The sequence below is a fragment of the Bacillus sp. RC242 genome (assembly GCF_044908245.1).
GTDB lineage: Bacteria > Bacillota > Bacilli > Bacillales > Bacillaceae_G > Bacillus_A > Bacillus_A mycoides.
Genome location: NZ_JBIYCZ010000005.1, coordinates 115,344 through 230,686 on the forward strand (window position 1 = coordinate 115,344; position 115,343 = coordinate 230,686).

110 protein-coding genes, 5 pseudogenes, 2 riboswitches and 1 other annotated feature (2 of these 118 cut by a window edge) are annotated in these 115,343 nt (G+C 32.4%); of the genes and pseudogenes, 41 read left to right on the forward strand and 74 right to left on the reverse strand.

The window, feature by feature from the left end; translation table 11 throughout:
- The 5 genes from ABH957_RS11540 to gerXC all read left to right on the forward strand — a co-directional run.
- Nucleotides 1-297, forward strand: the 3' portion of a protein-coding gene (locus tag ABH957_RS11540) for an ABC transporter permease (protein ID WP_002085363.1). The gene continues 1,134 nt to the left of window position 1, outside the view; the window shows 297 of its 1,431 coding nt (coding positions 1,135-1,431); its start codon lies beyond the left edge, outside the window; its stop codon occupies nt 295-297.
- Between the two features lie 11 nt (nt 298-308).
- Complete coding sequence (locus ABH957_RS11545) at nt 309-986, forward strand: ABC transporter ATP-binding protein (protein ID WP_404447814.1); 678 nt, start codon at nt 309-311, stop codon at nt 984-986.
- Nucleotides 987-1,424: 438 nt separating this feature from the next.
- Entirely contained in the window at nt 1,425-2,504 is a 1,080-nt protein-coding gene (gene gerXB, locus ABH957_RS11550; RefSeq protein ID WP_404447811.1) for a spore germination protein GerXB, read from the forward strand.
- 56 nt (nt 2,505-2,560) lie between these two features.
- Nucleotides 2,561-4,039 (forward strand): spore germination protein GerXA, encoded by a 1,479-nt coding sequence (gerXA, locus tag ABH957_RS11555; RefSeq protein ID WP_404453782.1) that lies wholly within the window; start codon nt 2,561-2,563, stop codon nt 4,037-4,039.
- Nucleotides 4,026-5,186, forward strand: coding sequence for a spore germination protein GerXC (gerXC, locus tag ABH957_RS11560; protein ID WP_404511252.1), 1,161 nt, complete (start codon nt 4,026-4,028; stop codon nt 5,184-5,186). The genes gerXA and gerXC overlap by 14 nt, the downstream gene beginning before the upstream one ends.
- 229 nt (nt 5,187-5,415) lie before the next feature.
- Here gerXC and bla read toward each other — a convergent pair whose 3' ends face one another.
- A complete protein-coding gene (gene bla / locus ABH957_RS11565; protein ID WP_404447804.1) occupies nt 5,416-6,351 on the reverse strand; it encodes a class A beta-lactamase in 936 nt (311 codons plus the stop codon).
- A gap of 469 nt (nt 6,352-6,820) precedes the next feature.
- On the opposite strand from bla, the gene ABH957_RS11570 reads away from it, so the two are divergent.
- Nucleotides 6,821-8,113, forward strand: coding sequence for a hypothetical protein (locus ABH957_RS11570; RefSeq protein ID WP_002168309.1), 1,293 nt, complete (start codon nt 6,821-6,823; stop codon nt 8,111-8,113).
- Nucleotides 8,114-8,170: 57 nt separating this feature from the next.
- Here ABH957_RS11570 and ABH957_RS11575 read toward each other — a convergent pair whose 3' ends face one another.
- Complete coding sequence (locus ABH957_RS11575) at nt 8,171-9,643, reverse strand: sensor histidine kinase (protein ID WP_404511254.1); 1,473 nt, start codon at nt 9,641-9,643, stop codon at nt 8,171-8,173.
- A complete protein-coding gene (locus tag ABH957_RS11580; protein WP_000800741.1) occupies nt 9,636-10,301 on the reverse strand; it encodes a response regulator transcription factor in 666 nt (221 codons plus the stop codon). The genes ABH957_RS11575 and ABH957_RS11580 overlap by 8 nt, the downstream gene beginning before the upstream one ends.
- A 506-nt stretch (nt 10,302-10,807) precedes the next feature.
- Here ABH957_RS11580 and ABH957_RS11585 point away from each other — a divergent pair.
- The 5 genes from ABH957_RS11585 to ABH957_RS11605 all read left to right on the forward strand — a co-directional run bounded on the left by ABH957_RS11585 (nt 10,808) and on the right by ABH957_RS11605 (nt 15,114).
- Nucleotides 10,808-11,488 (forward strand): HAD family hydrolase, encoded by a 681-nt coding sequence (locus ABH957_RS11585; protein ID WP_404511366.1) that lies wholly within the window; start codon nt 10,808-10,810, stop codon nt 11,486-11,488.
- A 249-nt stretch (nt 11,489-11,737) separates the two neighbouring features.
- Entirely contained in the window at nt 11,738-12,106 is a 369-nt protein-coding gene (locus ABH957_RS11590; RefSeq protein WP_002110118.1) for a DUF4180 domain-containing protein, read from the forward strand.
- Between the two features lie 183 nt (nt 12,107-12,289).
- Complete coding sequence (locus ABH957_RS11595) at nt 12,290-13,057, forward strand: arylamine N-acetyltransferase family protein (RefSeq protein ID WP_078181463.1); 768 nt, start codon at nt 12,290-12,292, stop codon at nt 13,055-13,057.
- Nucleotides 13,058-13,218: 161 nt separating this feature from the next.
- Nucleotides 13,219-13,872 carry a YdeI/OmpD-associated family protein gene (locus tag ABH957_RS11600; protein WP_016104957.1) on the forward strand — a complete coding sequence of 218 codons (654 nt, stop codon included), beginning with the start codon at nt 13,219-13,221 and terminating at the stop codon, nt 13,870-13,872.
- 126 nt (nt 13,873-13,998) lie between these two features.
- On the forward strand, nt 13,999-15,114 hold the full coding sequence (locus ABH957_RS11605; protein WP_404511256.1) for an NAD(P)/FAD-dependent oxidoreductase: 1,116 nt from the start codon (nt 13,999-14,001) through the stop codon (nt 15,112-15,114).
- 301 nt (nt 15,115-15,415) lie between these two features.
- On the opposite strand, the gene ABH957_RS11610 is transcribed toward ABH957_RS11605, so the two are convergent.
- Nucleotides 15,416-15,538 carry a hypothetical protein gene (locus ABH957_RS11610; protein ID WP_002032342.1) on the reverse strand — a complete coding sequence of 41 codons (123 nt, stop codon included), beginning with the start codon at nt 15,536-15,538 and terminating at the stop codon, nt 15,416-15,418.
- A gap of 32 nt (nt 15,539-15,570) precedes the next feature.
- On the reverse strand, nt 15,571-16,062 hold the full coding sequence (gene pssA, locus ABH957_RS11615) for a CDP-diacylglycerol--serine O-phosphatidyltransferase (RefSeq protein WP_002085344.1): 492 nt from the start codon (nt 16,060-16,062) through the stop codon (nt 15,571-15,573).
- A gap of 340 nt (nt 16,063-16,402) precedes the next feature.
- On the opposite strand from pssA, the gene ABH957_RS11620 reads away from it, so the two are divergent.
- The 8 genes from ABH957_RS11620 to ABH957_RS11655 all read left to right on the forward strand — a co-directional run bounded on the left by ABH957_RS11620 (nt 16,403) and on the right by ABH957_RS11655 (nt 26,319).
- Entirely contained in the window at nt 16,403-18,649 is a 2,247-nt protein-coding gene (locus tag ABH957_RS11620; protein ID WP_404511258.1) for an ABC transporter ATP-binding protein, read from the forward strand.
- Nucleotides 18,646-20,520, forward strand: coding sequence for an ABC transporter ATP-binding protein (locus ABH957_RS11625; RefSeq protein ID WP_098988617.1), 1,875 nt, complete (start codon nt 18,646-18,648; stop codon nt 20,518-20,520). The genes ABH957_RS11620 and ABH957_RS11625 overlap by 4 nt, the downstream gene beginning before the upstream one ends.
- Before the next feature lie 219 nt (nt 20,521-20,739).
- Complete coding sequence (locus ABH957_RS11630; RefSeq protein WP_002141916.1) at nt 20,740-20,934, forward strand: hypothetical protein; 195 nt, start codon at nt 20,740-20,742, stop codon at nt 20,932-20,934.
- A 225-nt stretch (nt 20,935-21,159) separates the two neighbouring features.
- Nucleotides 21,160-22,863 carry an alpha-keto acid decarboxylase family protein gene (locus tag ABH957_RS11635; RefSeq protein ID WP_404511260.1) on the forward strand — a complete coding sequence of 568 codons (1,704 nt, stop codon included), beginning with the start codon at nt 21,160-21,162 and terminating at the stop codon, nt 22,861-22,863.
- Between the two features lie 106 nt (nt 22,864-22,969).
- The gene (locus ABH957_RS11640) at nt 22,970-24,400 is read left to right on the forward strand and encodes a PQQ-dependent sugar dehydrogenase (RefSeq protein ID WP_404511262.1); all 1,431 of its coding nucleotides are present in this window, start codon (nt 22,970-22,972) and stop codon (nt 24,398-24,400) included.
- 198 nt (nt 24,401-24,598) lie between these two features.
- Nucleotides 24,599-25,171, forward strand: coding sequence for a YybS family protein (locus tag ABH957_RS11645; RefSeq protein WP_002013264.1), 573 nt, complete (start codon nt 24,599-24,601; stop codon nt 25,169-25,171).
- A gap of 126 nt (nt 25,172-25,297) precedes the next feature.
- Nucleotides 25,298-25,861: a GNAT family N-acetyltransferase gene (locus ABH957_RS11650; protein ID WP_242311379.1), complete on the forward strand. Its 564-nt coding sequence runs from the start codon at nt 25,298-25,300 to the stop codon at nt 25,859-25,861.
- Between the two features lie 77 nt (nt 25,862-25,938).
- Nucleotides 25,939-26,319 carry a nucleotide excision repair endonuclease gene (locus ABH957_RS11655; RefSeq protein ID WP_002013261.1) on the forward strand — a complete coding sequence of 127 codons (381 nt, stop codon included), beginning with the start codon at nt 25,939-25,941 and terminating at the stop codon, nt 26,317-26,319.
- Between the two features lie 48 nt (nt 26,320-26,367).
- Here ABH957_RS11655 and ABH957_RS11660 read toward each other — a convergent pair whose 3' ends face one another.
- Nucleotides 26,368-26,574: a hypothetical protein gene (locus ABH957_RS11660; RefSeq protein ID WP_002136543.1), complete on the reverse strand. Its 207-nt coding sequence runs from the start codon at nt 26,572-26,574 to the stop codon at nt 26,368-26,370.
- Between the two features lie 132 nt (nt 26,575-26,706).
- Between ABH957_RS11660 and ABH957_RS11665 the strand changes: the two genes are divergently transcribed.
- The 5 genes from ABH957_RS11665 to ABH957_RS11685 all read left to right on the forward strand — a co-directional run bounded on the left by ABH957_RS11665 (nt 26,707) and on the right by ABH957_RS11685 (nt 30,474).
- Entirely contained in the window at nt 26,707-27,486 is a 780-nt protein-coding gene (locus ABH957_RS11665; RefSeq protein ID WP_002065719.1) for an undecaprenyl-diphosphate phosphatase, read from the forward strand.
- A 71-nt stretch (nt 27,487-27,557) separates the two neighbouring features.
- On the forward strand, nt 27,558-28,880 hold the full coding sequence (locus ABH957_RS11670) for an NAD(P)-binding protein (protein ID WP_404511264.1): 1,323 nt from the start codon (nt 27,558-27,560) through the stop codon (nt 28,878-28,880).
- Nucleotides 28,881-28,943: 63 nt separating this feature from the next.
- On the forward strand, nt 28,944-29,465 hold the full coding sequence (locus ABH957_RS11675; RefSeq protein ID WP_404447778.1) for a GNAT family N-acetyltransferase: 522 nt from the start codon (nt 28,944-28,946) through the stop codon (nt 29,463-29,465).
- A gap of 23 nt (nt 29,466-29,488) precedes the next feature.
- Nucleotides 29,489-30,010 (forward strand): YfiT family bacillithiol transferase, encoded by a 522-nt coding sequence (locus tag ABH957_RS11680; protein ID WP_404511266.1) that lies wholly within the window; start codon nt 29,489-29,491, stop codon nt 30,008-30,010.
- On the forward strand, nt 29,950-30,474 hold the full coding sequence (locus ABH957_RS11685; RefSeq protein WP_404453760.1) for a GNAT family N-acetyltransferase: 525 nt from the start codon (nt 29,950-29,952) through the stop codon (nt 30,472-30,474). The genes ABH957_RS11680 and ABH957_RS11685 overlap by 61 nt, the downstream gene beginning before the upstream one ends.
- A gap of 121 nt (nt 30,475-30,595) precedes the next feature.
- Here ABH957_RS11685 and ABH957_RS11690 read toward each other — a convergent pair whose 3' ends face one another.
- Nucleotides 30,596-30,973 carry a PH domain-containing protein gene (locus ABH957_RS11690; protein WP_404511268.1) on the reverse strand — a complete coding sequence of 126 codons (378 nt, stop codon included), beginning with the start codon at nt 30,971-30,973 and terminating at the stop codon, nt 30,596-30,598.
- Nucleotides 30,974-31,152: 179 nt separating this feature from the next.
- Between ABH957_RS11690 and ABH957_RS11695 the strand changes: the two genes are divergently transcribed.
- The 6 genes and pseudogenes from ABH957_RS11695 (at nt 31,153) to ABH957_RS11720 (ending at nt 35,606) form a co-directional block, all read left to right on the forward strand.
- The gene (locus ABH957_RS11695; protein WP_242245601.1) at nt 31,153-32,004 is read left to right on the forward strand and encodes a patatin-like phospholipase family protein; all 852 of its coding nucleotides are present in this window, start codon (nt 31,153-31,155) and stop codon (nt 32,002-32,004) included.
- A gap of 12 nt (nt 32,005-32,016) precedes the next feature.
- Nucleotides 32,017-32,362, forward strand: a pseudogene (locus ABH957_RS11700) (YxiJ-like family protein).
- A gap of 280 nt (nt 32,363-32,642) precedes the next feature.
- Nucleotides 32,643-33,008 (forward strand): hypothetical protein, encoded by a 366-nt coding sequence (locus ABH957_RS11705; RefSeq protein WP_404453757.1) that lies wholly within the window; start codon nt 32,643-32,645, stop codon nt 33,006-33,008.
- 79 nt (nt 33,009-33,087) lie between these two features.
- Nucleotides 33,088-34,284, forward strand: a pseudogene (locus ABH957_RS11710) (alpha/beta hydrolase-fold protein).
- Between the two features lie 21 nt (nt 34,285-34,305).
- A complete protein-coding gene (locus ABH957_RS11715) occupies nt 34,306-34,713 on the forward strand; it encodes a DnaJ family domain-containing protein (RefSeq protein ID WP_113936396.1) in 408 nt (135 codons plus the stop codon).
- Between the two features lie 77 nt (nt 34,714-34,790).
- Nucleotides 34,791-35,606, forward strand: coding sequence for a YwqG family protein (locus ABH957_RS11720; RefSeq protein WP_113936395.1), 816 nt, complete (start codon nt 34,791-34,793; stop codon nt 35,604-35,606).
- 710 nt (nt 35,607-36,316) lie between these two features.
- Here the strand turns inward: ABH957_RS11720 and ABH957_RS11725 are convergent.
- From ABH957_RS11725 to ABH957_RS11735, 3 genes are all read right to left on the reverse strand, one after another.
- A complete protein-coding gene (locus ABH957_RS11725) occupies nt 36,317-36,712 on the reverse strand; it encodes a RidA family protein (protein WP_404511270.1) in 396 nt (131 codons plus the stop codon).
- 72 nt (nt 36,713-36,784) lie between these two features.
- Nucleotides 36,785-37,357, reverse strand: coding sequence for a histidine phosphatase family protein (locus ABH957_RS11730; RefSeq protein WP_404511272.1), 573 nt, complete (start codon nt 37,355-37,357; stop codon nt 36,785-36,787).
- Nucleotides 37,358-37,405: 48 nt separating this feature from the next.
- Complete coding sequence (locus ABH957_RS11735) at nt 37,406-38,239, reverse strand: hypothetical protein (RefSeq protein WP_404511274.1); 834 nt, start codon at nt 38,237-38,239, stop codon at nt 37,406-37,408.
- Nucleotides 38,240-38,745: 506 nt separating this feature from the next.
- Between ABH957_RS11735 and ABH957_RS11740 the strand changes: the two genes are divergently transcribed.
- Nucleotides 38,746-39,708 carry an MBL fold metallo-hydrolase gene (locus tag ABH957_RS11740; RefSeq protein ID WP_404511276.1) on the forward strand — a complete coding sequence of 321 codons (963 nt, stop codon included), beginning with the start codon at nt 38,746-38,748 and terminating at the stop codon, nt 39,706-39,708.
- A gap of 58 nt (nt 39,709-39,766) precedes the next feature.
- Here ABH957_RS11740 and ABH957_RS11745 read toward each other — a convergent pair whose 3' ends face one another.
- The 13 genes and pseudogenes from ABH957_RS11745 to ABH957_RS11805 all read right to left on the reverse strand — a co-directional run bounded on the left by ABH957_RS11745 (nt 39,767) and on the right by ABH957_RS11805 (nt 49,952).
- Complete coding sequence (locus tag ABH957_RS11745) at nt 39,767-40,012, reverse strand: hypothetical protein (RefSeq protein ID WP_404447754.1); 246 nt, start codon at nt 40,010-40,012, stop codon at nt 39,767-39,769.
- Between the two features lie 39 nt (nt 40,013-40,051).
- A pseudogene (locus ABH957_RS11750) lies at nt 40,052-40,549 on the reverse strand (NUDIX hydrolase).
- Nucleotides 40,550-40,571: 22 nt separating this feature from the next.
- Nucleotides 40,572-41,702 carry a DNA polymerase III subunit beta gene (dnaN, locus tag ABH957_RS11755; RefSeq protein WP_088039470.1) on the reverse strand — a complete coding sequence of 377 codons (1,131 nt, stop codon included), beginning with the start codon at nt 41,700-41,702 and terminating at the stop codon, nt 40,572-40,574.
- A gap of 30 nt (nt 41,703-41,732) precedes the next feature.
- On the reverse strand, nt 41,733-42,176 hold the full coding sequence (locus ABH957_RS11760; RefSeq protein WP_016101906.1) for an NUDIX hydrolase: 444 nt from the start codon (nt 42,174-42,176) through the stop codon (nt 41,733-41,735).
- Between the two features lie 189 nt (nt 42,177-42,365).
- A complete protein-coding gene (locus ABH957_RS11765; protein WP_113936390.1) occupies nt 42,366-43,574 on the reverse strand; it encodes an L-lactate MFS transporter in 1,209 nt (402 codons plus the stop codon).
- A gap of 278 nt (nt 43,575-43,852) precedes the next feature.
- Nucleotides 43,853-43,996, reverse strand: a complete 144-nt coding sequence (locus tag ABH957_RS11770) for a hypothetical protein (RefSeq protein WP_002013225.1) — start codon at nt 43,994-43,996, stop codon at nt 43,853-43,855.
- A 31-nt stretch (nt 43,997-44,027) separates the two neighbouring features.
- Nucleotides 44,028-45,056 carry a serine hydrolase domain-containing protein gene (locus ABH957_RS11775; RefSeq protein ID WP_002013222.1) on the reverse strand — a complete coding sequence of 343 codons (1,029 nt, stop codon included), beginning with the start codon at nt 45,054-45,056 and terminating at the stop codon, nt 44,028-44,030.
- Nucleotides 45,057-45,169: 113 nt separating this feature from the next.
- The gene (locus ABH957_RS11780) at nt 45,170-45,442 is read right to left on the reverse strand and encodes a heterocycloanthracin/sonorensin family bacteriocin (protein ID WP_002013220.1); all 273 of its coding nucleotides are present in this window, start codon (nt 45,440-45,442) and stop codon (nt 45,170-45,172) included.
- Nucleotides 45,443-45,641: 199 nt separating this feature from the next.
- Nucleotides 45,642-46,088: an NUDIX domain-containing protein gene (locus ABH957_RS11785; protein ID WP_002013219.1), complete on the reverse strand. Its 447-nt coding sequence runs from the start codon at nt 46,086-46,088 to the stop codon at nt 45,642-45,644.
- 372 nt (nt 46,089-46,460) lie between these two features.
- Complete coding sequence (locus ABH957_RS11790; RefSeq protein WP_113936389.1) at nt 46,461-47,030, reverse strand: DUF4256 domain-containing protein; 570 nt, start codon at nt 47,028-47,030, stop codon at nt 46,461-46,463.
- Between the two features lie 261 nt (nt 47,031-47,291).
- The gene (locus ABH957_RS11795; RefSeq protein ID WP_404511278.1) at nt 47,292-47,756 is read right to left on the reverse strand and encodes a GNAT family N-acetyltransferase; all 465 of its coding nucleotides are present in this window, start codon (nt 47,754-47,756) and stop codon (nt 47,292-47,294) included.
- A gap of 77 nt (nt 47,757-47,833) precedes the next feature.
- A complete protein-coding gene (locus ABH957_RS11800; protein ID WP_113936387.1) occupies nt 47,834-48,757 on the reverse strand; it encodes a nucleoside hydrolase in 924 nt (307 codons plus the stop codon).
- A 283-nt stretch (nt 48,758-49,040) separates the two neighbouring features.
- Nucleotides 49,041-49,952 (reverse strand): DMT family transporter, encoded by a 912-nt coding sequence (locus ABH957_RS11805; protein ID WP_113936386.1) that lies wholly within the window; start codon nt 49,950-49,952, stop codon nt 49,041-49,043.
- 152 nt (nt 49,953-50,104) lie between these two features.
- Between ABH957_RS11805 and pdxR (ABH957_RS11810) the strand changes: the two genes are divergently transcribed.
- Nucleotides 50,105-51,538, forward strand: coding sequence for a MocR-like pyridoxine biosynthesis transcription factor PdxR (gene pdxR / locus ABH957_RS11810; protein WP_002165703.1), 1,434 nt, complete (start codon nt 50,105-50,107; stop codon nt 51,536-51,538).
- A 45-nt stretch (nt 51,539-51,583) separates the two neighbouring features.
- Here the strand turns inward: pdxR (ABH957_RS11810) and ABH957_RS11815 are convergent, their stop codons facing one another.
- Nucleotides 51,584-52,114 (reverse strand): DUF4269 domain-containing protein, encoded by a 531-nt coding sequence (locus ABH957_RS11815; protein ID WP_404511368.1) that lies wholly within the window; start codon nt 52,112-52,114, stop codon nt 51,584-51,586.
- Nucleotides 52,115-52,289: 175 nt separating this feature from the next.
- Between ABH957_RS11815 and ABH957_RS11820 the strand changes: the two genes are divergently transcribed.
- Nucleotides 52,290-52,757 (forward strand): DUF2306 domain-containing protein, encoded by a 468-nt coding sequence (locus ABH957_RS11820; RefSeq protein WP_002085290.1) that lies wholly within the window; start codon nt 52,290-52,292, stop codon nt 52,755-52,757.
- 103 nt (nt 52,758-52,860) lie between these two features.
- Here the strand turns inward: ABH957_RS11820 and ABH957_RS11825 are convergent, their stop codons facing one another.
- Both ABH957_RS11825 and ABH957_RS11830 read right to left on the reverse strand, forming a co-directional pair.
- Nucleotides 52,861-53,736 carry a glycerophosphodiester phosphodiesterase gene (locus tag ABH957_RS11825; RefSeq protein ID WP_404453745.1) on the reverse strand — a complete coding sequence of 292 codons (876 nt, stop codon included), beginning with the start codon at nt 53,734-53,736 and terminating at the stop codon, nt 52,861-52,863.
- Between the two features lie 46 nt (nt 53,737-53,782).
- Nucleotides 53,783-54,583 carry a GNAT family N-acetyltransferase gene (locus tag ABH957_RS11830; RefSeq protein ID WP_404453742.1) on the reverse strand — a complete coding sequence of 267 codons (801 nt, stop codon included), beginning with the start codon at nt 54,581-54,583 and terminating at the stop codon, nt 53,783-53,785.
- A gap of 507 nt (nt 54,584-55,090) precedes the next feature.
- On the opposite strand from ABH957_RS11830, the gene ABH957_RS11835 reads away from it, so the two are divergent.
- Nucleotides 55,091-55,789, forward strand: a complete 699-nt coding sequence (locus ABH957_RS11835) for a hypothetical protein (protein WP_002085281.1) — start codon at nt 55,091-55,093, stop codon at nt 55,787-55,789.
- Nucleotides 55,790-55,880: 91 nt separating this feature from the next.
- Here ABH957_RS11835 and ABH957_RS11840 read toward each other — a convergent pair whose 3' ends face one another.
- The gene (locus ABH957_RS11840) at nt 55,881-56,264 is read right to left on the reverse strand and encodes a winged helix-turn-helix transcriptional regulator (protein WP_002085280.1); all 384 of its coding nucleotides are present in this window, start codon (nt 56,262-56,264) and stop codon (nt 55,881-55,883) included.
- A gap of 143 nt (nt 56,265-56,407) precedes the next feature.
- On the opposite strand from ABH957_RS11840, the gene ABH957_RS11845 reads away from it, so the two are divergent.
- Nucleotides 56,408-57,277 carry an SDR family oxidoreductase gene (locus ABH957_RS11845; RefSeq protein ID WP_002165699.1) on the forward strand — a complete coding sequence of 290 codons (870 nt, stop codon included), beginning with the start codon at nt 56,408-56,410 and terminating at the stop codon, nt 57,275-57,277.
- A 205-nt stretch (nt 57,278-57,482) separates the two neighbouring features.
- On the opposite strand, the gene ABH957_RS11850 is transcribed toward ABH957_RS11845, so the two are convergent.
- The 15 genes and pseudogenes from ABH957_RS11850 to ABH957_RS11920 all read right to left on the reverse strand — a co-directional run bounded on the left by ABH957_RS11850 (nt 57,483) and on the right by ABH957_RS11920 (nt 73,212).
- Complete coding sequence (locus tag ABH957_RS11850; protein ID WP_404511280.1) at nt 57,483-58,787, reverse strand: MFS transporter; 1,305 nt, start codon at nt 58,785-58,787, stop codon at nt 57,483-57,485.
- A gap of 113 nt (nt 58,788-58,900) precedes the next feature.
- Entirely contained in the window at nt 58,901-60,142 is a 1,242-nt protein-coding gene (locus ABH957_RS11855; protein ID WP_404511282.1) for a methyltransferase domain-containing protein, read from the reverse strand.
- 146 nt (nt 60,143-60,288) lie between these two features.
- Nucleotides 60,289-61,095, reverse strand: a complete 807-nt coding sequence (locus ABH957_RS11860) for a DegV family protein (RefSeq protein ID WP_002013192.1) — start codon at nt 61,093-61,095, stop codon at nt 60,289-60,291.
- Nucleotides 61,096-61,291: 196 nt separating this feature from the next.
- Nucleotides 61,292-61,798, reverse strand: a complete 507-nt coding sequence (locus ABH957_RS11865; protein WP_002085266.1) for a DUF3189 family protein — start codon at nt 61,796-61,798, stop codon at nt 61,292-61,294.
- 80 nt (nt 61,799-61,878) lie between these two features.
- Nucleotides 61,879-62,346 (reverse strand): CcdC protein domain-containing protein, encoded by a 468-nt coding sequence (locus ABH957_RS11870; RefSeq protein ID WP_404447725.1) that lies wholly within the window; start codon nt 62,344-62,346, stop codon nt 61,879-61,881.
- A 172-nt stretch (nt 62,347-62,518) separates the two neighbouring features.
- A pseudogene (locus ABH957_RS11875) lies at nt 62,519-62,626 on the reverse strand (GNAT family acetyltransferase); the annotation flags it as partial.
- A gap of 64 nt (nt 62,627-62,690) precedes the next feature.
- Nucleotides 62,691-63,716, reverse strand: coding sequence for a serine hydrolase domain-containing protein (locus tag ABH957_RS11880; protein WP_002085259.1), 1,026 nt, complete (start codon nt 63,714-63,716; stop codon nt 62,691-62,693).
- A gap of 111 nt (nt 63,717-63,827) precedes the next feature.
- Complete coding sequence (locus ABH957_RS11885) at nt 63,828-65,066, reverse strand: MFS transporter (RefSeq protein ID WP_404511284.1); 1,239 nt, start codon at nt 65,064-65,066, stop codon at nt 63,828-63,830.
- Between the two features lie 65 nt (nt 65,067-65,131).
- Nucleotides 65,132-65,389: a binding site (T-box leader), on the reverse strand.
- A gap of 191 nt (nt 65,390-65,580) precedes the next feature.
- Nucleotides 65,581-67,719: a penicillin-binding protein gene (locus ABH957_RS11890; protein ID WP_404511286.1), complete on the reverse strand. Its 2,139-nt coding sequence runs from the start codon at nt 67,717-67,719 to the stop codon at nt 65,581-65,583.
- A gap of 224 nt (nt 67,720-67,943) precedes the next feature.
- Entirely contained in the window at nt 67,944-68,543 is a 600-nt protein-coding gene (locus ABH957_RS11895) for an undecaprenyl-diphosphatase (protein ID WP_002085252.1), read from the reverse strand.
- Between the two features lie 273 nt (nt 68,544-68,816).
- A complete protein-coding gene (locus tag ABH957_RS11900) occupies nt 68,817-69,806 on the reverse strand; it encodes a zinc-binding dehydrogenase (RefSeq protein WP_242311433.1) in 990 nt (329 codons plus the stop codon).
- A 145-nt stretch (nt 69,807-69,951) separates the two neighbouring features.
- Nucleotides 69,952-71,370 (reverse strand): HAMP domain-containing histidine kinase, encoded by a 1,419-nt coding sequence (locus ABH957_RS11905; RefSeq protein ID WP_098168276.1) that lies wholly within the window; start codon nt 71,368-71,370, stop codon nt 69,952-69,954.
- Entirely contained in the window at nt 71,367-72,041 is a 675-nt protein-coding gene (locus ABH957_RS11910; protein ID WP_002141982.1) for a response regulator transcription factor, read from the reverse strand. The genes ABH957_RS11905 and ABH957_RS11910 overlap by 4 nt, the downstream gene beginning before the upstream one ends.
- Nucleotides 72,042-72,053: 12 nt before the next feature.
- On the reverse strand, nt 72,054-72,584 hold the full coding sequence (locus ABH957_RS11915; protein WP_404453721.1) for a hypothetical protein: 531 nt from the start codon (nt 72,582-72,584) through the stop codon (nt 72,054-72,056).
- A gap of 109 nt (nt 72,585-72,693) precedes the next feature.
- Nucleotides 72,694-73,212 (reverse strand): GrpB family protein, encoded by a 519-nt coding sequence (locus ABH957_RS11920; protein WP_404447703.1) that lies wholly within the window; start codon nt 73,210-73,212, stop codon nt 72,694-72,696.
- Between the two features lie 126 nt (nt 73,213-73,338).
- Between ABH957_RS11920 and ABH957_RS11925 the strand changes: the two genes are divergently transcribed.
- A complete protein-coding gene (locus ABH957_RS11925; protein ID WP_404511288.1) occupies nt 73,339-74,220 on the forward strand; it encodes a protein kinase family protein in 882 nt (293 codons plus the stop codon).
- 46 nt (nt 74,221-74,266) lie between these two features.
- The gene (locus ABH957_RS11930) at nt 74,267-75,586 is read left to right on the forward strand and encodes a LytS/YhcK type 5TM receptor domain-containing protein (protein ID WP_404447700.1); all 1,320 of its coding nucleotides are present in this window, start codon (nt 74,267-74,269) and stop codon (nt 75,584-75,586) included.
- Nucleotides 75,587-75,685: 99 nt separating this feature from the next.
- Here ABH957_RS11930 and ABH957_RS11935 read toward each other — a convergent pair whose 3' ends face one another.
- From ABH957_RS11935 to ABH957_RS11950, 4 genes are all read right to left on the reverse strand, one after another.
- Nucleotides 75,686-75,784: a YjcZ family sporulation protein gene (locus tag ABH957_RS11935; RefSeq protein WP_000007808.1), complete on the reverse strand. Its 99-nt coding sequence runs from the start codon at nt 75,782-75,784 to the stop codon at nt 75,686-75,688.
- A gap of 135 nt (nt 75,785-75,919) precedes the next feature.
- The gene (locus ABH957_RS11940; protein WP_404511290.1) at nt 75,920-76,720 is read right to left on the reverse strand and encodes an energy-coupling factor transporter transmembrane component T family protein; all 801 of its coding nucleotides are present in this window, start codon (nt 76,718-76,720) and stop codon (nt 75,920-75,922) included.
- Complete coding sequence (locus ABH957_RS11945) at nt 76,713-78,413, reverse strand: ABC transporter ATP-binding protein (protein ID WP_404511292.1); 1,701 nt, start codon at nt 78,411-78,413, stop codon at nt 76,713-76,715. The genes ABH957_RS11940 and ABH957_RS11945 overlap by 8 nt, the downstream gene beginning before the upstream one ends.
- Nucleotides 78,414-78,423: 10 nt before the next feature.
- The gene (locus ABH957_RS11950; RefSeq protein WP_404511294.1) at nt 78,424-78,972 is read right to left on the reverse strand and encodes an ECF-type riboflavin transporter substrate-binding protein; all 549 of its coding nucleotides are present in this window, start codon (nt 78,970-78,972) and stop codon (nt 78,424-78,426) included.
- Nucleotides 78,973-79,111: 139 nt separating this feature from the next.
- A riboswitch (SAM riboswitch) is annotated at nt 79,112-79,227 on the reverse strand.
- Between the two features lie 150 nt (nt 79,228-79,377).
- On the opposite strand from ABH957_RS11950, the gene ABH957_RS11955 reads away from it, so the two are divergent.
- Nucleotides 79,378-80,061 (forward strand): aspartate/glutamate racemase family protein, encoded by a 684-nt coding sequence (locus ABH957_RS11955; RefSeq protein ID WP_404511296.1) that lies wholly within the window; start codon nt 79,378-79,380, stop codon nt 80,059-80,061.
- Between the two features lie 49 nt (nt 80,062-80,110).
- Here ABH957_RS11955 and ABH957_RS11960 read toward each other — a convergent pair whose 3' ends face one another.
- From ABH957_RS11960 to ABH957_RS11990, 7 genes are all read right to left on the reverse strand, one after another.
- Entirely contained in the window at nt 80,111-81,289 is a 1,179-nt protein-coding gene (locus tag ABH957_RS11960; protein WP_404511298.1) for a macrolide family glycosyltransferase, read from the reverse strand.
- 256 nt (nt 81,290-81,545) lie between these two features.
- Nucleotides 81,546-82,043 carry a signal peptidase I gene (gene lepB / locus ABH957_RS11965; protein WP_404511370.1) on the reverse strand — a complete coding sequence of 166 codons (498 nt, stop codon included), beginning with the start codon at nt 82,041-82,043 and terminating at the stop codon, nt 81,546-81,548.
- Nucleotides 82,044-82,153: 110 nt separating this feature from the next.
- Entirely contained in the window at nt 82,154-84,280 is a 2,127-nt protein-coding gene (locus ABH957_RS11970) for a peptidoglycan D,D-transpeptidase FtsI family protein (RefSeq protein WP_404511300.1), read from the reverse strand.
- Between the two features lie 219 nt (nt 84,281-84,499).
- Nucleotides 84,500-86,287, reverse strand: a complete 1,788-nt coding sequence (locus ABH957_RS11975; protein WP_404447684.1) for an ATP-binding protein — start codon at nt 86,285-86,287, stop codon at nt 84,500-84,502.
- Between the two features lie 352 nt (nt 86,288-86,639).
- Complete coding sequence (locus ABH957_RS11980) at nt 86,640-87,491, reverse strand: Cof-type HAD-IIB family hydrolase (RefSeq protein WP_404453700.1); 852 nt, start codon at nt 87,489-87,491, stop codon at nt 86,640-86,642.
- Between the two features lie 177 nt (nt 87,492-87,668).
- Complete coding sequence (locus ABH957_RS11985; RefSeq protein WP_002085230.1) at nt 87,669-88,247, reverse strand: cysteine dioxygenase family protein; 579 nt, start codon at nt 88,245-88,247, stop codon at nt 87,669-87,671.
- 114 nt (nt 88,248-88,361) lie between these two features.
- Nucleotides 88,362-89,576 carry a cytochrome P450 gene (locus ABH957_RS11990; RefSeq protein WP_404453697.1) on the reverse strand — a complete coding sequence of 405 codons (1,215 nt, stop codon included), beginning with the start codon at nt 89,574-89,576 and terminating at the stop codon, nt 88,362-88,364.
- A 140-nt stretch (nt 89,577-89,716) separates the two neighbouring features.
- On the opposite strand from ABH957_RS11990, the gene ABH957_RS11995 reads away from it, so the two are divergent.
- Nucleotides 89,717-90,214, forward strand: a complete 498-nt coding sequence (locus ABH957_RS11995; RefSeq protein WP_088033681.1) for a PadR family transcriptional regulator — start codon at nt 89,717-89,719, stop codon at nt 90,212-90,214.
- Nucleotides 90,215-90,316: 102 nt separating this feature from the next.
- Here ABH957_RS11995 and ABH957_RS12000 read toward each other — a convergent pair whose 3' ends face one another.
- From ABH957_RS12000 to ABH957_RS12030, 7 genes are all read right to left on the reverse strand, one after another.
- The gene (locus tag ABH957_RS12000) at nt 90,317-90,472 is read right to left on the reverse strand and encodes a DUF1540 domain-containing protein (RefSeq protein ID WP_000046089.1); all 156 of its coding nucleotides are present in this window, start codon (nt 90,470-90,472) and stop codon (nt 90,317-90,319) included.
- A 73-nt stretch (nt 90,473-90,545) separates the two neighbouring features.
- The gene (locus ABH957_RS12005; RefSeq protein ID WP_002085226.1) at nt 90,546-91,175 is read right to left on the reverse strand and encodes a Vat family streptogramin A O-acetyltransferase; all 630 of its coding nucleotides are present in this window, start codon (nt 91,173-91,175) and stop codon (nt 90,546-90,548) included.
- Nucleotides 91,165-92,448 carry an MFS transporter gene (locus ABH957_RS12010; RefSeq protein ID WP_002127654.1) on the reverse strand — a complete coding sequence of 428 codons (1,284 nt, stop codon included), beginning with the start codon at nt 92,446-92,448 and terminating at the stop codon, nt 91,165-91,167. The genes ABH957_RS12005 and ABH957_RS12010 overlap by 11 nt, the downstream gene beginning before the upstream one ends.
- 267 nt (nt 92,449-92,715) lie before the next feature.
- Nucleotides 92,716-93,951 carry a cytochrome P450 family protein gene (locus ABH957_RS12015; protein WP_404447670.1) on the reverse strand — a complete coding sequence of 412 codons (1,236 nt, stop codon included), beginning with the start codon at nt 93,949-93,951 and terminating at the stop codon, nt 92,716-92,718.
- 160 nt (nt 93,952-94,111) lie between these two features.
- Nucleotides 94,112-94,516: a hypothetical protein gene (locus ABH957_RS12020; protein WP_002032464.1), complete on the reverse strand. Its 405-nt coding sequence runs from the start codon at nt 94,514-94,516 to the stop codon at nt 94,112-94,114.
- A 146-nt stretch (nt 94,517-94,662) separates the two neighbouring features.
- Nucleotides 94,663-95,667, reverse strand: coding sequence for a DUF1835 domain-containing protein (locus tag ABH957_RS12025; protein ID WP_404447666.1), 1,005 nt, complete (start codon nt 95,665-95,667; stop codon nt 94,663-94,665).
- An 854-nt stretch (nt 95,668-96,521) separates the two neighbouring features.
- Nucleotides 96,522-96,725 carry a hypothetical protein gene (locus ABH957_RS12030; protein WP_002085220.1) on the reverse strand — a complete coding sequence of 68 codons (204 nt, stop codon included), beginning with the start codon at nt 96,723-96,725 and terminating at the stop codon, nt 96,522-96,524.
- Nucleotides 96,726-97,354: 629 nt separating this feature from the next.
- On the opposite strand from ABH957_RS12030, the gene ABH957_RS12035 reads away from it, so the two are divergent.
- Complete coding sequence (locus tag ABH957_RS12035) at nt 97,355-97,546, forward strand: hypothetical protein (protein ID WP_002070042.1); 192 nt, start codon at nt 97,355-97,357, stop codon at nt 97,544-97,546.
- Between the two features lie 597 nt (nt 97,547-98,143).
- Here the strand turns inward: ABH957_RS12035 and ABH957_RS12040 are convergent.
- From ABH957_RS12040 to ABH957_RS12085, 10 genes and pseudogenes are all read right to left on the reverse strand, one after another.
- Nucleotides 98,144-98,623, reverse strand: coding sequence for a homoserine dehydrogenase (locus tag ABH957_RS12040; protein WP_404511302.1), 480 nt, complete (start codon nt 98,621-98,623; stop codon nt 98,144-98,146).
- 244 nt (nt 98,624-98,867) lie between these two features.
- Nucleotides 98,868-99,926 carry a glycosyltransferase gene (locus tag ABH957_RS12045; protein WP_404511372.1) on the reverse strand — a complete coding sequence of 353 codons (1,059 nt, stop codon included), beginning with the start codon at nt 99,924-99,926 and terminating at the stop codon, nt 98,868-98,870.
- Between the two features lie 283 nt (nt 99,927-100,209).
- Nucleotides 100,210-100,625 (reverse strand): annotated as a pseudogene (locus tag ABH957_RS12050) (DUF3995 domain-containing protein).
- Between the two features lie 143 nt (nt 100,626-100,768).
- Entirely contained in the window at nt 100,769-101,536 is a 768-nt protein-coding gene (locus ABH957_RS12055; RefSeq protein WP_404511304.1) for a DUF3959 family protein, read from the reverse strand.
- A gap of 210 nt (nt 101,537-101,746) precedes the next feature.
- Entirely contained in the window at nt 101,747-104,128 is a 2,382-nt protein-coding gene (locus ABH957_RS12060) for a pPIWI_RE module domain-containing protein (RefSeq protein WP_404511306.1), read from the reverse strand.
- Nucleotides 104,129-104,459: 331 nt separating this feature from the next.
- Entirely contained in the window at nt 104,460-105,146 is a 687-nt protein-coding gene (tenA, locus tag ABH957_RS12065) for a thiaminase II (RefSeq protein WP_002136637.1), read from the reverse strand.
- A gap of 124 nt (nt 105,147-105,270) precedes the next feature.
- A riboswitch (TPP riboswitch) is annotated at nt 105,271-105,376 on the reverse strand.
- Nucleotides 105,377-105,449: 73 nt separating this feature from the next.
- On the reverse strand, nt 105,450-106,364 hold the full coding sequence (gene ddlB, locus ABH957_RS12070; RefSeq protein ID WP_113936551.1) for a D-alanine--D-alanine ligase: 915 nt from the start codon (nt 106,362-106,364) through the stop codon (nt 105,450-105,452).
- Between the two features lie 4 nt (nt 106,365-106,368).
- The gene (gene pdxR, locus ABH957_RS12075) at nt 106,369-107,817 is read right to left on the reverse strand and encodes a MocR-like pyridoxine biosynthesis transcription factor PdxR (protein ID WP_002085207.1); all 1,449 of its coding nucleotides are present in this window, start codon (nt 107,815-107,817) and stop codon (nt 106,369-106,371) included.
- A 96-nt stretch (nt 107,818-107,913) separates the two neighbouring features.
- Nucleotides 107,914-108,939: a homoserine dehydrogenase gene (locus ABH957_RS12080; protein WP_404511308.1), complete on the reverse strand. Its 1,026-nt coding sequence runs from the start codon at nt 108,937-108,939 to the stop codon at nt 107,914-107,916.
- Between the two features lie 86 nt (nt 108,940-109,025).
- Nucleotides 109,026-110,267, reverse strand: a complete 1,242-nt coding sequence (locus tag ABH957_RS12085; RefSeq protein ID WP_404490923.1) for an esterase/lipase family protein — start codon at nt 110,265-110,267, stop codon at nt 109,026-109,028.
- A 278-nt stretch (nt 110,268-110,545) separates the two neighbouring features.
- Here ABH957_RS12085 and ABH957_RS12090 point away from each other — a divergent pair, with 278 nt between their 5' ends.
- Nucleotides 110,546-110,887 (forward strand): DUF3914 domain-containing protein, encoded by a 342-nt coding sequence (locus tag ABH957_RS12090; RefSeq protein ID WP_113936350.1) that lies wholly within the window; start codon nt 110,546-110,548, stop codon nt 110,885-110,887.
- Nucleotides 110,888-110,963: 76 nt separating this feature from the next.
- Here ABH957_RS12090 and ABH957_RS12095 read toward each other — a convergent pair whose 3' ends face one another.
- The 4 genes from ABH957_RS12095 to ABH957_RS12110 all read right to left on the reverse strand — a co-directional run.
- On the reverse strand, nt 110,964-111,647 hold the full coding sequence (locus ABH957_RS12095) for a lipoprotein BA_5634 family protein (protein WP_404511374.1): 684 nt from the start codon (nt 111,645-111,647) through the stop codon (nt 110,964-110,966).
- Between the two features lie 54 nt (nt 111,648-111,701).
- Nucleotides 111,702-113,633: an ABC transporter permease gene (locus ABH957_RS12100; RefSeq protein WP_404453671.1), complete on the reverse strand. Its 1,932-nt coding sequence runs from the start codon at nt 113,631-113,633 to the stop codon at nt 111,702-111,704.
- On the reverse strand, nt 113,608-114,378 hold the full coding sequence (locus ABH957_RS12105) for an ABC transporter ATP-binding protein (protein WP_404447651.1): 771 nt from the start codon (nt 114,376-114,378) through the stop codon (nt 113,608-113,610). The genes ABH957_RS12100 and ABH957_RS12105 overlap by 26 nt, the downstream gene beginning before the upstream one ends.
- 468 nt (nt 114,379-114,846) lie before the next feature.
- Nucleotides 114,847-115,343, reverse strand: partial view of a GNAT family N-acetyltransferase gene (locus tag ABH957_RS12110; RefSeq protein ID WP_404490922.1) — the 3' portion only. Its footprint extends 97 nt past the window's final position; only the last 497 of its 594 coding nucleotides appear in the window; the start codon falls outside the window, past its right edge; the stop codon is at nt 114,847-114,849.

The following is a 115,343-nucleotide window of genomic DNA, read 5'->3' on the forward strand; positions in this document are numbered from 1 at the left end:
ACAACAGGAGCGAAAATTTCTCAATTCATAGGGAATAATTTACTTTCGAGTGAAATTGCTACAGCAGGAGAAGAAACAAACACACCACAAAATGGAACTGTAATGGTAGCTGGACCTGGTGGAACTGTACAAAATCAAAAAGAGGATCCAATTGATAAAATTAATGTAAGTGTAACTGGAGAAGATGTAGGGAAAATGGGGGGGATTGGACTAGCTATTGCTATATTAGCAACGCTTCTTCCAGCATTATCTATTCTACGTCTGAATCCAAAACAAATTCTTTTAAAAGATGAATAAGGAGGCTCGATATGGAGACGATTTTACAATTTAAAAACTTAGATTATTATTATGAAAGTAACGGAAAAAAAGTAGCGATACTAGAAAATGTTAACTTTTCTTTTCAAAAAGGACATTTCTACACGATTCTAGGACCATCCGGATCTGGTAAAACCACTACGCTTAGCTTAGGTTGTGGGCTAGATATACCTAAAAATGGTTATGTACTATTTAATGGAAAGGATATTCGGAAAATTGGTTTGGATCGGTACCGTAATCAAAATGTATCGGTAATTTTCCAATCTTATAATTTGATTACCTATATGACTGCTCTTCAAAATGTCTTAACAGCAATGGAAATTACAGGTGTTAAAGTGCAAAATAAAACGGCAAGGGCGTTAGAATTATTAGAGAAAGTAGGACTTACAGAAGTAGAAGCGAAACGAAATGTTCTGCAACTAAGTGGCGGGCAACAGCAGCGTGTAGCAATCGCTCGAGCGTTATCTTGTAATGTTGATTTACTGATTGCGGATGAGCCGACAGGAAACCTCGACGAAGAAACGGCAATGGATATAATAGAACTGTTTCAAGAACTTGCACATAAAGAAAATAAATGTATTATTGTTGTGACGCACTCACAGGAAGTTGCTAAAAAATCAGACCGTGCAGTCTATTTATGTAAGAAGAAGTTGGTAGTAAACGAAATTTAATATCACCCTAGTTTTTTAATTCACATAATTTTCGAAATCAGTTTCTTCAAATATTTATATTTGATATACAATATAACCAAGCCATAATTAAAATGGTCTCCCTGTATTGAATGTTAAGATAGTTTGTTATTCCCTTTTTAACAATTTTTAGAAAAGAACTTGTAGTATATTCTACAGGTTCTTTTTGTTATGATCGGTTTACTATATCATTGAAGAATTGCATATAAAAAACGGGACAGTATTTAGGTGTATGATCTAAATACTGTCCCGTTTAATTATTTATTTGAAAAAATGAACTAGCTTACATCTCATGTGATAGATTTTATAAATAAGAGCGTTTAATTGTCCATGGCTCTAAGCACTAACCATTTGGAATAAAGATGCAATGTATCAGTTATACTATGTAATATTTATTCATTACAAAATATGGTGGTATGTATGACTAAGCAAACAATTACTTTATTTCAAGTTTCTATGATACTCATTGGTAGTATTGGGATAATTAATCATGTCATTATGATTCCTATGTTATTAGATACCTCAGGTAGAGATTCGTGGATCTCTATCATATTAGTAAGCATTATATACTTGATTTGGATTTCATTAATATTCATCATATATAGAAACATAAAAAATGAACACTTGTTTTCGTGGTTAAAAAATAATTTTGGGAAACTCAGTGTATATCCAATCATATTCATAGTTGTGATTTATTTAATAACAATTGGTGTCGTTGCACTAAAAGAAACATTAACCTTTTTCTCCTTTTATTTACCAGAAACACCTCACTTTGTATTAGGAATACTTTTTTCAATGATTTGTCTCTATAATGCTACAAGAGGAATTCAATCTATTGCACTTACAACAGGTGTTTTGTTACCTATTGTATTCCTACTTGGTTTTTTTGTAATGTTTGCAAATGTTCCGCATAAAGATTATTCTTTACTTCAGCCAATGATAGAAAATGGAATGAAGCCAGTATTTAAGGGAATGGTTTATCCTGCAGCAGGATTTTTAGAGTTGATTTTTATTCTTTTCTTACAGCATCACATTTGTTCAAAAGTCAAATTATATCAACTGATCGCTTTGGGAATGGTTATTATCGGTATCACAATAGGCCCAGTTATGGCAGCTATTATAGAATTTGGACCTTTCGTAGCAGCAAACCAACGATATCCAGCATTTGAAGAATGGAGACTTGTGTCAATAGGAAGGTACATTGAAAATTTAGACTTTCTCTCCGTGTATCAGTGGCTTGTAGGGATCTTTATTCGTCTATCACTTGTTGTTTTTCTTATACCAGATTTGTTATCAATTACAAATCGAAAAACGAGAAATGGGATTATGTTTGCAATACTTTCATGTATTTTATTAATAAGTATACTACCCATCAGTGACTCTAGTTTCTATTGGTTTGTATCTCAAATTATTTTACCAGTTTCAGCTTTAGGGCTATTTTTGTTTTCTATCTTACTAATAGTGTTTGTATGGGTTGCTAAATTTAAGAAAAGCTCTTAAAAGAGTATGGGGATGTATTTTATATAAGGTTGCTGAGTTTGAAGGAGACAACGTAGATGAACAAACAAGTAGAAATAAATGAGAAGATAATACTAGAGTGGTTTGAAGGATGCAACGATGTAAAAGTAATAAAGCGTGAATTGGATGAGAAAGAAAAAAGGAATTCAGTATTGTTTATGTATTGTCAAAACTTAATTGACAATACAAAATTAAAACAAGCCACATCATCCCATGTTTGCAAAGAGCTTTTAAGTAATTCAATAGAAGAGTTTAACCTCTCAACATTAATTCCCCAGTTATCAGTAAAGAAATTAGATATGGTAAATTCGAATGAAACTATCTCTCAGATTATATTTGAAGGTAACCTCCTTATTATTTTTGAAGAATCTAAACATGGATATATAGTTGATATTGCCCAAATACCTACCAGATCGGTTGAACAAACAAATACAGAGATGACCATTCGTGGTGGACGTGATGGATTTGTTGAAGAGTTAAACACAAATATAGGATTAATTAGAAAAAGACTAAAAACGAGTTCTCTTAGTTATGAAGAATTTATTATTGGAGAAAGAACACAAACTAAAATAGCACTCCTGTATTTAAAAGATGTCGCATCCCAAGATATCATTAATCAAGTTCGATTAAAATTAAGACAAATTAAAATAGACGGGGTTGTTTCAAGTGCACAAATTGAAGAGTTAATCACAAACAATCAATTTAGTGTATTTCCTTTAGTCGAATATACAGGGCGCCCTGATTATACTGTGAATTGTTTGCTATATGGGCGTTTTATTTTACTGGTTGAAGGGTCACCAACAGCGACAATTGCACCAGTTACATTTCCTTTTTTTGTGAATACATCTGAAGATCAAGATCTTTTCTACATATTCGGTAGCTTTGTACGACTTGTAAGTCTTTTGGGGATAGCAATTTCTATATTTCTTCCAGGAATTTGGATAGCACTAATTACATATCATCCAGATCAGATTCCCTATACGTTGCTAGCTACATTAAGCTTATCAAGAGAAGGGATTCCTTTTCCAGCTCCTTTAGAGGGGATAATTATGATGACCTTATTTGAAATTTTGAGACAAGCAGGATTGCGTGTTCCTGCCGTATTCGGTCAAACATTATCTGTTGTAGGGGGATTAATTATTGGACAAGCTGCTATTAGTGCAGGAATTGTTTCAGCATCTATGGTCATTATAATAGCAATCTCGGTTGTTTCGACATTTGCTTTAACTAATCAGTCAGTAACAGGAATAATAAGTATATTGCGGTATGTAGTATTCTTAGTATCTTCTTTATTAGGCATAGTAGGATTTATCTTTTGTGTCCTTGTGATGGTGATACATGTAGTAAATTTACGCTCTTTTGGAGTTCCATTCTTTACACCATATTCACCCCCTGTGTTTAAAAGTATGCTAGCAGCCACATTTAGACTTCCTTTCACGTATATGAAAAAAAGACCTAAAGAATTGCATACGCAAGATAATACAAGGAAAAGAGAGAGTACCGATGAAGAAAAATAAAAGAATAGTTATATTTCTTTTTATGATGTGTACGTTTCTAACAGGGTGTTGGGATCAAAGAGAGTTGCATCACGTTTTGTATATAAATAGTCTAGGTATCGATTTTAAAGATAATAACTATATCATCCGTCCGCAATTTATTAATTTTTCTAACATAGCTAAACAAGAAGGGAGCACTACCCGTAATTACAGCCAGGCCTATATCGGAAAGGGAAAAGGCCCCATTTTAGATGAGGCAGCATTTGATTTTTATAAGGGTGCTCAACAAGAAATCTCATGGGAGCATCTCAAAACAATTGTTGTAACAGAGAGATTTCTAAAACATGGTGACTTAAATCAATTTAATGATTTTTTTTCTCGGTTTTTTCAATTTCGAGATACTATGTGGATATTTGGAACTAAGGAGCCTTTAGAAAATATATTAGCGAACAATAATATATTAAATATTTCTCAATTATATACAATCATTAATTTACCAAAAGAGATAACCAAGCAATATACAATAATAGATCCTTTACCTTTATATAAATTCCAAAGAAATTATTATGAACCTGGGATGACAACTCGCATTCCATTCTTAGCTACGACTAAAACATATTGGAAAAAAGGACATACATCATTTCCAATGTTAAAATTTAGTGGTTATGGTTTTATAAACGATAAATCCTATATAAATCATTTAAACAGCCATGATATTGCTGGGGTTCGATGGACGGATGAAAATACCAAACGAGCTCCATTACTATTAAAATTTAACAAGAAAATCATTGGACATATAGTATTAAAAAATCCAAAGATAGATACAAAGCATTTTATTAAAAATGGAAAGTTACGTATGCTTATGAACATCCATTTCGATGCTGATATTTTTCAATTAATAAATTCTATGCCTGTAAATGATATTAAAAAAATTGCAGAGGACCAAGTTGAAAAAGAAATTAAAAAAACGTACCGAAAAGGAATCGAAAGAGGGATTGACACGTATCAGTTATCAAATTCCTTATATCGGCAGAATTCTAAATTGTGGAAACAATATAAAAAAGAGGGGGGGATACCCCTTCAAAATAAAGAATTAGATTTAAATGTCTCGATTAATATAGCTACAAATGGAAAATCTAAAAATATGCGTAATATGATTGAGCATTAGAATGGTTGAAGATGAAAGGAAACGTAAAATATTAACTCTAAATAGGAGATTCGAACGCGAAAGACCACTACGATGTGGTGGCGGAATGGGATGAGAGTTCGATTAGGAGCAGAAGGAGGCTTTTACCTCCTTCGTTGTCTGAAAATACGCTTACACTTCTTAGCGTTTAGATAAGTACTAGTCTTTAAAACTAAATGTGCCGTAAAGTAGGAGCAGCTTAAATTCATTACTATGATTTATTTGTTACTTTTAAAGCGTCTAACACTATTTTAGTTGCATTTGCAATAAGTTTATCATCGTATTTCGCATCTTCTTTCGCATGATTAGAAAGTATCGCAAGAATAATTGGCTTTTTATTTGGTGGCCAAATGATTGCAATATCATTCCTTGTTCCATAAGACCCAGAGCCGGTCTTATCGGCTACTTCCCATTCTCCTGGAACTCCAGCACGAATTAAGTTGTCCCCCGTAGTATTTCTTTTCATCAAATCTATTAAAAAGTTCCGTTTCTCAACTGAAAGTATATCGCCTAGCGCGTATGCTTGAAGACTAGTAGCTAATGCCTTTGGGGTACTAGTATCACGAGTGTCTCCTGGCTGCACTTCGTTTAATTCTGGTTCAAAACGTTCAGGATTTGTGACAGTATCTCCTATTTCTCTCAGTGATTTTTTGAATTCACTTGGCCCACCTAATTGCTTAAGAATAAGATTTTGTGCAGTATTATCGCTATATCGAAGGGAAGCATCCGCAAGCTCTTTCAGAGTCATACCTGTATCTACATATTTTTCAGTAATTGGATTGTAATTCACAAGATCTTTGCTAGTATACTTAATTCTTTGATCTAAATTTTCTATTGATTTCTTTTGTAACAGTGCTCCAACAGCAAGGGCTTTGTGGGTAGATGCGTATGCAAACCGTTCATCTGAACGATAAGTAACGGTTTGATTCGTACCTGTGTCTAATGCATAAATACCAAGTTTAGCATCATATTCTTTTTCCAGCTTTACAAAAGAATGATTACTTGTATTTTCTTGTTTGGTTTGTTTCGGTGGTGCGGATTGAATATTACTATTGGAACAGCCTATAAGCGTTACACATGAAAGTAATACTACAGGTAACATCTTTTTATAATGCGAAATGTGAAAAAACTTCTTTGAAACTATCATACATTTTCAACCTCTTTCAAGAATATATGGATTTTGTATAGGTATTTTACATACCTATACAATTAACAAATGCACAGGATAGCACTCATCTTGTGTTTCTTGCATTACAAAATGAGAGAACTACCAAAAGCACCTTTTTTATACGTAATAGACAATCTAAGTAACACATTTGTTCCATTTATGATTAAGGTTTTGAATATATCCATTAATTTTATTTATAAGAATCACAAAATCCATCTTTTTTGCACGCCACTTAATTTAATGTGGATTTAGATTGAGTTTACCTCGTAATGGGAATTTCAATTGGATTGCGCATATATAACAACCTCGTTCCGGACAGAATAAGTAATAACAACTACTGATTTCATTTTAAGTGAGGTGTTATACGATACATACGACAAAGCAAAAAAGACTTGTGGTGCAAAGTATAACTACATTTAGTCTACTAATAACGACTATCTTTACACCCATGCTTATTTACATTGTTTATGGATTACAGATTTCGAAAGGCTTTGAGGGATACTGGCCATCAATCCTGTTTTATACAACTTATATGACGGGTGTGTTTATCTGGATACCTATTGTGAATAAGGCTGGGATTCACCGCTCCTTATATTGGACTGTTTCTATTCTGATAGTATCATTACTTAGTGTTACTTTCTTTGGATGGAGTTCAAGATGGCTAGAAATAAGTGCGTTAGTTTCTGGTTTTGCAGTTAGTACAATTTCTACCATGACGAGTACTTTATTGTTTCTACATGTGGAAGGCGGGGGAAAGGTTTATAATAAAAATCAACAAGCGATTATTATTGGTATCGTTTTTCTTTTACTAATAATCGTTTTGTTAGCGATTAGTTTTTTATCGCCGCCGCTGATAACATGCATATATGGGATTTGTTTAATCAGTATCCTTTTTGCTATAAAAAAAATGCCGAGAACAGAGTTAGCCAAAGGGCTTTTACCTATCTCCATCGTATCGGTTGTAGGAAAGTTTCTTTTTGTCTCAATGCTTATTCTTTTGATTCGAACAAGTCGTAACATAAATAATGAACAATATATTTTTTATTTTTTTCTACTTTCTATAGCGCTTATTTGTTTCATGTTTTTGAGTTTGTTGAAAGGAAAGTTCTTTCATAAACTTTCATCTTCTTTACCAATCCGCTTAAAGGCAGAATCATTTTTACTTGGATTAGGAAATGGATATTTATTTTTGATGGGTATTTTTTATAGTTTTACTTTCTATAACATGTTAACCTGTATTTTCATTGTAGTTGGGCCATACCTATTAGGGATTTTGATGTCCATATTTTTAGATATCAAAGCTGCTAAGAAAGTTAATCCAATCCATTTGTTTTTAGTAAGTACTTTAATCATGATATTCGGGTTTTATTCTCCAATATTTATAGTCCTTAGCGTTACATTTGGAAGCTATGCCATTAATAGTATTTCTTCTCAAAATAATATGAAAGTATATATGGTGAATGCTACACATAGAGAGCTTTCTTTACTCATTTACACAACATGGAGAAATATGGGGAATATATTTTTACAATTTTTTATATTGATTGTGATTGTGGGAGTAGGGGTGTTTTACGATGTCGAATGGTCGCAACTTTTCCAAACAATTGTTGGGAAGGGTCAAATGCAGATTGAAGGGTTATCCGTACAACGATTGATGTTTATGTTAGCAATTTGCTGTTGGCTTGGCATGGTGGGCTTAGGTATGTGGATTGGTAAAAAAGCTAATCCCAATATTGCTTAAAAAGTAACTCGAAAAATATCAATACTAAAACTACAAAAAACAAACAAACTCGTCCTACTAAGAGGGGAGTTTGTTTGTTTTTTGTTTAGATAATGGAATGTTCATGCAAAATTGTACACTATGTTCCATATTTTTTATAGAATATTTTATATCTAGCGTTTCAAGAATTTGTTTAACAATATATAGCCCCAAACCACTTCCTCCAGTATTTCGATTCCTTGATTTTTCAATTCGATAGAATGGTTTGAAAATTTGTTGTATATCCTCTTCTTTAATATTGACACCTGTATTCATAATTTGCATTTTGATTTGACCTTGTTTAGAATCCTCACTTAACTTTATATAGACTTTTTCATTATGTGGTGAATACATAACCGCATTATGGATAATATTTTTACATGCTTTTTCAAAAAGAACACGATCTGTATAAACAGAAAGATCAGAATCAATTTCTTTTATTATTTGGATGCTTTTTTGAGAAGCAAAAAATTCGAGATCTTTTGTGATTGTATCTATTAACTTCGAAAGATTAACTTCTTCTACTTTTAGTTTAAAGGTGTGTTGTTCTAATTTCGACATGCTTAAAATTTCACGGACTAATTGTTCCATACTTTCAATAATTTGATGATTTTTCTTTAAATATTGATCACGATTTTGATAAGGGCCAATATTGTATATCATCCCTTCTAAGTATCCTTTCATTACAGTTAGAGGGGTCTTTAATTCATGTGCTACAATCGCAAAAAACTCTCTGCGTTTTGTTTCTATTTCTCGTTCTTTTTCAATATCATTTTTTAATTGTTGATTTGCTTTTTTTAAATCAAACATAGCTTGTTGTAAGTTAATAGACATGTCATTCAAACTATTAGATAATTCTCCTAACTCATCTGTAGAGCGAACCTCAATTTTTTCGGAGAAATCTAAATTTGCCATCTTTTGTGCACCCTCATTAATATAAATAAGTGGTTTTGTAATAAACCTGGAATAGAAATAAGCACTCCCTACACCAATTATGAGTACAATGATACTAATATAGGGGAGAAAGCGTACTAAAACCTGTGAAGCTTCATCAATTGGTTGAAATGTAGCAAAGACTATAAGCGTTAAACTACCATCTTGGAATTGAATTGGTTTCGTAACGTTATATGAATTGCTAAGGGTACCTGCATTCTCGAACCGTGTGGCCCTAGTAACTACTGTTGTTTGCGAACCATTTTGAGTAAAAGAAAATGAAGGAGAGTATTTAATTATTCCCTCATTATTTTGAAGATAAAGCATCGCATTATTTTTTTTTGCATATTCATCAAAAAGTGGTATCGCATCTTGAAACGTAAGATCTTTAGATTTATCAATGATTTCTTTTATCCCTGTTTGAAGTTGATCTGTTTTGTATTGCTCATAAAACGTAGGGAGAAAGAAGTATAAAGTTAAATAAATCAATACTGCAAAGGATAACAAAATGAAAGAGGTAGTCATAAAGAGTTTATAAGTAATTTGCTTCATCTTCATGATTTTCACAATACTATTCATCAATTTTATAACCAATACCCTTTATTGTTTTAATATAAGGGATAGCTAACTTTTTACGTAGGTTTTTAATATGTGTATCAATTATTCGTGTTTCTCCAAAATAATCGTACCCCCAAACTTTTTCTACGATATTTTCTCTTGTGAGTACTTTTCTCTCATTTTGAAATAGTAGTTGTAGAATTTCAAACTCTTTTGTCGTTAATAAAATTTCAACGTCATTTACATATACTCTATATGCATCAACATCGATACGTACTTCTTTAAATACCAAATGATTATTTACATTTTTATCATAACTTCTTCTAAGTACAGCTTCGACTCGTCTAATCAAAACATGAAACGAAAAGGGTTTTGTTATATAATCATCGATTCCAAGATCGAACCCTTTCATTTGATCTTCCTCTTCTTCCAATGCAGTTAGCATAATAATTGGTACGTTTGACTGACTTCGAATCATCTTGGATACTTCAAATCCATTAAGATTGGGCATCATTACATCTAGAAGAATTAAATCAAAGGATTGCTTATTAAATTGTGTCATACCCTCTAATCCATCTGATGCAACTACAACTGTATACTGTTGTGTCATTAAAAATTGTTTAATTAATTCCTGAATTTCTTGATCGTCTTCTACCACGAGAATATGATAGTTTTTCATAATATCACCTCTGGTAGTCATTATAGCCTTACTATCTGGAGTTTATGTGGAGATACAGTAGGAAACTTCATAGGACGTTTAACGTATTAACTCCATTTTCAAGATTGTGTATTCTCCGTAAAAAAGGATTATTACCCATATTCCTTTTTTATGGAGAAATATTTGTGTGCTTGAAAAAACTTATCATATAAAAAGCTGAACGATTAATATTTACAAAAAAATAATGTATAATAATGTAAATTGTATGTAGTTTTTTTAACTGTTTGATAATATACTTTCGATACTTTACTAGAAGGGGAAAAGGAAATGAATTTCAATATAAAAGAAGCTACCGAAATACTAGAGCGCGTGCCACAAACTTTGGAGTTTTTTATCGAGTGCTCTGTTTAATCGTTAATCGCCTAAATAACAATTCTCTGGGGAAACCAAAAGTTTAAAGGTATGAACTAGGGATTATTTATATAATGCGAGAAAGGTTGTGAAATTATTTGAGGTGTTATAAAGCAATACTATTTGATTTAGATGATACGTTACTTGATAGGGATAAGGCAGTAGATAAACTGTTTTCCATTATTTTAGAGGAGTTTTATGGGGATGTTGAACAACATTCAGTAAAAAACGAAATGTTACAGAAATTCAAGGGATATGATAAAAAAAGCTATGGCGACAGCGATAAAGTAAAGGTTTTGGAATCATTATTTGATGAATTCCCACCGAAATATAGATTACCACGCAATTACATTCAAGACTTTTGGAATAATAATTTCCCAAAATGTTTTTCTATAAACCAAAAAACTATTAATATCATAAATACTATAAAGTCACATATTAAAGTTGGAATTATAACAAATGGCTCAACTCAGAGGCAAAAAGCAAAAATAATTAACACGAATTTGAATCGTTATTTTGATACAATCATTATTTCTGAAGAAGCGGGATTTAGTAAACCTGACAAACGCATATTTGAATTAGCGTTAAATAAGCTAAATGTACAATCAGAAGATGTATTATTTGTTGGAGATGACTTAGAAAAGGATATTGCTGGTTGTCAAAATGTAAATATAAAGGGTATATGGTTTAACCCTCATATGATCACGAATACTACCGAAATAAAACCATATGCCGAGATTAATACCTTGGATAGTTTGTTAAGTTATGTCACTCCACAATATTTTTATAACAAGTAAAAACAATTTGGAGAGATGAATTTTCAAAAATATTTAAAAGATAGATTATCCTTAATTTCATTGACCGTATGAGAAGTATAAAACTATATTTATATTTGTAGTTAAGATAAAAGAATCCATTTTCATGATGTAATACGTATCACTCAAGTAAGGGCTAAATGGTATAGAGGGAATTTTGAGCCATGATCAATATGAAGAGCTGCAAAGCATGTTTACTACATGATGTGTAAATTATAGAGGAGTGAGACTATGGAATTAGAGAAAATAGTAACCGGCGGAATAAATATTGCTGTCGTAAGAAACGATACGTTAGTAATATCTGATGTTCAATCTGCATTAGATCTTTTGGCAACAGTTCAATATGAAGTAGATTCAAAGCGTATTATTATCCACAAATCTTTAATAAGTGAAAGTTTCTTTGACTTAAAAACACGTCTTGCGGGTGATATTCTTCAAAAGTTTATAAATTACAGAGTAAAGATTGCTATCGTTGGAGATTTCTCTATGTACACTAGTAAAAGCTTAAAAGACTTTATTTTTGAATGTAATAAAGGTAATGATATTTTTTATTTAGCAACTGAACAACAAGCAATTGAAAAGTTAAGCTCATTGAAGTAAATGATATAAAGTGTATTTCGAAAGAGGCATCCGTTATGGTGCCTCTTATTTGTATTCTGATACAAATATGTTTTCGGAGTTTGTACCGGTACAGTAACTGTAAATATGCATGGATACAGTACCTCATAAAATTTACAATCAGCATATATTAGTTTAACTTATAATTTTTAAGGGGTGCTGAATATGACAAGTTTACAAGATCAGCTTTTTAAAAGATTGAACTTTGAAAAACATACTGAAGTGAAATTTGAAGAATTAAGTACAATGCTTTTTGCATTTGCGCATACAATACCGTTTGAAAATTTAGATGTTATAGCAGGTAATACAAATGAAATTTCAAAAGAGAACTTACAGAAGAAAATATTAACAAGTTCGCGTGGCGGGCTTTGTTATGAATCAAATACTCTTTTCTACTATTTTTTAAAAGACTGTGGTTTTAATGCTCAGCTAGCATTAGGAACAGTTTATAAAAATGATATTAATGCATGGGCACTTGAGGACGGACATATTACTATTATTATAAATTTTGATAATGAAACATATTTAATTGATGTAGGGATTGCTTCGTTGGTACCTCTTGTTCCAGTTCCGTTTTCTGGGCAACCGGTTTCTTCTAAAAACGGCATGTACCGTGTGAGACGGAAAGATACAAGCAAAGGAAACTATGTTTTAGAAAGAATGGATGTTGATGAAGAGTGGAAAGTCTGTCATGCTTTTTATAATCATGTTATTGATGAGTCAATTGTAAATGAGGTTCAAAAAAAGGTGATAGAAGATGAGAAGTCTATTTTCAATAAAGGGCCGATTGCAGTAAAGTTGACGGATTCTGGTCATGTTTCCTTAACGAATGCTAGTTTAACTGAAATTATTTACGGAGAAAAAAGTAAGCGTGAAATTACAGGGAATCAATATAGAGAACTATTACATTCACTTTTTAATATTGAACTATGAAAAAGTGAATAGCCGACTCCTATTTGGAATCGGCTATTTTGTTATTTCGAGCCAAGTAGATTCCGTTCTCAATTTAAAGTTTGATTTTCTTAATAGATATAATACACTAGAACAGTATAAAAAATATATAAAATGAATATTGAATGTAGAGGAAGATTATTATGTCAGTTATCGATAAATTGAAACTTAATAAGTATACGAATATGGTGGTTATTAACGAACCGAACGATTATGAAGTGTTTGGAGATAAACCAACTACATTTTCTAAAGAGCATGATGCTGTTTTTATTTTTGTAGAAACGCTTGATGAGATGGTAGAGCATACAAATTTCATTATTAAAAATGAAGAGTTGTTACTTGAGAAAGGTTATGTCTTTTTTGCTTATCCGAAAAAAGGTAATGCTCGTTACAGTACTTTTATTCATCGTGATGAAATGTTTCCAGCGTTAAATGTTGGAGAAGATGGATATGTAGGAAATAGTGATATTAAATTTGCGCGAATGGTAAGTATGGATGACGTTTTCACTGTTGTTGGTTTAAAACGTGAAAAGAAAAAAGCAAAGAAAACGCCTGCTGCAAGTCAATGTGTTGCTGATTATGCTGATCGAATTCAAGATGTGGAAGCATTATTGGCTAATCATCCCACTGAACTTAAATTTTATCAAAGTTTAACTCCTGGATATCAAAAAGATTGGGCACGTAATTTATTTTCTGTAAAACAAGAAAAAACACGTGAAAAACGTCTTGAGAAAATGATTGAAATCCTTTCACAAGGCTATAAAACAATTGAATTATTCCGTAAGAAGAAAAAATAACGATTAGGAACGTCACAATGATGCAACAATTAATTACGTTGAACACATTGAAAAAAGGATTCCTTTCAGTATACTAAAGTATGTTCTTATATTTAAATAATTAGCAAAAGAGAAAAGGTGTTTGAAATGAAATCGTATATTGTAGTTGGAGCTGGAATTTTAGGAGCATCTACTGCTTATCATCTTGCTAAGGCTGGTGCGAAGGTTACTATTGTAGATCGTCAAGATTTAGGTCAAGCAACTGATGCAGCAGCAGGTATTGTCTGTCCGTGGCTGTCGCAACGTCGTAATAAAGCATGGTATAAAATCGTTAAAGGCGGTGCACGTTACTATTCTTCGTTAATTCAGCAATTAGAAGAAGACGGTGAAACGGATACAGGTTACAACCGTGTAGGTGCAATTAGTTTACATACTGATGAGAAAAAACTAGATCAAATGGAAGAGCGAGCGTATAAACGCCGTGAAGATGCACCGGAGATTGGTGAAATCACTCGCTTATCAGCTGAAGAGACGAAAAAATTATTCCCAGCATTATCGGAAGAATATAGTTCTGTTCATATTAGTGGCGCTGCACGAGTAAATGGAAGATTATTACGCAACGCATTAATAAGCGCTGCGAAAAAACATGGTGCAACTTTCATAAAAGGTGATGCAGTATTAGTCCGTGAAGGGAATCATATCACGGGAGTTAAAGTAAATGACGAAACAATTGTAGCGGAAAAGGTAATGGTAACTGCAGGCGCATGGGCGAACGAAATCTTGAACCCATTAGGAATTAATTTCTTAGTTACGTTCCAAAAAGGACAAATTGTTCATTTGCAAATGGAAAATACAGCAACAGAAAATATGCCAGTTGTTATGCCACCGAACGATCAATATATTTTAACATTTGACAATGGCCATGTCGTAATTGGTGCAACGCATGAGAATGATACTGGTTTCGATCACCGTGTAACAGCTGGTGGTTTACATGAAGTATTCCATAAAGCGTTAACAGTAGCGCCTGGTTTAGAAGATGGTACAATGGTTGAAACAAGAGTTGGCTTTAGACCGTTTACACCAGGGTTCTTACCTGTTATTGGACCACTACCTAATTTTGAAGGCATACTCATTGCGAACGGATTAGGTGCTTCAGGATTAACAGCAGGTCCATACTTAGGATCAGAACTTGCTAAACTTGCGTTAGGGCAACCGATTGAATTAGATTTAAATGATTATGATGTTGCTGGGGCAATGGAATAGTAATAAACAAAAAGATTAGGAGTGATTTCCTAATCTTTTTGTCATGTTATTTGGGAGTAACTAAGTATTTGGGGAGGTAGGAGTTCTTTTAAACAGGTACCACCACATCGCTATCAAGCTAAGAAAATAGATAACCCACAAAACGAAAAATTTTTGCCTTTTATAGCAACGAAGTGCATTTTTATCGTTTGAGGTATTAGAGAAAAAAGGTTGATTCGTTCAATATAGAGGAGAATATCATTTCTTTTTATACATATCAGAAATATTAACAATAGCCTCAAAAACTGGAGGCTATTCAATTTCACAATCTATTATGAGCAATTACAATAGGTAAGCTCTTTAAAGTCTGTCCCATCGCTGCATTCGTAAAATGATGAATAACATCAAAACCCTCAACTTGATGGATGTTAGCGAACCGTTCCACAAATGAAATTAAAGCGATAGACGGGATCCCAATTAAAGTTTTTTAAACCTAATTGGACTTACCATTAAGAGAGCGAGGATTAATGTAATCCATGCATTGCTATATGAAAATAATCCCATACCGGCCAATGGTAATCCAGCAGCTGGAATAGGTAATCCCTTAAAATATCCAATGGTTGGTTTTACACTAAATTTAGCTAATCTTAAAGCACCCATCGTTGGGAAAAGGATAAATGCCAAAGAAGTTAAAATAGATGGTGTTGCTATCGAATGAAATAGAAGTGCAGGCGCAACTCCGAAACTAACAATATCAGCTAAGGAATCCAATTGTACACCAAACTCACTGTTCACTTTTAATTTTCTCGCAATTCTTCCATCAAGGAGATCTAAAACAGCTGAAAAGAAAATAAAAATGGAGGCTACTTCCAAATAGTCACTCATATTCATGGTAATTGAAAAAACACCGCACAATAAATTTCCAATCGTAAATAAATTGGGTACAGCTTTTACTATCTGATTGAACAAGGTTGTCCCCCCTAAGTTGATCAAACTTCACATTTATGTAGCATTTTCTATATATTCTTCCGTTATTCTTGAAAATATATGACCACTGTATGCTAAGTAAATTTCGACAAGAGAAAAGCCGATTTCCTGTACGTTATGTTGGTTTATAAACATGTTTGATCAAAGGTAAGTCTATTCTCTCTAAAAGTTGCATTATATCTTCATATAGTCATAAAATTAATCTGTGGTCGAAAATGCGTAAAGAGCTGCTAGAATGAATTACTGAGAATACGAAGAATAAAGGAGAGAAACGGAGTAAAAACTAAAAAAATTAGATAAGGAAAATGGAGAGATGAATTAAATGTTAAAGATCATTAAACATTTAAAACCATTTGTTACTTCCATCATTGCAGTTGTATGTCTTTTAACTGTGCAGGCAGTATGTGATCTATCACTGCCAGACTATATGTCTAACATTGTCAATGTAGGGATTCAACAAAAAGGTGTAGAAAATGCAGTACCTGAGGTTATTCGTAAAAGTGAAATGGATAAACTTACGCTCTTTATGAATGAAAATGAGAAGAAAAAAGTAGCTGACAACTATGCGCTTTTAGATAAGAACAACCTCTCTCAAAGTGAACTAAAAAATGACTTAAAAGATTATCCACATCTTGATAAAGAGCCGCTTTATAAGCTACATACAGAAGATAAAAATATAATTAACGAACTTAACAATATCTTTGGGAAACCAATGTTAATTACACAAGGAATTGAAAAAGGAGGCGCATCTGCTTTCCCTCCTGCTGCGACGGGTGACAACAAAACACCAGCGAAGCTTCCGCCAAATACAGATCCTTTTGCAATCATTGCGAAACTTCCTCAAGATCAAATCAATGCAATGAAAGAAAAGGCAGATGAAAAGTTTAAGAATATGCCAGGCAGCATGGTAACACAATCAGCCGTTTCATTCATTGAGAATGAGTATAAAAAGATCGGTATCAATATAGATAAGCTTCAATCTAATTTCATTCTTACTTCCGGCGGGAAAATGCTGCTTTTATCCTTAGTAAGTATGGCAGCTACCGTTATCGTGAGTTTACTTGCTGCAAAAGTAGCTGCTGGACTCGGCAGAGACCTTAGAAAGAAAGTATTCCGGAAAGTTACAAACTTCTCGAATGCGGAGTTTGATAAGTTTTCCACTGCATCTCTAATTACAAGAAGTACAAATGATATCCAGCAAGTTCAAACACTTATGGTTATGATGCTTCGCATTGTATTCTATGCACCAATTTTAGGTATCGGCGGCATTATTAAAGTACTTACTACAGATCTTTCAATGGGATGGATTATCGCAGTTGCGGTAATCGCGATTTTAAGCTTAGTCATTGGTTTATTTAGCATCGCGATTCCTAGGTTTAAGCGTATCCAAAAGTTAGTAGATAAAATTAACTTAATCACTCGTGAATCTTTAACAGGTATGCTCGTTATTCGTGCTTTTAATAATCAAAAACATGAAGAAAAGAAATTTGAAAAAGGAAATCAAGATTTAACAAACACAAATTTATTTGTAAGCCGTTTAATGTCATTTATGATGCCAATGATGATGTTTATCATGAATGCCGTTACTGTACTTATTATTTGGGTTGGATCACACCAAGTGGATATGGGACATATGCAAGTTGGTGATTTAATGGCATTTATGCAATATACAATGCAAATCATCATGGCCTTCTTAATGATTTCAATGGTATCTATTATGGTTCCGCGTGCTTCAGTTTCCGCACAACGTATCGCAGAAGTTTTAGATACTGACATTACCATTAGTGATGTAAAAGAGCCGAAAACATTTGCTTCAGACAAGAAAGGTTACGTTGAATTTAAAAATGTTGGCTTTAGATACCCAGGTGCAGAAGAAGATGTGCTTTCCAATATCACCTTTACTGCAAAACCTGGTGAAACGACAGCTTTCATCGGAAGTACAGGTAGTGGTAAATCAACATTAATCAACTTAATTCCACGATTTTACGATGTCACAAGCGGCCAAATATTAATAGATGGCACGGATATTAGAGAAGTATCTCAGAAGGAATTAAGAGAGAAAATTGGTTATGTACCGCAAAAAGGAGTTCTATTCTCAGGTACAATCGAGAGTAATTTGAAATACGGTAAGAAAGAAGCAACTGAAGAAGAACTCGCAAAAGCGGCAGAAATCGCGCAAGCTATGGAGTTTATTAACGAAAAACCTGAAAGCTTCCGTACAGAAATATCACAAGGTGGTACGAATGTTTCCGGTGGTCAAAAACAAAGACTTTCTATTGCACGTGCTCTTACGAAAAAATCGGAAATCTTCATATTCGATGATAGTTTCTCAGCTCTTGACTTTAAGACAGACGCAGCATTGCGCAGAGCTTTAAACAATGAGATTACAGGAAGTACTGTTTTACTTATTGCCCAAAGAATCAGCACAATCATGAATGCCGATAAGATCATTGTACTTGACGAAGGAAAAATAGTTGGAACTGGTACTCATGAAGAGCTTATGGAAAACTGTGAAGTTTATAAGCAAATTGCTTTATCACAACTTTCAAGAGAGGAGTTGTCATCATGAGTGATAAAAAAATAGAAAATAGAAAACAAGGTGGTCCTGGTCCTGGCGGTGGCGGTCCTATGGGCGGCGGCATGAGAAAGATTGAGAAGGCAAAAAACTTCAAAGGAACGATGAATAAACTCCTTCAATACTTGAAGCCCTATAAATTATCAATCTTAGTCGTTATCCTTTTCGCAATCGGTAGTGCAGCCTTTACAATCGTTGGTCCAAAAATTTTAGGAAATGCGACAACAAAACTTTTCGAAGGACTCGTAAGCAAAGTATCAGGAGCACCCGGTGCGGCCATTGACTTTACCTATATCGGAAACATTGTTATTTTACTTCTTGGATTATATATACTGAGCACTGTGTTTGGTATTATCCAGGGGTACATTATTTCTGGAGTAGCTCAAAAAGTATCTTATAACTTCAGAAAAGAAATCGACGAAAAAATTAATCGTATGCCGCTGAATTACTTTGATAAAACAACGCACGGCGAAGTATTATCGAGAATTACAAATGACATAGATACGGTGAGCCAAACGTTAAACCAAAGTATGTCGCAAATCATCACATCCGTTATTACAATCATCGGTGTACTTATCATGATGTTATCCATCAGCTGGCAAATGACATTAGTGGCGCTTTTAATATTGCCAGTATCGATGATTCTCATCATGGCAGTCGTAAAACGATCACAAAAATACTTCAAATCCCAGCAAGAATATTTAGGACACGTAAACGGTCAGGTCGAAGAAATTTATAGTGGTCACAATATCGTAAAAGCCTTTAACAAAGAAGAAGAAGAAGTAAAAAAATTCGAAAAGGTAAATGATACCCTTTATCACTCCGCATGGAAATCTCAATTTTTATCTGGAATGATGATGCCGATTATGACATTTATCGGTAATATCGGTTACGTCGCTGTATCTATTTTAGGCGGATGGCTTGCGGTAAAGAGAACCATCGCAGTTGGAGACATTTTAGCCTTTGTGCAATATGTTAGAAGCTTTACGCAACCAATCGCTCAAGTAGCGCAAATCGCGAACGTACTTCAATCCACTGCAGCTGCTGCAGAAAGAGTCTTCGAATTTTTAGAAGAAGAAGAGGAAGTGCCAGAAGCAGAAAATCCAGTGAAGCTGCAAAAAGTTCAAGGAGAAGTTACCTTCCAAGATGTTCAATTTGGATACAATCCAGATAAGATCATCATCAATAATTTCTCATCTAACATTAAACCTGGACAAAAAGTAGCAATCGTCGGACCAACCGGAGCTGGTAAAACAACGATTGTAAAACTGTTAATGCGTTTCTATGACATAAATAGCGGTGCAATATGTATCGACGGTCACGATATAAAAGACTTCACGCGAGAAGACCTACGCAACATGTTTGGTATGGTGCTGCAAGACACTTGGCTATTTAACGGCTCCATCATGGAAAATATACGTTACGGTAGACTCGATGCTACAGACGAAGAAGTAATTGAAGCAGCGAAAGCAGCTCACGTTCACAGCTTCGTAAAAACATTACCAAATAAATATCAAATGGAACTAAACGAAGAAGCAAGCAACGTATCCCAAGGACAAAAGCAACTACTAACAATTGCACGCGCCCTTCTAGCGGATCCGAAAATATTAATACTCGATGAAGCAACAAGCTCCATTGATACTCGTACAGAAGTACTGATTCAAAAAGCGATGGAAAACCTTATGGAAGGTAGAACAAGCTTCATTATCGCTCATAGATTATCAACAATACGTGATGCAGATTTAATCCTTGTCATGAAAGACGGGGATATTGTAGAACAAGGTAATCATGAAGAGTTATTAAAAGCTGATGGTTTCTATGCTTCGCTTTATAATAGTCAGTTTGAAGGTGCGGATGCTTCTTGAGTTAGGTGTCCCGAAAGTCCATTTAAATAACTAAAACCCACGGTGAAAATTCATTTTCTTCGTGGGTTTTTATCATTTTTAAGGTTCTATTTGAAATTTAAAGATTAGATAATAATATTATTACTTTAAAATGCAGAAAATAGACTAGTAAACAAGCTGTTTTTGTTTTTTAGCATAGAATATGATGAATCCAAGAGTTAAGAGGAGGTAATTATATTTATGGGATGTAATGGTAATTTCAGACGTGACCGAGATTGTGATAGATTTTGGGATGATTTAATGTTCTGCAGACGCAGACATAGAGATTGTGATGACCGTCGTTGTAGACGTGACCGTGACTGCGATTGTGATGAATGCCGTCGCAGACGTAATCATGATCGTGACTGTGATCGCGATAATCGTCGAGAATGGTAAATTCCTTTCAATGAGTGCGTTTCTTCACAGCACTCGTTTTTTTATTTATGGGTTTTCTGAACTCTTTATTGATGATATATAAAATACGAAGAATGTAGTTGTAATATATGGTTGTACAAAAATCTTCCCCATTAATTGTTGCATAACGGATAACCGATTTAATTAAAGGGCATTATCAAAAAGGGTAGTACTATTAAAAAGAAATGGATAAGGAGTGAGCAAGCGATGGACAACATGATTAATACGGGCAACTTTGGTTTACAAAGGGGACCTGCTCAAAAAACGGTTGGCCAGTATTTGTTCGATTGCCTAAAACTCGAGGGCATTACCGAAATTTTTGGTGTCGCAGGGGACTATAATTTTACACTTCTTGATACTTTGGAGTGTTATAACGGCATCCGTTTTATAGAAGGACGAAATGAACTAAACTCGGGCTACGCTGCAGATGGCTATGCAAGAATCAAAGGAATATCGGCTCTTATTACGACATTTGGGGTCGGGGAGCTCAGCGCATGCAATGCGATAGCGGGAGCCAACAGCGAGCATGTACCAATTATACACATTGTGGGTGCGCCTCCTGAGAAGGACCAAAAAGAGCATAAGCTGATACATCACACCTTAATGGATGGGAATTTTGACGTTTTTCGCAAGGTGTATGAGCAGATTACGGCATATACCGCGGTCCTTACGCCAGAAAATGCCAAGATTGAAATTCAGACTGCGATTCGCATTGCTAAGGAAAAGAAAAAGCCGGTATACCTGGTTGTGGCTAATGATTTAGTGGCCAAGCCGATTAAAGTCTGGGCAGAGCCAGTACCGCCACGTCCAGCATCCAACCCGAATACCCTTCAGGCTGCAGTGAATCATGTCCGTCCGCTTTTGGAACGTGCCCACCGACCAGTTATCTTGGTGGATGTGAAAACTATGCGCTTCGGCCTTCAGACAGCAACTCGGCAACTGGCCGATGCAATGAATGTGCCTGTTGTAACGATGATGTACGGGAAGGGAGGATTCGATGAGGCCCACCCAAATTATATCGGAATGTATCTAGGCTCTTTCGGGAGGACTGAAGTCCAAAGTACGGTGGAGAATGCAGATTGTATCATTGCGATTGGCATGGTATGGGCGGACACAAACACCGCAAGTTTTACCGCAAAGCTGAACCCGCTGATAACTGTCAATATTCAACCAGATATAGTTAAAATCGCTGAGGCGGAATATCTGAATGTTCTTGCAGCCGACATGCTACTTGCCGTTCAGAAATTGAGTTATACGGGCAAAGGTTTGACAGAAAAAAATTCATTTCCTTACGATCAATTAACAACTAATGTCGACGGACCTCTATTGGCGGACGGCTATTATCCGCGTTTTCAGCGCATGCTGAAAGATGGGGATATTGTAATCGCCGAGACCGGAACGTTTTATTATGGAATGGGAGAGGTCAGACTGCCGGGCAATGTAACATATATTGGACAAGGTGGATGGCAGTCCATCGGTTACGCAATCCCTTCGGCGTTTGGTGCTATTATGGCCGCGCCGGAACGCCGAGTATTGGTGTTTACAGGTGACGGTGCCCTGCAGCTAACGGCACAGGAAATCAGTTCTATGCTCTATTACGGCTGCAAGCCCATAATCTTTGTTTTGAACAACGATGGTTATACAATCGAGAGATATTTAAATGTCAAAACAGAGGATCAAAAGTACAACCAAATCCCTCGATGGTCTTACACCAAGCTGGCCGAAGCTTTTGGAGGTAACGCGTTTACCGTTACGGTCCGGACCTATGGAGAGCTTGATCAGGCTATAATCCATGCTGAAAAGGAAAGTACCAAAAGACTCTGTATAATTGAAATGATCGCAGGGAATCCAATGGACGCACCTGAATATATGCGACGGATGCGTAGTTATATGGAGAAGCAGGAAAAGTAGCGCAGTCAGAAATAGTATCCAAGTCCCTAGTCCCTAATTAGATACTAATTGAACCGTTCTAATCATATTCTTTTAATAAAAGGCAATTAAAGGGGTGTAAAGTAAGTTGACAAAAGTTAAGGTTAGTTTACGACCCATTGCAAGTAAGTTCAATTTACCTACTGTTTTGAAAACAACTATACTACCAGGTGACTCAATTGAAAGGTTATTCATTGCCACCCAGGTAGGAGAAATCTTTTACATAGGAGACGGAGTTATAAGGACTTTTTTAGATATTCGCCCGCGAATTATCAAATTAGGCACGTTTGAAGAAGGTGTCACTAGTAGCGGTTATGATGAACGCGGATTGCTAGGACTAGCGTTTCATCCACAATTTTATCAAAACGGTTTATTTTACCTTCATTATTCAGTAGCTGGCACTCAAGGTCCGGGTGCCCTTTCTGAACCTTTTAAACCTAATCCGTGTGATCCGAAAACTTTAAACTTAAAGTGGGTAAATAGAGATACTCAATATGATCATATTGATACGGTTGAGGAATGGATTTTACAATCACATAGTCAACCTCAAAAACGACGGACATTACTTAACATAAGAAGGCCCTTTTTTAATCATAACGGAGTCAATAGTTTAAATTTTTCACCTGAGAGTGGAAAACTTGTTTTTACAAATGGAGATGGTGGATCGGGTTATGATCCATTTAATTTAAGCCAGGATGATTTAGAAATAGCGGGTAAAATAATTGAAATTGATGTAAGTAAAAATACATTCATAAATAACCCTCCAGTAGTTACACGCTTTAATGAGTTTCCTTTATCTATACAAGAAACACTTACCGTAATTGCGAAAGGAGTTCGGAATATAACAGGTATTTCATTTCAAAGGTTTTATAATCAGTATATCAAATATGCTGGAAATGTCGGGCAGGATATTGTAGAGTCTATTTTTTCGTTTGTTCATTATAAACCCATACCGGTTACCGAACTTGTTCAAACGCATTTAATGAGATCCACTCCCAATCAAGATGGATTTATTAATTTTGGTTGGCGAGGATGGGAAGGAGAATTTCCTACTTCTTTTATAAGGCACTGTTCTGAGAATCCTACTTTGGATGAGAGAACAATGGCTTATTATAATGAAACAATAGAAACATCAGTGAGGCGCATACAGCCCCTAATTAGTTATTTTCATAAAGATTCCAGAGCAGATAAGTTTGGAGGAACCTCACTTACAGGAGTACAACCATATATGGGAACTACAATTCCTAGTTTAACTGGTAGTATCGTGTTTACTGATCTTGCTAAGAAAGAAGAATTTCAATCTCCAGTAAAGGGAGTGTTAGCTTTTACTAGAGCAGCTCTAGACGGGAAACGTAATGATTTTCATGTTATTGAAACCAATTATGATTTTGGTTCTCAAGCAGCTTATTATATGAGCTTGGGAACAAACGGAGATCAAACTAGATTATATTTAGGGGTTTATGGATCTATGAAAGTAACGGATTTTAACAAAGGTACTATTTTTGAAATTGTTCCATGATACGGTATAAACTCTTAGTCTAAAAATATATGGAATTCATACTTTTTCAAACGCACGACTTAGCGCCTCTTAAAAAACCTTCTATGGATAAACATCTATTGTATAGTGATTCCTAACAAGCAGAAAGTAAAACATAACCAATAAGTATTTGAATAAAAATAGAAAGTGGTGAATTAGGTCTCTTTAGGGGGGAATTTGATGAATCGCTTTAGAAGCTATTGGTATCAATGGATGATAGAGCAGGATGCGAATTTTGTTCATAAAAGAAAGGTGACGCCTGCAAGTAGGTTAGTCATTACAGCATTACTCGGTTCATTTGCTGCTATTTTTCAATCTGCGGGGAACTTAATCCCTGGAATCGGGTTATTTATTAGTCCTTTCGCGACGCTACCGATTTTTCTGGCTATTTGTTATTCTATTCGTGAGGGAGTACTTTCTTACATTCTTACTATTTTCCTATTATTCATTATTGAGCCAAGTGAACTAATTGTCTTTCCCTTTACTACAGGATTATTAGGTATAGCGTTAGGAGTATCCTTTTTACAATTCAAGAGGAGGATTTGGGTAATTTCCTTCTCAGCGATATGTCTACTTATAGGAATTATGATCATTCTCGATATATTCCGCTTTCCTGTACTTGGTCCTACTATTCATACGACTATGGATATAAAAGTTATTACATTAATATTTATACTGAGTTTTCTATACTGCTGGATCTATGCAGAGCTGTGTAGAATAATAATGAATAGAGTATATAAAGTATGGTCTTAACAATTGTATAAAATCTTTTTGAACGAATACACTTTCTCATATATTTTCAAAGATTGGAGATGTAAGCTATGTATAACGTTGAAATTAGAAGGTCTCATATATTTTCAAAGATTGGAGATGTAAGCTATGTATAACGTTGAAATTAGAAGGCCGAATTCGGATGATATAGATGAACTATACTTGTTTTTCCGTATAGTTATTACGAATACATATAAAAATGAAGGGTTATCCCAATTATTAGATGACATAGAAAATGAACTTAACACGAAAAAGCAATATTTGAAAAATGATTTTGATAGTAATGGAGAAAGTCGTTACTTTTTATTAGCAATAGATACAAGTAACGATAAAATCATTGGAACGATTGAAATCGGTCCAGCAAGTACATTGATTAATAGTTGTACAGACGGTGCACTTAAGGATTTGTATGAAATAGGAACTGTATTTATACTTCCGGAGTATCAAAGAAAAGGTATAGGGAGTTTACTACTAAATACAATGTATCTTACATTACTTAGCAGAGGAATAACCGAATGCTGTTTAGATAGCGGATACAAAAAAGCACAAAGTATATGGACAAAAAAGTTTGGAAAACCTAGTTATATGCTGAAGGATTATTGGGGCGAATCAAACGATCATATGATTTGGAGAAAAAGTTTACATGATATACCTATAATATTTGAATTATAAAATGAAATATCTCTCTTAACATAGCTTTTCTTACATACTTATGCTATTATTTATCTTTATAATAAAAGAGGACGTGAATGAACTTGATTAAAATTAATATTCCTGAAGCTGATGTTTCAATTACTGAACGTAACCAAGTTATTAAAGGAGACGAGCCATTAATTACTCCAATTAACGGTTTTATCGATTTCCACTTGTTCCCTAGAGATAAAGGCGGCATTTTTATGTTTTACAATATTAATGACGAACTTCTTTTCGTAGGTAAAGCTCGTAAAATTAGACAACGTATTAAAAAGCATTTTGAAGATAATGTTTCACCAATCAAAAATAATCGTGATGAAGTATACCGTATCGATGCATGTATCGTAGAAGATCCAACTGAAAGAGAAATTTACGAAACATACATCATTAATAAGTACAAAGCGAAATATAACGTTGATAAAGTGTTTTATAAATAAGTAAAAAAAACAATCCTAGCACATATACTAGGATTGTTTTTTTGTGTTTCATTCTTCATTTCTTTCTCCTTTTTTAAAATGATTAGCAGCAATTAAACAGAAAAGCCCTATAAATAAAATTATAATTCCAAGCGTTTTATGCTTTCCTTCAAAAAAAGGAATATCTGAAATAACATTTGTCATACATAACCCTATAAACACAAGGATAGGTCCTGCCCACAGTAATACATTGCCGAATTTCGTATGTTGCCACATAGTAACCCTCCTTACTCCTTTTTACATATATATCCATGAAATAAAAGTAAATTCATAGAGAAAAATAGTTTTTTTCATATCGAAAATTGAACCTTCATATATTGGTACAAGCAAACGAGAAAGGGGACCATCATGAATTGGTTAGAAGCTTTTATATTAGGGATAATACAAGGTTTAACAGAGTTTTTGCCGATTAGTAGTACAGGACATCTTTATTTAGGAAGGCATTTGTTTCAATTAGATGAAGCTGGATTATTTTTAGATACGATGCTGCATATCGGGACTTTGCTTGCAGTGTTTATTTATTACAAAAAAGAATTTATATACTTAATTAAAAATCCATTTTCAAAACTAATGTTATTACTTATTGTTGGGACGATACCTGCAGTTGTAATCGGATTGTTATTTAAAGACTTCTTTGAAGATATTTCAAAAACAGGTATTACCATTGGATGGGAGTTTTTAGTGACAGGTTTCTTTCTCTATATGGCCGATAAACAAAAAAATGGTCGTAAAAAAATGGATGACATTACATATAAAGATGCATTTATCATCGGTTCATTTCAAGCGGCTGCTATTTTTCCGGCAATTTCCCGTTCTGGTATGACAATCGTGGCTGCATTATGGAGGAAGCTAGACCGTGAAACGGCTGCTTACTTTTCTTTTTTATTATCAACTCCAGCCATTGTTGGAGCTATCATTTTGCAATTTGTAGATGTTTATCAAGGGAAAGCAGAATCTATTTCTAGTACATCTTTAATTGTCGGCACGTTATCAGCAGCGTTTTTTGGTTACATAGCTGTTTCATGGATGATTCAATATTTAAAACGTCACTCCTTAAAAGTATTCGCGTATTACGTATGGGGATTAGGTATTTTAATTTTAACGTTGCAATTTACTCATGTGTTTTAATTTCGTAATTCTTCGTTTAGATCCTGTTTCATTCATACAAGGCAGGATCTTTTTTCATTAAGGGGGAAAATATGTTTAATAAGGCTATCGTTATTGGCGGAAGTATAGCAGGAAAACTCGCAGCAAAAGCATTATCAACTTCTTTTAAAGAAGTAATCATTATAGAAGTCGGTGAAAGATGGGATGGAAAAGCTTTGAGAAAAAGAGTTCCACAAAGTAATCATCCTCATGTGTTATTAAAAGGCGGAGAAAATACAATCGAGGAATTGTTTCCTACTATTACTAATGAATTAATAGAAGCAGGCAGCATCGTAAATAACTTTACTCGTGATATAAAATGGCATCAATTTGGTTTATGGAAACAGCCATTCATAGGAGAAGTGCATATGATTCAACAAAGTAGGCTTTTGATTGAATGGCATATTCAAAAACGAATACATCAAATTTCAAATATTACAACTCAGTTTGGAACATTGGTTGAAGGGTTATTAGTAGATGGAAAGCTTAACAAAGTATGTGGAGTAAAAGCTAAGTGTTTAGAGACTGGCATGCAAGAAGAAATTCAAGCAGATATTGTTGTTGATGCGAGTGGATTCGGTTCAAAAAGTATAGCGTGGTTACGTGAATACAATATCGAAGTGCAAGAAGAGAAAGTGCGTATCGATTTATTCTACGCAACTAAAATGTTTAAACTCAAAGAAAATGAGAAATTAGACTGCTGTAATATGCTAATGTCTCCAAGTTTCCCGGACAATCCGTATGGTGTACTTATTCAAACGATTGAGAATAATCGTTATTTTGTTACTTTCAGTGGATACGCAAATGAGAAAGCACCACAAACAGATGATGAGTTTTATGATTTCGCTGAAAATCTATCAATCCCTAACGTGACAGATTTTCTAAACAAAGCGGAGGCAATTTCAGATATCAAAACGTACAAAATTCCTTATCAAGTACGTCGGCGATTTGATTTAGTTAATCATTTACCAGAAGGCTTGTTAGTAGTCGGAGATGCACAATGTCGTTTTGATCCCGTTTTCGGGCAAGGAGTTTCAGTTGCGGCTATGGAAGCTCACCGATTGCAGTTGCTTTTACAACGGAGACAAAGGCTTGATAAAGCATTTACACAGCAGTTTTATAAAGAAACTGCTAATATCATACAAACTCCTTGGGAAATGACTACAACGGAAATATCACGTCATCCTCAGCTAAAAAGAAAATTAACGATAAAGCAAAAATTTCAGCTATGGTATACGAAACAAATATATCAACTATCTGCAAGTGACTCTGACGTTTATATTCGATTAGTAAGAGTGATGAATTTAATTCGTAGTCCATTTCACCTATTTCATCCGAAAGTGCTACTCGCTGTATTACTGATGCGAAAGAAATAGCAGGAAAATTATCGGTTAAAAAAGAATGTATAACAGTTAGTAAATCAAGAAGGGGTAAACGGGATGAAAATATACATAGAACAATTAAAGAATCAAGACGCTGAAGATTTATTTAACTTTGAACTAACGAACAAATCATTTTTTGAAACAATGGTACCAAGTCGTGGCTCTAATTATTACGTGTATGAATACTTTCAAAAGCAACTTGACGAACTATTAAAAGAACAAACTGAGGGGATTTCTTATTTTCATCTCATACGTAATACAGAAAAAGAAATTGTAGGACGTATCAATTTAGTTGATGTAGATAAGGAAAAACGAATTGGGTCGTTAGGCTACCGAGTTGGAGAGAAGTTTACTAAAAAAGGAGTTGCAGCAGCATCTGTAAAATTGATTTTGGCTCAAGCAAGAGTCTATGAAATTAATGAAATACATGCTATGACAACAACAAATAACATAGCTTCACAAATTGTATTAGAAAAGAACGGATTTTCTCGTGAAAAGGAAGCGGAGACAACTACTGTAGATTTAAACGGGGAAAACGTAAATTTCGTACATTATATTTGGAGGACCGCTAAGGGTTAAAGATAATAGGGAGGGACATGTACATGAAGGATTTACGTTATCCAATAGGTCATTTTACTTATGTAGGAACTATTACAGAAGAAATAATTGATAAATGGATTCAAGAAATTGAGGATTTACCTAATGAACTAGCAAGAGCGATAAAAAATTTAGATCAGAAGCAGTTAGATACACCGTATCGCGTCGGTGGATGGACTGTTCGTCAAGTTGTTCATCATGTTGTTGATAGTCATATGAATAGCTATATACGCTTTAAATTAGCACTGACAGAAAAGAATCCAACTATTAAACCGTACAAAGAAGAAAAATGGGCAGAGCTACCTGACTCAAAATTACCAGTAGATGTTTCACTTGTAATGCTAGATTCATTACATAAAAGATGGGTTAACTTATTATATTCTTTAGAACCAGCAGATTTAGAAAAGACATTTAATCATCCTGAATCAGGAGAAACAAAACTTGCTGCTGCAATTGGACTATATGCATGGCACGGTCGTCATCATACAGCTCATATTACTTCTTTAAGAGAGCGTTTAAATTGGTAACATTAGAGAAGGCGACAGAAATTGATGCAGAGATTATATTTCAAATGCAAGTAGAATCATTTAGTTCATTATTAGAAAAGTATAAGGACTATGAAACAAGTCCGGCAAATGAACTTATTGAAAAAACAATTTCAAGAATAAATAATCTGGACGGTGGATTTTATAAAATTTTCGTAAACATGAATCTTGTCGGGGCGATATGTATATCACGTAAAGAAGGGGCATCTAAATTTTGGATCAGCCCGATGTTTATTATTCCAAACTATCAAGGGAACGGAATTGCTCAAAAAGTATTAATTTTAATCGAGGAGATGTTTCCGGAAATAACGACTTTGGAGCTTGCTACAATTTTAGAGGAAGAGCGAAATTGCTTTCTATACGAAAAGATGGGATATATAAGAACGGAATTTAAAAAGAAATTAAATGATAAAGCAACTTTAATTTATTATAAAAAAGAAAGGTAAAGCACATTTTAAATGCTTTACCTTTTTGTACTGTTTTAGATTAAATATACAATTTAAATGTATATTTTTCCAAAAAGTCCGGGTTAGTAATTTTGAATTCGAATAAATATACAAAAATGAACTATTTCGTCGTATATGTTACTAACGCTTTTTGAATGCTTAAAATACTATCGTCACCTTTAAATTCTTTCGTAATTGGATCATCCATACTAGATACCCAAATTTTAAGCTCTGCATCTAAATCAAAATGCCCAGCTGTTTCAATGCTAAATTGTGTAATGCTTTTATAAGGAATAGAATGATACTCTGTTTTTTTACCTGATATTCCTTGTTTATCTACTGAAATAAGACGACGATTTGTAAATACGATTAAATCACGAATTAATTTATAAGCATGCTCAACTTTTTCATCATCTAGCATAATCTTTTCTAAATCACGTTCAACGCTTTCTGTACTCGCACTTGATGCATTTCCTAAAATACCACTAAATAAACCCATATGAAATTCCTCCTTTATAATATGTGGAATGAGTTTCTTATATTGTACCATGCGAATGACTAATAGATTATGACATTGCTTCAATAGTTTTTTGTTATTATTGCAACCAATTTATATAACCTCATCCTAAAATCTTGTGCTAACATATAATTAAGAAAACAGAAGCAGAGGGATATAGCATGAAAAATATCGGTTTAGTATTAGAAGGCGGCGGAATGAAAGGGTTATATACTGCAGGAGTACTCGAATATTTTATGGAAAGGGACTTATTCTTTCCGTATGTAGTCGGTGTATCCGCTGGAGCGTGTATGGGAGCAACATATTTGTCGCGTCAAAAAGGAAGAAATAAGAAAGTAAATACAGAGCTAGTAGCAGATCACAGGTATATATCTTATCGAAACTTAATTCAAAAACGTGAATTATTTGGAATGGATTTTTTATTTGATGAAGTACCAAACAAAATTGTGCCGTTTGATTTTCAAACTTTCCTAAATTCAAATGAACAGTTTGTAATCGGAACGACTGATTGCGAATCAGGACAGGCAGTTTATTATAATAAAACAGAACATGGAAATGATATTTTAAAAATTATTCGTGCATCAAGCTCTGTGCCGTTTATAGCACCTGCTGTAGAATATGATAATCGAAAATTGTTAGATGGAGGGATTATAGATCCTATTCCAGTTTTTAAAGCGCAAAATGATGGTTATTTAAAAAACGTTGTTATAATGACAAAGCCAGAAGGATACGAGAAGCAGCGTAATAAATTTTCTGGACTAGCTAAAATTTTATATAGAAGATATCCAAAAATCGCAGAGCATTTAGTAGAACATTATCGTTTTTATAATGAAACTGTATCTTATATGAATCACAACGAACAAAAAGATAATTTTTACGTAATTCAGCCAAGCGCACAGCTTCCTATAAGCGGAATAGAAAGAAATAAAGAAAAGCTCGTTAATTTATATAATCTTGGGTATAAGGATGCTCATAATCATTATGAAAATTTATTGAATTGGATGGAGAAATAAAGGGGTGGGACGTTGATATTAGGAAAAAAGGTTATTTTTAATGAATTGCAGAAAATGCATAGTCCTCTGCATAAACCGTTTCCGTATCGTGCTACAGGAAAATTGCAGCGAGACTTAAAAAGTAAATTTACAGAAGATGACGTGATAAATGCTGATTTTAATTATTATTGGATGCATACAGCAGCAACTTTAAATTCTGTACTAAATGAAAACGAAGAGAATATTACGTTTCAGCAAATTAAGTGGCTAAGGAAATCGTTTTATAGAAACAGAAATTGTGAAGTATCCCATTTTGTATAGAGATTTCATGAATTATGACAAGGCCCGGAAACTATTACTTTACTATCTTACTGAATAAAGACGAAGACGCACAGGTTAAATAGCTTGTGCGTTTTTTTAGTTCATAAAATATACAATATTATCAACTTGTTTATATAGGAATTCTAATGAGAAGAAAGAACTATATATAGAATGATGTAAGGGAGGGAGAATAAGTTTAGTAGCCGTTTTCCTTTAAGTTATTGTCCAACTTGAATATAGTTATTTATGTTAAAATATTTCGAGTGAAATCAAGTTCTTAACGATTTTATCAAACATTAAACAAAATAAATTAGAAACGCAGAAGGGACAGCACTAACATGGAAAACGTGTCAAATATAGATAAATTGGAATCAATAAAATCTTTACAATCGACAATTCGTAAACTTGAAAATGCTTTTTCACAGATGACTCAAAAAGGAGCAAATACTACCTTAGTGAAAAAAAGGCTTAAAGCCGTTTGCATAGGGCTAGCAGTGTTAGAGAACGTGTGGAATCAAGAAAGTCATCGGTATAGCCAAGAAGAGTTAGAAGAAGCTCGTAATGTTCTTGCTGGTTTGCTTCCATCAATTGAGAGAGCCTATGATAAGTCTAAAGATGGTAGTCCTCAAAGAACGCTTTTAACAAGACGGATAAAAGCGTTGGAGCTTTCTATTCAGGCAATTGATAAACTTTCTAATAAATAACTCATCTAAATAAATAACATCCTAATCCTAAATTTTATAAAAGCAATCTAGTGAAAAGAAATTCAAAGGAGGAAGATGGATGACTTCAATAATTAGTCCAAAGTTAGAGGAACTGAATAATCAATTAAAAAAGGGAAACGAGAAAGCTTTTTATACTTTTTTGTATGAAATAAAGTCAAATAATACGCCATTAATAGAACAGTGTCCAGTAGATAATCGGTATAAGCTTATAACGTATATTTGGCTAGGGGATCAAATAACTGAAAACGTCTATGTATTCGGTAGTTTTCCTGGTTGGGATCTGTCTGTAAATCAATTGCAAAGGTTGTTACATACAGATATTTGGTATCGAACGTTTAGAACGGATAAGCGTTTTATTTCAACTTACTATTTTTCAGTAAATGATTTTTTCGAAAATGATTGGATAAAGCGTAGTGAGCAGTACCGACTAGACCGATTTAATGGAAATGTATTTGGAGAAGATGCCAATAAAGCATCCGTGTTAGAAATAGATATGAAAGTGCCGTATGATAGTCGATTTTCTTCTAATCATTATCCATCTGGAGAAATTGAAACATATTCTTTCTATAGTTCAACTTTAAATAATACACGTAAGATTCATATTTATACTCCTCATAATTATTCTCAAACTTCACACCTTCATGAACTTCTCATTGTATTTGATGGGAATTCTTTTATTAAAGACCTTTCAATCACAAGAACACTCAATTATTTAATTTAAAAAAAAGAAATTCCGTCTTGTATAGCTGTTGCTATAGATCCTGTTGATCGGCTAGAAGAGCTAACCTATAACGATAAAATGAATACATTTTTAACGGAGGAATTACTTCCGTGGATTCAAGCTAAGTATCACGTATATCAAGAAGAGAGGAATACAACAATTGCCGGTTTCAGTCTCGGTGGCTTAGCAGCTTTTTATGCAGCTCTTCAAAATCCACATATTTTCGGGAATGTGTTGTCAATGTCTGGATCCGTACATTGGAAAAAGGATGGCTTTGAAAATAAAATTCCGTGGATTGAAAATCAAATTACATCTATAAATCCTAATACGTCTCAACCTCATTTTTATTTGGCAGCAGGACAACTTGAAAACGAACCTCTTTTAACGGCTAATAAGCGCTTATATAGAGCTTTAAAAGATAAGGGATACCAAATGACTTATGAAGAGTTTCAAGGCGGTCATGACAGTGTTTGGTGGCGAGAAAAGTTGTTTGATGGATTGAGAGCATTAAAACATACAAAAACCACACTATAAAATAAAAAGGAGAGAGAATCTATGAATCAAGATGAGCTAGATAAAAAACTTAAAAAACAAGAAATTTTAGTTAAAGATGAAAAAGTTTGGTCGTTCACGTATGAGGATCATATTAGTTCTATCGTTAAACAGGCAGAAAAGACAGGAGCGTTTAATGATTTACCTGGGAAAGGGAAACCTCTTAATCTTGATAAAGATCTTTCGTATAATCCTGACAAGCAACTTTATAGAACTTTGAAAAATAATCATGTTTTGCCTAGGTGGATTGAACTTTCAAAGGAAATAGATCATCTAAAAGAAAATTTAAAAGAACTAACGGATAATGCAGAAGCAGCTATGTTAATTACAACTATTAATAAAAAGGTCTCAGAACATAATTTACTTTGTCCGCCAAGTGCGCAAAAAATGAGGGTTAAAACGGATTTTTAGCTTTTTTAATGAAACCATCTTTTGCAATATAATTGAGGTAGGCATTTATTATTTATCTTTAAAGGGAGGCAGAAGAAATGAAGAATACGTATCAGCTTCAATTACCGAAAGAACTAGAGCAGTATCGAAGTATTTTAGAAGAAAGTGTGAAACCGTATATTAAAGTGTCTGGAACGCAAGCAGAAACAACTCTTTTTGAAAGTAAGTTTGGTGGCTATCCGTATGTACCTATAAATCAAGAGCATCCTAAAGACTCGAACGGACAACCTATGATGCTACTTGCGCAGTTAAACTTTGAAGAAATGCCGCATATTGACACTATGCCTCAAAAGGGACTATTACAATTTTTCGTAAGTGCTGATGATGAACTTTTTGGAATAGATTTTGACCATCCAACTAGCCAAAAAGACTTTCGAATTATTTATCATTCTACAATAACGGAAGATTTAACTAAGGTTATTACTGATTTTAGTTATTTAAACACTTTAGATTTAGAGCATTTTATCATACCTGAAGCAGCTAAACTAAAGTTTGAATTGGATTATCAACCAGTAACATCAAGAGATTATCGATTTGAAAAAATTTTTAAGGAAAACATTGATTGGGAAGAAATTGTTGATGAAGAAAATAAAACAAAATTAGGCGAACTGTATGATGATCTATACGAAGATCAAGGGCATAAAATTGGCGGTTATCCATTTTTCACACAGACAGATCCGAGGGAATGGGAAGAAAAATACCAACAACACGATATATTATTGTTACAAATCGATACAGATGATTCATTAAATATTATGTGGGGAGATTCTGGTGTTGCTAATTTCTTTACACGTAAGGAAGATTTATTAAACCTAGATTTTTCCAATGTTATTTACAATTGGGATTGTTACTAAAAATAGATAAATGGATTACTAGCTAGCAAAAGAAATCTTCCTGAAGGTGAGGAGGATTTTTTTACGTTAAAAATAAACGTTATGTTAACTAGAATGAAGAATCCAATGAAAGTCAAGCGTAAATAAAAGAAATAACAATAAAAATATAAAATAATAAAACATATATAATTAGCAATAAATCTATAAAGCAAAACATAAAATGAAATTTATCATTTGTATAGAAAAATTTATTTCGCATAAAAAAATTCCGTGCTAATCAAAATTATTTTTGGCTCGTTAAACGATAATCAATCGATTAAGATTTGCTGTGATTAATTTATAGCAAAATAAACGATAAAAACTGTAGAAATTCATTTAGATAAGATTTTATGTGAATCTCATTAAAAATACCCGTTTCGTCTCATTAAGTATAGTTTACTTGGTTTTTGATACAGGTAAACACTTACTCTATGCAACTTCGTATAATATATATTATGTTAACTAGTAAAAAGTAATAAACTTATTATATGTTAGTTGTGGTTGTTAGTCTCCCCTTTTTAATTGGGTTCATACTGTGTTGTAGATTTTGTGGTTATTTGTTTTTTAAGTTATTTATGTTGTGTTATTGATAAGAATGTTTCCGTGTATAATTTATATTTTAGTTAATAAAAAACGCAATTCGTTTAAAGTGAACGAATTGCGTTGATATGATTAAGAATAAGTTTTTAAAATTAGTTTGCTACAGCAATTGCTTCGATTTCGATTAATAATTTATTGTTAATCAATTTGTTAACTTCTACAGCTGAACTTGCTGGTGGATTCTTAGTATCAATGTATTGATCTCGAACATCTCTAACAATGGCCATTTGAGAAATATCTGTTAAGAAAAATGTTAATTTTACTACATCATTAAATTTTAGTTCCGAAGTTTCTAATGCGCTTTTAATATTTTCGAATACTTGTCGCGTTTGTGTAGCTAAATCATCAATGCCAACTATTTGACCATCAGTATTGATCGCTACTTGTCCAGATATGTAAATTGTTCGTTTAGCGTTACTAACTTCAACTACATGTGAGTATCCAAAGGTTGCTGGCATTGTTTCTGGATTGATAAATTTCTTTTGCAATGTACTTCTCTCCTTTTGATATCATATTTTATGTATATCTTAATTCTAATTAGTTCCTGAACTATTATCTGTTCACAAATGATCTATTTTGTTGTATTCACTTATTTTCCATTGCTCTTGATGGTAATAGATGCTACTGATACAAGCAGTAAAAAGTTTTGTTTTTCCTGAGCCTATTTTATTATTGGATATAAGAGCAAGAATTGTGTTTATGACAGCGCTATGAGTAACTAAAATAACTTTACTATTTGGGTGTTGTTTCTGGATTATATTTAAACCGGTTATAATTCTTGTTTTTAGAAATCTTCTTGGTTCTTGATTTATATAATTACGATTTGGAAACATTTTCGTTCGCTCTTCTGTCGTTAATCCTGAAGCCATACCATAATCGCGTTCTATAAAATTATCCATTTCAATAAGATCTACTGGTATTAACATGTATGTATTTATGATTTCAGCTGTGTGCTTTGCTCTTGATAAAGGACTAGAAATAATAATGTCCCATTGTTTTTTACGTAAATACAAACCGCATTTTTCAGCTTGTTGTATACCATTTTTATTTAGCTTAATGTTCTCACGACCTTGGAGCTTTCCAATAGTATTCCACTCAGTTTCCCCGTGCCTAACTAAGCATATAACAGTCATACACGTATCCTCCTGCTACAATATGAAGTTAAATTCTATACATACAGTTTAAAGAATTATATATGTTTGATTTCCTCGAGAACTGCTTTTAATTACGTCTTGTTTTATTAATTCATTAGTTACTTTTGTATAGAAAAAGTGATACCACCATATAAAAAATTCTTCATAGGTTATTTCCATTGAGTATCTGCTGCTTACATAATATTCTTTAAGTATTTCCTTATTCGCAGTTATTAAATTCAAAGTTGTATATCGTGTGTTTCTATAAAGGCCAATTTGAACTTCTCCTAAATCTAAATACGTATTACCATACATTCCAAAGGCCTCTTTGTCTGTTTGTTCTTGTTCTAGAATCGCATAATAATATCTTTTATTGTTTCTCAAAGGCCGTTCTGTTTCTAAATAGTTTTCTTCAATGTTAATTATTTGTCCAAAATCTAATAACACACCACTATATAGTAAAAGACTATACGATTCTTTAGATAAATGATTAAATGTCTCGATTCTTTTAGACATAGCATCAATTTGATTAGAATACTTTTCAATTATGTTAAGTGCAGTTTTAATTAGAGGCTCACATAGGTTATACAGTTTTTCTCCTTCATTAGCTGTTATAACCATACATGTTGGATAGTAACTCCCTTTTATCTCATTCAATAAACCTTCTAGTTCTAATGCGTGCATTTGTTTTTCGAATTCCTTGTTAGTCCAATTTAGCTTCGTTTTTATAGTATTTGATTTTATGCCCAGATGGAGCATTACAAGTAAATATTGAAGGTTTGTTCCGCTTATTTTTAGAGTTGGATAATTGTCACCTGATGAAATCATTTTTGTCTCATAAGTTGTTTTAAGTATTTTATCCGGAGTATAATTAGCAAGCATTTTAAAATCCCTCCTTTTTTAGTAATTTAATTGTAAAATCTATGTATTTACTATGTTCTATAAATAAAAATAAGTATCCTTTAATGATTTCAAATAAAAAACCTTAGTATAGCTATGTTAATACCTATACTAAGGTTATCTAGAATTTTATATTTAGTTATTGCTATTTAATAGTTTATATTTAGACTTCTTTTTTCTTTCTTCAAGCATTTATAGACTCTCCTTCCTGTGGATAATTAGTTACCTATCTGCTTCTATAACATATAAAGAAACATACGGTCTTTGTTGTTTATAAGAAAGAATTTACTTAAACAAAACAATTCACAAATACATAATATTAGTTTTAGCTGCTGCTAAATGAATTCTATTTTTTATATATAAATAATAAATTTGAAGAATTTATGAAATGTACTGCATTTAAGATGAAAGGTAAAATGATATAGTTTAAACTACAATTAGCTACAATAACAACATACGTATATTGTTAAACGTAAAAAGGAGAACTAATGAAAAAGAAATATATGAATCAAATTCCGACTGATGTAAGTTTTAATCCGAAAGATATTATTGGTTTAATGACTGATTACTTTAAAATGAAAACAAAGCTGCGTCCTGTAAAGAATTTACCTATTGTTTTATCGAATAAAAATAATGAGTCTTTAGAGAGTGTGACATGGTTTGGGCACTCTGCTTCTCTTTTGAAAATAGAAGGTAAAAAATTGTTATTAGACCCTATGTTTGGAGATGCCTCTTCCCCATTTCCTGTGTTTAATAGTAAGCGGTATAGTGGTGCTTTTTCTTTAGAGCATGATGAACTTCAAGAAATTGATGCGATTATCATTTCTCATAATCACTATGACCATTTAAATTACAAGAGTATTATGCAGTTAAAAGATCGCGCAAAGCACTTTTATGTACCAACGGGAGTTGCGCAATATCTTATTAAATGGGGTATTTCACCTAGTAAAATTAGTGAACATAATTGGTGGGATGAAATTACGTTTGATAATATTAAGTTAGTTTGCGCTCCTGCAAGGCATTTCTCTGGACGAAGTATGACAGATAAAGATCGTTCTTTATGGTGTTCATGGCTTATTATTGGTCAAGAAACGAAAGTTTTCTTTAGCGGTGATAGTGGCTATGCTCCGCACTTTAAGGAGATTGGTAATAAATATGGTCCATTCGATCTTACTTTAATGGAATGCGGGCAATACGATACGAGATGGTCTGCAATTCATATGTTGCCAGAAGAAACAGTACAAGCTCATATTGACGTTAAAGGAGAATTGCTTGTTCCTATTCATTGGGGTGCTTTTACGTTAGCATTACATGAATGGAGTGATCCTATTGAACGTGTTACGAAAGAAGCAAATCGTTTAGGGGTTAATATTGCAACGCCACAAATCGGTGAAGCTATTGCGTTACAATCTAAAGATTATCCTACGGCTGCTTGGTGGCGAGAAGTGTAAGTATAATAAAAAGCGAACCAATTTAATATTGATGGTTCGCTTTTTATTCATTTATGACTCATCTATTAAAATTTTTTGTTTTATCTACTGGAATTTCATTTTTCATCTTCTCTGTTGTCCAATATCCTGTAGGGTCTTCTATATCGTTTGAATCTTGAATAGCAGATGGGATATTGGGGGCTTTTTTCACTTGAGTAAGAGTATCTTTTTCGCTAGAGGTTGCCAATGCTAAGTAAATAATCAAGGGTATTATAATAGTAACACTAGTTATATATATCCAAAATAAGTGATTTCCTTTTTTCATGAGCTCCTCCTTCTATTACATACTAATCTACCCTAATTACTACTTTACTATGCTGGTCTGCTTAGCTAATTCTTTATTCTTATACTCTACTAATTTATGATTTGATAAAACGCAAGAGTGCTCTAATATTAATTCATTATAAAGTACTTCAGTTAAAAATTTAGGTATCATCTCTCCTACGCCGTAATTATAGTCACTTAGAATCCAAGATACCTCTTTCCAATCTAGAATTCCTTCTGAGACTTTTTTTGGAGTGTGATATGTAAATTCATTAAGTAGCTCTACTAAATAGACATACATGCCACCAGAATATGAGGAATCCTCCCATTTAATAATGCCTTTAAATTGAATTTGATTTTGTTCAACATCTATATTTGTTTCTTCTTTTATTTCACGAATTGCATTTTCTAACGGTGTTTCTCCTTTTTATATCTTCCCTCCTACACCGTTCCATAATCCTTTTACAGGATCATATTCTCTATTTAGCATAAGTATTTCTTCATTTCTTTTTATAAAACATAAAGTGTGCTTGTATATAATTTAATTCCTTCCTTTGTTCTCAATAAGTTCTAACAGGTGATATTAAATATACTGCTGCAGATTGTTCACCTGCTTCAATTAATATCGGTCTCATGGAACCGCCAAAACTTAAAGTAACTCTATCTTCTTTTATTGCTTTTAAAGTATCGACCATATATCGTCCATCGAAAGATATATTTAATTGCTTTTCGCCGTGAATAGCATCTATTTGTTGTGTCTCAGATATTTTACCAATCTGAGAAGCGTTAGAAGAGATTTGTATTGTGCATTCGTCGATGATTTCTAAGTTAACGTTGTTGTTTGCCCATTCACTAGCCAATAAACTTGACCGATCTACACCTTGTAAAATCTTTTTTCTATCTATATTAATAACCGTTTGGGATTCATTTGGAATTAGGCCGGATATATTAGGATATTTTCCTTCAATAAGCCTTGAATACAACGTAATTGTACTGAATTTAAAAATAATGTGACTCTCTGAAAGATATATGTATACTAAATTTGAATTACTGTTCATTAATTTTAGTAGTTCACTAATAGTCGAATTTGGTACAATGCAATTTAATTTCGCATGTGAAGAAATGGGTATTTCACGTAAAGCCAGTCTGTGCGAATCAGTAGCAGCACAAATTAATTTGTTATGATCAATAACGAAATGTACGCCAGTAAGAACTGGTCTAGATTCATTTTTAGCAGTTGCAAAGACAGTTTGTTTGAATACCTCAATCAGCTGTTCCGTTTCTACTTGTATTTCTGTATGTGCGTCTAAAAATGGTACATTAGGAAATTCATTTGCCGAGAGTCCATTTAAGTTTAAAGTAATTTCATCTGATTGAATTGTAATCAACTGCTCATTCATACTTTTTATTAAAATCTCACTTGGCATTTTCTTAATAATTTCAATGAAATACTTTGCTGGTACAACAATACTCCCTGCTTTTAAAATAGTTGTAATTTGTTCGTCTTCAATTGAAATAGGTATAAATTTTTCAATGAAAATATTCGAATTACTTGCGATTAAAGTAATTCCAGATTGATCTGCTGTTATCTTTATTCCGGATAATATAGGAATTAAAGTTTTTGTTGAGATAGCTTTACTTACTTCTGAAAGAGCTTGTGTAAATTGTTTGTGATTAACGATAAACTCCATTTTTCCCCCGCCTTAAATGAAATACTATCTTTATGAAGATTGATGAATAATAGTTCCATTAAAAATATAAGGAACTGTTTCTTTCTTTTGTAAAAGGCTTTTTAAGTGTTCTGGTATACGTAAATAAGGTTCTGCTGAATCTAATTCCATCCAGGTAATCTCCTCAATCTCTTTTGGCCGTGATATACAGATTTCCCCTCCGATTATTTCTCCTAAAAAATTAAAGAAGATTGCATGATGTCCTCTCTCCTCAAAAAAGGCTTCACTAATGGAACAAACCCCTTTTACGGATATATCTAGCCCTGTTTCTTCTTTCACTTCACGAATTGCTGCCTCTTCTAACGTTTCCCCGAATTTAACTGCTCCACCTGGTAAAGTGTAATAAGAACCATTTTCCCCTTTGTTTTTAACCATTAATAGCTTTTCATGAGTTTCATCATATAGAAGTGCGTATGTAACATTTACTTTTTTCATATGTAACCCCCTTGAATGGCGAGAATTTTCTGTCTTTATTTTATTCTATCATTAAATTGCTTGGATTCATAAAAAGTAATTTGAGTAAATAACTAATACGAAACGAATTAGATTTTTTGAATGGCATCCATTGTTTATACATTATGCTGTAATGAAAAAGAGCCCTAGCATAAGGACTCTTTCTTAGCATTAAGCTATTTTTCGATTTAACTGTTTTATTTCCTTCTTCTTTTCTGCATTTGGAGGGCGAATTAATATAGAGATAACGAATGATATAATACTTAAAACACCGATTGTAATGAAGGTTGGTTGAAACCCTCCAAGTAGTGCTCCAATGAATGATCCTGCAAGTGCACCAAATCCGAAACCTTGGTAAACAATCCCGTAGTTTGTACTATGGTTTTTTAATCCGAAGAAATCCCCGACAATGGCTGGGAATATAGTGATATTACCACCAAAGCAAAAGGCGACACTTGCTACACAAGCAAAATAAATCCCGTAATTTAGTGGAATAAAACTTAAAGTGAAGACGGATAATCCAATAATAATAAATGTAGCCGAGACGATTTTTAATCGACCTATTTTATCTGATAACGTTCCAAGAATAATTCTACCTATTGTATTAAAGATTGCAATCATTGCGACGGCATTAGCGGCCGTCGCTGTACTAAGACCAACGAGCTGCACCCCAATGTCTTTTACCATACCGATTAAATATAAACCACCCATACAGGAAGTGAATAGCATAAAAAACAAGAAATATACTTGTTTAGTGCGCATCATTTCACGCGGAGTATAGTCATTGTGTAATGTTTCAGCCGTAGTGTTACTTACAATTGCTTCACGTAAGAAGAACGATCCGATTAATACTAAAAGTAAGACGATAATACCCCAATATAAAAATGCTTGTGATACACCAAGACTATCGATAAGATTTCCGTTTACATATCTAAAAATTAAGCTTCCCATTCCATATGCTGAAACAGATATACCAGAAATAAGCCCTTTACGGTTTGGAAACCATTTAATTAAATTAGATAGTGATGTAATATATGCTGTTCCATCAGCGTATCCAACGACAACACCGGCTAATAAATAAAGTAATGGTAATGAGGAAACTTGTGAACTAAGTATTAAACCGAGTCCTAAAACAATTCCTGCAGTAGCGATAAGTTTACGAAGTCCAAATTTTTGTTGTAGCTTTCCTGCAAATAGAGTTGAGAATGATAAAGAAAAACTCGTAATTGAGAACGTGATCGCGACTGAATTGAGATTCCATCCAAACTTACTTACAAGGGGTTGATTAAATAAACTCCATGTGTAAATTGTTCCTAGGCCAATTTGAACAATGATTGTACCTAGAACAATTAGCAATGGATTTATAGATGTTTGTTTCATGCTAACTGTCCCCTTCTTTTATCATGACATGAATTTTCACAGTTAGTATATCCATGATAAATTGCAAGATACTGTACGGAAAATGGAAATTGAGTTAGCTTACACAAAAAGACACTTCATCAAGAAGTGCCTTTTTGTAGGTTATATACAGCATTTAAAGAAAGCTTTGTTAAGATAAGACATTTTCGAATGCGTATGTATATATGTTATCAAATAATTTGCTGAAAGTGATGAGACTTAAGACGTATTTTTCTTTCATAAATAAGTCGGAGAGAAAATTAATATTCAATTTCCTCAAAGTCTTTCGGCTGCGGTACAGTTTGCATATTAGCTGCATCTTTCGGATCGCTATAAATCGCGTTTTGTTCTGTGTTTACATCCTTTATATTTTGCTTTTTATTTTTATTCACTTCATTTTTCATTAAAGTTCACTCCTTTTTATTATAGGAGTAGTTATACCCTAACCATATTATTTTTACTGCTACTAAATGTATCAGCGACTAAATTGCTAAATTCACGTAAATAATATAAATAATTATCCCCACCATAGTTGTATCTTTTATTGTACATTTTAGCAACGACGACATTATATTCTGGAATGACTAATATCGTTGGTCCTGTAATTCCTAATATTTGATAGGAACCTTTAGGAACTCGCTCACCAAGTTCGCTAAATAAAGCAGGTTCATTTTGAACGAACCAAAACAACCCGTTTTGAGGTAGTTCTTTATTTGTATACTCTGGACTTTGTAAGCTCGTAGCAAGTGCTATAACTTCTTTTGGCACAATTTGTTTACCATTTAAAAACCCTTTATTTAAATGCAGGTTCCCCCAGTAGGCAAATTCTCTCGCGGAGACAAAAAGATTTTTCTCGGAGCCGTCATCTACTGCACCAACACTACTTATTGCATCTTCATTTGGATTTACAATAACCTTAACTAAATTTTCATCATGTTCTATTCTCCATCCAGTTTCATTGAAGTTGGCAGGTAGGAATACACGCTCCTTTAGTAATTCAGGAAAACTCTTATTATACAGCTGATAAATAAGCTGCGTCACCATTCTTACATTAATATCTCTGTACGCCCAAGCTTGTCCCGGTTCAAATTCACGAAAAACTGTCCCCTCATCGGTTTCATTTAAACCGTGTGAATGAGTTACTAAATGTCTTATCGTTGTCTTACCGAGTAATGAAGGATCATGTTTTTCAAAATAATTTACTGCCTCGTCATCAAGTGATTTTATTTCCCCCTCATAAACTGCATAAGCTACCATTAATCCTAAATAGCTTTTTCTTGCGGAAGCGACATTGAACTGTGAAGATATGGTTACTTTTTTACTAGTAGGAGTATTTGAATGCGTTCCACTATAATGCTCTAGTACAATCTTATTATCTTTCATAATACAAAGTGCTGCCGCAGAACTTTGATTGGTCTCTTTAATGCTTTCTACCCATGAAATTAATTTTTCATATTTGTACAAATAAATATCCCCCTAAAACATATAAAAATAACAGCATGAAAGAAAAGTTTCAATACATTATAACTTTGCATCTGCACTTTTCTTTCATGTGAAATATTATAGATCTATAATACTTAAATAAACCACCAGTTCCAGCAATTAGAACAGCTGAAACAACCAACACAACCTACGCAACCGCCACAACGTCCGCCGCCACAACCACCACAGCGACCACCACAACCGCCACCGCCACAACGTCCGCCGCCACCGCATCCGCCACAACGACGTGCATCGTCTTGAATGTAGTAATATGGATATTGATTTTGTTGCTGATCCCAATACACAACATTACCAGGTTGATAAGCATTAAGGTTTAACGCTTGTAGTTCTTGTTGAAACTCATTCATTATGAAACCCTCCATTTACAAATGTAAATTCCGTCCAAATTTTCGAGTTTATTTACTTTTAAAAATAAAGTAGAAATAAGGCTATAGACTAAATGCGTACATCAACAAAATATGACTTTACACTAGGTGATGTACCTTGTTTATGAGCCTATTTTCTTTATATTCTTTTAGTGGACGGAATTAATATAAATAGAGACAATTAAAAGTTACTAATCCAGCAAGTTAATAGTTCATCACTTAATTTTCTTTCTAGTAATTCTTTTACTGAAGGTGTCGGCATTATTGTATAGGAATTTATATTTTCTTTATTAAAATCAATCCAGTGAAATGCTAAATGGGACTCTTTAGATATTGGAGTGAAATCGGATTTTAACTCATTTGAATCTATTTCAAAAATGTGGTTAATTTCATGGTGGAGGGTTTCTTTGGCTTGCCATTGATTTTCTATGACGCCTAAAAATTGTTTTATACTGCAAGTTACTCCAAGTTCTTCTCGTAACTCTCTTATTAGTGCATTCTCTGCTGATTCCCCAATTTCCACATGACCACCGGGTAAAAAATAGTGATGGCCTATGTATTCAGCAACTAGTAGTTTTTCATCTTGTATCATGATAGCTCGTACAATATGATGGAATTTACTTTTCATTTTGTATTCCTCCTAATCATTCACTTTATACTTGCTCGAAAATTTTCATTTAAAAGCGGGATAATATAAATCATAGGTGTTTCATATGGGTGAATTTCATTGATAATTGCAAGAGTACCTTTTACAAGTTCTCGTTTATACGTTAATTAAAACTAATAATTTTGATAAACGATTCTAAAAAAGAGTATGTTTATGAAGAAAATTATCAAAACATACTCTTAATATTTTTAGTTGATTCATTCTTTTACAATAAGGTTTGATTAGCCCTATTCTTTGCGGCCTCAAAATCGAAGCCGTAGCTAAAGTATGCAATCACTACTATTCCCTAAGCAAATCTATTCTCTACTTCAAATTTACCTGCCTGTACAAATTTTAGACTCTTAACGAACCACGAAAGCCTCTTGCGGCATAGTAAGATTCTGCCCCATTGTGATACACAAAGACGTGTCCAAAGCGATAATCGCAAAAAAGGGCACCGCCAAGTTCTCTAATATCAGAAGGTGTTTGCACCCAACTCGACGTCTTCATATCGAAATTTTCAAGATTATGTAATGTACGATATTCTTCTTCCGTTAATAGTTCAATACCCATGGTAGTTGCCATATCAATAGCGTTATTTTCTGGTTTATGTTTCTTTCTTGATTCTAGCGCTTCAAGATCGTAACAAACACTTCTACGACCTTTAGGACTTTCTGCTGAACAATCATAAAAAATATATTCGCCTTTTTCTTTATCAAAATCAACAACATCAGGTTCGCCACCAGTTCGTTCCATTTCGTTGAGCGACCACAACTTTTCAGTATTAGCATCCAACCTTTCTTGAACATTAGCCCATTCTAAACCTTTATGACGGTTCATATTATTCTCAAAACGATCTTTCAATGTTTGTAGTAATTCTTCACGTTGCTCTAGTGACAACTTTTTTTTATTGCTTTCTTTCATATTAGTTCCTCCATTGATGTTTTTATTAATGATAGTTTAAGTATATATAAATACTGTTTTATAATAAAATGTTTAAATAATTGCGTGAATTGAGTTTGCGATAATTTATATGAATTAGTACAACCAATTCTCCGCAATATGGCCCTTTAACGGAACAACTTATTGTTTCAAAACAGTTTCTTAATCGATCTTTCAATTCTAGATGTTCTTTTCCTTTTCACTATAAATACACGATATAACTTTATTCAAAACAGTACATCTTTATTTCAACAACAATAAGCGATATACTTCCTCACCGTCATATACATTTCCTAATGGTTTAAAATCATAACATTCATATAGTTTCTTTGCAGAAATATTATCTTTATGGACAGTTAATTTAATTTCCTCACACTCTTTAAAGTTATTTTTTATTAAGTTAATGATTTCCTGTAATGCTGCTTTTCCATATCCTTTTCCTTGCTCTTTTTCATCAATGATAAATCCGTTAATCCAATACATATCTGTTGACTCTCGTACAAAAGCATGCATAATAAAACCAACTATAAGGTCACCATCATATATAGCGAATGGAATATATTCGACATTTTCACCATCTGGTTTTATGTATACTTTAGCAAGTGATACTGCCACTGCCGGAACAAATTGCATTTGATTTTCTTTAACTCGTAACTTTAATGCGTCTTCCCAATTTTCTCTCGTAACAATTTTTAATTGGACGTTCACTATTTTAAGCTCCTTTAAAAAGAGAATTTATCTTTTATATTCAACGGAGTGAAATGATTCCCTTTTTCGACATCAACTTATAACATGATTTTCATAAAATCCTGAATAAATTTTTCCTCATCTAATTGTAACGCTATACGCGCCCCTTCAGATTTAGAGTGTAGGCGAAAATCAGCAAAAGTTTGTCCCTTCGTTTCGCCGCAAATATCCACAGTCACTTTTCGGGATGTATAATTTAAAAATGTAGGATTCACTAAACCGCTTATAGCAAGTACATCGTGTAATAATGGCCCTTCAATAGATGGATTGAGTTTTTGGTATGCTGATAAATAATAATCGTACATGGGTTTCATAATCGGCTTAAATGGATTTTGTGTATTAACTAAAATATAAGTAAATACACTTGGGGTTAAAACCGTTTTATTTGTTACATTTAAAGGGAATAACGTTAAATTTTTCGCTTGCTGAAATACAATTTGACTTGCTATAGGATCTCCGTACACGTTTGCCTCTGCTAATGGAGTAACATTCCCTGCTTCTAAAAAGACACCACCCATAAAATAAATTCCTTTTATATTTAACATCAAGTCGTTCCATAAATTAAAAGCAATCGCTAACGAGGTAGATCTTCCTACATCGACAATTGTTAAATCTTTTCCATACTTTACAAGAATCGCAGCAATACTACCAAAATTGTATATCGGAATAGATAACACACTTTCCGGTACATGTATGGGTCCTAATCCTTCTGGTCCATGAATTTCAGGATAATACGTTGTAATTTCATTTGTAAGTGGCTTTGTTGCCCCGCTAATTACAGGAATATCTTGTCTGTTTGCTAACTGTAAAATATATGCGGCATTATGAGCGGCATGTATATGTCCAACATTTCCATATCCAGTTACGATACCAACAATTTCAATTTCAGGATGCAGTAAGCCATACATAATTGCAAACGAATCATCAATACCTGGGTCTCCAAAAAATAAAACCTTCTCCAAGAAATGCACTCCTTTCATAGGTAAGATAATTATGTATATGTGGAAATAATTTAAATCTATACAGTTCTAAGCAAATATTAATGGTGAGTAATGTATTGATAAAAAAGAACTAGCATTATGCTAGTTCTTTTGCAGATAAATAATCTACCAGTTTAATTAAATCTCGTACAAATATTGGACTAACTGATTTTAATATAGATTATCCCCACTATATTTATAGAATTGAAAGCCTGTTATTAATCCGAAATTTTGCATTCAAATTGCAAATACTCGCAGGGATGTCTTACCATACTTTTTCGCTCTCGATTTGCTTATAATTATCTTTTTTAAATATTAAATGAGCAATCACAACTCCAAGTATAGTAATTATCCCTCCAATTATCGAAACAAAGGTTGGCACCTCGCCTAACCATATCCACGCAATAAAACATGCAGTAACTGGTGTTAAATATAGAGAACTCGTTGCTTCAGAAGCCCCGGCATGAGATGTAATATACGCTAATGCAATATATGGAAGGACTGTCGGAAACACACCTAAATATATAACGCTCAAAGTAATTTCTATAGGAGCTGCTACAATTTCTTGATAAATCCCTGGTAAAAAAATAAGCATACATACAGTACCAGACCAAATTGTATATATTGTAAATGGTAAGAAACCGTACTTTTTTAAATAAGACTTTTGAAAAACGAAAAATAGACTTTCTGAAAATGCCGCTAATAATATTAGTAATACCCCACTATTCAATTGAATGGAATCTCCTTGACTTAATGATAAAAAAGCAATTCCTACTAAACTAATTACACCACCAATCCAACCATTTAATTTCATTTTTTCATTCATAAAAACAGAAGCAAGAATTGCCGTTAATATAGGTGTTACTGAAACAATTAAACTAGCAGGTCCAGCATTTACACTCTGTTCACCGTAGTTTAGTGCAATATGATAAATAGTAAATCCTAGAGCGCCAAATATAAAAATTACTGGAATATCTTTTAAATCAGGTAACCGTAATTTGTATATAAGTGAAAACAGAAGAAGAATCAAAGAAGCAATTAGTAATCGTAGCAAAGTAAGGTGTTCAGGGGTGTAAGCTTCAAGCCCCATCCGAATTCCTGGAAAAGCTGTTCCCCATATAAGAATCGTAAAAGCGTGAGCACATACAATACGAAAATCCCATTTTTTATTATGCATATTTTCTCTCCCTCTCCAATAAACCAGCCATTTTCTAATTAACAATTATTTCTTTTCATCATATTTAATAGTTGATACAATGTCTTCAACCAGTTAATCCTCGAAAAAACCAACCACTTTGCATTTTTAAAATGAATGAGGGAGTTTTTAATATGTCTACTGATAAAAAACTGCCTAAATATCGGCAGATAATAGACTATATGAAAGAAAAAATTGAATACGGAGAATGGCCGATTGGAAGTAAGGTTCCTAGCCAGCGGCAGTTAGCGAAATTATTTCATGTAAATCGTAGTACTGTAATAACCGCACTAGAAGAACTTATGGCAGATGGCTTAATTCAAGGGCAAATCGGGTCAGGAACAATTGTAACGAATAATACATGGTCATTATTAGCCACCAATCCCCCGCCCGATTGGAGTGAATATGTAAAGGCTGGTATTCATAAACCAAGCAAGTTAATGGTACGAGAAATAAATAAAGCAGAAGCAAATAAAAAATTGATTCATCTTAGTAAAGGAGAACTTGCACCTCATCTTTTCCCGTTAGAAACTATGCAATTCATTATGCGTAACGTATGTGAGGAACTAGATTATTTCGGATATGAAGAACAAAAAGGATATTTCCCTTTACGTGAAGCAATAAGTAATTATGTAAAATCATTTGGAATAAATACATCACCAAGCTCTATATTAATAGTCTCTGGTGCATTACAGGCATTACAATTAATATCAATCGGTCTTTTACATAGAGAGTCAACTGTTTTACTTGAACGACCTTCTTACTTATATTCTCTTCATGTATTTCAATCGGCTAATATTCACCTTTCTGGAATACAGATGGATCAACATGGAATTATCCCTAATGACTTGTTAAGAAGAATTAATTATAGTCAAAAGAAAAATATTTTATATTCGATTCCTTGTTTTCAAAATCCGACGGGTGTATTAATGTCCAAGGATCGAAGAAAAGAAATACTAAAAATATGCGAAAAAGAACAATTGCCTATCATTGAAGATGATATTTACCGTGAATTATGGATTGATGAAATACCGCCACTACCTTTAAAGTCGATGGATAAACATGGACATATTTTATATATCGGCAGTCTATCTAAAACACTTAGCCCAGGACTTAGAATTGGCTGGATTATCGGGCCAGAGCCTGTTATTGAGAGATTGTCAGACATAAAAATGCAAACTGACTATGGATCAAGTTCTTTATCACAAAGAGTTGCTGCAGAATGGTTGAGTAAAGGATTTTATGAAGAACACGTTGCGAACGTAAGGATCCACCTGAAAGAGCGGAGACGAATGATGTTACAAGCTTTAGACAAGTATTGTGCAGATATTGCTACATGGGATATTCCAAGTGGTGGATTTTTTATATGGCTAACGGTTGTACCTAACATTCCAATGAAAAAACTGTTTTCAGAAGCACTATCAAAGGGAGTTCTTTTAAACCCAGGACGTATTTATGAAGAAGAATCGGATCAGTGCATACGCTTATCGTATGGATATGCTTCCTCTGAACAAATTACTCAAGGTATTTATATATTAAGTAATTTAATTCGTAAGTTAATGGCATAATAAAAATCCTCTTTTATATAAAGAGGATTTTTATGTGTACCCTATTTACCAAAATCTCATTTCCTGTCCTAATAAAATAAGTTCTTCATAAGGATCTCCGTCAATTTTTAATACTTGTGCAAAAGCCGGTTCTGTTTTTATGCCTTGTTCTTTTAATTGGATGATTTTTTTTCTAATATGGGGATGCTGCATTAATAGCATGTGCTCCACTATCATATGTTTATATGCATTTTGGTTACGCACTGGCTGCGGTTGACCAAATAATTCAAATTCAAAACCTTCAAATTGAAAAGTTGCCTTTATTGTTAAGATATTTCTAATGTTTTTCTTTTTCATTTCAAAACCTTCATATGAACCATACAAAGATCTAATTTCCTGTTCAAAAACATCATAATTATGTACTTCCATTACAATATCTAAGTCAGAGTGAAGGGTATCAATTCTAATAGAGATTGTCCCACAAAGTACAGGACTATATAAAGCTAAATCCGCCATTATGTTTAGCTTATTCATAACGTCGTAAACTTTTTGTTGTTTATCGTTCCCGGATTGTAAGTATGTGATAGATGTAAATATAGAAGTCTCTCCTTCATTTAACGTAATACTCATCTCACTAAATTTGAGAAAAAATTTAATCATTTCATTTTGTTCTAGGAGTACCTTTATTTCAATATATTAAGGCGAACTAACTATATTTTTCAACTTTTCTCCTATACTGCAATACTATAAAAATAAAAAAGGAGGAACTTTTATGAGCATTTTCAATATTCTTTTGACCATACACATATTATTTGGAACCATATGTTTAATTACTGGTATTGTAGCGATGGTTGCTCAAAAAAAGAAAGGAAAACATACGGAATGGGGCGAAATATATCATGCATCTTATGTTGTCATAACCCTGACGGCAATTATATTGGCCATTATAAAGTGGGATGAAATCGCATATTTATTTTATGTAGCAATTATCTCCTATTCATTTGCGATTTACGGATATCTCGCAAGAAAAAAACGATGGAGAAATTGGTTGCAACACCATATTAGAGGTATGTTAGGCTCTTATATTGGTGCAGTTACCGCACTTTTAGTAAACATTGGTATGTATATCCCTATTTTAAATCTACTTCCACCAATATGGTTTTGGTTCTTACCTACTATAATCGGTATTCCTCTCGTAGCCAGTGTATCAAGAAAATATAAAAAACAAAGGAAAAATTAATTGCATTTTGTTTACTTTCTAGTTTGTTTTGTAAAAATGATATTTAATGTAGTAAAGACATAGAAGAGAAAATAAAAAGAATCCAAGTTTTATTGGATTCTTTTTATTTCTGTTTTTTTAAAGGCTTTATTGAATGTAAACGATCCGGATAATTAGTAAACATCCCGTCTACACCCCATATAAGTAACTTTTTCATATCCTTTTCATTATCTACTGTAAATGGATGCACTTCTAATCCATATTTCTTTATTTTTTTTACATAGGCTGCGTCAATATATTTAAAGTTCATTCCTAGGCCAATGCAGTATTTTTTATAATTCTCAATTTCTAGTTCTGTTAATTGAACTGCTTTTTTATATGATAATAATTGTACTAACGGTATATTGGCATTTAAATTATGAATCTTTCGCAGACTTTCTTCACTAAATGATTGAATAATAGCTTTATCATTTATTTGGTAGCGATTTATAATTTCTAATAGTTTTTCTTCCATTCCAGGATATTCATCTGGTGATTTTGTTTCGATATAATAGTTAGCATTATGTCCAAACGTTTCAATAATTTCTTCTAGTGTTGGAACTTTAGCATTTTTAAATTCTTCTTTTGCTAAATCGGGGTATTTTTCATTGAAAAAGCTGCCTGCATCAAGTTGTTTTATTTCTGTTAATGTATGATTTCTTACTAATCCAGTACCGTTCGTTGTACGATCCAATGTTTCATCGTGCATAGCTATTAAACGTCCGTCTTTTGTCATTTGAAGATCTATTTCTATATAGTCTCCCTTTAATTGTTGTCCTAATTTGTAAGCTTCTATTGTATGTTCTGGTGCATATGCAGATGCACCTCTATGTGCAATGTTTTTTATATGATTTAATGTATTAGTAGCTTTAATGTATTTATGTTCATTTATTTGCTGAAAAACAAAGATGCTTATTACCATAAAGAAGCATATGAGTGTAATTAGAGATATTTTTTTCATAACGGTATGTTAACTCCTATATTTAAAGCGATTTTATTTGGATGAATTATCCAAATAAATGCTGGTTTTCAAAAACAGTCATTTGTCCTACAGCTTTAAATCCAGATTTTTCATAAATGTTAATTCCATCAGGTGAAGCTTGTAGTACGCAGTACATATTTTTTAATTGTTTTGCTTCTTGCAGCAGGAAATTAAACATAGTAGAGCCAAAACCTTTTCCTCTCATTTCTTCTTTAGTCGCTATATCATAAATACCGACACTATCTTTCGTACATACTAAAGAGCCAACAGATACTACCTCACCTTTATAAAGACCTAAGTATAGTTTCATGTCATCGCTATTCCATACATCTAAAGAAGAAATTTGATTATAGTATGCTTGAACGTGAGTACCTTCTGCTGATGTACCGAATAAAGCCGCTAACGTTTCGCCAAATTGTTGTATTTGTTCTGGCGATGTTGCTTTTTGTATTGTAAAACCTACTGGAATGTCTATTATTGGATGAATTTTTCTTAAGTCTGCTACCATCGCGATATTCTGTTCTGCTTCTTTTAAACCAAGTTTGATTAATTCGCTTTTTATAGTCTGTTCTTGTTTATCATCCCAAAACCAAACACTCATTGGAAATTTCTTTTGATTATAGCATTCTACCTCCTTATATAATTTCTCAATCCCTTCCGTTACATTACTATTTAGTAGTGTAATAATATTAAATGTATCTGCAGGTAATCCGCAGTCGATAGTAATGTAATCCTTCGTTTCTTTTACATCCATTCCATTTACCTGCCGCGCAATATATGAGGTTTTATATGTGAAATTGTCTATTAGTAACTGTTTATAATTCATTAATTTTGCTCCTTTCATAAAAATTCGTATTCGAATCCTTCAGTATTAAATATAACATATAAGAAATGTACCTATTTCTATAAAAATATCTCTATAAATCACTCTATGCGCCCTAAAAGAATTAAAAATGATATAACGTTGTCGGAATGAAAAAAGTGGTATATAATAAATATTAACATTACTAGTAATTATTTTAGGTATTCCTAGAATAAAGGAGCGATACATATGAAAATTACTATTTATTTCGGAAGTCATGAGGATCAAGATGTCCGTACTATGGACTGTCATTTAGATGTAGAAGATACAGAAGAGATTGTTTCTGTATCATAATATAAATAGTTGGGATGAACCCTCTTCCCTACAGCGTTTAAGACACCTTTTACAGGTGTCTTTTTTGTTGTTTTTTCATCAAAAACCCTTTACTTTAGAGCGTTTTAATAGTAAAATATAAATATACGAACAAACGTTCTTTTTATTTTAATTGTACATGAAGGGATGATTTTAACAATGACTCAAGCAAAGCGCAGAGGAAGAAAAAAGCAAACACCTATTATTTCAAATACAGGCTTTATCGGCTCTGTCTTTATTGATACATTGGAGTTACAAAAGAAATCCTATTATTTCGCTCGTAAAAAACTTCAAATTGTTCATCACGTACTAGATGGTCTATCTGGAGCAACGAGTGCATTATTTAAAGAACATAATATCGCTGCATACATGTCATGTGTGTATTTACATAAACAACAGAAAATTGGCTTCGTTCTTTCAACAAAACCTTTTGAACAAAGTGATGGTGTTTCTTATTTTATAAATTATTTGATCGAAAAGAATTTTTATGGTGACGAAGACATTGAATATCAAGAAGTATTTAATACAGGTTTTATTGGTGTAGTATTCGCGGATTTATCTAGTATAGATCGCTTTAATTTTGAGTTTGAAATGGGTATGCTAACGAAATTAATGAAAGATATGATTATTCCGGTTAAAGAGCTCTTTTTACGCCACAATGTACCGGCTTACATCTCCACTTCTCATTTAGAGGAGCAAAATAAATTAGGTTTCGTTCTATCTGTAAAGCCATATGATGAACGTGCAGAAGCAGATTTATACTTCGAAACATATTTAAAAGAGCGCGGATTATTTATTGGTGATGAAGAAGATGATATTGATAAAATAGTTATTAGAAAGACAGCCGAATTACGATAGTTTTCCAGTACAACTTACATTAATAAATTGTTCAGTATTTAATTTGAACTTAATACCTTCCTATTGGTAATAGGAAGGTATTAATAATTTATTAGTCCTGACGCTTTTCATACATCTCTATTTTTTTATTTAGTAAATCTTTACCCCAAGCTTGCATTGCTTCTAATACAGGTATAAACTTTTCCCCCTGCTCTGTTAAAGAATATTCTACCTTTGGTGGAACAACTTTATAAACTTCTCTGTGTACTAGCTCGTCCTCTTCAAGCTCTCTTAATTGTCTAGTTAAGATTCCTTTTGAGATGCCAGGTAACATCCTCAATAATTCATTAAACCTAATAATTTCATTTTTGCTTAAATGCCACAAAATCACGATTTTCCATCTTCCTGCAATTGCATTTTGGGTAACTGTTAATGGACAAATTTCTTGCTGTGTTTCTTCAGAAACCGATTCATCTTGATAACTAAAACGTGCCATAATAAAATCTCCTTTTTCGCTAAGTACTATTTTTATGACTATGTTATTAAATTGTGCCTACTTACATAAATCCTTCTTAAGAAATAGTATATGTAATGTATACAAAAATCAAAAATAACGCTGTATGTAACGGAGGAGATTGTATGAAAGTTTTAGTAACAGGTGCAAACGGAAATTTAGGTTCTAAAATTGTTGAGTATTTACTTACCAGATTATCAATTGAAGAAATAATTGTTGGGGTACGTGATGACAAGTCTGAAAAAGCACTTAGCTATAAGGAACAAGGCTTAGAAGTACGTGTAACGGATTTTGAAAATCAAGAAACCTTGTTTTCAGCATTCAAAGATGTTGATCATTTATTCATCATGTCAACATTTGGTGACTTTGATACAGTTATACGTCAGCATACAAATGCAGTAGAAGCTGCCAAAGCAACAGGTGTAAAACAAATTATTTATCCAAGTGTTACAAGAGCAGAAGGAAATGACTTTTTCCTAGCGGGCATGCATAGAGCACGTGAAGTAGCAATTATTGAATCAGGTATTCCTTATGTGATTCTGCGTAACAACTGGTATGTAGAAAATGAACTTGGTACAATTCAAAGCTGTATGGCTGGTGCCCCTTGGGTGACTTCTGCAGGAGAAGGGAAAATCGGTTGGGTATATCGTCCGGATTTAGCTGAAGCAACAGCGAATGTTTTGGTAGCTGATGGTCACAAAAATAAGATTTATGAACTTTCTGGTGAAAATTTAAAACAACAGCAATTTGTTGATACATTAAGTGAAGTATTAGGTAAAGAAATTCCTTTATTAGAAGTAGATGACTCTTCTTATGAAGAAATGTTAAAAGGTGCTGGAGTACCTGAAGCCTACCTTCCAATGTTAGTAATGACTCAAAAAGGGATTCGGGAAGGAGGATTAGAATCAACACATACCCATTTAAATTTCTTATTAGAACGTCAGGCTACACCATTAAAGCAAGCATTAACACATTTATTAGTAAATACAAAATAGATAAATCAAATTCTACAGCCGAGATCAAATAATAAATTTTGTATCTTACAAAGTGCCAGTCCACATTAGGAATGGCACTTCTTTATTACTGCCTTTACTTCGACCATCTATCACTTTAGTTAAAGAAGGATTTTTAAACAACATTATTATTTTTTAAAGGACTCTATTGCAAAATAAACATCTTTTTGTTACTTAACAAATTTACTTAGCTACGCAAAACACTATAATCTTTTGAATGAATTTCTAAGTTCAACTTATTTGAATAAGCCTTATTCAAAATAAGAAATACTATCCCTCCTGTAATTGGAATCGTGTAAGCAGGGATATAATTTAATAATAATCCTGATAATGCCAATGCTATTGGCTGCATCATTTTACCTATACTTAATCCAATACTGAGTACTCTCCCCCTATATTCATCAGGAATCTCTTTTTGCGTGAAATAAATTAAAGGAATATCAATTAACGCTATTATTAGCCCTAAAAAGAACATAACAACACAATACGTAATAACGTATACAAAATCATTTACTTCAAAACTTTTGAATAGAACTGGAATTCCTGAAATAATCATAAAAACTGCCAACATTGAACTTAGCTTTTTCAAAAGATAAGAGTAAGAAAAACGATTAGTTATCTTTTTTACTAAAATTGCACCAATTATCATCCCTACAGGAAAAGTCCCTTGAATCATACCAAATTGCTTAGAACTTAGATTGAGAACCGTGTTTATAATATATGGCAATGGAACAGTTACAGCAAAACCTAGGAAGAAATTAAGTGAAGTTAAAATACTAAACGTATTCTTTAAGCTTTCCTTTTCAATTAAGTAAGAAAACCCCTCTTTTATATCTTTAATAAAATTAATTTCTCTTTTTGAACATCCATCATTTATGTTGTACTCGAACAATTTAAAGTGAATAAACAATATGGATATGCCCGAAAGAATAAATGAAATACCATTTATAATTATAAAAGTTTTTATATCTAATACAGCAAAAACGATGCCACCTAACATAGGACCGAGAATTAAAGATACAGAATCGATAATTTTACTTATAGAGTTAATACTCATTAACCTCACTTTAGAGACGATATTTGGTTTTGCCGCTTCTAACCCTATTCCAAAGAATGTTGTAAATACCGTCATAAGAAAGGTAGTAGTATAAATGATGAATAAGTTTAATCCATAATAGCTGCTTAATATATAAACAGTTATTAATAAGCAACCACTTAGTAAATCCATACAAATAACCAGTTTCTTTTTATCAACCTTATCAGCAATTACACCGGCAAATGGATTCATAACAATCATTGGAATCGTTCCTAAAATGAGCGTAATCGCAAAATTTAACGCAGATCCGGTTATTTGTAAAACATATAATCCTAATGCGAAACTATATATAGAGCTACCGGATATTGATACTGTTTTTGCAATTGAATATAAACAAATATTTCTTAGTTCTTGGTTTCTTTTTTTATTTTCTATATGTAATCGTAAACTTCCCATAACATTTCCCTCCCGCTGAACTTTGTATTACGTACAGTGTAAGTTCTCGGGTTAACCCAATATCAATATGCTATTATTAAAAACTTCTAAAAGAAAAATTTAAAAAGATGGGGTTAACCCCATCTTTTTCCGAAAAATGAATATGTATAAATTTCTTCTCCTTGAACAAAGAAATCTTCGTACTTTCCGCCTCGTTCTATATATTCTGAAGTTCTTTCATCTATGTAATTAAACTGTAGCTTTTGGATTTCTCCCTTGACTTTTGAAGACGTAAAATTATCTCTTAATCTAGTTGTAATTTGGCTATTTATGCTAAAATTTTTAAATACAATAAATGAACTTAATAAATAACAATCAGGTTTGAATAGATAGTTTAATTCGTGAAGTAAAAAATCCTCATGCTCAAAACTGTAATTACTTGTACCAGACTGATCAATTACAATATCAACAGAATGGTTCTGAATAGGTATACTTAAAAAATCAGCGCAAATAAAAAGAATGTTTCTTTTGGAATTTCTTTTTTCAATTACATCTTTTAAAAATAGAAGTTTATTCAAATCACGATCAACAGCAATATATAAGCAATCCTCTGGCAGCTCTTCATAAATATTTCGTAAAAAGAATCCAAGACCCGATCCTATATCAAGTATTACCTTGTCATTTAAATCTAGTTGTTTTAGTTTCTTTTTCGCCCATTCTCCTATTCTATGTATATTCTCCAAATAAGAAGAATCAGTTGCATGGATATAATCTGAAATAGGATCTTCAAAAGAAGCAGGATCTTCAAAAGAAGCCCTGTCAGACGTTTCAAACGATTTATCTGCTGTTAAAATCCCTGAATTAATAACATATTCTTCGCCGCAATTACAAGTTAATTTCCCCTCCGTAATTTGATTACTATTAATAATTCCATCTTGAAGAATTAAATTTCCGCTACACTTAAAACATGTAAGAAAATTAAGCACCCTTAAATCTACCCCTAAAATTGAATTAGAAATCTCAGTTGTTATAGATAAATCATTTAACGCTGCCTTTAATTTATCTCTTCTTTCCTCTAAAATTTGTATTTCTTGTTCAATCTTTTCATATTTCAATTTAAATAAAGATTGGTAAAAAGTATCTTTTTCATAATTTATAGATTTTGCTAAACTTTTATAAAGAAAAAGTTCTTTAATTTCATTCAAACTAAATCCTAGCCATTTGTACTCTAATATAAGCTCTACATCTTTTTGACAATACTCATCAAAAAAATAATGGCCACCCTTTTTTTCAGGAATAATTAGTCCGAGATCCATATAATGTCTAATTGTATCTATACTTATATTGTTTTTTTCTCCAAACTTTCCGATTTTCATAATATCACTACCATTTTAGTATTTGTTTATAAATACTTCTTTTCTAATAGTAGGAAATCCTTTTATCCATCTATATATAATTATCTAGTATAGGGTAATTGTAGAAAAAAATAAAAAAACCCGCGAATCATTCACGGGTTTTCCTCTTAATAACTAATTGCTATTGTACCTTCACCTGCATGTACAGCAAATGAAATCGGCAATGGATAAAGCTTGAAATCCATTTCAGGGAATGCTTGTTTAATATCTGAAATCCATTCTTCAGCTCCATTTTTATCGTTAGCATAGAACATATGAAGTACTTTTGGTAATTCTTTTTCAAGCTCATTTTTAATGTATTCTCTACATTTTTGGATTTTACGCACTTTCTTTTCAAGTAAAAGTTCGCCGCCTTTTACTTCTAAGATTAAGTTGACACTTAATAAACTTCCAAGTAAAAATTGAACTCCCTTTACTCGACCACTTGCATATAAACCTTTTAAGCTTTTTGGAAATACATAAAAAGGCCTTCTTTTTTCATCTACTAATGTTTTATGTATATCTTGTAAAGTCATACCATCATTGTATAACGTTTTAGCTTTTCTCAAAAGTTCATCCATTGGATAACTTGTCGTTTCACTATCTAATACAGTTAAAGGGAAACCTGCCATATCAGCAGCTAACTTCATATTTTGATAGGTCCCACTTACTTTTCCGCTAATAGCAACTGCAAAGCCTTCTTCATATTCTTCTTTGCATTTAGTAAATAATTCTACCATTTCCCCTATATTAGGTTGCGAAGTAGTAACTGTTCTTCCATCATTTAACGCTTCATAAAGACGTTTATGAACTCCTTCTTCACAATCCTTATAAGACACTCCATCAATAATAACTTCAATTGGGATAACAAAGTTATCACCATCTGTTGTAAAACTCGCAGTTGTACTATCAGTAAACCAAGCAACACGCTTCATGTTGTTCCTCCCTTATTCCGTTCCTCTTTTCTGACTTTTCTATATATTTATCTTACGAAAAGAGAATATCCCCTGTAATAGTAACAGGACTTTATTATTTTGGCTATAGTAGATGTATAATAAATGTGAATGTTTTTTGTCTATTTATCAAAAAAAAGAAAACCACAAAATTTTCCGGCTTTCTTTTAACATTAAATTACTTAAATGTTTCGTTATCTAAAATAACAACATAATCATTCGTCATTCGCCCCGCTTCTTTCGTATAACTGACAAGTCGCTGGATATTATCACAGCAAATTTTTGCTCCCCATACGAGTAACGGTACACCAATAAAATCAATATGAAATCTTCTAGAAAACAAACCGCCTAAAGTCATTGGCAATGGAACTGTTGGTGATGTATTAGAAAAAATAATCTTGTCATGGTTTTGATAATGTTTTTGCAGAATCTCTCCTAAATGCTTCATCGCAGGTACAACGACTTTTGATGCCCCGCATCCAATTGTATATACGGGATTCCCATATTCATCTTGTCCATGAAAAATAATTTTCCCCATATCTTCTGTTTTCAATTTATTAAAGTACTCCACATTTAAAATTTCTTCTTTCGTTAACTTCCGATCAGTTGGTAATTTATTTAAATGATAAGCTGCAGCTAGCGAGGTTGTATGCGTTCCGCCGAAATCTGTGTAGATAAAAATCATAATATCATCCCTTATTATAAAAAGTTCAATGTTAATTAGTATCACCATTCAAAAGATTGTTAAACAAGGGATGATTTTTTTTATACTCTTTGTGTTAATTCATTATATTTTTTCCAAATATAATATCGTCTACTAATTACTGTACCTAATGTGATACAGAGGAAGGCATTCGTTACAACCATTAATGTGGAGTGCGTACTGCCAGAAAACATACTTTGCTTAATCACGATTTTCGCACCTAAAATAACAAGGAGAATAATTGTACTTAACCAATTTCCTTTTCGTAATACATGACCCGTTTCACTATCTAACCGAAATGTTAAAGCTTTCCCCCTAATAATCCCAAGTGCCAATCCAATTCCAAACATTGCAACGAATAGTAGTACGTGCAATATATTTAATTGTCCCATATGAATAATGGACTGGATTGTTACAAAGCACAGCAAAGCCGGAATGAGCCAAATACGATTAATATTCACTTTGTATTCCTTACCTTGCATTAATACAATTATAAGAATAACAAGTAGAATAACAAATAGAATATCCATTTAGAGTCCTCCTATATACTTGTTTACCTTTGAAAATTATATTCGTCTCTGTTCATACCATACTTGAAATACGATAGCTACTTTAATTTGTATAATATGGAATGTGATTTCCCATCAGCCTTAAGCATTATTTATAAAAGTAAAAAGACGTACTTTTTACTCGTACGTCTTCTACTACTTGTTCTTCATGTATAGCAACTAGTTCAATTGCGGGATTTTCATATTTTTCTTTCCCTCTAAGTACATTGTCATAATATGCTGTATCTAAAAAAGATAACACACGGCAACGTACCTAGCCTATTTCGTCTTCTTTTTTATATGCTCTAATTTTTATATCCATGTAATTAAAACGCTCCTTCTATTTCTACCATTAGTTTTTCAGGTCCTGCCCCTTTATTTGATGGAATAACTAATGTAATTCCTAATTCCGGGTATACGGCCGAGCGAAAACTCACGCCTGGATCATATCCCATTACATGATATTTAAAAATATTTCCTTGTCTTTTTTCAATCCATATTCCATAGCCGTAAGACTGGCTATTATTCACTAAAATATGAGGAGTTAAAAGTAACTTCGTATATTCGTGGCTTAATATTTCGTTGTTAAATAGAGCTTCCCAAAATTTCACCATGTCTGGTGCAGTAATATAAGCACCACCATCAGAACCTCCTTTTATGGGTATAGAGTATGCATTTGTTCTCCATTTTTGACTATTTCCATCCTTTATATATCCGAGAGCTGTATGTTTTGGTAAATTATCTAAAGAGAAATAGCCTGAATCATTCATACCAACTGGAACAAATATGTTTCTTTCTATATATTCCGTAAATTCAAGTCCTGTCTGCTGTTCTATAATTAATCCAAGTATAATAAAACCTGCATTGTTATAGTAAAACTTACTTCCTGGTGTAAACATCATATTACTGTTTTGGAATAATGGTAAAAAGTCTTTTAAACTTTTTAATAGATACATAGGAGTTTGTTTCCAAAGGTCTTCAAAGTTATCCATGATACTTTCATCAAAATAATCTGGAATACCTGAACTATGCGTTAAAAGTTGATGTACTGTAATATCTTCATTAAAGTTTGGAAATTTAATATGTAGACAATCTTTTAACTTTGTATGAAAAGTAATTACACCTCTTTCAACAAGTTGACAGATACTGATAGCAGTGAATAATTTGCATCCTGAGGCAATTCCAAATCTTGTTTGTAGTGTATTGTTTATACATTCACTTCGGTTAGCATATCCAAATGAATTTTCATAAATAATATCATCATCTTTTTTTATTAAGACTACCCCAGAAAAATCTATATTCTGATGTATTTCTTTTACAATTTTCTCTATTTGATCTTTTGTTTTTATCATAATAACCACCCTTGTTTATTGGTATTGTTCTTTCCCCTTATTATTTTTCCATATATAGGGGAAAGAAACCTCCTATTCAACCCCCTAAGTTTCAAATAAAAACCAAGGGAACTATTTCGAATTTATTGATTCAGCGGAATATACCTTAGACTGCGATGGTAATAAAGTAAACACGCACAATATGATAGTAATAAGTAGCATTACCAATACTCCTACAATGACTACAAGTTGTATAGAAGTGAATTGAGTTGCAACGCCGAACAGAATCGTTATAAAAATTGTTAAAACAGCTATAACGAGCCCGTATATACTCCCGATTCGTCCCATCATATGAACCGGAACGTTATTTTGATAAAATGTGTAAAATCCTGTATTTGCATATGCCATAGAGAAAGATAAAACAAAGAATCCGATAGCAGCCATTAAAAACTCATTTGAAAAAGCATAAATCAAATATCCGATTGCAATGAATAATGATCCTATCCCAATTAGAAATGAAGGTGCTAATTTTTTTGATAAAATTGTATTTGTTATTGCTCCTAAAATAAAACCCGCACCAGCGGTACTAACTAAAAAGCCATACTCACTATCTGTTAACAATAAAACTTCTTTCGCAAACGATAGTTCAAGTGAATCTATAGCGGTAGCTAAAACCATCATTCCTTGGAATAGGAAATAAACACATACTATATACACAGATTTTTTGCTGAAATTTAAAACTATGTTCCAATCTTTCTTTAATACAGTTAGTGACAATTTATCATTGGATGTATTAAAATCGTCTTTTTTATCAAGATTAGGTAAAAGTAATGTAATGAACCCTGATAGCAAAAATGCTATAGCATTCATATATATAGCAAACTCTGGTGTACCAGTAATTAATAATATCCCCGCTACTGCTGGACCGATTAAAAATGCACCAGATCCTATTAAACTACGTAGTGAGTTGAAACGTTGTCTTTGCTCTACTGGAATTAATTTCGTCATATATGTCATAGCAGTTGGTTCATAAATCGCACTGGCCATGCTTATAAAAAATACTAAGAGATAGACAATCCAAAGGGATGGAACCAAGGGTAAAATAGCGATAAATACTACTCGATATATATCGAGGTGAATCATTAACTTTCGTTTATTTAAACGATCTATCATACTTCCTGACCAAGCGTTTGTAAATAAAGTGGCTAATGGTTTTATCACATATAAAGTAGCGACAGCTAAGGCTGAGCCACCCATATTATAGACAAGTACATTCAGTGCGATTAAATAAATCCATGCACCTAAATTCGCAATACCAACTCCGGACAATAGTAATAAAGGATATTTCCAATCTTTAAGTAATTTTTTCACTTTAGGCACCCGCTTTCTAAATTGTTTTAAAACAATAAAAAAATCCCACCCCCAAGACTTAAAGTCTTAGGGACGAGATTTATCATCGCGGTGCCACCCTAGTTTGTTAATATGTCGCCATATTAACCTTATCAGGTACTGCACTATTTTCATGCTTATACCTTAGCTCTATAACGGGAGCTCCCGTCACACCATCCACTTTTAAAAGGTTCCGATGTGCTGCTCAGAGACTTGATTCAATAAAGAATTTTTGCTCCTTTTCAGCTAAATGGAGCTCTCTGTGAAAAATTCATTTTATTTACTCTTCTCTTCACTGCATTTGGTTTTTTCCATATTATCACATAGGTTTTATATTGTAAATAATTAAAAAGAATAATCAGTTTTTTTAAAAAGTGAGCATCCTTTATAATTTTGTAACTTGATTTTTTATTTATTAAAAAATACGGTGCGTGAAATTGCTTGTAACTCTAACAAAAAGAGCCTATTCTACTATAGACTCTTACAAAATTCGATATTAATTTGTACTCGCTTCTGCTAATGGTTCTAGAGGCGGTTCCAAATCTAGTTTTAAAGTATCACCTTCTTGTATATATTGTTCCTTTTCAATGCTTTGACTCGTTACATACCCTGTACCTGTTGTTTTTAAATCTAATTTCAACAACTTAGAGAAATACATAACATCACGCATTGACCAACCTTTTAGGTTAGGCATTTTCACATTACTTCCTACTAGAAATATGCGATCTCCTTCACTCATTACCTCGCCAGTCTGTGGATATTGTTTTATTATCTTTCCTTCTCCTAATAATACCGGCTGAAGTTTCTCTTTTTCTGCAATATTTTTTACGGTATCCATTGTTTGATTTACATAATTTTGTACTTTTATTTCAGATTGCTTTGTTGCATCTGCCATTTGCTTTTCTGTATATGGTTTCACTTTTAAATATTCTAGACTATTTTTCATAACTGGTTTAAAAATTTCAGCAAGAGGCTGAGCACCGTATTCATTCCCCTTTAATTTAGGTTGCTTAATGGCTAAATATACGACTAATTGCGGATCATCAATTGGAGCCATTCCTAAGAATGAAAAAATATAATTATCTTTCCCTTCCATATATCGTCCATTTTCAGGATTCGGAATTTGCGCTGTCCCTGTTTTACCACCAATCGGATAACCATCAATTTTATACATCGTTCCCGTTCCTTTAGATGATGTTATAACACGCTCCATTAAGTTCCTTACCTTATCTGCGGTTTCTTTTTTAATCGGATTCCCTATTTCTTTAGGTTGATTTTCCATAATAACTTGTTTATTTGTTGGATTTACAACCTTATCAACAATATAAGGTTGCATCATTTTCCCGTCATTTGCTATAGCTGTGGCCGCTTGTACGATTTGAATAGGAGTTACAGTTGAGCCTTGGCCGAAAGATGTAGTAACTTGTTGAATTTGAGTATTTAACAATAATGTATTTTTACTTTCTCCAGGTAAATCTATCCCTGTTTTTTGATTGAAACCAAATTTATTCATATATTGCTTGAATTTATTTGGTTTCAGTAACTGGTCTTCTAAAATAGAAAAAGCAACGTTCGATGACCTTTCAAACCCTTCATCAAATGTAATTGAGCCCCATCCATAGCCGCCATTATGATCTTTAATCTCTGCTGAACCAACTGCGTATTTTCCTGATTGGAAATATTCTTTCCCGTTATATACACCTTCATTAATTGCAGCAGCTAATGTAAAAACTTTCATTGTAGACCCTGGTTCGAATGCATTCGCAATTGGATCGTTTAAAAAATATTCAATGTCTCCCTTGTTAGGATTATAACTAGGCTTACTAGACATTGCTAAAATCTTACCTGTTTTTGGATCTGCAATAATTCCTACTAACATAGAAGGGTCATAGTGTTGCTCCGCTTTGTTCATTGCATCTTCTAAAAAACTATTAATTTGTTTATCAAGCGTAAGGTATACGTTATTTCCATTTTTAGCAGGTTCTATTTTTCCTATATCATTTGTAAGTGGGATACCATTTCGTGAACCTACATATTTTACATTTCCGTTTGTAGAGCGCAAATATTTATCAAGACTTTGTTCGAGTCCAAACTTACCTTCTGCATTTCCTTTTTCATCTGGCCTAGCAAAACCTAGGATATATGATGCAAAGTCTTCGTTTGGATATACTCTAGCTTTTTCTGTCGTAAATGACACCCCTGGTATTTTTAATTTTTTTATTTCCTCCTTCACTTCTCTAGGTAAATTCCGTCCAATTTTACCGATTTCAACTTGCGTACGTCCTTCGTGAAAATTTTTCATGATCTCCTCTTTATCAACTTCAAGCGCATCTGCTAAACGTTGTGCGGTATCTTCTTTATCTTTTAATTTATCTTTTCCTTTTAGGTTTACAACGATGCGATATGTCGTTGAGTCTTGGACTAATACTTTACCGTTTTGATCATAAATTGTCCCGCGATTTGCCTCTAAAACTCCATTTTTGTTTTGTTGTTCCTTCGCAAGATCCTTTACATTAACATTATGCACGACTCCTACCGCTTGAATATAAAATATGCGTAAAAGCATAGTAAGAAACAAAACAATAAAAGCAATCATCATATATCGAGCGCCTTTATTCGTTTGAAGTTTATGCATACTAATCTCCTTTCCTTTACAATGCATTAATGCGAAGATGCACTTTTTTATTTTAGATACTATATTTTTCGTAGTTTTTTCAGTGAATTCCTCTAAAACGATAAGAAAACAATCTAAGTTGCTATTTGTTTTTGATCGTTTATGTTTTTAAATATAAAATACGGTGAGTGAAATTTTTCGAATCTTCAAATAAAAAGAACCTACTTTTTGGTAGGTTCTTAAGTTTACGCTATGTGGTTATATTTCGCTAAAAAAGGAACTCGTTTTGCTACTAGTGCATACATTTTGAAAATAAAACTTGCTAACGGTTCAAATATACGTGCGCTTTGCATCACTAATCCACTTGTAATAAATGTTAAGAACGCAGCACCAAGTATATCTAGAGGATAATGAACGCCTACGTACATGCGTGATACACCGACTAATATTGCCCATATTAACGCGATATATTTAAGTTTTTCTCCTCTTAGAATAAATACGAAAGCAATCGAAAATACGAGTACAGAATGATCACTTACAAATGATGAATCTGCTGCATGCGGTACTAATTGATTTACATGATGTGTTATAAAAGGACGCGGATGGTAATATACCGCATGTATAAGAACATTTACTAATAATGCAATACTAACTGAAAGTGTCGTATATAACACTGTATATTGTTTTCTAATTGCATTCTCTTTCTTTCCATTATTGAACCATAGGATAAGCATGAATAGAATAGCTACATATGGAACACTATTTGTAATAGCGATCATTAGCGTATCTAATAGCTTGGATGATCCAGCAAAGTTATTAATCCATTGAAATACTGTGTAATTCATATTACTCTCTCCTTATTATTACTCATTGTACTTTAAATAAAGATACAAGTGTTCTTGATTTACACAGTATACAACATCAATATGAAAATGGGCTTAAACTTTTCTCATCTAATTCTCATTTTATTACTATTCATTTGACAATCGTGTAACTATTTACAAGAGCTAAGTATGTATACAGCTTGTAAAACATTTTAAATAGTATGGTAAACACTTTATGCATGAATATAATACTTAACATGTTCATTTAAATATAATTTCTCTGAAATCATATTTTTATTCCATACGAAGGGCAATATTACCGAATTGTTCTCCTTGCTGCATTCGATTTAAAGCTTGAATTGCTTCTTCTAATGGATATACTTTATCAATGATTGGTTTAATATTATGTTCCTCTATAAAATGAATCATCGCATTAAACTCTTCACTGCTCCCCATTGATGTTCCCATAATATCGATTTGATTATAAAATAATGCTCGTAACGGTAATTCGATTTTATCTCCTGAACTTGCACCAAAGTTAACGATTCTTCCATTTGGTTTTAATATATCAAAATATTTTAAGAAAGTCGCCGGACCTATACTATCTATAATTAAATCCACTTTTTCTCCATGTAGGCACTCGTCCCAATTACCAGAACTATTAAAAGAAAAGTCTGCTCCATATTTTTCAGCAGCCTTTCTTTTGTCCTCTATCCTTGAAGTAACACTCACCTTTGCTCCAATTGCTTTAGCAAATAACATAGCATAAGTAGCTACACCACCGCCGATTCCCGGAATTAGGACATGTTCTTCAGGTTTTAATCTACCTTTTGTAAAAAGCGCTCTATATGCAGTTAATGCCGATAAAGATAAAACGCCAGATTCTTCCCACGTAAGATATGATGGCTTTTCCACTACATTTTCTGCTGGTACAATAACATATTCAGCAAACGTTCCATCGGCTGGTCCACCTAGTACTTCAGGTAACTCTGGTATTTCATGAGTATTATTCCATCCAATACTAGGGTTAATAATAACCTCGGTATGTAGTGAAATATTTGAAACGCCTTCTCCTAGTTCTATAACAATACCTGCACCATCTGACCCTAAAACTAATGGTAGTTCCATTTCTTTTCTATTATTCATTATAAATAAATCACGATGATTTAAACCTGCTGCTCTTAATTTCACTTTAACTTCCCCCACATTAGGAGTTATCTCCGGTGATAATTTATATTCTAAACCTTCTAATCCTTTTTTATGTTGATGTACAATAGCTTTCATTAATTATTCCCCCTTAATCCTTTCAATGTACTTTAAATATCGAAATAAATAAAATAATTTGATTACTAAGCATCAAAAAAGGAGGAAATACAAAATGTATTCCTCCTTTTAAAGAGTATTTTCAAAAAGAATTTTTTACCTTTAACTATTCATGTGTAGTATCAGGAAATGTAATTGTAACAATTGTTCCTTCGTTTTCTTTACTCTCTAATTGAATAGTTCCGCTATATTTTTCTACAAGCCGTTTTGCAATAGATAGACCTAGCCCATTGCCACCTTGTTTTCGGCTTCTCGCTTTATCGACTCTATAAAAACGGTTAAGAACAAATGGTAAATCCGATTCAGGTATTCCCGCTCCATGATCTATTATGCGAATATTAATTTCCCCCGACTGTATACTTGATTCAATACAAATATACTTATTAGCTTCTTTTGTATATTTCACTGCATTATCCATTACAATAATAATAATTTGTTCTAAGTAAGATGATGGCATTGAAACATATGCATCATCTGCATCCAATTTCATATCAAATTTAAAGTCCGTTTGCAGTATTGCAAAGTTTTGTGTAACTTGTTTTAATACGCTATTAACATGGACTCGTTCGACTGCTATAGGATGCATCTGTTCTGATTCGGCTCTTGATAGCTCTAGCAGTTCTGAAACTAATTTATTTAATCGATCTACTTCTTTTAGACTGGATTGAAGAGATTTATCCAATACTGCTGAATCATTTTTTCCCCATCGATTCAGCATTGATAAGTGCCCTTGAATAATTGTTAATGGTGTTCTTAATTCATGCGATGCGTCTTCTACAAACTGTTTTTGCTGTGTAAAAGAAGTTTCTACTTCATCCATCATTTCATTAAAAAGAATCGATAATTTTGCGAGTTCATCATTATTTTCTCGTACTGGAACTCTTTCATTTAGTCCGTTTTTCTTAATACGCTTCATCGTATCCGTTATGTTTTGGACACTTGATAAAAGCTTTTTCGTTATAAGTATTCCGCCTAAAAAACTAAACACTAATCCACATATCCCTGCAAAGACCATTACCACTAAGATAATTTTTAATAAATGATCAAATGTCTCTAAGTTTTTCGTAAGTTCAATAGTTCCCGTGAATTTTTTTGTTTGAATTGGTATGCGCTCAACTAATATTCGATCTTCTATATGTCTTTTTATAAATGATTCATCTTGTGTAACATTTTTTGGTTCTATCCACGATTCATTAAAATCTCGCGAAACAGTAACAATGGGTTTTCCATCATTTCCGATAATACGAATCATTTGATGTTTATCAATCATGTTGTTAAGAAATTCATTACTGTTTTCAAATGTTTTGCTCGAGAGCGTTTCGTTTTTATCTTGAAAATATGCCGCTATTTCTGTCAATTGTCTGTTTATTTGTTTCTGTTCATAATCTATAGTCCACTTATTAATTACAATGAATTGTAACGTGCTATACAAAATAAACAAAATGAATACTAGTGTAGTGGACCAAAGTGTTAATTTCCACTTTATAGGTAAATTTCGAATTCGGTACACAATGTTTTTTATCATTTCATTATATATCCAGCACCGCGGACTGTTTGGATATACTCCTCCTTATCTAAACTATGTAACTTATTACGTAAATAACGAACATACACATCGACTATATTTGTCTCAACCATTGCATCATATCCCCATACTTGGTCCAGTAGAATATCACGGGTAAGAACTCGATTAATATTTTTCATAAACATAAGCAGTAGCTCGAATTCTTTATTTGTAAGTTCGATTTCTTCATTTCCTTTAGTTATAGTTCGAGATTCAATCTGAAGCTGTAGATCTTTAAACGAAAGAAATGATGCGTGCTTTTGCTCTGTATTTTCTTCTCTCCTAAAAATCACTCTCATACGTGCTAAAAGTTCTTCAATTGCAAACGGTTTTGGAAGATAATCATCAGCTCCACTATCTAACCCTGTCACACGGTCCATAATACTATCACGAGCAGTCAACATAATAATAGGTGTACTTTTAGTTGCTCTTAGTCGACGACATACTTCCAGTCCGTTTAATCCCGGTAACATTAAATCAAGTAATATGAGATCGTAATTCTTTTCAAGTGCTGCTTCTAATCCCTTTCTTCCATCAAGTTGTATATCTACTATATATCCTTCATACTTTAATTCTAATTCTAAAAAATCTGCTAAGCTTTCCTCATCCTCAATAATTAGTATATGTTGCAACGATACTTCCTCCTATACGATTAAATGAATAAGCAATCCTATTCCGAATATGACTGCAATAATTTGATGTGCTTTTCGATACATCTTCAATTTTGTTTTCTGATTAGATTTCTGTAAAACAAATCCCGCAACCCCTAATGTTATTAAGGTTAAAAGAGAAAATATACCACTGTATACTAGCATAATATGCCGACTTCCTTTTATTAAAAAGTAAATACCGTGAGTAGTCGCAACAGCTATTACAGCGTATCCAATTAATACGTGAAAATGTTTTATAAAAAGATATAGCTCTTTAATTATTTTAAATCCGTGAATATGTTTCTTCTTTAAAAATAACCATATATGACGTAAGGACCATAATGATGCAGCTATAATTACCCCGTATTCACCTAAAGAACCTAATTTCTTATTTAGCCATTGTACATTTAATTCATTCCCGTACAAAACATTAATAAATAGCAATTCTACACTACAAACAATAATAGTAATACCAATTATTTTAACATATATATGGAAATATTTATTTCTAAGTATTTTCTCCATTTTATATAATCTCCTTTTGACTCAAAAGCTCTATAATCAGCATTGTATCAAGTAAAAGAGAGAATAACATGAGAGAAAGATTAAAATAAAATGAGAATCTGCAAACTACTTATATTTTATTTATCTCTTTTTTGGCCAATTCTAATATGTTGCAAATAAACGGTGCTTTTGCATTTGTATATGAAACACGATCAAAAGGATAGGTAGCAGCAAGCATCTCTTTTAATACTCTATATTCTTCACGTGCCCACTCATGATTTATTAGAAAGTCTCGAAATAAAAGGTTGTTCCTCCATTCCTCGCTATTATAAATATAAATATGTAAATGGTGGGTACCAGCTCTCCATTTACCTTTTCTAAAAAAACGCCAATTAGGTGTTTTTTTAGGAACATGTTCATAGCCAATTTCTTCTAGGGCTTCCCTCCAATTCCCGGTAATTTGTAAATTTGTTACGCCGATCATCATATCAATAAGAGGTTTAGCCCCTAACCCTTCTACGGCTGTGCTTCCGATATGTTCAATAGCAATAATTTCTTCATGGAGTAACGGCACAATTTTATTTTTTTCATTTAAAAACTCTGTATGCCAATATTGTTGGTACGGTTTAATTATGATTTTTCCATCCATTTGCTTTCCTCCTTATAACTATATATTATTATATTTATAAAATTTAAATTTATAAATATAGGGATTTCACAAAATATGTCGAATACTGTAATGGACAACTTAATTATATTAAATTTGAGGTGAATTATGAAAGATATTCCAGTTAAAATTCAGTTAGATACTATAACATTCCAACTAAAAAAACATCATAATTTTGATTGGCTTACAAAACTAGGTACAGTATTTGCGGTTTTTGACCAACAAGATTCCGGTAATATAAGTTTTGGTGTTGAAAAGAATGGGAAAAAGAACTTTATAAAATATGCAGGGGCACAAACACTCTCATATAATGCTTCTACAAATGAAGCTATACAAAGATTAAAAAGCTCAGTTACTATATACAATGAATTAAAACACGTTTCTCTTATAAGTTTAATTGATCACTACCCTGTACAACATGGATATGTTTTAATTTTTGATTGGTTTGACGGTGAATGTCTTCACTCGCACTGGAGTTTCCCTCCCCCAGCAAAATATACTAATCCTAACTCACCATTTTATAAATATAAAAAATTATCCGTTAAAAATAGGCTAGTTTCATTAAATTCTATTTTTAATTTCCATACTTACGTTGAACACAAAAACTATGTAGCTATTGATTTTTATGACGGTAGTATTTTGTACAACTTTAAAACTAATGAAATAAAAATTTGTGATATTGATTTATACAGTAACAAACCGTATGTAAATAAAATGGGACGAATGTGGGGGTCATCTCGTTTTATGTCACCTGAAGAGTTTCAACTTAACTCTATAATAGACGGACAAACAAACGTATTTAATATGGGGGCTATAGCTTTTGCACTACTAGGTGGCGGGCAAAATCGTTCCTTTATGAAATGGGAAGCTAGTGAAGGCTTATATGAAGTAGCATACCGTGCTGTAAATGAAAATCGTAGTGAGCGCTATGCGTCAATGGAAGAGTTTAATAATGCATGGTTAAAAGCCTATAACACTGAAAATCTATAAAAACTACATACATTGTAAAAGTACATGTAAAACTTGCACTTTTATAATGTATAATACATATGGGATTGAAATTCAGGATAACGGGGCATGTATTATGAACTTTGTTTACATTAATCAAAATGTTTTAAATAATCTTCTTTATATTTTAAGCAGTATATTTGTTTTTTATTTTATTTATGATAGTGGGTACTTCGGGAAGAAATATAAGAAACTACTTATCATTCTTTGTACGAGTATCCCACTAATTTTATGTATGCGGTATCCCATCTATATGGATGAAAATTATATTCATGATTTAAGACAAATCCCCTTTTTAATTGGTACACTTTATGGTGGATTTCCAGTCGGTATTGCATTACTCATGATTTTATTAATAATACGTTTTATGTTTTATGGTTTTAGCCTGTTAACAATCATTGTTTATGGAACGATGTTAATCATTACAGCATTCGCATCATCAAAATTTAATACATACAATAGGAAAATAAAAGTAACTTCATCTATGTTTTTAACTTTTTTCCTTGCAATATTTACAACAGTAATTGTTTTAACTCTATCAGATTTTGAAGTGAATAATTTGTACATTATTTATTTCATTCTATTACCAACTATTTTAATATTATTTATGGTCTATTTTAATGAGGTTTTAAAAGATGCAATATTTATGCGATCAAAATTAATAAAAGTTGAAAAAATGGAGATTGTCAGCCAACTCGCTGCAAGTATTTCACATGAAGTAAGGAATCCATTGACTGTTGTAAAAGGATTTACACAACTTTTAAAAACACCCAATATAACTCAACAATCCAAAGATGAGTATATTGAACATATTCTTGAAGAGTTAAATCGTGCACAAGCAATTATTGATGATTACTTAACTTTTGCCAAACCAGCTTCAGAAAAACTAGATCATATTTCAGTGGAGCACGAGTTAAATCGAGTTATTAATATGATGTTGCCTTTTTGTAACATGAATAATATTAATATTACAAAAGAGTTCTCAGAGGGAACAATTATTGGTAATACACAGCACTTCCATCAATGTTTTTTAAATTTAATAAAAAACAGTATAGAAGCAATGCCATGTGGCGGTAATCTAATTATTTCTGCAACTGTTAGCAATAATAAGGTCATAATAAGGATTCAAGATAGTGGAGTTGGAATGTCGCAAGAGCAAATTAATCGATTTGGCGAACCATATTTTAGTACAAAAACGAAAGGTACGGGTTTAGGAACGATGGTTGCTGTTAAAATTATTGAAACGATGCGAGGCAGTTTAAAAATCCGAAGTATCGTTAATAAAGGAACTACTTTAACTATTACATTCCCAAAATATAATAATGAGAGCACGTTGCATACTAAATAAAAAAGGAGCATAATGGCTCCTTTTTTATTTCGATACAAAAAGTATCTGCTATGTTTTTTTAATTTACATTTAGAAGAGACTAATTAGAAATTAGTACCCTTAGCTCCAACAACTACATCCAACAATAATTAATAAAATAAATAACACAACTAATAAAGCGAAACCTCCACCAAAACCACAAGAACCGCCGAAACTCATATTTTCTCCTCCTTTTGGTTTGAAAACTAATAGGTAGTTGATCATTTTAACTGGTTCGTATTATACAGTATGTATATCTCCCTTTTTTGAGCATGTCTTCATAAAAATTAGTAAAAGCACTCTATTGAGAGTGCTTTAAAATGGGTACCAGAAGCTTTGGAATACATTCAGCTTTAAGTAAATTGCAATAATCAAAATGATAATACCAACAAAAAGTGTGATGTAATCCTCCTTTTGTGCGTCTTTTGCATAGTACCACGTTCGTTTATCATTTTTTCCAAAACCTCTTAAATCCATTGCATTTGAAACAGTATCAATCCTTTCTAATGAATGAATAATAAGTGGCCAAAAAATTAAAACACGGTTTTTCATACGAATCCACAAGCTCGCTTCTCCTTTTTCAAAAGGTACGCCTCTTGCTTCCTGCGCGTGTCTAATGATTATATATTCAGATTGAATGCTTGGTATATAACGCAGTGCAATATTTATTGCATATGTAATTTTATAAGGAACAGCAAATTTATTTAAGCTGCTCACAAATTCACTTGGATGAGTTGTATAAATAAAAAGAAGTGTAAATGGTAATAACGTAAAATATTTCAATGAAAGTGTAGCTGCATAAAATAAAGTTTCATATGTAATTGTTGCATAACCTATATAAAAAAAAGAGGTATACGATCCCGTTAATTCCGATCCATGGGTGGGCGTAATGAAAAGAATCATAACGGAATTTAATAAACTAAATGTAAATATAACGCTGAAAATAACTATAATTTTACGCAATTGAATTTTTGCAATTAAGAGGCCGATACATCCAACAATAAATAAAATTAGCAATATACGAAAATCAAAAAATAAAAAAGTAAGTGTCATACAAAATATAAATAAAGATAATTTAATTGCACCATCCATACGATAAAAATACGTATTATGCATATTCCTCCCTCCTATTAGCTTCAATATAAAGTTTCACAAATGTTTCTGGAGTTGGAATTCCGCTTAATTTAGCTAGTTTTATTAATGAAATCTCCCGTAGATTAGCTCTTTGTAACGTTCCTCGATCCCTTAAAACAGCAGATACAGTATTGTCCGCAATAATTTTCCCTTCATGCAGAACTACCGCTCGATCTGCATATTCTAAAGCAAGATTCATATCGTGTGTGATAATAATAAAGGATATGCCCCTTTTAGCCAGTTTTCTAATAAACGACATAAACTGTTTGTAATGGTAATAATCTTGTCCAGCTGTTGGCTCATCTAATACAATAAGTTTTGGGTTTGTTATAAGTACAGATGCAATAGTAAGCCTCTTTTTTTGTCCATAGCTTAATGCCTGAATTGGCCAGTTACGAAATGGATATAATCCACAAATTCTTAAAGCTTTTTCGACTCTTGTCTCAATCTCATCTTTAGAAACCTTTTTTAATTGTAATGAATATGAAACCTCTTCTAAAACAGTAGGCTGTGTAATCATTTGATTTGGGTTTTGCATAACATAAGAAATAACTTCCCCGCGTTTACGAATAGACCAACAATTTATATTTTCTCCATCGAATGTTATTCTCCCATTCTTTGTTTTATTTATTCCTATAAGAGTATGAGCTAATGTCGATTTCCCTGCTCCATTATGACCCAATAACGCTACTATTTCTCCCTCTCCTATTGAAAGGTTGATATCTTCTAAGGCTGTATGTTTGTTATTGTACGTAAATGATAAATTTTCTATCTTGCATAAAGCTTTTTTAATATATTTGTTTTTTGATGAAACTTGCTTATGCATCCAGTTCTTTAATAGGCTATGAACGTCTGCATTACGAAGATTTTCAATTGGAAATACCCTAACATTATTACTATCAAAATTTAATTTCTTTAGCGCCTCTATATAAATAGGTTCTCTTAGTCCGATATTTGGTAATATATCAGAATTTAAAATACTATCCGGTGAACCAACGGCAATAACTTCTCCCTCATCTATTAAAATAATTTTATCTAAATCAAGGTTTAATATTTCTTCTATTCGATGTTCAATAATTACAATTGTTTTATTATATTTCTCATGTATATTTTTAATGAGTTCTATTGTATTCAAACTACATGCAGGATCCAAATTAGCTAACGGTTCATCAAATAATAATATATCTGCATTTGTCGTTAGCAGACCTGCAAGAGAGACTGTCTGTTTTTGACCTCCTGATAATTCATGTGGACTTTGTGTATGAAAGTCCTGCATGCTTACCTTTTTTAAAGAATCCGTAACAATCTTTCTCATTTCTATTTGATTTACACAATCGTTTTCTAATGCAAATGCTACATCCTCTTCGACAGTAAGGCCTATAAATTGTGCATCTTGATCTTGTAATATTGTCCCTACGTGTTTACTCTGTTCAAAAACACTACCTTTTCTCGGATCCTTTCCAGCTATTAAAATGTTACCGGTACTTATCCCTTCGTAAGAAAATGGGATTAGCCCATTTATACAATGAGCTAATGTTGACTTACCTGAACCACTTCGTCCAGCGATAAGTACCTTTTCCCCAGGATATATTTGAAATGTAATATCTTTTAAAGTAGGCTGCGTGGTATGCCTATATTGAAAGGTAAATTGTTCAAAAGAAATAATTGGTTGCATGTATTCATCCCTACTTTTCAATTTTTAAATGTGTATGTTTCTTATTTGATTTCGCTAGACCGATCGTGATTGGTAAGCCAAGAACTAAAAATACGATAACGTCTGCAATTGTTGCGCCTAGTACTTGTATAACTATTTTGTCAAACGGTTCTCCCATCACAATAATATCGAATGCTCCAGCAAATATAATAGCTATGACAATACCAATTAACCCTGCAATTGCAAAATAAGAAATATCACGGTTATTATACGTTCCATGTTTTACACTAAAACCAATTCTTTTTTGTATGAGTCCCATTGCTAAACCAATAATACCTGAACTAATAACCCATCCCCACCAAATACCCCATCCAGCGATCGTATCTGTAACGGTATGACCGATGAGTCCTATTAAAAGTCCTGCTACTGGGCCAAATAACGCTCCAAAAACTGTTAAAATAGCCAATGCGGGTTTAATAAATGTATTCGGTGCGATAGAAAATCCCCAAAGCCCTAATACCCCGTATAAAGCTGCTCCAATTCCAATAGCTACTACTAGCTTTGTCGTTAATTTGTTCATTACAATTCCCCTCTCGTATTATTCAACTTTTAATACTCTATATTTATTTTGAAAATGAATTATGCATCGACACTTCCTTTCTATACAACAAAAAATGACCTCTTAAATAAGAGGTCATTTTCTTTCACGTACAAGAATCCCCTTATCTTTCAAAAGACACATAGTGTCCTCTGCGGAATTAGCACCTTCCTATGTAATTACATAGGGGTTGCTGAGGTTTCATAGGGCCGTTCCCTCTACCTCTCTGGATAAGTATGTAGTTGTAATCTGTATTATGGCACTAACAATAAATAATTTCAATACTTTTCTTACTATTTTTATTTTTCGATAAATAGTTCATTTAAATCATTGTATTCTTATCGGAATTATGAAATAATAAATTCAAAATTGTTACGGGAGGAATGCATGATGAAAGTAATTGGCTTAATTGGCGGACTAAGTTGGGAATCAACATCGTTATATTATAAACATATTAATACACTAACTCTCTCTCAATATAATCAAAATGCGAAGCTTGTTTTATATAGCATGGACTTTGGGGAGGTAACTACATTATTGCAAAACCATCAATATGAAGAAGTGAAAAATGAATTAGTCACGGTAGCAAAAAAGGTAGAAAACTCAGGAGCTGAATGTTTACTAATGTGTTCTAATACTGTACATCTATTTGCTGAGGAAGTAGAACAAGCAATATCAATCCCACTTCTTCATATCGGTGATGTAAGTGCTAAAGAAATGGTAGAACAGAATATAAAACGGATCGGATTATTAGGAACGAAACAAACGATGGAACAAGATTTTTATACATCACGACTAGTAAAATATAACATTGAGACAATTATCCCAAATGACGAAGAAAGAACTTTTATCCATCACGTCATATTAAATGAATTAAGTAGAGGAATTATTTCAGAAACATCAAAAGAAAAACTAATACAAATTACCAATTCATTAATTCAAAATGGTGCGGAAGGAATATTACTAGGCTGTACTGAAATACCATTGCTTATTTCCCAAAATGACCTTACTGTTCCTGTTTTTGATACTGCTTATTTACATGCAAATACTGCTGTACAATTTGCTGGATAATAATATAAAAGCATACAGGTAGAGCCTCTATGCTTTTATATTGTCCGAACTATTTATTTAAAAGAGCATCAATAACTGCAATGGCTCTTTTGGAACCACCACACCCTAAAAAACTTTCATTCAGTTTTCGAATGCCATGTTTATACTTTTCATTTGAAAGAACGTCTGTTACCGCCTTTTTTAAAGTTTGCACATTAACATGCTCTTTCAATAATCTATGTGCTGCCTCAAGCTCAGTTAATCTTTGCGCTATCATAGGTTGATCTTTATCATGCGGTATTATCACAAATGGGACATTATAATGGATTGCATCGTGCACACTATTCATTCCACCATGTGTAATAAAAACATCTGCTTCACTTAATATTTCTGATTGAGGTACGTAAGGGGTTATAATAAAGTTGTCTGGCGCTTGCTTAATTTTTGAAATATCATTTCTATCACCAATCGCCATTACTACAATCCCTTCGAAATTTGAAAAAGCATCAATACAAGTATTAAAAAATGGTTCGAGCCCTTCGAGAAGTGTTCCCATTGAAATATAAATAACTTTCTTTTTTGAAAGCAATTCAAGTGGAAACTTTACATTTGTTTTGCGCTTTATAATACTCGGTCCAATAAAAACATTGTCTTCTCCGAACGAATCGCTATTAGGTTGAAAATAACGACTTGTATACACGAGACTAATATCTCCCTTATTATGCATAAATTGAAGATTATTTTTGGGCTTTACTCCAAATTCATGTTCCATTTGATACAGTAACTTTTCAGAGAGTTCATCGGGTTGGAATTGTATTTCTGCATTTGGATGAAAAGGCAAGGTTTCCAATAATACTGGTGGAATTATAAATATAGGAGAGGAAACTATGCCTGGAACTTGTAAATATTCCTTTACTAACTCTCCAGCACCAAATATATCATAAACTACGAAATCAAAATTAATGCTTTTACATAATCGTTTCGTAATTTCTAATATGTATAAAGAAGTTTGAACATGTACATGAAAGAAAGATTTTAATCCATATGAAGTTTCATTATCAATAGAAATCTCCTTTAATAAATCCGGATGAGTATGTACAATGGCTCCCAAAACTTCAAGCCTTTCCTTAAAGCTTTCCGTTGTAATATAGTGTACGTTATCACCTCTTTCAGTAAAGGCCTTTACTAAACTTAATGTAGGATTTACATGTCCCTCTGCAGGGAAATTAACTATTAAAATGTTCATCACTTATTTCTCACTCCTTACAATTCAATGTTCTTATTAATCGTACTGTTATTATTACAAGCAATCTCCCCTTAATAGTCCCAATATACTTACTACTTTAGGTTGATAAATAATTATCAGACATTGAAAAAGGCATCTACATAAAATGTAGATGCCTAACTGTGATAAGGAGTGTTCTGTGAGGTTAGGATAAGCTTTTCTGCTTGTCCTATGCTATCAATATATGATTTATTTTGTAAAACGTGCATATCTAATAGAATTATTTTAACCATTTTATTTGATCAAATGGATAATATACCATTTTTACTTTACCTATTACATGTGACTCATTGATCAGTCCAAGTGTATTCCTACTATCCATACTATGATTACGATTATCACCGAGTACAAATAATTTATGCGAGGGAACTTTCATTTCTCTAAAGTTTGAAAAACGATTTGATACTTGTGACATATCTAACTGTATATACAACTCATCTCGCTTTTTACCGTTAATATATAACACATCGTTTCTTAATTGTACGTTATCCCCTGGTAATCCAATAATTCGCTTCACGTAGTATGTAGGCGAGTCTTCTTTTTTTATTATTACAACATCACCATGATGAAAAGAAGAAAAATAGATGCTAGCCTTATTAACTAGTATGCGATTATTCTCATTCAAAGTAGGTTGCATCGAAATTCCTTCTACCATACAAAATAAAAATAACTTATTAATAAAAATAATTCCTATTATAATTAAAATATAGCTACATATTTTTCACCAATCTTTTAGAATCAATTGCTTCATATATACCTCATTTCTAAACTATTCGTATGTAAAAAACGTCTCTAGTTCATATAATTGCTAGAGACGTTTCGTATATTTTAATTCTCTTTAGAGTCATCTATTTTTGGTGCTTCGCCAGTTAATCGCTTATTTTTTAAATCAAAATAAGCATCTAAAACTTCTTTTCCAATATCAGAGTTAATACCTGATTTATCATTTATAACCCAGGGCACAACAACAGAAAATGCTACTTCTGGATCGTCATATGGCGCATATCCTGCTAACGTTAAATTATAACATTCTCTTCGCTCACCTTTTTCATTTCTTCCAATATCACTTTCTCCACCGTATACTGTCTGTGCTGTCCCTGTTTTTCCCGCTGGTTTATACGGTGCTTTTTGGAATGCCCTTACTCCAGTTCCATCACCTTCTTGGAATACTCTCCTAAATCCTTCCTTTACTTGATTTATATAATCCTCTTTCATATCTATTTTATTTAAAACGATTGGTTCTACTGAATGCACCACTTTACCAATCTCATCTTTTTGCGCGGTTTGCTCTCTAACTTCTTGAACAATTTGTGGCTTCATTCGATATCCACCGTTTGCGATTGTTGAAATATACTGTACAAGCTGAAGCGGTGTATACGTGTCATACTGACCAATTGAGTAGTCTAATAAGAAACCTGGCTGGTTATCTTTTTTACCAATTTGTCCAGCTGTTTCATTCGGTAAATCGATACCTGTTGGAACACCTAATCCAAATTGCCTGAAATAATACCTCATTTTATCAAAGTATTCCTGTTTAATATTTAATGAGCTATTTTTCACATAATCCACACCTGCAATTTTTAATGCTGTATTAAACATATAAACGTTTGAAGAAACTTGTAACGCTCTTAAATCGTCTATATTTCCAAACTCTTTCCAAGACTTCTTCTCCTTAGTTCCTTTAAACTTCATAGGCGCATCATAAAAATAAGTACCTGGTGTTATAGCTTTCGTTTCAAAACCAGTCAATATTGTCGCACCTTTAACAGTTGATCCAAGCTCATATGAACTTGTCATCGTACCTAAAGCATAATCTTCAACTTCTGTTTTCCCATCTTTTTCTACTAATTTTTTCCCTGCCATTGATAATACTTGACCATTTTTCGGATTTATCATTACAACGAAAGCACGGTCCAACATCGATTCTGAACCTTTATAGGCCTTTAATATTTTTTCTATGCTCTCTTCTACTTTTTTCTGTAATTCCATATCTATTGTTAAAGTTAAATTCTTGCCGCTTTTTCCTTCAGAAACTGTTTCAGTTCTAATTGTATTACCTTGTTTATCAGCAATACTTCTTACTTCTTTTTTCGTACCATGAAGCACATCTTCGTATTGCTGTTCGATGTAACTTTTCCCAACACGATCATTCCGGCTATACTCACGCACTAAATAATAATCTAATCGTTCACGTGGTAATCCTTCATTAGCATTCGAAACATTTCCAAGAACTGAACGGAATAAGCCATCATTTACATAGAGCCTTTCCCAATCAACTGATGCGTCTACACCTGGGAGATTTGCTAAATTTTCACTAATCACAGTATATTCCTTTTCACTAACATCTTTTTTAATAATTTGAGGTGCCATTTGATAACCTGAAGTCATTTTACTTTTAATAGCTAACACTTCTATATCTGTGGCTGTTAATTCTTGAAGATTTTTATCTGTGATGCGCTTTCTTTTTAACTCTTCTATTTTTTTGTCTAGATCTTTTCCATTAATATCCTTTTCCCTAAACGTATCTATTTCTTTTTTAGATACTAAGTTTTGAGTAAGTTTTGGATTTAATTGCATCCAAAAATCTTTCTTATCAGTCTCGGTTAACTTATCAATATCTTCTTGCGGCATTTCAATTATTGCTGCAAGTTGTCTTGCGGTTTTTAACATTTCTTCCGCTTTTACACCTTTCACCTTTGTATATGTAATCGTACGTAAAGACTTATTGTCAACAACTGGATTACCTTCACGGTCATAAATTTTGCCGCGTGGTACTGGAAGATTAACAGTTGCATTCTCTCTTTTTTCTACTTCGTTTTTATATGTTTCTCCATCGAAAATTTGTACTTTGCCTAACTGGATTATAATTCCAGAAAATAATAAAAACACACAAAAGAATAAAATATTTAATCGTATAGGTAGTGCTCTACCACTCTTTTTCTCTTTCTTTTTCACCTTGTCATAATCTCCTCCTTACAACATTTCTAATAATTTTAAGCTTTCTATATTAAAAATAATGTACAATTTCCATACATTACTTTGTACGCATATTAATATAACGTTTAAAACTTAATAGAAATTAAAACAAACATAAAGAAAAGGTAAAGTTTACTAAATTAAATATAAAAATACCCAATAACAAAAGCTTAGCTTTGTTATTGGGTATTAAGTATTTTAGGAGTTAATATTAGAACGTATTGAAATACATCTATCATCACAATTTGATAGAGATTGTTTACTCTGAATTTTCGGCAAGTAAATAGTTACAGTTGTCCCGACGCCAACCTCACTCATTATACTTATTGTTCCTTGATGACCTTCAATTATTTTATAACTTAACATCAATCCAATACCGGTACCTTTTTCTTTCGTACTATAGAAAGGTTCACCTAATCTTTTAATTCTTTCTTCAGGTATTCCTATTCCTTCATCTATTACACTAATAATGACACCTTTTTTATGTATTTCTTTTATATGGATTGAAATTTTCCCGCCATCTAGCATTGCTTCGATTGAATTTTGCAAAATATTAATAAAGACTTGTTTCAATTGATTTTCTGAGCATTCAATGATTATCTCTTTGGAATCTGTAAATAGTTCAACTTGAATATTTGTCATGATTGCTTTTGTATTAATTAACGATACGACATTTTTAAAAATTTGATAAATATTTTTCTTTTCTGTATTTATTTCATCAGTTTTAGCAATCGACAAAAACTCTTGGAGGATTGCTTCTATTCTTTCTATTTCGGAAAGCATAAGGTCAAAATATTTTTCTTGATCTTCTCTATTAATTTGGAATAACTGTATAAATCCTTTAATTACAGTTAATGGGTTTCTCACTTCATGAGCTACACCGGCTGCTAATTGACCAATTGCCGCAAGTGTATCTGATTTATTTAGCAATTCTTCTGCCTTTTTCCGCTCTGTGATATCGCGTACAATGATCATAATTTTATCTTGTAATAATGGTAAACATCTAGCTTCAAAGAAATCGATACTTCCATTAATTGTTAGAAAATATTCTACAATTACATTCTTTCCTTCTTCTTTCAATTGGCGAATTGCTTCTTGAAATTGCTGTGCTACTGAAGACGGTAATATTTCGTAAAATTTTTTTCCCATAAAAGCTTCTGCAGGTACGTAAAATTTTGTAGGGGATCCTGCTTTATAATCTATAATTGTCCCATCATCTTCTGTTAAAAAACATAAATCTGGTAAAGCTTTAAAAATTAATTCTAATTCAGACGTTTGTTGTTTTAATTGCTCTTCTATCGCTTTTAAATGTGTAATATCTACCCCAACAGCCCAGTAACTAAATCCTGTTACAGGAAACTGCTCTGATATATTGGACCACATTATCGTTTTAATTTCACCATTTTTACATGTTAAACTCATTTCCCAATCTCTAAAATTTTTTCCACGAGTCAAAAATTTATTTTGTATTTGATTGCGATAATTATGGTCAGGATACAGTAATTGAAGAGCGTTTGGATTCCCAATTATTTCTTCAGCAGTATAACCTGTTACAATCTCGCATTCTCGATTCCACAAAACAAAATCTCCATTATAGTCAAGCGCATCAACCATAACAGGCATGTTTTGTAAGATCGTATGTAGTTCTTCCTCTTTTCGAGAAAGTAACGATGTATTTTTACTTTGAACTGCTTTTTTCATCTCAGTTATAATGAGGTTAGAAAGCATTTCAAAATATTTTTGGCAATTGAAAATTTCGCTTCGTTTGGACCATACAACAAAAGATCCTAAATATTGATTGTATAAGAAAAGGGGGATTTCAATTTTGGGAAGTTTACATACTTTCATTTCATTAATTCCAAATGAAAATATAGATTCGTTTTCAGCATCAAGAAGTTGATGTGATATGTTGGTTAATTTATAAAATTGTTCTGCCATGGTTTCTATTGTACTCACATCAATAAGTTCCATTAGCCGCGCATTCATTCCTTTTTCACCTCGATATGTAAAATTTATACAAATTAAAAATTCATACTTCTTCATTATACGAAGAAAGTGCTCCTAGGTATATAGCTGTAGAATAATTATTCGAACAAATTCTATTTTTCAATTAAAAACAGAAAATAATATGGGAGTGTTACGCGCTGCTAACAGCACTATAAAAATACAATAAACATAAAGTTCACAAATTTTTCATAACTTTCATGAAAAATATAAACATTTATTCCAATATATTCTATATAATTAGGTGTAATAAGGCTTCTATGAATCACATAGAATACCTTACCCCTAATAAAAAGAAAAAAGAATCTATTTGGATTCTTTTTTTCTTTTTTTATTACATTACATATTTATATAAAGCATGTGCGACACCATGTTCTTCATTTGTTAACGTTTCGTATTGACACATCGCTTTTATTTCTTCAACTGCATTTCCCATTGCAATTGATATATTTGCTTTCTCCATCATAGAAACATCGTTTAAGCCATCACCTATTGCTACAGTGTATTCAACTGGAATATTAAGATGTTCTGCTAAAGTATATAATCCATTTCCTTTTTGAGCATCTCGATGATTAATCTCTAAATTATGCCAATAGGAAGATGTAATAGCTAAATCTGTATTATGCAGAAACGTTTCTTTTAATTTTTTTAATTTCTCTATGTCATAAGAAAACGGTAAAAGTTTATGCACATGTATATCCATTTCTACAATTGGTTTACAACTTTCTGTACTATGAAATGCTGTATGCTCAAGGTATAATGCAGCAATCGTTTCTAACTCTTTCAAATCGAAATTCTCTTTTGCATTCCTCACATACTCGATTTCATTACGTACACTCTCTACTCCATAATCCGGTACATACACACCTTTATTAGTATAAAGCTGATAATACAAGCCATTCTCTTCAAGATATTCTACAATCTCAAGTGCCTGCATATTTTGAATTGGGTATCTCTTCATCATTTTTTTATCTTTATATATAAGTGCACCATTCTCCGCGATAATCGGACACTCCAAATCAGCTTCTAACAATAGTCGTTCAATATCCACAATAGAACGTCCAGTACAAATTGCTACAACATGGCCAGCTTCTTGACATTTCCGAATTGCTTCTGCATTCTCTTTACTAATCATTTTATTCCCTGAAAGAAGAGTTCCATCTAGATCAATTGCGATTAATTTCATTATTTCTTCACCACTTTCTATAAATACACGAGTTTTTATTAAATAAAAGGTATCGTTTTCATACGAATCTCGTGAAGCACTCCTTATTTATAATTTATGAAAAGCGTTTCAGGTCAAGAAATAATTAAAAATAAAATCCAAAGCTGTTCTTTTTAAAGAAAAGCTTTGGATTTTAAGCTACGAATTATAACTAATATATTTTGTCTCACACATGTATACGTTTTTTTCTTCTGTTGGTATATATACTTTAAACTTTTCTAAACGTTTTCCGTATATATGAATAGTGATTACGCTTTCATTTCCGGATATTTCTAGAATATGACAATCAGCTGGTGGAATTACTTTATCTGTTTCGCCTTCTCCCAAATAAAGATTTCCTGTATGTGTTAAATAAGAAAGTGAATTTCCAAGTTGCTTCGTTTGAACAAAGTTCTGCACCATTATCCTTCCTGAAAAAACGCCTTCTACTCCCCATGTGCCATCATGATCATGTAATGGTGTAGATTGTCCATCTTTCCATACGAGAGCTAATACTTCAAAACGTTTTAACGGATCTTCATACAGTAAGTGTCGTGCATATTGAGCCGAATTCACCTTCTGTTTATCTAACGGAAGCCATGTTTTCTTTTCTAAAAGTTCTTCTAGTAATGTTTCAATTTCACACACGATTTGTTCTTCCAATAAATCACCATCTATTAAATCAGTTACAGCTTTAATAAATATTTGAAACGTTTTACTCCCATCGCACGTTAACATAAGCATTCTCCTCCACTCTTCTTTCACACACTTCCATACTAAATAGACCACTAAAAATTTACAATTGAGAAATAAAAAAACAAGGTACAGTAATTTTGTACCTTGCTGAACGTTTTACCTAGTTTTCAAAAGAATAGGTAAGTATTTTAATGTTTGTTCATTTTCTAATATACATTTTTCTAAATTGAACGATGGAGATAACTCTATTTTTTCAAAGGCATTTATAAAGGTAGTTAATGCAATCTCAGCTTCTAAACGTGCAAGTGGCGCCCCTAAGCAAAAATGAGGACCTTTACCAAAGGTTAAATGCTTTTCATTTCCTATTCTGTGTAAATTAAATTTAGAAGCTTGTAAGAACTTTTTCTCATCTAAATTTGCTGCACTAACCCACGCAACAATCATTTGATCCTTTTTCATAAAAGGTCCAAATATATTTGTGTCCGCAGTAATCCTCCTAGCTAATGTAATGGGAAAACGATAGCGTAAAACTTCCTCAATCGCTTTTGAAATTAACGTAGGTTCTTTTCTTAACTCTTTATATATTCCAGGTGAATCTACTAAAAAGCAATAAAAGCTGTTAATAATTAAATTTGTAGTTGTTTCATTACCTGCCGCTAATAAACCTAAAGAAAAAGTAACTATTTCTTCATCGGTTAATCTTTCGCCTTCATATTCAGCTCGTATTAAATCTGAAATAATATCGTCGGTTAAATGATATCTTTTCTCTTGGACAATTGGAAGAAGGTATGTTTTAAATTCATTTAACGCAATTCCTTTTTCTACATCCAAATCGTTAAATTTTTCTTTACTATACGGCATAAATAAAATATCAGACCATTCTTTAATTTTTTTACGATCCGTTGTTGGTACTCCTAATAAATCGGATATGACGGTAACAGGTAAAGCTACAGCAAACTCTTCAACGATATTAACCTCACTATATTTTCTGATATGTTGTACAAGTTCATTTGCGATAGCCTGTATTCGAGGTTTCCATTGTTCTAAACTTCTTGGAGTAAATGCTTTAGAAACAATAGAACGTACATTGCGATGTTCTGGTGGATCAGTAGAATTTATATTTATTCTAGTTTCTAAAGGTGGGATTGCGAATTGTCTTCGTTCCCTTCTACTGGAAAATAAGCGATAATCCGATAAAACTCGATATACATCATCGTATAAAAAAACATTCCATACATCCTGCTCCTCATCATAATGAACCGGATGGTTATCCCTCATAAATTCATACCACTCATACGGATTCCACAATTCTTCTTTTGTTTTCAGCTTTGAAATTTCATGAACTAAAATCACATTTTCAGGCGAAGCCATAGTTCTTTCCTCCCTTTTCTTTTACAATAAAAGTCATAGGTCGGTAGTTCAAAGTTGTATAATCTAACATATGTTATTTTAACATATGTTAAAGGAGATTTTTCATTGGAGAACTTGAGAAATATATAAGGGGGATTTTTATGTACGTTGACATTTTATTACTAGCAGAATTAACGACTGGACCAAAACATGGATATGAAATAAAGAAAAATGTTCAAAATCGGTTAGGTGAGAATTTCGAATTAAATCATAATACACTGTATCCCGCTCTTCGGCGCTTCGAAAATATGGGCGCTATAACGAAAAAAATACATAAACAAGTCGGAAAGCCAAACCGAAATATGTACGACATAACTGAAACAGGAGAAGAAATTTTTTCTGAAATGTTAAGAGAGTTTCCCGAAAAGATTGCGACAAATAACGCTGAGTTCCTTGTGCGTATCGCGCTATTTGAAAAACTTGATTACGAAGCTAGAAAAGAAATTTTAACAATACGCCAAGACGTACTACATAAACAACTTACTGCTATTCAATCTTTACATGTTAGCTCATCTTTTATTACAGAAGTCATTGAATTTAGTAAATCACGTATTGAACATGAATTGCTCTGGATTGCATCACTTATGAAGAAAATATGAAAAAATAAAAAGAAAAGTTAAAAACAATGAATGAAAATGAGATTTATTATCAATACTATAATTAATAAAAGGGCAACCACGATTTGGCTACCCTTCAAAAATTTATACTTCTGGATCAAAAGTTTTGCAATCTGTTTCTTCAGTTGTAGATGCATGTTTACCTTTATGACTTACTACATAAATTGCATCTGCACTACATTTATTGCCGTTAGCCCAAAATTTACAGTTGTTTACTTCACATAAAACGTCTTGTGCCATAGTATCACACCTCCTTGTTCTATTATCATTAACAAAATTCGGAGGTATGATACTCTTTGTCATGCATTTTTTATTACCTTTTTAACTTTCTTAATGGTTCAATATCTCCTTGTACAATAGCATCTATATTTTCGGTTATTTTTTCAATGTCAAAATGCCACCATTGAATTTGCAATAATTCTTCTATTATTGTATTTGTGAATCGTTCCTTTATTTTATTTGCAGGGTTTCCGCCAACAATTGTATATGGTGCGACATCTCTAGTCACAACAGATTTAGCTGCAATGATTGCACCATCCCCTATTTTTATTCCGGGCATAATAGTTGTATCCATACCAATCCAAACGTCATTTCCTATAACTGTATCACCTTTGTAAGGTAAATCAGACAAACTAGGTGTATACTTCTCCCACCCATTTCCAAATATATTAAATGGATATGCCGAAAATCCATCCATCCGGTGATTCGCTCCGTTCATAATAAAGGTAACTCCATTTGCAATACAACAAAACTTTCCAATGGTAAGCCTATCTCCAATAAATTCATAATGATATAATACTCGATTTTCAAATGTTTCTCCATCTTTCGCGTCATAATAAGAATAGTCACCAACAAATATATTAGATTTCGTTATTGTATTTTTTATAAAATGAACGTTTTGATTTCCTTCAATAGGGTATTTAACATTTGGATTAGGATTCATGTTGCACAGCACTTCCTTTACCATTCATTTCACTTTCTACTGCTATTACTGGCTTTAAATTGTATATAGGTAAAATAAACAATAATCCAATTATAAATAGTAGAGCCGTTCCCTCATACATCGTACCTAATGAAAACATCTCCTTTAAGGAACCAGCTATACTCATCGTTACTACCATTGAACCGGTGAATAGTGGACTTAAAATGCCGTTCACGCGACCAATAAAATCGGTATCGCTATTTTGAATAATGAGCGTATTAATACCAATTTGGATACATGGAAGAGCTAAACCACTAAAAAGTTGTGCCGTAAGTGTCACCCATAAATTTGTGGAGTAGCCTATAATACCAATTCCAATTGCCTGACCGAGCATCCCTACAATTAACATCTTTTGGGGAGCAACGTTTTTCGCAAATACCATCGCTAAAGCCCCGCCAACAATCATTCCCGCACCATTTACTGTTAGTAACCATTGTAAACTCTCTTTTGATAACCCTAACTGCTCAGTCACAATAAAGATGCCTAGTGGCTGAATTAAACCTATACCTAGTCCAGCTGCCATAAAACAAAACCCTAGCAAAGTTAATGCTTTTTTCTTTTTTACATATTTAATACCATCCAGCATTTCCTGTAACAGCGTAATTTCTTTCTTCTCATTATCATTCTCAAGATCTTTCGGAAGAAATAACAACACAGCTGCTGCAAGTAAAAAAGCGATACCTGTTATGATGATTGAAATATAAATTCCAAAACTATGAAAAATAAATGTTCCAAGAATCGGTCCTAACACCATAAAAATCGCAAATATTGTTTGATATATAGACATCGCTAATTGAATTTGTTCCGTTGATAAATGCTGTTTAAACAACTTCATACCAGATGGTTGAGAAAACTGCGAAAGGATTGCAGAAATAAGCGTCACAAAAAACACGATTTTCCACGTTCCAAACATAAGAGTAATTAATACAGCGAATACGGAAATAGAACTTAACGTCTCACACCATATCATTGTCTTCTTTGGCTTCCACCTATCAGCAAAAGTTCCACCAATGAATGAGAAAATAAAAATGGGAGCAAATTCAGCAACCGAAATCATCGAAATGGCAAAAGCATCACCTTTCGTCATTTCCATAACATAAAGTAATATCGCAAAGTTACGAACCCAAATACCAACTTGTAAAAATAATGCTGATGCTAGAATCCCTTGCACAAATCGATTTTTTAATACTTGTGATACCCCATGATTTTGTTTCGTTTCTGCAGTCGTCGACATAAAAAAGCCTCCTATTTCGTGTTCTGAACAGGAGGCAGCACAAATCATATGAAAAGACTATATATTCGCAGTGCGAAACACATCCCTTTTCTATACATGCACATACTAATCCTATTCAGAAGAATATTTCGTTTTTTAACGAAGATCTCTTACAAATAGAATTAGTTGATCATTGGGATGTTTTCACCCTTCCGTTTCGAATTTAAATAACACATGCATACTCTATGTTAATCATTTGTCGTGTATGCATGTCTCAATATAACTATTCTAAAAAGACAATGGTAATTCCTCTAAAGAACGCATTAAATAATTACCTTGCCAATTAATTTTTTCACGCTCACCTTTTATTTGTAACGATGGCATCCGTTTAAACAAAGTAGTAATAGCAATCTTTGCTTCCAACCTAGCAAGTGGTGCTCCTAGGCAGAAATGACTACCATGCCCAAAGGCAATATGACGGTTATTTTCTCGTGTAATATCGAATACTTCTGGTTTTTCAAATACGGTTTCATCACGGTTTGCTGAAGCTAATGAAATAATAACCATGTCTCCCTTTTGTATTGTTTGATCGTGGATTTGAAAAGGTTCAGCCGCCCATCTTGCAGTTGTAACCTCAACTGGAGAATAATAACGCAATCCTTCTTCAATTGCAGAATCAATTAATTTTGGATTATCTTTTAATAACTGTAATTGATTTGGATTTTCAAGAAGTGCTAATACCGTATTCGTAATTAAATTCACTGTTGTCTCATGTCCTGCTACGATTAGTAACATTATCATTGAATATAACTCTCGAGCACTAAGTTTATGCCCTTCATTTTCCGCAAGGATTAGCGCACTAACCAAATCTTCTTTTGGATCTTTTCGTTTTACATCAACTATATATTTAAGATATGTAATAAACTCAGATAGTTGTTTTTCGGTTTCTTTTATTTCTCCAGGTGTTTCTGGCGATGCAATGACAGCATGAGACCAAATTCTAAATTTCGCTTGATCCTCTTTTGGAATTCCAAGCATCTCACTTATTACAATAATCGGTAATGGGAATGAATAATCATCCACAAGATTTAATGTACCTTTTCGCTCTATCTCATTTATTAAATCATCCGCTACTCTCTGAATTCTTCCGTCTAATTGTGAAATCATCTTTGGTGTAAAAGCTTTTTGAACTAAAGATCGTAAACGACTGTGGTTAGGTGGGTCCGAATTTAACATATGCGTTGTTAAATGATCACTATTGTCAACAGAAAGATACATGTTATTTGTATCTTGAGAAAACACATTTGCCATATCTTTTTTTAAACGATTATCTTTTAAAAGTGGCACAGCATCTTCATATCTTGTAATGAGCCATTCTTTACCGATTTCAACTTCATTTACAAATAATATAGGTTGCATTTTTCGTGACTCTTTATAAATTTCATATGCATCTTCTTTAAACTGAGCAGAAGCTAAATTAATGCCATCCTCTATTTTTCGGCCAACCTTATTTTTTATTGACATTACATTCCCTCACTCTCAATTATTTGTGTAAATCAACCTAACATTTGAATTATACTTCAATAAAAACTAGAAAATTGTAAATTTTTAATTAAAATCTTACTTCGTATATTGAAAAATAAAAAAGTGAGAGAGTAAAATTATTCTACTCTCTCACTTCCTATTATGCGAAGCACATAAAATTACTAATTTGTTGATATCGATAACTTACTTTACGACGACGACCACCTTGCCAAGTGTAGCCTGAAACCCCGCTTCTTCTTACCTCGGTTGGAAAGAACCATAAATCTCTTCCGAAAGGACCAGGTCGATGTAAACGTAAATAGCCCCATCTTCCTAAACAGTTACACATCCAAGATTTCATATTGCCTGCTTGTGCTGGAGAAGCAAATGTGGACGGTAACGACGGAGCTTGTGACGGTGGTGGTGATGTTGGAGCATCTTCCGCATCATCTGGTCTATAGTCTTCTTGTTCAATATCTCTCACTTCATTTGTAGATTCATAACCGTAGTTTTGTGGATTATAATACATCTCTTGATCATATGGATAGTTTTGTTGGTTATACATAATAACCCATCACCTTCTTTTCATTTGTTTCTTTTAACATTCATATGTGATACGCCATTCATAGGAAGCTTATGTATAGCCTAAATTCATCTAAAAAAAGCTCGTATTTTAAAAATACGAGCTTTTTTATAAACAAAACATATTTTTTATTTTATTAACTTCACACTATAAAAACGCATTTGATCTAACGAACCTTCATATTCAAATACTTCTTGCTTAATTAATTCTTTCAAGCGATATTCCAAAAACGTATCCCCAACCAATTGATCCGCAAGTCCAAGTGCTTCACCTATTACTCTCGGAGCTTTATGAAACTCTTTATCTGCTCCTACATTTTTCGCACACTCAATAATGAATTGATCAAAATAATCTTCTTGTACAGAATGCACTTCATCGTCTTTCCAAACTCTTAAAAACTCCGTGCTTTGCGATAATCTATCCCACTCATGTGCAAACTTCATTCGCTTCTCTTCAGTTAAATACGGAAATTCCACAAAACTTTTTTGGAAAAGAGCTAAACTTTCAGGAGATACTTCTCCAGTTCCACGGATATCATAATCTTGTTTTAATATTTCTCTACTCGCTTCAGAAGTATTCATAACACGAATATTTTTCTTATCTTTTAATTGCGCAATTGCAAAACAAAGCCCTACGTGCTCATGGGCATTATCCGCCTTCCAAACGGTAATCGGTGTTTCATTCGGAATTGAATGTAGCTCTTCTAAAGTCTCCTTAAATCTTGGTAAATACTCTTCTTCAAAATAACAATCATAAGAAGTTAAGTTATTTAATAACCACTGTGCCCTTGCTAATTGACCTTCATTCGTATGTAATTGATGTATGGGACCAATTGAAAAGAATTCAGAGTATGAAACAACACTCTCCTCGTGTAATCCTTCTTGTTTCAACATATATTTTAAACATCCGGCAGTTGAATCATCAAAGGCAATATGAATGTGTGTGCTTTCTTCTAAATTCTTTTCCTGAGTTGTATGACTCGTCAATTGCTTAGGGATACTCGTTAAATTTTTTATCATATCTTCGCTATAATTCCCGTCTAATACATCTAACTGTATTAGAATACTTTGAAGTAAATGTTTTGCTTCATCTTCATACATATCCTCTACAACATTTTTAATTTTATCTATCATATAAATCCCTCTATTCATTTCTAAAATAACGTAGATTATAGTGTATCATTTTAGCCCAGATGTTTAAAAGTCTTTTTAAAATCAAATCGTTTATTACACAGATTGCTGCAGCCATCTAAGTTTTTAACAAAAGCTTTCTCTATATTCCTCTCAATCTATAGATCTATAATATTTTTTTCTTCCTCCTTATTTATCTCCCAAAATCACATTAGTTGCTAAATAATTTTTAAACACTTTGCAAATCTGTTTATTTAAATGTATAATTATATGGAAAATAAAAAATACAGGAGCAATATTAATGGCGAAAGTACTTACTAATTATAAACATTATTAAAAAAATTGGAGATTTATATTTATTTGTATATTACCTGCTGTCGCTTTATTGTATACATTCGATGTCATCTTTGAACTACTGTGTCACCAAAATTTTTATTTGTCTAATTTAATTATTGCTATCATATTAATCTTAATATTTATTAACATTAAAGAAAACTATAATTGAAACGAAACCGTTGTGAAGATACATTTTTCATAAAAAATTAGAGCACCCTGCTATTGGATGCCCTAATGTGATTAGAGGTTTTTTCTGAGTATTTAGTAGGACACGAAGATCTTGTCCTATTACATACTATATGCTTGTACTTATTACATCGTGCACTGGAAAGCACAATGTCTAGATGCCAAATAGATACATACACATTGGAGTAACTAACACGCTAGAAAAGACCTTTCTATATCCATTCATTCTTAATAGCCTACATTATTACTAATAAAATTTTCTCATACTTTCATTGTACAATTGCTTTATTTATAAACAAAAAACATCCCCATGGATGTTTTTTATCTAATTACCTTTAAACTTCCATAAATTTAGCAGGTACACCAATTTTTTCAACTACAGAAGATATATTAGTAGGGTTAATCATTACATTTTCAATACAAACTAATTTATTTTCTAATAATCCATTCTCTGTAGTAATAAACTCTTCAAATCGTTCTAAAGTCATTGAGAATTTATGCTCACTTCCACCATTCATACTGACTTTTACATACTTCATAGTGTCACCGCCTCTCTTAATTATCTATAATTCGCTAAAAATACGCTTACATCCTTTTATTAAAACGTGGATTTATCACTTTTATCACTTCCCACTACACGTTTGAAATGATTTTGAGAAAAAAGCTACTAAACACCACCTGTTCTTTTCATTAAAATTTCAATAGAATGTTTCTAGAATTATATATCTTTGGAAAAGATTATATAATAGTACTGATTAAATATTAGGAGTGTTATTAATGGTTGATATAATCCGACTCTTAATCATCATACTTATCGCATTTTTTTTATTTTCATCAATTATTATGGAGTTTAAAAAACCTCACAAAAGTATGTTTTGGTTCTCAATTGAAGTCTTGTTTCTGCTAGGAATCGTACTTTTAATGAAAGAATTTTTCATCAAACTTTCCGCATAAGCCCTTACCTTAAGTAAAACATAATATCCCATCAATAACGCAGGATAAATTATGATTGTTATTTTTTTCACTGAAGTTAATAATTTAACTTCCGATAGTTATCTTTTATTTATAACTACTTTATAAGCTTCTGCTAATTACTCTTTTTCGTATATTATCATGAAGACTAGAGCAAGCATGCCTTGTCATATATTAGATAAGGGATGTGATAACATTGGGTAACGATAACAATCAATTTATTTTTCATGTAGTACAAAGTTCGGCAATTAAAAGATTTATAATTATCGATATAATTGCTGGAACAGGAATTTATTGGACCGTAAATTTCATTTCTTCAAATGCATTACTCGCAATTATTAGTTGTTTTTTGGGGACAAAAAAAATGAAAAAAATGCATCATTCATAGAGCAATAACTAAATCCCAATTCATTTCTTTCAAATTTGTTGCCTTTACTCTTCTTGAAGTGGGAAAGCAATTTTTCACAGTTGGCTAATTCATCCAACTTTCTGGCAGACAATACTTTTGATTGTCTGCTTTTTGTATGAGATTTTTCGTTTGACATATACTACTTTTGAACCTGTATACCAATACAAGCCATTTTGGTGTTTGGGATTTCCCTTCCTGGGATAAGTATTTTTGAACTTATCCCTTTTTTGTATAGGCATGTATATTTGGGATAAAACTAATTACAAGCAGACTTTCTGTTTATTCGTAGTTCTTAACCAAAAGACTTTTCTCCTTTAAAGGACAGTAGGTACGACTACTTGTCCTTTTTTATTAATATTTCACACACCATTTTTTGCCCCCTTCTAAGCATTCTATTACAGCTCCCAAATAGCCAATGTTTATAGTCATACAAAATAAGCAGTTGCTGATACTTTCCTTTTTGAGTTACACAACACAATAAAAATGTGTAACTATAGATTTGAATCCATGTCCTCCTATCTCAAAAGCTCTCCTAAGTAACTAAAAAAAACACCTTAAGTGGGTGTCCTTTTTTCTTTATGTAAGAGAACATACAGATAACATTAATCCTCCAAATGTCACTGTTCCTAGTAACCCTAATACAACTCCTATTAAACAAACACAATCAGCAAGACAAATTGAAGATTGCGATAATGGAACAAATGACCTACTTGTGCTCGATCCATAATGTTTTATTTTCTCATAATTTATATCCAACATTACATGTAGACATGATACACAACCCTCAATAGTTTGAAGAGATTCATTTTCTAACCGCACCAATAACTTGTTATTTAAAGCAAATGGAAGAGGGTACTGCTTATCTAATTTCATATTTTGATAAATTAATTGTAAACGAGATAGCATACTATTTTTCTTTTTTTCAGATGCAGCTGTACATTTTATATTATTAAATTCATTTAATAACAGCGTCAATTCATCTCTGTTGCCGTATAAATCCCTAGCTATTCTTCTCTTTAGTTTGTACGAATGGATAATAGATTTAATTTCAATCATTTAATTACACTTCCTAATTAAATATTATTTCCCCTTATAGATAAAAAATACTTTTAAATCCTATTAACAATACACTCAAACATCTTAATTTACTATCAATTATCATTACATTAACCTTACATAGTTGTAATAATTTCTTTAGTTACTTACCAACCAGAAGCAGTCCATCCTCATAATTAATATTGTGTATATCACTATAGAAAATGAAATCATTAATAAAAATAACTTGACTTTATTTGCTTAATTAACCCTTCTCTTTACTTTGTAATAAAGTATTAAAATATTGCTGGTTATATATTACCGCTGGATGATTAGGTATATAATTTGCTGCTAATTCATTATAATGTAACGCCTTTTCATAGTTTCCTAAATGGCTGTAGCACAAGCTTATATGGAAATATGGAACCCAATTGTAACTTGCCGGGTTATAAAGTATCGCCTCGTTAGGATATGTAATTTTCGTGGCTGCTAAATACCAACGAATTGCTTCTTTATATTTTTTTTGTTCCATCATAACATGCCCTATCCCAACACAAATTTCCCCTCTTGGATTCCCGTATTGAAAAGCCCTTGTAAAAGTTTCTAATGCTTTATCCCACTTTTGAAGTTGCATATAACAATACGCTAAGTTTCCGCACACATAAACATTTCCTTCTCCCCATTTTTCTTTACTATCTAATACTTTTTTATAAAATTGAATTGCCTGATCATACTTTTGCTGAAACATACATTCATTCGCATAATTGAACCAATCTGTAAGCGTAACTTCTTCTGTCTCAATTATGGATTGGAGAATTTTAAAATTCTGATCAATTCTTGGCTTTTCTTTACAATGAGTAATAGTTATATCCGTGTGCAACACATTTCCTTCAACTTGTATAAATTCGTGCACTTTGTTAATCCATTGAAAATTTCTTGAGCGATTAACAAGCCTATAACGTGTTGTAATATACATTAGCTCCATACTTAATCCAGTATTCAAATGATAAAACATTAATACAGCGTCAATATCATTATTCATTTCTTGTTTTAAATTTAAAAATTTCTGCTGATCCTTTTCAAATAAAACATCATCAGCATCCAACCATAAAATATAATCTTTTTTCGCTTTAGAAAATGAAAAATTTCTGGCCGCCGCAAAATTATCATTCCACTTATAATCATAAATATTAGTTGTATACTTTCGAACAATATCTTTAGTTCTATCTGTAGATCCAGTATCTACAATAACTATTTCATCAACTATGTGTTTTACTGAATCTAGACACCTTGCGATAACTTGCTCTTCATCTTTTACAATCATGCATAAACTAATTGTTATTTCGGTCAAGATAATCCCTCCTCCTAATGTATTATATGATTGAAAAAGAAATTATCTTCACAAATACATACCTCAAGATATACATGAAGTTATTATTTAATTGACTAATACTTCTAAAACTGTGCATACGCTATAATGTGTCACACTCTTTTGCAATAAAATGCAATCATACAAAATAAGCGGTTTCTGATTACACAGAAACCGCTTATCCGACATACGTATATTTATATTTTTTAAATTCACTATACAATTACCTTTTATATGTTCACGTTATTATTGCTAATAAGAAGGATAAAGATAAAAATGCACAAAGTGGTACATATAAAACAGTATCCATTCTAGCAAACTGCGTATCTTTTTTTCGTTTAAATATACCAAAATAATGAAACTCACCAATTACTCTTATGAAAAAACAACCATACAAACCCAGGGTCCTATTTGAACAAAAACATTGGGAACTGCGAAATGAACAATATTTTCTTGTTGTAATAAAATCATTGCTGCCATACTTAACGATAATGCAATGAACAATGTCATTCCTGCACCTGGTGTAAACGCCTTTTCTCCAGCTTTAGTTGGAATGAAACTATTTGTCGCCCACTTACCTCCGAAAGCCCAATAAACATGTGAAAAACTAACTAAGAATAATATGCAAACAGAAATATATGTAATAATAAGCATTTTGTCCTCCCATTATTTTACTTAAATCCTTACCTTTAAAATATGCTATGAATACTTCATACGCAACCTATATTTAATTACATAAAAACCCCTTAGTGATTTATCAATTTTACGATAAATCATTAAGGGGTTAGTGGAATTTATTATGCATTATACCTATTTTTTCGACGTTCCATCCTAGTTTGACCTTGAACAGTACTTTCTTTATATTGATCTATTTGCTCTGCCATTTCATATGTTACAACTGGTTCTTCGTTATTACGCTCATGCATTGTTTCTGGCCTTTTACGTTTAGAACCTTTTCCACCAAACTTAAATAATTTCATCTTAAATTTCGGTAATCTTGGAAAGCGGATCTTAAATGATAGCCTTTTACGTTTCTTTTTTTGTTTAAATAAATTAGTATTTTCTTTATTAGTGTATTTCTCTTTACCGTGTAATAACATCGCAAGTAATCCACCTAATATAAGTCCTCCAACTAAAAGGAGAATATATAAATAATGGCTTGTCATTAAATTCATCATACGCTCAAGTATGACTAACGACTGCACTTCTTTTATATCCCATAGTAACGCGGCCCATAATGAGAATAAGCCCAAAGTAAGCCCGTATGTACGAAACCGGAATAAACACGGAATTAACGCAATGCAAGCGGCGATTTTCGCGTTCGCTATTATTGAACTTATTGAAATATCCTGATTCCAAATAACTAACAGTAGTGTTATAAATGGTGCATAGGCTATCCAGCTACATATACGTGAATATATCTTTTTCGCAAAGTAACTACCGAAACTAGTAAAAAATAAAAGTCCTCCAATATATAAAGATTGTTCAAGAGGGATTTGCTTTAACATTCCTGCAATTGGAAAGAGGCCGCTCAGTAGCATTAATAATACATCTAATTTCTTCACAATTCCCCATTCCTTTCAAATTTTCTTTTCAATTAATAAAAATCGCTTTTCCATATGATGTAGTTTTTGTATTTCTAAAAAACATCTTAATCCTGTATGTAAATAAAGTAAATATGAAACCGAAAATATACATGACAAATCATATCTATATTTACAATGAAAAATGACAAATCCTGCTCATTATTACTAGCAGGATTTGTACACTATTATTTATATTAATATCAATGTATCTTCTTTTTCTAAAATTATTACATCTTCATCTAATTCGTCATTGAATTCTTTAAACTCCCTTGAATCAATATCGGTAGTATAATTTTTAATTAATTTAGCCATATGCATTACATGCGTATTATGAATATTTTGTTCTGAGAGCAAGGTTGATTTACAGCACATGTAATGTATCATTTTGGCGATTTCTTCTCTCTCTTCAGATTTTACACCAAGCGGGATAACTTCGAGTATGTACTGCTGTACTATCTCATTACAATCTAATTCGTATGCAGCCGTGCTATAGTAAATTCCCACTTGATCTACAAATAATCTCGTTTCATTCATAACATGTTCTTGGTCTCTAACAATATAGTTCGGTACATCTGAGTTAGTATTAATTCTAATTATGTTTATATCCTCTTTTAAATTTGGGATTATTTCAGGTGAAACCCCAATATTAACGCTTTTATTTTGCAATTCCTCTATCCAATATTTCCTCATATTGGCATCTACAATAAAATAAACTTCTTTATTTTGTTTATGTGCATCTTGTGAAATTTCAACTAATGTTTCTGACATAAATTGTTTAAAACTGACTCCTATATCATTCCTTTTTGATGGTTGTGGTAAAAACACTTTATTATTACCTATATTTAATAAAGTATGATCAATTGTGCCCCATTCTTCTTGACCATATAATTTATATAATATTTCTCTCCCATTTATTTTTGAAAAAATAGGTAAGAAATCATATTTAGACATTTTCTCAATTGATAAATTTACAATTATCCCTGGTAATTTTATCTTATTCCAACTACACTTTAAGAACCCCTTTTGTTCTAACAAACTAAGAATGGCATTAATAATTTCTTTTTTAGATACACTTTGTCCGATAAATAAATTAATAAATGCTGAAATACGTTTCGTTTGAGCGAATCCTTCCCGAATAATTTGCTTTGGATTAATTTTTTCGCGACCATCACAATTTTTTATTGCAATTAATGCTAATTTCATTTCATTTTGCTCACCTGCCGTAGCATGTACAGCTTTTACGACATCGTCTACTAGTTTCTTTTTGTTTTTATGACTATATTGCATTCTATATGGATTTTGTAACAATTTCCTAATGTTATATCTTACTATTTTTAACAACACCGGATTGTCTGCATTTAATACATAGGAGGAATCTCCGTTTTGAGCTAAAACTATTTTGCTATCTAATAACGCTTGTTCTATCTCTATTACTATATCATCTGACCATACTTCTAACGTAATTGTGTCTAATCCCTTTGGTGCAAATAAAGGTAATAACTCATTCTCATTATTAGTTAATACTTTTTTACCCTCTGGAAGTAATGTGAAGTATGGGAATATTCGTTGGAATTCATTAAAAAGTTCCTCTTTTTCTCTTACTTTTATACCAAATTTTATTTTTGTTCCTTGAACTTTATATATATTTTCGTTATATGGAAGAAGCACTCTTACATTTGTTCCTCTAATATACTCTTTCGGACATTGGAGAATGTTCTCTAATTTAACTTCTCCCCCTATCCTATAATCATCTTTTAAATTTCTAAAACGTTTAATCCACTTTATTCCTTTTACAGCTTGTTGTACTTTTAACTTTACAAATCTTTGCTTTTTATTATTTGATTCAAATTCAGGAGTTGAAATCAGTATTTGGCTCCGCTTTCGCCCTAAAAGTATAGGGATATCTTTATGATTATATTGTTGATAAAACCTCCTAATCCCTACAGATACTTTTAATAGCGGAATATTCTCACCTCCACGAGTTACGTATTCAAACCGATATACATAAGAGAAATAATCATGTGTTTCTTCATCTTTAATTGGCTCAGACATCGCTTCAGAAACATGTTGTGATCGCAGTGGTGAAAAATATATTTCTTCCTCATTTTTATTTTCCATACGTAAAGGCTGTTCGCAAAAAATATGAGTAATTAGAGCTGGTACCCATTTAGAAAACGTTTTTTTATCATGTAATACTGGTAAATTACTAATTAAATCATGCTGCCATTCTAAATGTGGTGGATCTATTAATTTATTCGGTTTCCAATCACGAATAACCTCATACCAGCTTTGGAAAATATAGTCTAACTGTTCTTGTCTCATTGGTTCCTTAGCCACAATCCAAGGTGTATCTTCCTTTAATATATATGGATTATGCTGAATGAATAATATATCAGAAAACATTTCATACAATCTTTCATTTACAAGTTTTAATTTGCTCGTTAATAAAAATGTTCTATAATGTATCTCTACAATCTCAAGCCATTCAATAGGAAAATAAATATACGATACTTTCTCATTATAGAGGGGTTCTACTATATTTTTAAATGCTAATAACTGTAATTTTTCCATATTATTAATACTTCCTCTCTTAATTTATATTGATCATGAATAATACTAGAAAAGATACCAATTTTTTAAGCATTAACGAATCAAATTTTAACCAAGCACATTAAAGGAAATAGCTAAATTACATTTAGTTATATAAATAAAACATTATTAAAATCAAATTAATATAAAATACCTATTAACATATAACTACCTCCTTATGGGACTTTATATTATAAAATCATTATAATAAATTATTATATTTTTTATCTATGATTTACAAAAAAATTACAGAAACTAAATATAATAAAAGGTATCGCCTCTTTATATAGCGATACCTTTTATATACTCTTAATTAAATAACACCTTTAACTTCTTCATTCATCGGCCATTTTTCTAATGTATATGCCATTTCCCAAAATGAATATTCATATTGACTACTAAAAATAAAATGTTGTCTCATACGATTACGGTCTGCCTCTGTTACCTTTTCAGCGATCATATCTAATCGTGTGATTTGCTCTTCTACTAGAGTACGGAACCAATCAGACCCATATGCAGAAATCCATTCTTGATAAATTGGCTCTTCTGGTTGACATTCTTTTAATCGTTCACCGATTTCATAATATAACCAATAACAAGGTAAAATAGCCGCAATAATATCTCCTAAATGCCCTTCATAAGCTGCACGATACATATGAGATGTATATGCATATGCAGTTGGCGCAGGAATGAAATTATCTTTTTCTTCTTTTGTAATCCCTAATTTTTTTGCGAAATTCTCATGTAATGATAACTCAGCTTCATACGTATTTTGTGCATGGTGTGCCATACGAGCTGTCGTTTCTAATTCAAGAGCCTTTGCAGCACCTAACGTTTGTACTCTAGCAAAATGACTCAAATAATAAGAATCTTGAAGCACATAATATCGAAAACTAGCTAAATCTAATGTTCCTTCACCTAGTTTTTTTACAAAAGGATGGTTAAAACTTGCTTCCCAAATTGAATCTACTTCTTTACGTAATGATTGTGAAAAAGTCATTTAAATCCCTCCAAATAATGTAAAAAATATACGTATTTATCCACAATTATTAAAGCTGTAAAATAAAAAAACTTTCTTTACAGGCGTAAAGAAAGTGAAATTGACAGTATTTATTCGTTAAATAGCAACGTCTTTCCCACTTCCCTACGCTGGCATTAACCAGATCAGGTACTAAGAGTCTCAAAATTTCATCTGATCTCAGCCTATAAAAGGCCCCCCTAGTGGATAAATATTTAGTTGTCGTATTGTAATTATCATAGCATAATTCATGGAACTGTCAAAAGAATTAATTATATAACTACCTTAAAAACCTTCTTCTTTCCTTACTTTTAATGAAGTTTCAATTATCATATCTAATAGTTTGCTATAATTAATTCCCGCTGCTTCCGCACTTTTTGGTAGTAAACTTGATTGTGTCATCCCTGGTAATGTATTAACTTCCATTACATATGGAAGTCCTTCCTTCACCATCATATCAACCCTTGCATAAACACTACATTTTAATGCTTTATAACAAGCCAGTGACGCTTTATTTACACGTTCCTTTATTTCAGCTGGAAGTTCAATAACTTCTTCAACTGTACTAGTATCATCATATTTTGCATTATAGTCAAAGAACACAGCAGCATGTCGAATCGAAATGATAGGTAACTGTTGCCCATCAAAAATTGAACATGTAATCTCGTCACCTTTTATATACTTCTCAATTACTACTTCAGAATCCCATTCGAATACAGTTTCCAGCATAGAGATTAATTCATTTTTATCATAGACAATCTTAACTCCAACACTTGAGCCGCCAGAGTTTGGTTTTACCACTAACGGAAATCCTAATTTATCTAACTCCTCAAACTTTAGATCCTCCATTTTTGTAAGTTCAATCCAATCTGGTGTTTCTACTCCTTCATAACGCAAAATCTTTTTCGAAATATTTTTGTCCATACATATACCGCTAGATAACATATTGCTACCGCTATAAGGAATACCTAAACTCTCTAGCGTCCCTTGAACTGTACCATCTTCTCCGTACTTTCCGTGTAATGCTAGCAATGCAAAATCAATGTCTTTCGCTTTTTCAATTAAATCCATTTTTTCATTTAACGTAATTGGAACGATTTCATATTTACTCTTATCTAAATGTGCAATCATTTCATTCCCAGTCATAATTGATACTTGTTTTTCAGAGGATACTCCTCCCATAATAACGCCAATTCTCATTTTCTCAACTCCAAGTTTCATTTTTTAAAGTTTCACCAATTATTTGAATCCCTCTAACAATTTCCTGTTCTTTCAAACGTGAAAATCCTAATCGGAATGTGTTCGCTCCTCCTCCATCAGAGTAAAAAACATCACCAGGAGAAAAGGTAACTCCTTTCTCATAACACTTTTGTAAAAGTGTGCGGGCTTGAATTTTTTCTTCCAACTCTATAAACAAATGAAGTCCACCGTCTCCAGTCATTCTTTTAAACGGAATGTACTGATTACACGCCCCAACAGCTAACTCATATTTTTTCTTATAAACAGATCTTGCTTTTTTTAAATATTTTTCAAAATATCCTTCATGTAAATATTGAAACAGAACAGCTTGATCTAACGTAGATGTGTGAATGGTTCTGGCTCTTTTAACACTTTCTAAATAATGTATCAGTTCTTTATCTGCAATGATCCAACCTACACGTAAACCAGGGAAAAGTACCTTTGAAAAGCTACTAATATAAATCACATTATTACCAGCCCCTGCAAAAGTTAATAATGGCGATAAATGTGAACCCGAATAACGTAATTCTTCATTAAACCCATCCTCTATAATAGGGATCTTGTATTTTGAAAATAACCTCATCAATTCCGTTCTTTTCTCCGAACTCGTAACAATACCAGTTGGATTATGATAAGAAGGGATTAAATACGCGAAATCAAAATCCTTTTCACGCAAACTTTTTTCTACTTCATTCGTATCAATACCATCATCATTCATATCAATTCCATGAACTTCAAGTCCATGTAAACGAAAAAGCTTCAATGCAGCATGGTGAGTTGGGTTCTCACAAATAACACGCCCTGATTTCTTCGATAAAGAAGATAACACAATATCTAATCCTTCTGTAAATCCATTTGTAATTAGAATATCTTTGTTCGAAATATCTACACCTTTCATTTCCATGTAATGAAGTAAATAATTCATTAACGGTCTATAACCTTTTGCATATCCGTAGTTCAATACGATATCCCCTTCAATGGACATACGAGTAAGAAAAGCTCTTTTGAAATTTTCAACATCAAATAGCTTTTCGTCAGGGGCTATACTATTAAAAACAATCATTCCTTTTTCCCAGCGAACTCCATGCTTCATTAAGTCTAATTCATCCGCTAATGTGGTAACTGTATTAAGTTTATTTTTCCAATCTATTTCAACAGACGAGGTGTTACTTATATCCACCTTCGCAACGAAATTTCCTTTTCCTTTAACTGCATAAATGAGTCCTTCTTGTTCCAAATCCGCATATGCAGAGAGTACTGTATTTCTGCTCACTGATAATAATTCACTCAGTTCCCTTGTTGATGGGATTTTTTGGTCCCCCAACAAATGCCCTTTCATAATCATCTTTTTTAAATAATCCTTTAATTGAATATAAACGGGACGATCTTTTACAACTTTAAAATCTTTAAACAATTTCTTACCCCCTGCAATTATTTTTGCATATTTATTTCATTCTCAAAAGGTCCACTACATATGTATTTTTTATTAATAGCGGTACGGTTATAAAGCCTATAAATCATTTCGATATAAATTGATTACATCTTTTAAAGCAGCAGCTGCAGCTCCGCGTGGATTAGAAGCTCCACCAATTGTAGTGACTTGTCCCATTGTATCTGTAAAGAACGTAATTCCTTTTTCCGTGCCATTTATATTTGCTAACGGATGTTCTTTCTCTAAATTACAAGGTTGTACACTAAGGTTTACTTTTCCATTATCATCTTTATATGCTGATGCAATTAATTTAATTGATTTATTTTGTTCCTTTGCATTTTGAATTTGTTGCGTTGTAACGTGCTCTATTCCGTTTATTTTTATATCTTTGAGTGAATAATCGTTTCCCATTAAACTATTCGTCAAAAGTAATAATTTACAAGCGCTATCCATCCCGCTTATATCTAATAACGGGTTAGTCTCCGCAATTCCTTTATTTTGTGCTTCTTGCAATGCTTCTTCAAACGTCTTATATTCTTCATGCATCTTTGTAAGAATATAATTTGTTGTCCCGTTCAATATTCCTTCTATTTTTTCAATATGGCAACCTGCTAAACTTAGTTGTCCTATGTCTAATGTCGGTAACGCAGCGGCAGTTGCACCGCTATATCGAATGCGTGAGCCTGAAATACGTGCTGCTGTATTCAGTTCACTCCAAGCTGTAACAAGTGCACCTTTTGAAATAGCTACTATATCCATTTGTTTTTCAATAGCTTGTTTCATATACTGTTTCCCTGGATTTCCATTTTTAAGATTTGTAGCAGTTGATTCAACCAATACAGTACCATTTATATTAATCGTTCCGCGTTCCTCTGGATAATGTTCGATATATTTTTCAATTGCAGCAGAACCATCACCATACGCCAATAAATCATTAATCTGCAAACCTTTCCCGTTATGTATTGCAATATTTCTTCCTATCACTCCACTAACAACTAAGTCAATTCCATATGTTTCATTTATATATAAATATTTTTCATTTAATAATTTTATAAACTCTCTTCCTACTGTCCCGTATCCTGATAATACAATTTGAATTTTCATAATATCCCCCCATATCTTTATACCAAATCCCTCTTTCAATATAATATAAAGCGCCCTCGAATTCCATCGAGAGCGCTTTATATTATCTATTTCGGTAGACGTGATAATTTTCCAACAATTGTTCTATAAAACTCTTGAATGTTAGAAAAACCTAACGTGTCTGAAACACTAAGTCCTACCATATCAAGATGGTCCCAATTTGCTTTCGTTTCAATATGATTCCATTTTCCAATTTGTAAAGACTCATTATTATTTACAAAAGTATTAGACGCAGGCGCAATCATAGAATTTGTATTTACTACACCATCGTTTTGCCACCAAGAAGTATCTATTAATGGTCGGTTTTCTTCATATCTTGCATAAGAGCCTAAGAAGAATGCATTCCCCATTAGCACTTTATTCATTGTTATATGCGGTAGATGCAAACCTGTTATAGGTGCTGCTTGCGATGCATGTCCACTATAGGATAAGTAATATACATCCGATTGCGTCTTTACCCAATTATTTAACTCCTTTGCTCCATCAGTACTTAAATCCCATTGACTAATATCTTTTGTATTCTCCCAAATTGAACTATTTAAAATACGATCAGTATATTGGAAAAAGGACTCTCCAGCATATTTTTTCATACCCCATTGATCCAATTTAAAATCATATAATGATAAATTATTGTTTCCTCCTAAACTCGCAGCTGTAATGAGAAAATCTTTAACGAATGGCAATAGAAGACTCCCGTCTGCAAGTGTTGTCCCATTATGAGGAGTTGCTAAAGTTGTAACACTATGAACATACGATTTACCGCCTTCAAATAGTGGTGATATCTTTGCGTTCGGATGATTTTTCACATGATTTTTTTCTTCATAACTGCCTTCTTTTAATAACTGCACTAATGTTCTTGTCGTTTGTCCACCCATGCTATGCCCAACTAAATGAACTTTATTTGTTTCACTCCAATGCGGTGCAAATCCACTATAAGTTCTACCAAAACGATTATGTCCATGTTTCTCAGCATGCGCCGCGCCGTAGTCTACTGTTCCACCGTTAATTTGCGCGTATAATTCACATGCACGGTCCCAGTTACTAGAAACTGGCCCAACAGCTGCAGTATGTACTGTATAACCATTTCTTTTTAAATCTTCTTGTATATCATGAACACCACCCCAATATTTTACCCCTAGCATTTCCTCTCTACCCCATCCAGCAAATCCATTCACTAAAATGATAGGATAATTATTTTGTTGTCTCTCTTCAGCGTATGTTGTTTTCGCTGCGAATGAACAAACAGTTACTAATGTAAAAAAACATACTTTTAAAAATAACTTCCCCATACTTTCTCCCCCTAATTAAACGCTTTCATTTTTCTGTGAAAAAGATTGACACAATCAGTTTTTAACTTAAACATAATGTAAAGTATTTTATATACGTTGTATATATAGACAACATACACAAATGTTGATAAATATTAATTCAAGTAAACATTTTCTTTTTACAATACAACTTGTAAATCTGATTATTTGAATTTATAATTGAATATAGTTTCCTCATGTCAAATGGATTTAATAATCATAAGAAAACTTATTTCATTACTTGAAAAGGAGGAAAAAGCATGCAAATCGAATCAAACATTCATACATTATCTCAACCTACTAAAATAACTCCATCTATTCTTGAGCATAATACTATCTCTTCTACTAAACTTGAAGGTAAGAAAGCGGATGATCCTATCAAGTTCGATATTCGTTCCTCTGAAAAAGAAATGAAACAGCCTGAGCATAAATTTAACGAATTAGATTTATGGAAGATGTTAAAGGATAAAGGTGTTCCTTTATGGATCATCCTTGAAATGCTACAAAAGTCTCGTAAAGAAAAAGAAGCTCAAAATAATTCAGTTCAAAATTCAAATACGATTGAAGAAACGAGTGAGGCTCGATTAGATGAAGTAATGTAAAGCATAATATTTGATTGGTCTATAAACTAAAAAGAGTTCAAGATTGATAAAGTTTTTATCAACCTTGAACTCTTTTTTAAGATTTTTCTCCAATCGTTACAAATTGAAAAGATACTTCTCCTTCCAAACCTTTAATTAGCCTTGTTACTTTGACATTTTCATTAACCAATGTATTATCTGTCGACATTTTAGGTTTTTCATCTCCTAAAGATTTTTTCAGATGAAGAAGGTGCATTTTCGTTTCATTTACCTTTATTTCTTTATACACACTATTTTGTGCTACAATCACATACCATTGTGTTGGATATTTACGAGTGTTACCTATCCAAGCGTCACTATCGTATAAAACTGGAATCTCTTTTCCTTCTAATTCAATACTTTTCATATTCTTTTCGTCTTCATGTGTAAACAACAGCGAACCTTCTTTTGGGAAATTCGGTAACGTATCTATAATATAATTGGAGCCATTATCTCGTTTACGAAAAACTTTTTCTTTAATCAATACTTGTGCTGTAGATTCATTTAAAATTAATACCTGTCCGTTTCCATAAGTACCTGTTTTCACAGAAAAGACTTCATTTGCTTTCGTAATTTCCTGATAACGATTAATAATTGGTGAAATTTTATTTTCATTTCCAATGATTAATAAACCGTTTGCAGGAAATGGATTCTCCTTTTTAGAACATGCACTAAAACTTATTAATAGTAGTATCGTTAACATAAAAATAGTTAAAGTTCTTTTCATCGCGTTTCCTTTCATCATACAGTTCATTTTTTCCACATACTTTAATGTAGTCTTACAAGCTAATAAACTCTATTGCTCCATAACCTTATAAAGCTTTTGCAGGTAACGCCAACGGGTTATAAAGAAATATAATACTTGTATACATATAAATGAAATTAAAATAACGATAGAGCTATTAATTATAGAAAAATCGACTAATTGCTGTAATGCCGTATAAGCGACTATAGTATGAATCACTGCAACAACAATCGGTAAGAAGAACATTAATAATAACTGTCTCGTTACAATTTTTTTTAATTCTCGTTTACTTAATCCCATTTTCGAAATCATTTTATATTGCTGTTGATCGCGATCCAAATCAGTATATAATCGGAAATAAATAAAACTAGCAGCGAATGTGAAGAAGACGATTCCGACTAAAACACTTGCCATAAGTAATAATCCATTCGTTTGCTTTGCACTTAACAAATCTATAGTTAAAGCCCGAAATTGAAAATTACCTACTCTAGTATCTTTCTCAAATCTACTAATTAATTCGTTTGAAATTCCCTTCGTTTTCATCCAATCGTCTACAACAAATCCGTAAGTACGATATTGAATGTCTTTATTAACCGGGTCACTAGTAAGAGGTATTCCATCATATACCTGATCTTTAACAGCGATATAAATAGTTCTAGAATCATGTGGTAAAACTAAATTTTCTACAGCTTTTTTCACATGAAATGTCTTTGTCCAATCTCCTTGAATGACTTCTATATTCTTTTTATACTCGCCATTTTTAAATTCTTGTTTTTGCGATACGACTCCAGGAATTAATAAAATTTCATCTTCTTTTTCGATTGTTTCTTGTTGATAGCCTAGTGCTTTAGCAAGATCGTTATATTCACTTAACTTCATTACATTTACACCATTTTCCGTGTATATATATGAAGATGAAGCCATTCGATACGGGATATTAGCATCAGAAAGGTGTTTTTTTATAATAGAAAGATTTTTATTTAATACTTTGTCGTTTTCAAAACTTCCATACAAAAATGTATACGGATTTGTCATCCTTACCAAATCCCTATTTCCAATTGCAGCTGTTGTACCAATCGCTGTAAATGCAACTGCTGAAACAATAGATACTATAAAAAACATCGTTGCATTATCTTTCATACGGTAAATTAATTCAGAAAATGTTAATATATTTGTTCTCTTTAAAAAGAAAGATTCTCTCCTTTTCGCAAGGTGCAATATATAAACGCTACACTGTGTATATAAAAAGTACGTTCCTATAATTACTAGGAGCACCCCTATCCCAAGCGTAATAAAATTAGTACTTGGGATAAAGCGAAATACTGAAAAATATCCATACCCTATACTAATTAAAGAAAGTAGCGATAATAAAATTGATGCTTTCGGTTCTGGCTTTGGCTTTTCCTCTGCTTGTATAAGTTCCACAAGTTCTGTTACTTTTATCATTTTAAATGTAACGAGCGAAACAATTAAAAATAATAAAAGAAATGTGATGACTGTTAATAATACAGCCTGCACTGGTATATAAAAAGGCAAACCATTACTAATCATTAATACACTTGCGCTTATCAATAAAACTAGTTTAGAAAATACGAGTCCAATGAGAATTCCTATACAAATTGAGCCAAGTCCAATCAACATATTTTCAATTAATAATAATTTCTTAAGCTGTCTCATTGACATACCTTGCATCATTAATATCCCAAATTCTTTCTTACGCGTTTTTAAAAATGAACTAACTGAATATAGAATGAAGAAAAATGAAAATACAAAAATCAAGCCTTGCGAAACTGAAAATCCCAATGTACCAAATGCACTTATTGTTGCACTTGTCGATTTCAACTCACCTTGTAAATCAGGATGAAATAATAAAAGAGCATACGTAAAGAAAATCATAATAGAAAATGCACTACTTAAAAAATGAGCAGCATATGTACGCTTATTGCGAAAAATATTATTAAATGCGAACTGACGAAAAGTCATGCCTTTTCCCTCCTAACAAAGAAAGGACATCCATAATCTTTTGATAAAATGCTTGCCTACTTTCACCACAATAAATTTCGTTATATAGTTGACCATCTTTAATAAATATGACTCTGCTGCAAAAACTCGCTGCATACGGATCATGTGTAACTAACATCATCGTAGCTTTTTCTTCTTTATTTAAAGTATCTAGCATCTCCATTACATCATTTGAAGATTTAGAGTCTAAATTCCCTGTTGGTTCATCTGCAAGTAATAATTGTGGCTTATGAACAATTGCACGAGCAATTGCTGTTCTTTGAGCTTGCCCCCCTGAAATTTCAAAAGTTCTTTTACTCAATATATCTGTAATATTTAATTTCTCTGCAATTTCTTCAACTCGTTTGTTCATTTCTTGTACAGAAACACCATCTAATGTCATCGGCAATACGATATTTTCCTTTACTGTAAGTGTGCTAAGTAAATTAAATGATTGAAAAACAAATCCTAATTGTTTCCTACGGAATAAAGCCAAATTATCTGATGTCAACTGGAAAGGATTTGTACCATTTATTAATATTTCTCCCGATGTTGGAGAGTCGATAGTAGATACCATATTTAATAACGTTGTTTTCCCGCTCCCTGATGGCCCCATAATCCCTATAAATTCACCTTCTTGAATTGATAAATCAATATCTGCCAATGCTTTAAAAGGTACTTTCCCTTTATATACTTTACTAATACTTTTTGCATGTAGAATTTCCATTTATATTCTCCCTTCATTTGCACTTCTCACAATATAGTGTAAATGAATTGTCTTATAGCACATATTGATTCATCTTTCATTTATCTTACACGCTTGTAAGATTTCTAAAAAAACTGATAACAAACCTATTTTCAAACTATAATTAACGATTATTCATCTTATAATATCTATATAGTAGTATGAAATACAATACTACTTATTTCTGGTTGCCAGGACACCTTGTAAACCTATTAAATATATAAATAAAAGTGAGTTTAAGAAACAATTATCATCATTAAAAGTTGCTGTATTCCTTGTATTCTTTATTAGCAACATAAAATATATTATAAAGAAAAACTATAGAACTTCAAAACGATGAATAACAACTTATAATTCACAATTAAAATCAAAAAGTAAATAGTACATAAAAAAGCTTAGAGCTTTAGCTCTAAGCTTTTTTAAAATCATTTCATTCCATTATAACTCCTTTTAAAGAGCGATATTTTTTATCCACTCTGATTTGCTCAATAAATAATGATTATATAGTTGGTTTTCTATCGTCTGTTGGCTTATATAAGTAAATCCACATTTTTCAATAACTCTATTTGATGGTGCGTTGTTTATTAATGCAATTGCGTTAAGGACATCCACATTTGTATTTTCAAACAAATAGCCGATCAAGCCTTTTGTCGCTCTCGTTGCATAGCCATTATTATGATATTCACTTGAAACAGCATACATAATTTCTCTGTTCGGTGCAGGAAGCTCATCTTTCATACCTGTGCAGCACCATCCAATAAATTCATTTGTGGTTTTCTTAAATATTCCTAGTCTTAATATGTGATCATCTATGTTAGTCGTAGTTCTCACTGCATTAAGAAATGCTTTATTTTCTGGTATTTCATAATTTGCAACCCAATTACCCCTTTGTTCTTTCGTTGATTTCCAGTCGGGTAAAAACTTTTCTATTTCTGGTTGATTTGATA

What these genes read in the sequence shown, in the direction of transcription:
- ABH957_RS11985 (WP_002085230.1), bottom strand. Translation starts at nt 88,247, where the DNA reads ATGTTAACGTGCGATGGGAGTAAAACGTTTCAAATATTTATTAAAGCT.
- ABH957_RS11880 (WP_002085259.1), bottom strand. Translation starts at nt 63,716, where the DNA reads ATGATAAAAACAAAAGATCAAATAGAGAAAATTGTAAAAGAAATACAT.
- ABH957_RS11830 (WP_404453742.1), bottom strand. Translation starts at nt 54,583, where the DNA reads ATGAATTATAAACAGTTACTAATAGACAATTTCACATATAAAACCTCA.
- ABH957_RS11650 (WP_242311379.1), top strand. Translation starts at nt 25,298, where the DNA reads ATGTATAACGTTGAAATTAGAAGGCCGAATTCGGATGATATAGATGAA.
- ABH957_RS12040 (WP_404511302.1), bottom strand. Translation starts at nt 98,623, where the DNA reads ATGATTGAAATTAAATCTATTATCCATTCGTACAAACTAAAGAGAAGA.
- ABH957_RS11735 (WP_404511274.1), bottom strand. Translation starts at nt 38,239, where the DNA reads ATGCTTGCTAATTATACTCCGGATAAAATACTTAAAACAACTTATGAG.
- ABH957_RS12010 (WP_002127654.1), bottom strand. Translation starts at nt 92,448, where the DNA reads ATGTCGACGACTGCAGAAACGAAACAAAATCATGGGGTATCACAAGTA.
- ABH957_RS11980 (WP_404453700.1), bottom strand. Translation starts at nt 87,491, where the DNA reads ATGAAATTAATCGCAATTGATCTAGATGGAACTCTTCTTTCAGGGAAT.
- ABH957_RS11835 (WP_002085281.1), top strand. Translation starts at nt 55,091, where the DNA reads ATGACTCAAGCAAAGCGCAGAGGAAGAAAAAAGCAAACACCTATTATT.
- ABH957_RS12045 (WP_404511372.1), bottom strand. Translation starts at nt 99,926, where the DNA reads ATGATTGTAAAAGATGAAGAGCAAGTTATCGCAAGGTGTCTAGATTCA.
- ABH957_RS11805 (WP_113936386.1), bottom strand. Translation starts at nt 49,952, where the DNA reads ATGCATAATAAAAAATGGGATTTTCGTATTGTATGTGCTCACGCTTTT.
- ABH957_RS11905 (WP_098168276.1), bottom strand. Translation starts at nt 71,370, where the DNA reads ATGATAAAAAACATTGTGTACCGAATTCGAAATTTACCTATAAAGTGG.
- ABH957_RS11655 (WP_002013261.1), top strand. Translation starts at nt 25,939, where the DNA reads ATGAACTTGATTAAAATTAATATTCCTGAAGCTGATGTTTCAATTACT.
- ABH957_RS11575 (WP_404511254.1), bottom strand. Translation starts at nt 9,643, where the DNA reads ATGAATAGTATTGTGAAAATCATGAAGATGAAGCAAATTACTTATAAA.
- ABH957_RS11645 (WP_002013264.1), top strand. Translation starts at nt 24,599, where the DNA reads ATGAATCGCTTTAGAAGCTATTGGTATCAATGGATGATAGAGCAGGAT.
- ABH957_RS12030 (WP_002085220.1), bottom strand. Translation starts at nt 96,725, where the DNA reads ATGAAGTATGTAAAAGTCAGTATGAATGGTGGAAGTGAGCATAAATTC.
- ABH957_RS11950 (WP_404511294.1), bottom strand. Translation starts at nt 78,972, where the DNA reads ATGAACAAATTAACGACAAAGCTAGTAGTAGCTATTGGAATTGGAGCA.
- ABH957_RS12060 (WP_404511306.1), bottom strand. Translation starts at nt 104,128, where the DNA reads ATGGAAAAATTACAGTTATTAGCATTTAAAAATATAGTAGAACCCCTC.
- ABH957_RS12015 (WP_404447670.1), bottom strand. Translation starts at nt 93,951, where the DNA reads ATGTCAATAAAAAATAAGGTTGGCCGAAAAATAGAGGATGGCATTAAT.
- ABH957_RS11900 (WP_242311433.1), bottom strand. Translation starts at nt 69,806, where the DNA reads ATGAAAGCTATTGTACATCAACATAAAAAAGGATTAGAAGGTTTAGAA.
- ABH957_RS11545 (WP_404447814.1), top strand. Translation starts at nt 309, where the DNA reads ATGGAGACGATTTTACAATTTAAAAACTTAGATTATTATTATGAAAGT.
- bla (WP_404447804.1), bottom strand. Translation starts at nt 6,351, where the DNA reads ATGATAGTTTCAAAGAAGTTTTTTCACATTTCGCATTATAAAAAGATG.
- ABH957_RS11975 (WP_404447684.1), bottom strand. Translation starts at nt 86,287, where the DNA reads ATGAATGCGCGGCTAATGGAACTTATTGATGTGAGTACAATAGAAACC.
- ABH957_RS12095 (WP_404511374.1), bottom strand. Translation starts at nt 111,647, where the DNA reads ATGAAAGGAAACGCGATGAAAAGAACTTTAACTATTTTTATGTTAACG.
- ABH957_RS11695 (WP_242245601.1), top strand. Translation starts at nt 31,153, where the DNA reads ATGAAAAATATCGGTTTAGTATTAGAAGGCGGCGGAATGAAAGGGTTA.
- ABH957_RS12085 (WP_404490923.1), bottom strand. Translation starts at nt 110,267, where the DNA reads ATGGGGAAGTTATTTTTAAAAGTATGTTTTTTTACATTAGTAACTGTT.
- ABH957_RS11840 (WP_002085280.1), bottom strand. Translation starts at nt 56,264, where the DNA reads ATGGCACGTTTTAGTTATCAAGATGAATCGGTTTCTGAAGAAACACAG.
- ABH957_RS11600 (WP_016104957.1), top strand. Translation starts at nt 13,219, where the DNA reads ATGTCAGTTATCGATAAATTGAAACTTAATAAGTATACGAATATGGTG.
- ABH957_RS11785 (WP_002013219.1), bottom strand. Translation starts at nt 46,088, where the DNA reads ATGAAAAGTAAATTCCATCATATTGTACGAGCTATCATGATACAAGAT.
- ABH957_RS11660 (WP_002136543.1), bottom strand. Translation starts at nt 26,574, where the DNA reads ATGTGGCAACATACGAAATTCGGCAATGTATTACTGTGGGCAGGACCT.
- ABH957_RS11675 (WP_404447778.1), top strand. Translation starts at nt 28,944, where the DNA reads ATGAAAATATACATAGAACAATTAAAGAATCAAGACGCTGAAGATTTA.
- ABH957_RS12080 (WP_404511308.1), bottom strand. Translation starts at nt 108,939, where the DNA reads ATGAAAATTCAAATTGTATTATCAGGATACGGGACAGTAGGAAGAGAG.
- ABH957_RS11895 (WP_002085252.1), bottom strand. Translation starts at nt 68,543, where the DNA reads ATGAATTACACAGTATTTCAATGGATTAATAACTTTGCTGGATCATCC.
- ABH957_RS11740 (WP_404511276.1), top strand. Translation starts at nt 38,746, where the DNA reads ATGAAAAAGAAATATATGAATCAAATTCCGACTGATGTAAGTTTTAAT.
- ABH957_RS11820 (WP_002085290.1), top strand. Translation starts at nt 52,290, where the DNA reads ATGAGCATTTTCAATATTCTTTTGACCATACACATATTATTTGGAACC.
- ABH957_RS11855 (WP_404511282.1), bottom strand. Translation starts at nt 60,142, where the DNA reads ATGAAAATCGGAAAGTTTGGAGAAAAAAACAATATAAGTATAGATACA.
- ddlB (WP_113936551.1), bottom strand. Translation starts at nt 106,364, where the DNA reads ATGAGAATTGGCGTTATTATGGGAGGAGTATCCTCTGAAAAACAAGTA.
- ABH957_RS11745 (WP_404447754.1), bottom strand. Translation starts at nt 40,012, where the DNA reads ATGAAAAAAGGAAATCACTTATTTTGGATATATATAACTAGTGTTACT.
- ABH957_RS11955 (WP_404511296.1), top strand. Translation starts at nt 79,378, where the DNA reads ATGATGAAAGTAATTGGCTTAATTGGCGGACTAAGTTGGGAATCAACA.
- ABH957_RS12025 (WP_404447666.1), bottom strand. Translation starts at nt 95,667, where the DNA reads ATGATAGATAAAATTAAAAATGTTGTAGAGGATATGTATGAAGATGAA.
- gerXA (WP_404453782.1), top strand. Translation starts at nt 2,561, where the DNA reads ATGAACAAACAAGTAGAAATAAATGAGAAGATAATACTAGAGTGGTTT.
- dnaN (WP_088039470.1), bottom strand. Translation starts at nt 41,702, where the DNA reads ATGGAGTTTATCGTTAATCACAAACAATTTACACAAGCTCTTTCAGAA.
- ABH957_RS11915 (WP_404453721.1), bottom strand. Translation starts at nt 72,584, where the DNA reads ATGGAGAAAATACTTAGAAATAAATATTTCCATATATATGTTAAAATA.
- ABH957_RS11665 (WP_002065719.1), top strand. Translation starts at nt 26,707, where the DNA reads ATGAATTGGTTAGAAGCTTTTATATTAGGGATAATACAAGGTTTAACA.
- ABH957_RS11765 (WP_113936390.1), bottom strand. Translation starts at nt 43,574, where the DNA reads ATGAAACAAACATCTATAAATCCATTGCTAATTGTTCTAGGTACAATC.
- ABH957_RS11590 (WP_002110118.1), top strand. Translation starts at nt 11,738, where the DNA reads ATGGAATTAGAGAAAATAGTAACCGGCGGAATAAATATTGCTGTCGTA.
- ABH957_RS11705 (WP_404453757.1), top strand. Translation starts at nt 32,643, where the DNA reads ATGGAAAACGTGTCAAATATAGATAAATTGGAATCAATAAAATCTTTA.
- ABH957_RS11865 (WP_002085266.1), bottom strand. Translation starts at nt 61,798, where the DNA reads ATGATTTTTATCTACACAGATTTCGGCGGAACGCATACAACCTCGCTA.
- ABH957_RS12100 (WP_404453671.1), bottom strand. Translation starts at nt 113,633, where the DNA reads ATGACTTTTCGTCAGTTCGCATTTAATAATATTTTTCGCAATAAGCGT.
- ABH957_RS11635 (WP_404511260.1), top strand. Translation starts at nt 21,160, where the DNA reads ATGGACAACATGATTAATACGGGCAACTTTGGTTTACAAAGGGGACCT.
- ABH957_RS11860 (WP_002013192.1), bottom strand. Translation starts at nt 61,095, where the DNA reads ATGAAGCGTGTTGCTTGGTTTACTGATAGTACAACTGCGAGTTTTACA.
- ABH957_RS11605 (WP_404511256.1), top strand. Translation starts at nt 13,999, where the DNA reads ATGAAATCGTATATTGTAGTTGGAGCTGGAATTTTAGGAGCATCTACT.
- ABH957_RS12090 (WP_113936350.1), top strand. Translation starts at nt 110,546, where the DNA reads ATGCAAATCGAATCAAACATTCATACATTATCTCAACCTACTAAAATA.
- ABH957_RS12005 (WP_002085226.1), bottom strand. Translation starts at nt 91,175, where the DNA reads ATGAATCCTAATCCAAATGTTAAATACCCTATTGAAGGAAATCAAAAC.
- ABH957_RS12000 (WP_000046089.1), bottom strand. Translation starts at nt 90,472, where the DNA reads ATGGCACAAGACGTTTTATGTGAAGTAAACAACTGTAAATTTTGGGCT.
- ABH957_RS11850 (WP_404511280.1), bottom strand. Translation starts at nt 58,787, where the DNA reads ATGGGAAGTTTACGATTACATATAGAAAATAAAAAAAGAAACCAAGAA.
- ABH957_RS11825 (WP_404453745.1), bottom strand. Translation starts at nt 53,736, where the DNA reads ATGAAAAAAATATCTCTAATTACACTCATATGCTTCTTTATGGTAATA.
- ABH957_RS11920 (WP_404447703.1), bottom strand. Translation starts at nt 73,212, where the DNA reads ATGGATGGAAAAATCATAATTAAACCGTACCAACAATATTGGCATACA.
- ABH957_RS11945 (WP_404511292.1), bottom strand. Translation starts at nt 78,413, where the DNA reads ATGCAACCAATTATTTCTTTTGAACAATTTACCTTTCAATATAGGCAT.
- ABH957_RS12020 (WP_002032464.1), bottom strand. Translation starts at nt 94,516, where the DNA reads ATGTATAACCAACAAAACTATCCATATGATCAAGAGATGTATTATAAT.
- ABH957_RS11760 (WP_016101906.1), bottom strand. Translation starts at nt 42,176, where the DNA reads ATGAAAAAAGTAAATGTTACATACGCACTTCTATATGATGAAACTCAT.
- ABH957_RS11995 (WP_088033681.1), top strand. Translation starts at nt 89,717, where the DNA reads ATGTACGTTGACATTTTATTACTAGCAGAATTAACGACTGGACCAAAA.
- ABH957_RS11690 (WP_404511268.1), bottom strand. Translation starts at nt 30,973, where the DNA reads ATGGGTTTATTTAGTGGTATTTTAGGAAATGCATCAAGTGCGAGTACA.
- ABH957_RS11890 (WP_404511286.1), bottom strand. Translation starts at nt 67,719, where the DNA reads ATGCATAAACTTCAAACGAATAAAGGCGCTCGATATATGATGATTGCT.
- ABH957_RS11715 (WP_113936396.1), top strand. Translation starts at nt 34,306, where the DNA reads ATGAATCAAGATGAGCTAGATAAAAAACTTAAAAAACAAGAAATTTTA.
- ABH957_RS11570 (WP_002168309.1), top strand. Translation starts at nt 6,821, where the DNA reads ATGCTTATTTACATTGTTTATGGATTACAGATTTCGAAAGGCTTTGAG.
- ABH957_RS11780 (WP_002013220.1), bottom strand. Translation starts at nt 45,442, where the DNA reads ATGAATGAGTTTCAACAAGAACTACAAGCGTTAAACCTTAATGCTTAT.
- ABH957_RS11925 (WP_404511288.1), top strand. Translation starts at nt 73,339, where the DNA reads ATGAAAGATATTCCAGTTAAAATTCAGTTAGATACTATAACATTCCAA.
- gerXB (WP_404447811.1), top strand. Translation starts at nt 1,425, where the DNA reads ATGACTAAGCAAACAATTACTTTATTTCAAGTTTCTATGATACTCATT.
- ABH957_RS11595 (WP_078181463.1), top strand. Translation starts at nt 12,290, where the DNA reads ATGACAAGTTTACAAGATCAGCTTTTTAAAAGATTGAACTTTGAAAAA.
- ABH957_RS11845 (WP_002165699.1), top strand. Translation starts at nt 56,408, where the DNA reads ATGAAAGTTTTAGTAACAGGTGCAAACGGAAATTTAGGTTCTAAAATT.
- tenA (WP_002136637.1), bottom strand. Translation starts at nt 105,146, where the DNA reads ATGACTTTTTCACAATCATTACGTAAAGAAGTAGATTCAATTTGGGAA.
- ABH957_RS11935 (WP_000007808.1), bottom strand. Translation starts at nt 75,784, where the DNA reads ATGAGTTTCGGCGGTTCTTGTGGTTTTGGTGGAGGTTTCGCTTTATTA.
- gerXC (WP_404511252.1), top strand. Translation starts at nt 4,026, where the DNA reads ATGAAGAAAAATAAAAGAATAGTTATATTTCTTTTTATGATGTGTACG.
- ABH957_RS12105 (WP_404447651.1), bottom strand. Translation starts at nt 114,378, where the DNA reads ATGGAAATTCTACATGCAAAAAGTATTAGTAAAGTATATAAAGGGAAA.
- ABH957_RS11670 (WP_404511264.1), top strand. Translation starts at nt 27,558, where the DNA reads ATGTTTAATAAGGCTATCGTTATTGGCGGAAGTATAGCAGGAAAACTC.
- ABH957_RS11940 (WP_404511290.1), bottom strand. Translation starts at nt 76,720, where the DNA reads ATGCATAATACGTATTTTTATCGTATGGATGGTGCAATTAAATTATCT.
- ABH957_RS11630 (WP_002141916.1), top strand. Translation starts at nt 20,740, where the DNA reads ATGGGATGTAATGGTAATTTCAGACGTGACCGAGATTGTGATAGATTT.
- ABH957_RS11680 (WP_404511266.1), top strand. Translation starts at nt 29,489, where the DNA reads ATGAAGGATTTACGTTATCCAATAGGTCATTTTACTTATGTAGGAACT.
- ABH957_RS11930 (WP_404447700.1), top strand. Translation starts at nt 74,267, where the DNA reads ATGTATAATACATATGGGATTGAAATTCAGGATAACGGGGCATGTATT.
- ABH957_RS11620 (WP_404511258.1), top strand. Translation starts at nt 16,403, where the DNA reads ATGTTAAAGATCATTAAACATTTAAAACCATTTGTTACTTCCATCATT.
- ABH957_RS11730 (WP_404511272.1), bottom strand. Translation starts at nt 37,357, where the DNA reads ATGACTGTTATATGCTTAGTTAGGCACGGGGAAACTGAGTGGAATACT.
- ABH957_RS11685 (WP_404453760.1), top strand. Translation starts at nt 29,950, where the DNA reads ATGGCACGGTCGTCATCATACAGCTCATATTACTTCTTTAAGAGAGCG.
- ABH957_RS11990 (WP_404453697.1), bottom strand. Translation starts at nt 89,576, where the DNA reads ATGGCTTCGCCTGAAAATGTGATTTTAGTTCATGAAATTTCAAAGCTG.
- ABH957_RS11870 (WP_404447725.1), bottom strand. Translation starts at nt 62,346, where the DNA reads ATGGATATTCTATTTGTTATTCTACTTGTTATTCTTATAATTGTATTA.
- ABH957_RS11770 (WP_002013225.1), bottom strand. Translation starts at nt 43,996, where the DNA reads ATGAAAAATGAAGTGAATAAAAATAAAAAGCAAAATATAAAGGATGTA.
- ABH957_RS11625 (WP_098988617.1), top strand. Translation starts at nt 18,646, where the DNA reads ATGAGTGATAAAAAAATAGAAAATAGAAAACAAGGTGGTCCTGGTCCT.
- pdxR (WP_002165703.1), top strand. Translation starts at nt 50,105, where the DNA reads ATGTCTACTGATAAAAAACTGCCTAAATATCGGCAGATAATAGACTAT.
- ABH957_RS11580 (WP_000800741.1), bottom strand. Translation starts at nt 10,301, where the DNA reads ATGAAAAACTATCATATTCTCGTGGTAGAAGACGATCAAGAAATTCAG.
- ABH957_RS11720 (WP_113936395.1), top strand. Translation starts at nt 34,791, where the DNA reads ATGAAGAATACGTATCAGCTTCAATTACCGAAAGAACTAGAGCAGTAT.
- ABH957_RS11790 (WP_113936389.1), bottom strand. Translation starts at nt 47,030, where the DNA reads ATGAAAGAAAGCAATAAAAAAAAGTTGTCACTAGAGCAACGTGAAGAA.